This window comes from Pyrobaculum calidifontis JCM 11548 (assembly GCF_000015805.1).
GTDB classification, from domain to species: Archaea; Thermoproteota; Thermoprotei; order Thermoproteales; family Thermoproteaceae; genus Pyrobaculum; species Pyrobaculum calidifontis.
Genome location: NC_009073.1, coordinates 168,580 through 279,271, shown reverse-complemented (window position 1 = coordinate 279,271; position 110,692 = coordinate 168,580). Strand labels below are relative to the sequence as shown.

119 protein-coding genes, 3 tRNA genes and 1 pseudogene (1 of these 123 cut by a window edge) are annotated in these 110,692 nt (G+C 58.9%); 68 read left to right on the top strand and 55 right to left on the bottom strand.

The window, feature by feature from the left end; all coding sequences use genetic code 11:
- Positions 1-423, top strand: partial view of a PaREP1 family protein gene (locus tag PCAL_RS01510; protein ID WP_193322800.1) — the 3' portion only. Its footprint begins 30 nt before the window's first position; 423 of the gene's 453 nt are visible here — the last part of the coding sequence; its start codon lies beyond the left edge, outside the window; its stop codon occupies positions 421-423.
- A 167-nt stretch (positions 424-590) separates the two neighbouring features.
- Here the strand turns inward: PCAL_RS01510 and PCAL_RS01505 are convergent, their stop codons facing one another.
- Together PCAL_RS01505 and PCAL_RS01500 are read right to left on the bottom strand one after the other, a co-directional pair.
- Positions 591-983: a hypothetical protein gene (locus PCAL_RS01505; RefSeq protein WP_193322799.1), complete on the bottom strand. Its 393-nt coding sequence runs from the start codon at positions 981-983 to the stop codon at positions 591-593.
- A gap of 648 nt (positions 984-1,631) precedes the next feature.
- Positions 1,632-2,219, bottom strand: coding sequence for a hypothetical protein (locus PCAL_RS01500; RefSeq protein ID WP_011848974.1), 588 nt, complete (start codon positions 2,217-2,219; stop codon positions 1,632-1,634).
- 86 nt (positions 2,220-2,305) lie between these two features.
- Between PCAL_RS01500 and PCAL_RS01495 the strand changes: the two genes are divergently transcribed.
- A complete protein-coding gene (locus tag PCAL_RS01495; RefSeq protein WP_011848973.1) occupies positions 2,306-3,142 on the top strand; it encodes an AAA family ATPase in 837 nt (278 codons plus the stop codon).
- A 396-nt stretch (positions 3,143-3,538) separates the two neighbouring features.
- Positions 3,539-4,069: a hypothetical protein gene (locus PCAL_RS01490; protein WP_193322798.1), complete on the top strand. Its 531-nt coding sequence runs from the start codon at positions 3,539-3,541 to the stop codon at positions 4,067-4,069.
- Here the strand turns inward: PCAL_RS01490 and PCAL_RS01485 are convergent.
- The 5 genes from PCAL_RS01485 to cmr4 are packed head-to-tail and all read right to left on the bottom strand — an operon-like array spanning position 4,052 to position 9,003.
- A complete protein-coding gene (locus tag PCAL_RS01485) occupies positions 4,052-5,821 on the bottom strand; it encodes a TM1812 family CRISPR-associated protein (protein WP_226951980.1) in 1,770 nt (589 codons plus the stop codon). The genes PCAL_RS01490 and PCAL_RS01485 overlap by 18 nt on opposite strands.
- Positions 5,743-6,537, bottom strand: coding sequence for a type III-B CRISPR module RAMP protein Cmr6 (gene cmr6, locus PCAL_RS01480; protein WP_011848970.1), 795 nt, complete (start codon positions 6,535-6,537; stop codon positions 5,743-5,745). The genes PCAL_RS01485 and cmr6 overlap by 79 nt, the downstream gene beginning before the upstream one ends.
- Positions 6,528-7,691 (bottom strand): RAMP superfamily CRISPR-associated protein, encoded by a 1,164-nt coding sequence (locus tag PCAL_RS01475; protein ID WP_011848969.1) that lies wholly within the window; start codon positions 7,689-7,691, stop codon positions 6,528-6,530. Before PCAL_RS01475 ends, cmr6 begins: the two co-directional genes overlap by 10 nt.
- Positions 7,688-8,113, bottom strand: coding sequence for a type III-B CRISPR module-associated protein Cmr5 (cmr5, locus tag PCAL_RS01470; protein WP_193322796.1), 426 nt, complete (start codon positions 8,111-8,113; stop codon positions 7,688-7,690). The genes PCAL_RS01475 and cmr5 overlap by 4 nt, the downstream gene beginning before the upstream one ends.
- Entirely contained in the window at positions 8,101-9,003 is a 903-nt protein-coding gene (gene cmr4, locus PCAL_RS01465) for a type III-B CRISPR module RAMP protein Cmr4 (RefSeq protein WP_011848967.1), read from the bottom strand. Before cmr4 ends, cmr5 begins: the two co-directional genes overlap by 13 nt.
- 38 nt (positions 9,004-9,041) lie before the next feature.
- On the opposite strand from cmr4, the gene cas10 reads away from it, so the two are divergent.
- From cas10 to PCAL_RS01420, 10 genes and pseudogenes are all read left to right on the top strand, one after another.
- Positions 9,042-11,849 carry a type III-B CRISPR-associated protein Cas10/Cmr2 gene (cas10, locus tag PCAL_RS01460; protein ID WP_011848966.1) on the top strand — a complete coding sequence of 936 codons (2,808 nt, stop codon included), beginning with the start codon at positions 9,042-9,044 and terminating at the stop codon, positions 11,847-11,849.
- Positions 11,846-12,679 (top strand): CRISPR-associated Cmr3 family protein, encoded by an 834-nt coding sequence (locus PCAL_RS01455; protein WP_011848965.1) that lies wholly within the window; start codon positions 11,846-11,848, stop codon positions 12,677-12,679. Before cas10 ends, PCAL_RS01455 begins: the two co-directional genes overlap by 4 nt.
- Positions 12,676-13,845, top strand: coding sequence for a CRISPR-associated DxTHG motif protein (locus tag PCAL_RS01450; protein WP_011848964.1), 1,170 nt, complete (start codon positions 12,676-12,678; stop codon positions 13,843-13,845). The genes PCAL_RS01455 and PCAL_RS01450 overlap by 4 nt, the downstream gene beginning before the upstream one ends.
- 1,475 nt (positions 13,846-15,320) lie before the next feature.
- On the top strand, positions 15,321-16,592 hold the full coding sequence (locus tag PCAL_RS01445; RefSeq protein ID WP_011848963.1) for an AAA family ATPase: 1,272 nt from the start codon (positions 15,321-15,323) through the stop codon (positions 16,590-16,592).
- Positions 16,589-17,104, top strand: coding sequence for a hypothetical protein (locus PCAL_RS01440; protein WP_193322795.1), 516 nt, complete (start codon positions 16,589-16,591; stop codon positions 17,102-17,104). The genes PCAL_RS01445 and PCAL_RS01440 overlap by 4 nt, the downstream gene beginning before the upstream one ends.
- Positions 17,101-17,658 carry a hypothetical protein gene (locus PCAL_RS01435; protein ID WP_011848961.1) on the top strand — a complete coding sequence of 186 codons (558 nt, stop codon included), beginning with the start codon at positions 17,101-17,103 and terminating at the stop codon, positions 17,656-17,658. Before PCAL_RS01440 ends, PCAL_RS01435 begins: the two co-directional genes overlap by 4 nt.
- Positions 17,659-17,793: 135 nt before the next feature.
- Positions 17,794-18,459: a CRISPR-associated CARF protein Csa3 gene (gene csa3 / locus PCAL_RS01430; RefSeq protein ID WP_193322794.1), complete on the top strand. Its 666-nt coding sequence runs from the start codon at positions 17,794-17,796 to the stop codon at positions 18,457-18,459.
- Between the two features lie 526 nt (positions 18,460-18,985).
- Positions 18,986-19,742, top strand: a pseudogene (gene cas4a / locus PCAL_RS01425) (type I-A CRISPR-associated protein Cas4/Csa1).
- Entirely contained in the window at positions 19,742-19,837 is a 96-nt protein-coding gene (cas4, locus tag PCAL_RS11750; RefSeq protein WP_406626756.1) for a CRISPR-associated protein Cas4, read from the top strand. Before cas4a ends, cas4 begins: the two are co-directional and overlap by 1 nt.
- Positions 19,821-20,234, top strand: a complete 414-nt coding sequence (locus PCAL_RS01420) for a CRISPR-associated endonuclease Cas1 (protein ID WP_193322793.1) — start codon at positions 19,821-19,823, stop codon at positions 20,232-20,234. The genes cas4 and PCAL_RS01420 overlap by 17 nt, the downstream gene beginning before the upstream one ends.
- 100 nt (positions 20,235-20,334) lie before the next feature.
- On the opposite strand, the gene PCAL_RS01415 is transcribed toward PCAL_RS01420, so the two are convergent.
- Positions 20,335-20,610, bottom strand: a complete 276-nt coding sequence (locus PCAL_RS01415; RefSeq protein ID WP_011848956.1) for a hypothetical protein — start codon at positions 20,608-20,610, stop codon at positions 20,335-20,337.
- Positions 20,611-20,643: 33 nt separating this feature from the next.
- Here PCAL_RS01415 and cas6 point away from each other — a divergent pair, with 33 nt between their 5' ends.
- The 3 genes from cas6 (at position 20,644) to PCAL_RS01400 (ending at position 23,391) form a co-directional block, all read left to right on the top strand.
- Positions 20,644-21,396 (top strand): CRISPR system precrRNA processing endoribonuclease RAMP protein Cas6, encoded by a 753-nt coding sequence (gene cas6, locus PCAL_RS01410; protein WP_011848955.1) that lies wholly within the window; start codon positions 20,644-20,646, stop codon positions 21,394-21,396.
- A gap of 222 nt (positions 21,397-21,618) precedes the next feature.
- A complete protein-coding gene (locus PCAL_RS01405; RefSeq protein ID WP_011848954.1) occupies positions 21,619-22,515 on the top strand; it encodes a hypothetical protein in 897 nt (298 codons plus the stop codon).
- Between the two features lie 39 nt (positions 22,516-22,554).
- Positions 22,555-23,391 (top strand): hypothetical protein, encoded by an 837-nt coding sequence (locus tag PCAL_RS01400; protein WP_193322792.1) that lies wholly within the window; start codon positions 22,555-22,557, stop codon positions 23,389-23,391.
- Positions 23,392-23,512: 121 nt separating this feature from the next.
- Here the strand turns inward: PCAL_RS01400 and PCAL_RS01395 are convergent, their stop codons facing one another.
- The 5 genes from PCAL_RS01395 to PCAL_RS01375 form a co-directional block, all read right to left on the bottom strand.
- Entirely contained in the window at positions 23,513-24,007 is a 495-nt protein-coding gene (locus PCAL_RS01395; RefSeq protein ID WP_011848952.1) for a PaREP1 family protein, read from the bottom strand.
- A gap of 65 nt (positions 24,008-24,072) precedes the next feature.
- Entirely contained in the window at positions 24,073-24,615 is a 543-nt protein-coding gene (locus PCAL_RS01390) for a PaREP1 family protein (RefSeq protein WP_011848951.1), read from the bottom strand.
- Between the two features lie 79 nt (positions 24,616-24,694).
- Positions 24,695-25,459 carry a hypothetical protein gene (locus PCAL_RS01385; protein ID WP_011848950.1) on the bottom strand — a complete coding sequence of 255 codons (765 nt, stop codon included), beginning with the start codon at positions 25,457-25,459 and terminating at the stop codon, positions 24,695-24,697.
- Between the two features lie 95 nt (positions 25,460-25,554).
- On the bottom strand, positions 25,555-25,761 hold the full coding sequence (locus PCAL_RS01380; protein WP_193322791.1) for a hypothetical protein: 207 nt from the start codon (positions 25,759-25,761) through the stop codon (positions 25,555-25,557).
- 65 nt (positions 25,762-25,826) lie between these two features.
- On the bottom strand, positions 25,827-26,369 hold the full coding sequence (locus PCAL_RS01375) for a PaREP1 family protein (protein ID WP_011848949.1): 543 nt from the start codon (positions 26,367-26,369) through the stop codon (positions 25,827-25,829).
- Between the two features lie 44 nt (positions 26,370-26,413).
- Between PCAL_RS01375 and PCAL_RS01370 the strand changes: the two genes are divergently transcribed.
- From PCAL_RS01370 to PCAL_RS01355, 4 genes are all read left to right on the top strand, one after another.
- Entirely contained in the window at positions 26,414-26,830 is a 417-nt protein-coding gene (locus PCAL_RS01370) for a HEPN domain-containing protein (RefSeq protein WP_226951979.1), read from the top strand.
- A 22-nt stretch (positions 26,831-26,852) separates the two neighbouring features.
- Positions 26,853-27,191, top strand: coding sequence for a hypothetical protein (locus PCAL_RS01365; RefSeq protein WP_011848947.1), 339 nt, complete (start codon positions 26,853-26,855; stop codon positions 27,189-27,191).
- Positions 27,192-27,392: 201 nt separating this feature from the next.
- A complete protein-coding gene (locus tag PCAL_RS01360) occupies positions 27,393-27,626 on the top strand; it encodes a DUF504 domain-containing protein (RefSeq protein WP_011848946.1) in 234 nt (77 codons plus the stop codon).
- Between the two features lie 22 nt (positions 27,627-27,648).
- A complete protein-coding gene (locus PCAL_RS01355; RefSeq protein WP_011848945.1) occupies positions 27,649-27,861 on the top strand; it encodes a hypothetical protein in 213 nt (70 codons plus the stop codon).
- Here PCAL_RS01355 and PCAL_RS01350 read toward each other — a convergent pair.
- Positions 27,848-29,740, bottom strand: coding sequence for a metallophosphoesterase family protein (locus tag PCAL_RS01350; protein ID WP_011848944.1), 1,893 nt, complete (start codon positions 29,738-29,740; stop codon positions 27,848-27,850). The genes PCAL_RS01355 and PCAL_RS01350 overlap by 14 nt on opposite strands.
- The gene (locus PCAL_RS01345; RefSeq protein ID WP_193322790.1) at positions 29,737-31,068 is read right to left on the bottom strand and encodes a PspA/IM30 family protein; all 1,332 of its coding nucleotides are present in this window, start codon (positions 31,066-31,068) and stop codon (positions 29,737-29,739) included. The genes PCAL_RS01350 and PCAL_RS01345 overlap by 4 nt, the downstream gene beginning before the upstream one ends.
- Before the next feature lie 101 nt (positions 31,069-31,169).
- Between PCAL_RS01345 and PCAL_RS01340 the strand changes: the two genes are divergently transcribed.
- Positions 31,170-32,705 carry an ABC transporter substrate-binding protein gene (locus PCAL_RS01340; RefSeq protein WP_011848942.1) on the top strand — a complete coding sequence of 512 codons (1,536 nt, stop codon included), beginning with the start codon at positions 31,170-31,172 and terminating at the stop codon, positions 32,703-32,705.
- A 77-nt stretch (positions 32,706-32,782) separates the two neighbouring features.
- Positions 32,783-33,436 (top strand): thioredoxin domain-containing protein, encoded by a 654-nt coding sequence (locus PCAL_RS01335; protein WP_011848941.1) that lies wholly within the window; start codon positions 32,783-32,785, stop codon positions 33,434-33,436.
- On the opposite strand, the gene PCAL_RS01330 is transcribed toward PCAL_RS01335, so the two are convergent.
- The 5 genes from PCAL_RS01330 to PCAL_RS01310 all read right to left on the bottom strand — a co-directional run bounded on the left by PCAL_RS01330 (position 33,433) and on the right by PCAL_RS01310 (position 38,112).
- Positions 33,433-34,578 carry an aminotransferase class V-fold PLP-dependent enzyme gene (locus PCAL_RS01330; protein ID WP_011848940.1) on the bottom strand — a complete coding sequence of 382 codons (1,146 nt, stop codon included), beginning with the start codon at positions 34,576-34,578 and terminating at the stop codon, positions 33,433-33,435. The genes PCAL_RS01335 and PCAL_RS01330 overlap by 4 nt on opposite strands.
- 20 nt (positions 34,579-34,598) lie before the next feature.
- On the bottom strand, positions 34,599-34,817 hold the full coding sequence (locus PCAL_RS01325) for a hypothetical protein (RefSeq protein ID WP_226951978.1): 219 nt from the start codon (positions 34,815-34,817) through the stop codon (positions 34,599-34,601).
- Between the two features lie 52 nt (positions 34,818-34,869).
- Entirely contained in the window at positions 34,870-35,190 is a 321-nt protein-coding gene (locus PCAL_RS01320) for a hypothetical protein (protein ID WP_193322789.1), read from the bottom strand.
- A gap of 94 nt (positions 35,191-35,284) precedes the next feature.
- On the bottom strand, positions 35,285-37,087 hold the full coding sequence (locus tag PCAL_RS01315) for an ABC transporter permease (protein ID WP_011848938.1): 1,803 nt from the start codon (positions 37,085-37,087) through the stop codon (positions 35,285-35,287).
- Positions 37,084-38,112, bottom strand: coding sequence for an ABC transporter ATP-binding protein (locus tag PCAL_RS01310; RefSeq protein ID WP_011848937.1), 1,029 nt, complete (start codon positions 38,110-38,112; stop codon positions 37,084-37,086). Before PCAL_RS01310 ends, PCAL_RS01315 begins: the two co-directional genes overlap by 4 nt.
- 67 nt (positions 38,113-38,179) lie before the next feature.
- On the opposite strand from PCAL_RS01310, the gene eif2g reads away from it, so the two are divergent.
- The 4 genes from eif2g to PCAL_RS01290 all read left to right on the top strand — a co-directional run bounded on the left by eif2g (position 38,180) and on the right by PCAL_RS01290 (position 42,460).
- Positions 38,180-39,406: a translation initiation factor IF-2 subunit gamma gene (gene eif2g / locus PCAL_RS01305; protein ID WP_011848936.1), complete on the top strand. Its 1,227-nt coding sequence runs from the start codon at positions 38,180-38,182 to the stop codon at positions 39,404-39,406.
- A gap of 90 nt (positions 39,407-39,496) precedes the next feature.
- Entirely contained in the window at positions 39,497-39,970 is a 474-nt protein-coding gene (locus PCAL_RS01300; RefSeq protein ID WP_011848935.1) for an NUDIX hydrolase, read from the top strand.
- Between the two features lie 442 nt (positions 39,971-40,412).
- Positions 40,413-41,762 carry a bifunctional hydroxymethylpyrimidine kinase/phosphomethylpyrimidine kinase gene (locus tag PCAL_RS01295; protein WP_011848934.1) on the top strand — a complete coding sequence of 450 codons (1,350 nt, stop codon included), beginning with the start codon at positions 40,413-40,415 and terminating at the stop codon, positions 41,760-41,762.
- Positions 41,759-42,460, top strand: a complete 702-nt coding sequence (locus PCAL_RS01290) for a metallophosphoesterase (protein WP_011848933.1) — start codon at positions 41,759-41,761, stop codon at positions 42,458-42,460. Before PCAL_RS01295 ends, PCAL_RS01290 begins: the two co-directional genes overlap by 4 nt.
- On the opposite strand, the gene PCAL_RS01285 is transcribed toward PCAL_RS01290, so the two are convergent.
- A complete protein-coding gene (locus PCAL_RS01285; protein WP_011848932.1) occupies positions 42,457-43,128 on the bottom strand; it encodes an ABC transporter ATP-binding protein in 672 nt (223 codons plus the stop codon). The two genes, PCAL_RS01290 and PCAL_RS01285, sit on opposite strands and share 4 nt — an antisense overlap.
- Positions 43,129-43,170: 42 nt before the next feature.
- On the opposite strand from PCAL_RS01285, the gene PCAL_RS01280 reads away from it, so the two are divergent.
- The 9 genes from PCAL_RS01280 (at position 43,171) to PCAL_RS01240 (ending at position 50,098) form a co-directional block, all read left to right on the top strand.
- Positions 43,171-43,611 (top strand): bis(5'-nucleosyl)-tetraphosphatase, encoded by a 441-nt coding sequence (locus PCAL_RS01280; RefSeq protein ID WP_011848931.1) that lies wholly within the window; start codon positions 43,171-43,173, stop codon positions 43,609-43,611.
- Positions 43,586-44,194, top strand: a complete 609-nt coding sequence (locus PCAL_RS01275) for an METTL5 family protein (RefSeq protein ID WP_011848930.1) — start codon at positions 43,586-43,588, stop codon at positions 44,192-44,194. Before PCAL_RS01280 ends, PCAL_RS01275 begins: the two co-directional genes overlap by 26 nt.
- Before the next feature lie 312 nt (positions 44,195-44,506).
- Positions 44,507-45,502: a prohibitin family protein gene (locus PCAL_RS01270; protein WP_011848929.1), complete on the top strand. Its 996-nt coding sequence runs from the start codon at positions 44,507-44,509 to the stop codon at positions 45,500-45,502.
- Complete coding sequence (locus PCAL_RS01265; RefSeq protein WP_011848928.1) at positions 45,499-45,834, top strand: MarR family transcriptional regulator; 336 nt, start codon at positions 45,499-45,501, stop codon at positions 45,832-45,834. Before PCAL_RS01270 ends, PCAL_RS01265 begins: the two co-directional genes overlap by 4 nt.
- Before the next feature lie 123 nt (positions 45,835-45,957).
- Positions 45,958-47,100: an ATP-binding protein gene (locus tag PCAL_RS01260; RefSeq protein WP_011848927.1), complete on the top strand. Its 1,143-nt coding sequence runs from the start codon at positions 45,958-45,960 to the stop codon at positions 47,098-47,100.
- Positions 47,101-47,128: 28 nt separating this feature from the next.
- Positions 47,129-47,680, top strand: a complete 552-nt coding sequence (locus PCAL_RS01255; RefSeq protein WP_011848926.1) for a signal peptidase I — start codon at positions 47,129-47,131, stop codon at positions 47,678-47,680.
- 28 nt (positions 47,681-47,708) lie between these two features.
- Positions 47,709-48,659 carry a daunorubicin resistance protein DrrA family ABC transporter ATP-binding protein gene (locus PCAL_RS01250; protein ID WP_011848925.1) on the top strand — a complete coding sequence of 317 codons (951 nt, stop codon included), beginning with the start codon at positions 47,709-47,711 and terminating at the stop codon, positions 48,657-48,659.
- A complete protein-coding gene (locus PCAL_RS01245) occupies positions 48,656-49,426 on the top strand; it encodes an ABC transporter permease (protein ID WP_011848924.1) in 771 nt (256 codons plus the stop codon). The genes PCAL_RS01250 and PCAL_RS01245 overlap by 4 nt, the downstream gene beginning before the upstream one ends.
- A gap of 42 nt (positions 49,427-49,468) precedes the next feature.
- Positions 49,469-50,098, top strand: coding sequence for a superoxide dismutase (locus tag PCAL_RS01240; RefSeq protein WP_011848923.1), 630 nt, complete (start codon positions 49,469-49,471; stop codon positions 50,096-50,098).
- Here the strand turns inward: PCAL_RS01240 and PCAL_RS01235 are convergent.
- The 3 genes from PCAL_RS01235 to PCAL_RS01225 are packed head-to-tail and all read right to left on the bottom strand — an operon-like array spanning position 50,095 to position 51,920.
- Positions 50,095-50,511, bottom strand: coding sequence for a hypothetical protein (locus PCAL_RS01235; protein WP_011848922.1), 417 nt, complete (start codon positions 50,509-50,511; stop codon positions 50,095-50,097). The two genes, PCAL_RS01240 and PCAL_RS01235, sit on opposite strands and share 4 nt — an antisense overlap.
- A 36-nt stretch (positions 50,512-50,547) precedes the next feature.
- Positions 50,548-50,970: a Trm112 family protein gene (locus PCAL_RS01230; RefSeq protein WP_011848921.1), complete on the bottom strand. Its 423-nt coding sequence runs from the start codon at positions 50,968-50,970 to the stop codon at positions 50,548-50,550.
- 29 nt (positions 50,971-50,999) lie between these two features.
- Positions 51,000-51,920 carry a tRNA guanosine transglycosylase family protein gene (locus tag PCAL_RS01225; protein ID WP_011848920.1) on the bottom strand — a complete coding sequence of 307 codons (921 nt, stop codon included), beginning with the start codon at positions 51,918-51,920 and terminating at the stop codon, positions 51,000-51,002.
- Positions 51,921-52,099: 179 nt separating this feature from the next.
- Here PCAL_RS01225 and PCAL_RS01220 point away from each other — a divergent pair, with 179 nt between their 5' ends.
- Entirely contained in the window at positions 52,100-52,576 is a 477-nt protein-coding gene (locus PCAL_RS01220) for a hypothetical protein (RefSeq protein ID WP_011848919.1), read from the top strand.
- Here PCAL_RS01220 and PCAL_RS01215 read toward each other — a convergent pair.
- The 3 genes from PCAL_RS01215 to PCAL_RS01205 are packed head-to-tail and all read right to left on the bottom strand — an operon-like array spanning position 52,527 to position 56,467.
- A complete protein-coding gene (locus PCAL_RS01215; protein WP_011848918.1) occupies positions 52,527-53,714 on the bottom strand; it encodes an amidohydrolase family protein in 1,188 nt (395 codons plus the stop codon). The two genes, PCAL_RS01220 and PCAL_RS01215, sit on opposite strands and share 50 nt — an antisense overlap.
- A 3-nt stretch (positions 53,715-53,717) precedes the next feature.
- Entirely contained in the window at positions 53,718-54,860 is a 1,143-nt protein-coding gene (locus tag PCAL_RS01210) for an RAD55 family ATPase (protein ID WP_011848917.1), read from the bottom strand.
- A 17-nt stretch (positions 54,861-54,877) separates the two neighbouring features.
- Entirely contained in the window at positions 54,878-56,467 is a 1,590-nt protein-coding gene (locus PCAL_RS01205; protein WP_011848916.1) for an alpha-amylase family glycosyl hydrolase, read from the bottom strand.
- Between the two features lie 61 nt (positions 56,468-56,528).
- Here PCAL_RS01205 and PCAL_RS01200 point away from each other — a divergent pair, with 61 nt between their 5' ends.
- Positions 56,529-56,858, top strand: a complete 330-nt coding sequence (locus PCAL_RS01200) for a GTP cyclohydrolase I (RefSeq protein ID WP_011848915.1) — start codon at positions 56,529-56,531, stop codon at positions 56,856-56,858.
- Between the two features lie 95 nt (positions 56,859-56,953).
- Here the strand turns inward: PCAL_RS01200 and PCAL_RS01195 are convergent, their stop codons facing one another.
- Entirely contained in the window at positions 56,954-57,679 is a 726-nt protein-coding gene (locus PCAL_RS01195) for an ABC transporter permease (protein ID WP_011848914.1), read from the bottom strand.
- Entirely contained in the window at positions 57,666-58,550 is an 885-nt protein-coding gene (locus tag PCAL_RS01190; protein ID WP_193322788.1) for an ABC transporter ATP-binding protein, read from the bottom strand. The genes PCAL_RS01195 and PCAL_RS01190 overlap by 14 nt, the downstream gene beginning before the upstream one ends.
- A gap of 67 nt (positions 58,551-58,617) precedes the next feature.
- On the opposite strand from PCAL_RS01190, the gene PCAL_RS01185 reads away from it, so the two are divergent.
- Entirely contained in the window at positions 58,618-58,812 is a 195-nt protein-coding gene (locus tag PCAL_RS01185; protein ID WP_193322787.1) for a hypothetical protein, read from the top strand.
- Here PCAL_RS01185 and PCAL_RS01180 read toward each other — a convergent pair.
- Entirely contained in the window at positions 58,793-59,842 is a 1,050-nt protein-coding gene (locus PCAL_RS01180; protein ID WP_011848912.1) for an amidohydrolase family protein, read from the bottom strand. The genes PCAL_RS01185 and PCAL_RS01180 overlap by 20 nt on opposite strands.
- A gap of 101 nt (positions 59,843-59,943) precedes the next feature.
- Between PCAL_RS01180 and PCAL_RS01175 the strand changes: the two genes are divergently transcribed.
- Positions 59,944-60,525: a hypothetical protein gene (locus tag PCAL_RS01175; protein ID WP_011848911.1), complete on the top strand. Its 582-nt coding sequence runs from the start codon at positions 59,944-59,946 to the stop codon at positions 60,523-60,525.
- Positions 60,525-61,451 (top strand): ABC transporter ATP-binding protein, encoded by a 927-nt coding sequence (locus PCAL_RS01170; RefSeq protein ID WP_011848910.1) that lies wholly within the window; start codon positions 60,525-60,527, stop codon positions 61,449-61,451. The genes PCAL_RS01175 and PCAL_RS01170 overlap by 1 nt, the downstream gene beginning before the upstream one ends.
- Here PCAL_RS01170 and PCAL_RS01165 read toward each other — a convergent pair.
- The 3 genes from PCAL_RS01165 to PCAL_RS01155 form a co-directional block, all read right to left on the bottom strand.
- Entirely contained in the window at positions 61,439-62,821 is a 1,383-nt protein-coding gene (locus PCAL_RS01165) for an ABC transporter permease (protein ID WP_226951977.1), read from the bottom strand. The genes PCAL_RS01170 and PCAL_RS01165 overlap by 13 nt on opposite strands.
- A gap of 14 nt (positions 62,822-62,835) precedes the next feature.
- Positions 62,836-63,849: a thiamine ABC transporter substrate-binding protein gene (locus tag PCAL_RS01160; RefSeq protein WP_011848908.1), complete on the bottom strand. Its 1,014-nt coding sequence runs from the start codon at positions 63,847-63,849 to the stop codon at positions 62,836-62,838.
- Positions 63,850-63,941: 92 nt separating this feature from the next.
- Entirely contained in the window at positions 63,942-66,164 is a 2,223-nt protein-coding gene (locus PCAL_RS01155; protein WP_011848907.1) for an elongation factor EF-2, read from the bottom strand.
- A gap of 141 nt (positions 66,165-66,305) precedes the next feature.
- Here PCAL_RS01155 and PCAL_RS01150 point away from each other — a divergent pair, with 141 nt between their 5' ends.
- Complete coding sequence (locus tag PCAL_RS01150) at positions 66,306-67,646, top strand: hypothetical protein (RefSeq protein WP_011848906.1); 1,341 nt, start codon at positions 66,306-66,308, stop codon at positions 67,644-67,646.
- Between the two features lie 16 nt (positions 67,647-67,662).
- Here PCAL_RS01150 and PCAL_RS01145 read toward each other — a convergent pair whose 3' ends face one another.
- Entirely contained in the window at positions 67,663-67,977 is a 315-nt protein-coding gene (locus PCAL_RS01145) for a hypothetical protein (RefSeq protein ID WP_193322786.1), read from the bottom strand.
- A gap of 244 nt (positions 67,978-68,221) precedes the next feature.
- Between PCAL_RS01145 and pdxS the strand changes: the two genes are divergently transcribed.
- Both pdxS and pdxT read left to right on the top strand, forming a co-directional pair.
- Complete coding sequence (pdxS, locus tag PCAL_RS01140) at positions 68,222-69,232, top strand: pyridoxal 5'-phosphate synthase lyase subunit PdxS (protein WP_011848904.1); 1,011 nt, start codon at positions 68,222-68,224, stop codon at positions 69,230-69,232.
- Complete coding sequence (gene pdxT, locus PCAL_RS01135) at positions 69,229-69,828, top strand: pyridoxal 5'-phosphate synthase glutaminase subunit PdxT (RefSeq protein ID WP_011848903.1); 600 nt, start codon at positions 69,229-69,231, stop codon at positions 69,826-69,828. The genes pdxS and pdxT overlap by 4 nt, the downstream gene beginning before the upstream one ends.
- Before the next feature lie 21 nt (positions 69,829-69,849).
- Here pdxT and PCAL_RS01130 read toward each other — a convergent pair whose 3' ends face one another.
- Positions 69,850-71,868 carry a TRAP transporter permease gene (locus PCAL_RS01130; protein ID WP_011848902.1) on the bottom strand — a complete coding sequence of 673 codons (2,019 nt, stop codon included), beginning with the start codon at positions 71,866-71,868 and terminating at the stop codon, positions 69,850-69,852.
- Between the two features lie 80 nt (positions 71,869-71,948).
- Here PCAL_RS01130 and PCAL_RS01125 point away from each other — a divergent pair, with 80 nt between their 5' ends.
- The 4 genes from PCAL_RS01125 to PCAL_RS01110 all read left to right on the top strand — a co-directional run bounded on the left by PCAL_RS01125 (position 71,949) and on the right by PCAL_RS01110 (position 75,384).
- Positions 71,949-73,043 carry a TAXI family TRAP transporter solute-binding subunit gene (locus PCAL_RS01125; protein WP_193322785.1) on the top strand — a complete coding sequence of 365 codons (1,095 nt, stop codon included), beginning with the start codon at positions 71,949-71,951 and terminating at the stop codon, positions 73,041-73,043.
- 280 nt (positions 73,044-73,323) lie between these two features.
- Positions 73,324-73,470, top strand: coding sequence for a hypothetical protein (locus tag PCAL_RS01120; protein WP_193322784.1), 147 nt, complete (start codon positions 73,324-73,326; stop codon positions 73,468-73,470).
- Positions 73,471-73,510: 40 nt separating this feature from the next.
- On the top strand, positions 73,511-74,692 hold the full coding sequence (locus tag PCAL_RS01115) for a CaiB/BaiF CoA transferase family protein (RefSeq protein ID WP_011848900.1): 1,182 nt from the start codon (positions 73,511-73,513) through the stop codon (positions 74,690-74,692).
- A 2-nt stretch (positions 74,693-74,694) separates the two neighbouring features.
- Positions 74,695-75,384 (top strand): DUF72 domain-containing protein, encoded by a 690-nt coding sequence (locus PCAL_RS01110; protein ID WP_011848899.1) that lies wholly within the window; start codon positions 74,695-74,697, stop codon positions 75,382-75,384.
- Here the strand turns inward: PCAL_RS01110 and PCAL_RS01105 are convergent.
- Positions 75,371-77,140: an aldehyde ferredoxin oxidoreductase family protein gene (locus PCAL_RS01105; RefSeq protein ID WP_011848898.1), complete on the bottom strand. Its 1,770-nt coding sequence runs from the start codon at positions 77,138-77,140 to the stop codon at positions 75,371-75,373. The genes PCAL_RS01110 and PCAL_RS01105 overlap by 14 nt on opposite strands.
- Before the next feature lie 61 nt (positions 77,141-77,201).
- Here PCAL_RS01105 and PCAL_RS01100 point away from each other — a divergent pair, with 61 nt between their 5' ends.
- The gene (locus tag PCAL_RS01100; RefSeq protein ID WP_011848897.1) at positions 77,202-77,978 is read left to right on the top strand and encodes a carbon-nitrogen hydrolase family protein; all 777 of its coding nucleotides are present in this window, start codon (positions 77,202-77,204) and stop codon (positions 77,976-77,978) included.
- Here PCAL_RS01100 and PCAL_RS01095 read toward each other — a convergent pair.
- Genes PCAL_RS01095 through PCAL_RS01080 form a run of 4 tightly spaced genes read right to left on the bottom strand, consistent with a single transcriptional unit; the run spans position 77,957 to position 81,131 of the window.
- Entirely contained in the window at positions 77,957-78,769 is an 813-nt protein-coding gene (locus PCAL_RS01095; protein WP_011848896.1) for a 7-cyano-7-deazaguanine synthase, read from the bottom strand. The two genes, PCAL_RS01100 and PCAL_RS01095, sit on opposite strands and share 22 nt — an antisense overlap.
- 11 nt (positions 78,770-78,780) lie before the next feature.
- Complete coding sequence (locus PCAL_RS01090; RefSeq protein ID WP_011848895.1) at positions 78,781-79,197, bottom strand: CBS domain-containing protein; 417 nt, start codon at positions 79,195-79,197, stop codon at positions 78,781-78,783.
- A 27-nt stretch (positions 79,198-79,224) separates the two neighbouring features.
- Entirely contained in the window at positions 79,225-79,917 is a 693-nt protein-coding gene (locus tag PCAL_RS01085) for a phosphoribosyltransferase family protein (RefSeq protein WP_011848894.1), read from the bottom strand.
- Positions 79,914-81,131, bottom strand: coding sequence for an acyl-CoA dehydrogenase family protein (locus PCAL_RS01080; protein ID WP_011848893.1), 1,218 nt, complete (start codon positions 81,129-81,131; stop codon positions 79,914-79,916). The genes PCAL_RS01085 and PCAL_RS01080 overlap by 4 nt, the downstream gene beginning before the upstream one ends.
- Positions 81,132-81,163: 32 nt before the next feature.
- Here PCAL_RS01080 and PCAL_RS01075 point away from each other — a divergent pair, with 32 nt between their 5' ends.
- Positions 81,164-81,769 carry a hypothetical protein gene (locus PCAL_RS01075; protein ID WP_011848892.1) on the top strand — a complete coding sequence of 202 codons (606 nt, stop codon included), beginning with the start codon at positions 81,164-81,166 and terminating at the stop codon, positions 81,767-81,769.
- 125 nt (positions 81,770-81,894) lie between these two features.
- Here PCAL_RS01075 and PCAL_RS01070 read toward each other — a convergent pair whose 3' ends face one another.
- The gene (locus PCAL_RS01070; RefSeq protein WP_011848891.1) at positions 81,895-82,611 is read right to left on the bottom strand and encodes a hypothetical protein; all 717 of its coding nucleotides are present in this window, start codon (positions 82,609-82,611) and stop codon (positions 81,895-81,897) included.
- A 191-nt stretch (positions 82,612-82,802) separates the two neighbouring features.
- On the opposite strand from PCAL_RS01070, the gene PCAL_RS01065 reads away from it, so the two are divergent.
- A complete protein-coding gene (locus tag PCAL_RS01065) occupies positions 82,803-83,345 on the top strand; it encodes a hypothetical protein (RefSeq protein ID WP_011848890.1) in 543 nt (180 codons plus the stop codon).
- Between the two features lie 68 nt (positions 83,346-83,413).
- The gene (locus PCAL_RS01060) at positions 83,414-83,983 is read left to right on the top strand and encodes a PIN domain-containing protein (RefSeq protein ID WP_011848889.1); all 570 of its coding nucleotides are present in this window, start codon (positions 83,414-83,416) and stop codon (positions 83,981-83,983) included.
- A 202-nt stretch (positions 83,984-84,185) separates the two neighbouring features.
- Here the strand turns inward: PCAL_RS01060 and PCAL_RS01055 are convergent, their stop codons facing one another.
- Positions 84,186-86,855, bottom strand: a complete 2,670-nt coding sequence (locus tag PCAL_RS01055; protein ID WP_193322783.1) for a hypothetical protein — start codon at positions 86,853-86,855, stop codon at positions 84,186-84,188.
- A gap of 347 nt (positions 86,856-87,202) precedes the next feature.
- Positions 87,203-88,633 (bottom strand): CAP domain-containing protein, encoded by a 1,431-nt coding sequence (locus PCAL_RS01050; RefSeq protein WP_011848887.1) that lies wholly within the window; start codon positions 88,631-88,633, stop codon positions 87,203-87,205.
- A gap of 473 nt (positions 88,634-89,106) precedes the next feature.
- Between PCAL_RS01050 and PCAL_RS01045 the strand changes: the two genes are divergently transcribed.
- The 3 genes from PCAL_RS01045 (at position 89,107) to PCAL_RS01035 (ending at position 94,841) form a co-directional block, all read left to right on the top strand.
- Entirely contained in the window at positions 89,107-89,649 is a 543-nt protein-coding gene (locus tag PCAL_RS01045) for a hypothetical protein (RefSeq protein WP_193322782.1), read from the top strand.
- Positions 89,650-90,398: 749 nt separating this feature from the next.
- Positions 90,399-93,818, top strand: coding sequence for a DEAD/DEAH box helicase family protein (locus PCAL_RS01040; RefSeq protein WP_011848886.1), 3,420 nt, complete (start codon positions 90,399-90,401; stop codon positions 93,816-93,818).
- A 390-nt stretch (positions 93,819-94,208) separates the two neighbouring features.
- Entirely contained in the window at positions 94,209-94,841 is a 633-nt protein-coding gene (locus PCAL_RS01035) for a DUF996 domain-containing protein (RefSeq protein ID WP_193322781.1), read from the top strand.
- A gap of 20 nt (positions 94,842-94,861) precedes the next feature.
- Here PCAL_RS01035 and PCAL_RS01030 read toward each other — a convergent pair.
- From PCAL_RS01030 to PCAL_RS01005, 6 genes are all read right to left on the bottom strand, one after another.
- Positions 94,862-94,973, bottom strand: a tRNA-Met gene (locus PCAL_RS01030).
- A gap of 333 nt (positions 94,974-95,306) precedes the next feature.
- Positions 95,307-96,473 (bottom strand): MFS transporter, encoded by a 1,167-nt coding sequence (locus tag PCAL_RS01025; protein ID WP_011848884.1) that lies wholly within the window; start codon positions 96,471-96,473, stop codon positions 95,307-95,309.
- Between the two features lie 290 nt (positions 96,474-96,763).
- Positions 96,764-97,426, bottom strand: a complete 663-nt coding sequence (locus PCAL_RS01020) for a hypothetical protein (protein WP_011848883.1) — start codon at positions 97,424-97,426, stop codon at positions 96,764-96,766.
- A gap of 637 nt (positions 97,427-98,063) precedes the next feature.
- Positions 98,064-98,402, bottom strand: a complete 339-nt coding sequence (locus PCAL_RS01015; RefSeq protein ID WP_011848882.1) for a hypothetical protein — start codon at positions 98,400-98,402, stop codon at positions 98,064-98,066.
- Positions 98,403-98,419: 17 nt separating this feature from the next.
- The gene (locus tag PCAL_RS01010; RefSeq protein WP_193322780.1) at positions 98,420-98,608 is read right to left on the bottom strand and encodes a hypothetical protein; all 189 of its coding nucleotides are present in this window, start codon (positions 98,606-98,608) and stop codon (positions 98,420-98,422) included.
- 208 nt (positions 98,609-98,816) lie between these two features.
- Positions 98,817-99,059, bottom strand: coding sequence for a hypothetical protein (locus PCAL_RS01005; protein ID WP_193322779.1), 243 nt, complete (start codon positions 99,057-99,059; stop codon positions 98,817-98,819).
- Between the two features lie 54 nt (positions 99,060-99,113).
- Between PCAL_RS01005 and PCAL_RS01000 the strand changes: the two genes are divergently transcribed.
- Entirely contained in the window at positions 99,114-100,913 is a 1,800-nt protein-coding gene (locus tag PCAL_RS01000) for a hypothetical protein (protein WP_011848881.1), read from the top strand.
- 47 nt (positions 100,914-100,960) lie between these two features.
- Here PCAL_RS01000 and PCAL_RS00995 read toward each other — a convergent pair.
- Both PCAL_RS00995 and PCAL_RS00990 read right to left on the bottom strand, forming a co-directional pair.
- Positions 100,961-101,070: transfer RNA gene (locus PCAL_RS00995), tRNA-Asp, on the bottom strand.
- A 31-nt stretch (positions 101,071-101,101) separates the two neighbouring features.
- Positions 101,102-101,833, bottom strand: coding sequence for an SDR family NAD(P)-dependent oxidoreductase (locus PCAL_RS00990; RefSeq protein ID WP_011848880.1), 732 nt, complete (start codon positions 101,831-101,833; stop codon positions 101,102-101,104).
- Positions 101,834-101,860: 27 nt separating this feature from the next.
- Here PCAL_RS00990 and PCAL_RS00985 point away from each other — a divergent pair, with 27 nt between their 5' ends.
- The 3 genes from PCAL_RS00985 (at position 101,861) to PCAL_RS00975 (ending at position 103,646) form a co-directional block, all read left to right on the top strand.
- Positions 101,861-102,361 carry a DUF429 domain-containing protein gene (locus PCAL_RS00985; RefSeq protein ID WP_193322778.1) on the top strand — a complete coding sequence of 167 codons (501 nt, stop codon included), beginning with the start codon at positions 101,861-101,863 and terminating at the stop codon, positions 102,359-102,361.
- A gap of 98 nt (positions 102,362-102,459) precedes the next feature.
- The gene (locus PCAL_RS00980; RefSeq protein WP_011848878.1) at positions 102,460-103,113 is read left to right on the top strand and encodes a peroxiredoxin; all 654 of its coding nucleotides are present in this window, start codon (positions 102,460-102,462) and stop codon (positions 103,111-103,113) included.
- The gene (locus PCAL_RS00975) at positions 103,113-103,646 is read left to right on the top strand and encodes a hypothetical protein (protein ID WP_011848877.1); all 534 of its coding nucleotides are present in this window, start codon (positions 103,113-103,115) and stop codon (positions 103,644-103,646) included. Before PCAL_RS00980 ends, PCAL_RS00975 begins: the two co-directional genes overlap by 1 nt.
- Here PCAL_RS00975 and dpdh read toward each other — a convergent pair.
- The 4 genes from dpdh to PCAL_RS00955 all read right to left on the bottom strand — a co-directional run bounded on the left by dpdh (position 103,633) and on the right by PCAL_RS00955 (position 105,850).
- Positions 103,633-104,730: a D-proline dehydrogenase gene (gene dpdh, locus PCAL_RS00970; protein ID WP_011848876.1), complete on the bottom strand. Its 1,098-nt coding sequence runs from the start codon at positions 104,728-104,730 to the stop codon at positions 103,633-103,635. The genes PCAL_RS00975 and dpdh overlap by 14 nt on opposite strands.
- A gap of 172 nt (positions 104,731-104,902) precedes the next feature.
- Complete coding sequence (locus PCAL_RS00965) at positions 104,903-105,052, bottom strand: hypothetical protein (RefSeq protein ID WP_193322777.1); 150 nt, start codon at positions 105,050-105,052, stop codon at positions 104,903-104,905.
- A gap of 46 nt (positions 105,053-105,098) precedes the next feature.
- The gene (locus tag PCAL_RS00960; protein ID WP_193322776.1) at positions 105,099-105,371 is read right to left on the bottom strand and encodes a hypothetical protein; all 273 of its coding nucleotides are present in this window, start codon (positions 105,369-105,371) and stop codon (positions 105,099-105,101) included.
- Positions 105,344-105,850: a hypothetical protein gene (locus tag PCAL_RS00955; RefSeq protein ID WP_193322775.1), complete on the bottom strand. Its 507-nt coding sequence runs from the start codon at positions 105,848-105,850 to the stop codon at positions 105,344-105,346. The genes PCAL_RS00960 and PCAL_RS00955 overlap by 28 nt, the downstream gene beginning before the upstream one ends.
- A 280-nt stretch (positions 105,851-106,130) precedes the next feature.
- Here PCAL_RS00955 and PCAL_RS00950 point away from each other — a divergent pair, with 280 nt between their 5' ends.
- The 10 genes from PCAL_RS00950 (at position 106,131) to PCAL_RS00905 (ending at position 110,668) form a co-directional block, all read left to right on the top strand.
- A complete protein-coding gene (locus PCAL_RS00950; protein WP_193322774.1) occupies positions 106,131-106,322 on the top strand; it encodes a hypothetical protein in 192 nt (63 codons plus the stop codon).
- Entirely contained in the window at positions 106,322-106,477 is a 156-nt protein-coding gene (locus tag PCAL_RS00945; RefSeq protein ID WP_193322773.1) for a hypothetical protein, read from the top strand. The genes PCAL_RS00950 and PCAL_RS00945 overlap by 1 nt, the downstream gene beginning before the upstream one ends.
- 17 nt (positions 106,478-106,494) lie before the next feature.
- Entirely contained in the window at positions 106,495-107,301 is an 807-nt protein-coding gene (locus PCAL_RS00940) for a hypothetical protein (RefSeq protein ID WP_193322772.1), read from the top strand.
- A gap of 41 nt (positions 107,302-107,342) precedes the next feature.
- The gene (locus PCAL_RS00935; RefSeq protein ID WP_011848872.1) at positions 107,343-108,242 is read left to right on the top strand and encodes an ABC transporter substrate-binding protein; all 900 of its coding nucleotides are present in this window, start codon (positions 107,343-107,345) and stop codon (positions 108,240-108,242) included.
- Positions 108,243-108,273: 31 nt separating this feature from the next.
- Complete coding sequence (locus tag PCAL_RS00930; RefSeq protein WP_011848871.1) at positions 108,274-108,438, top strand: 30S ribosomal protein S14; 165 nt, start codon at positions 108,274-108,276, stop codon at positions 108,436-108,438.
- 30 nt (positions 108,439-108,468) lie between these two features.
- The gene (locus PCAL_RS00925) at positions 108,469-108,861 is read left to right on the top strand and encodes a 30S ribosomal protein S8 (RefSeq protein WP_011848870.1); all 393 of its coding nucleotides are present in this window, start codon (positions 108,469-108,471) and stop codon (positions 108,859-108,861) included.
- Positions 108,862-108,902: 41 nt separating this feature from the next.
- Positions 108,903-109,364, top strand: a complete 462-nt coding sequence (locus PCAL_RS00920; RefSeq protein ID WP_011848869.1) for a 50S ribosomal protein L32e — start codon at positions 108,903-108,905, stop codon at positions 109,362-109,364.
- A gap of 2 nt (positions 109,365-109,366) precedes the next feature.
- Positions 109,367-109,810: a 50S ribosomal protein L19e gene (locus PCAL_RS00915; protein WP_011848868.1), complete on the top strand. Its 444-nt coding sequence runs from the start codon at positions 109,367-109,369 to the stop codon at positions 109,808-109,810.
- Between the two features lies 1 nt (position 109,811).
- Complete coding sequence (locus tag PCAL_RS00910) at positions 109,812-110,429, top strand: 50S ribosomal protein L18 (protein WP_011848867.1); 618 nt, start codon at positions 109,812-109,814, stop codon at positions 110,427-110,429.
- A 126-nt stretch (positions 110,430-110,555) separates the two neighbouring features.
- Positions 110,556-110,668, top strand: a tRNA-Thr gene (locus tag PCAL_RS00905).
- The last annotated feature ends 24 nt before the right edge of the window (positions 110,669-110,692 follow it).

Below are 110,692 nucleotides of genomic sequence, written 5' to 3'. Positions count from 1 at the left end.
GACGTGGACCACCTCGCCGCGCTGAGGCTCTCCGAAGCCAAGGCAGAGGCGGCACTCGCGGCAGAACTTCTACAAGCCGGCGCCATCCGCGACGCCGCAGGCAAGGCCTTTCAAGCCTGGAAGGCGTACATATCCCACCTCGCCATAAGACACAGGGAGTTGCTCGCGGAGGCGGCGCCGCGAGGAGAGGTGGACTACGCCGAGTGGACGGCGCCCACGTCGCGCCTGTTGCAAATAGCCGCGGCGCTCGAGGCAGTGGAGCCGGGGGTCTCCGCCTACACAGCCCTCGCGCTCCAGCTACACGAGTACCAGTACAACGGGCCAGACCCCTCCGGCGTGTTGAGCAACTTCCCAGACGACGAGACAGCCAAAGAGGCCGTAGCCGCGCTACTGGAGGAGCTAAAGAGGAGAGTGGGGTTCTGACGACCCCACCGCGCCCACAGTTGGCACATGGGGCGTCTGAGGCCACAAGTGCACCATATACACGACCGCCTCAAAATGCGGCCAACGCGAGCTTCACCCACCCCACAGCCCCACGCTACATGGCCACAACAGTTGAAGCAAATGAGCTAAAACACGCCGCCTCCCAGCTACGTCAACCACGTCGCCGAACTGCCCCAACGCGACCCCCCAAAGTACTTCGCCGCGCTTGGCCACCTGGCCGTTAATAACCGCGCCGCTTCTTCAATGGCCATCTCCACCTCAAATGGGAGGTATCGCCACGTGGGCGAGCCCCTGCACCTCTTCGCGAGGTAGTGGGCCATGGCCAACGCCTTGGCGACGGCAACGACGACTGTCCTAACGTCCACCGGCCTTGGTATCAGGCGCCTAAGCCTCGCCGACGCCGACAGAAGGTCCTCAAGTCGGCCTAGGTAGTGGGTGTCGCGGGCCCTCCACGACGTCTTGAAGTAGAGCCGGCGGCCGAGAAGCCACATATACCCACGCAGACCCCTCACCACGACGACGCCCAAGTAGAGGTACATAGGCGCGATGAAGGACACGGTTAAAACCCTTCCCATTTATGCTCGTCCCACTTTACAAACATCGAAATGTGTAAACGAAAAAGCCAATATAGGTCTTGGTCAAGAGCAAATACGACATACAACACAGCGGCAAACGCCGATGTGCACACTTTCTGCGGACAACCCTCCTTGACAGACATACAAACGTGACACTGCGATTGTGACCGCGAAGAATGGCGCGCTTACAACGACGTCTGCGTAAGTGGCACTGTGAAGAATGGCGTCTCACAACGCGGGACAACGGACGTACGTGTATGTAAAGAGGGGGTTGAAAAGGACGCGCCGACCCCACAAAAACGAGGGAAAAACTTAAAAAACCACAAGAGCCGAGGACATGAGCGGAGAATCCCCAAAGGGGGTAGAAAGGAAGTTGGGTGTAAACCGAGGTAAACTTAAACTGCCCCACTCAGAGAATCCCCAAAGGGGGTAGAAACTCAGCTTGTATCCCCGCGAAGTCCGCCAGCCCGCTGGCCAGCCACTGAGAATACACAAGGGGGGTAGAAGGGACTTAAGGAGGATAGAAGTTGTAAGTATGTTAAAGTGCGTCAGTAAATCTGAAGACTTATTCTGTAACGAGGGTCTTGTGCCGAAAATTGCCGAATTTAGGCGCTAGGGCGATACGCCTCCCGCCGCGATTTCTATCCCCAGGGCCTTGGCTGCCTCCACTGCGTCTCTATGCGCAATCAAGGCCGCGAGCACCTTCTTCGCCCCGCCCGCATCTATGCCCTTCAGCTTCTCCACGTGTTCCACCGTCGCCACGGCCGCGGCGTATATGAGGTGGGTTGCCCAGCCGATGTGGCACAGCGCGAGGCCCGGCCCCGCCTCCTCTGCCTCGCCCCCAAGCGCCTTGCACAGTGCGAGGGCAAAATCCCTCGCCATATCCCCCATGCGCTCCAGCGACACACGCACTAGGGCCATGAGCTCCCCCAGAGAGGCGTTGACCTCCCTCACCGCCGCCGACACGGCCCTCATAGTGTCTGTGTGCTCCTTCAACGCGTTGAGGTGGGCCTCCAGCAGGGAGGAGTGGTTGCGGAGAGTCTTAGAGTACCTGTCAATCATTAGGGAGACCTCCTCCAAGACCTCTATAATCCCCCGCATCTCCTGCAACACGCCCTCCACCCCCTCCCTAATCCCCGCGGCCACGCTCTCCCTAAACGCCCTCTTAACCTCCTCCAACTGGCGCCTAAAGTCGTCCATAGACTGTCATCCACACCTCTTTTAAGCCTTTCTGCCGGCCCTGGGGCGAAGGCGTTAATTTTTATATCGCCGACGAGTCATGTGCAATGCGTATTGAAAGGGTGTGCTTGAGGGACTTCTTGGCCGTGGGCGGCCAGTGCGTAGAGGTTGGGGGGCCGACCCTCCTCTACGGGCCCAACGGGGCTGGCAAGAGTTCCCTCATACTCGGCGTAGCGGCGTTGCTCTACGCAATATCCGGCGGCGTTCTGCGGGGCCTCGTGCCCGATAATCTGGCCCTCTGGGTCCGCCGCGGGGCCGAGGCGGGGGCCGTAGAGGCGGTGGTCGACGGGCGGAGGTACAGGCTGGAAATAGGCCGCGATACGTCGGTGTGGGTAGATAACGAGAAGCAGGGGTATCCGCCATTCAAGCTCATCGAAGCGCGCGTTGCCTATGTGGGGCCCTGCACGGCGGCGTGGGAGAGCTGGCGGTTCCACTTGTGCGAGGGCGCCGACCTAGAGGTGGAGGACCCCGAAGACGCCGAGTGGCTTAGGAGGGTGGGCGCAGTGGCGGGGGTGGAGGACGTGTACGGCGGCCGGGTGAAGGTCGGGGGGAGGTGGATCGACGTGCAGACCCTCGCCTACGGCTATAGGAGGGCCTTGGCCATGCTCATCGCCGCGCGGCGCGCAGACGTGCTCCTCGTAGAGGCCTTCGAGGCGGGGCTCCACTACGACTTGGCAGTCGACCTCATACAAGTGTTGAAGGAGACCAGCGCTTTAGTAATCGCTGAGTCTCACTTAATGGCCACTCTAAAGGCGGCGCTTGACGCCGGGTGGAGGGTCTACTACGTCGACGGCGGGGTCTTCCACCCCATAAAGGACGTATTCGACGTAGCGAAGTACGCCGAGAGGGAGAGGCTGGCCTATGCCGCAATATCCCGTACTTAAGCTCACAAACATACAGGCCCTCGCTTGCGGCTCCGAGCTTGGTTTTACATGTGATAAGCGGATATGTGTATGCACGCCCGACCAGAACAACACGAGCAAAATACCTGCATGCGAGGTGGTGGGGGATAAGATGCCAGACTGCTATCTAGTTGAGATTCTCGGGACAAAGCGCATAGCGATGGTAATTGAATGTAGATGCAACGTCCAGCCTGGCTCAAGGACGTTGAAGGAGCCGGCAAAGCTGGAAAAGGACGTAGATGCCAAATTCCAGAACTTCTCAGGACAAGGTTAGCGCATGGTGGTGATACTGCGTGGCGCGGGCAAAGGCGTGGAAGATGCGCTGAGGAAGAGGTGGGAAGTGGCGTACTGTGGAGAAAAGGTCTGCAGAGTGTGTTCATGGTGCTCCTAGTTGCCGTCAACTGTGGAGACGTAGAGGACGCGGCTAAGGCGCTTGGTTGCGCCGAGGCGCCGGGGGAAGTCGGCGACGTCGTCAACTGCGGCAGCTATGCTCTTTACATGAACCACAGGGGGGACGTATGCTACCTGGGCGTGACGTATCCAGAGCTGTGGAGGGGCTGGCAATACGACGTAGAAGTTGCGGCGAAGAGACTCGACGACTCGGAGGCGCGTGGGGTGTTGTGCAAGCTTTCGCACATTGCGCTTGTAGCAGCGGCCACGGCGGCTCCCAGCGTGCGGCCTGAGACAGAGGCCACGGTGTACCACCACGCCGAGTGGGTGTGGGTGAGGAAGGGGTACACGCCGCATGGGTCCGTCGCAAGTTTGGTGGTGGGATTGCTCCAGCAGATACACTATACCATGGACTTCTTCCCGCTGTTGATAGACGACGCTTTAAAGAGGCTGAATGGCGGAGAGGAGCTGTGCGGCGGCGTGCTTATACGCCTCGGGTCCTCACCCGCTACTCGCTAAAATGTTTATGACTCTCTCCACCTCCTTGCTGAAGCACAGGAGCTCTCCTTCCTCCTTGAGGGCGCCCCAATCAAGCTCGAACGAGAGGCCGGCGTGGGCGTAGAAATTCCTCGGGTTTGCGCCCTCGGCCTGCTGATCTGCGTCTTCTCTCTTCCCACATATAAACCCCTTGCCCCCCTCCAAGGGCTTACAATACTCACGATCTCTCGACTTCTCTTCTAGACTGTCTCTTACAGAGGATTCGTCTGACTTCTTCTTCCCCTCTAGGTAATTCCTTACGGAAGCCAATTCGTTTAGGTTTATCTCCCTGTAGGGCGGCGCATAGAATTGTTCTATGTATTTCTCTAACTCTTTAGTCGGGTAACACACGTATGGAGACCCTTCTATCATTCTTGGCGTTGCTAAACATCTGCCTAATCTGTTTAGTGATGAGTGTATAGAGGCAAAGGTTACAACGTCTGTGCCGATCTTTCTATTGCTACCCCATATGTAAGTTATTGCTATTTCATTCTTATCGCTTCTCTGCTCTATTCTAATTCCGCGCTTTTTCACTGTCTCGCCTATTTCAGCGAGCATGTCCTCATTGGAGCTGTGGGCGATGCTGAGGCTCCATCCAAGGATGCCGCGCAGAAAGAGAACTACAGACGCCGTTATGCTCTTCCACTTATCTTCGCCGAGTGCCCACTTTTGATTTAAGTAATTGACAATGCCTTTTAACCCCATGGTGAGAAATAGGTCTTCGACAAGGCTCCTTACCGGGTATAGGTTAATTGATGTATACGTCTCAGTCTCCGATTTGTGAGTATAAACCATTTCGAATCTTTCTACTAAGTGGATCTTTAGGCTCGGCGTTTCTTTGTCCGCTTGCTCAGCTTTATCTTTCTGCGCATCTCCGCCCTTTTGCGACTGGCACTCCCTTGATGGAGTTGGATATGGGTCAGAGTTGTAGGAGCATATGTCGAGTTTCTCCACCGGCTCCCCGTCGGCAATTCTGTGGATAAGATAAAGCGTGGCGGCTAATGGCACGGCTTCTTTTAAGGCGGTGACGAAGTAGTTTATGCCGTGTGACGTATCCACAAATATGGCAATTCTTTTATGACAACTCTTCTTGAGCGCCGACAGGATATAGTACACAAGCGTGCCCTTTAGCACGTCGTAGAACTGGTTGCCGCCTCTCCACGTCACTAACACTTCCTCTATCCATCTAGTGATGACGCCTGGCACAAAGTGAATCTTTGCCTCTTTACGTAATTCTTTCAGTCTATCTATAGTTTTTTGAGCCTCCGATGTCTTTCCTTCTAATTTAAGTAAAGTGTCAATTAAATTCTCATCTATGGTACAACTGTCATCATTACAGTTAAGTAGTAACTTTAATTGTTCAACTATTTCTTGTTTTACTGGTTTTTCTTTATTTTGAGGTTTGACTAAATTTACAATTATTGTGTCTTGAATAAATGCGTATAATTCCTTACTTACGCCTTGTACATAATCATATAATGCAAAAGCTACGGCCCAGTGTTTTTTATCGCTGTCTTGTCCGCCCTTTTCCTCGCCCACACTGCCCCGGCTTGGTATGACGTACTTAACTTCTCTATAGCCGCCCAGCGCCCCCATTGGTGCGACTATTAGCACGTAGTCGTAGGCCTTTAGGTCCTCGTGGCAGGGGGCCGGCGTCATGTCTGTCTTCTGAAGACGCCGTAGCTCAGCTGCGTCTTTGCCCCCAGGCCCCTTGTCAACACCTGTTGCAACCACCGCAGAGTCTCGCCCCAGCACTCCTGGCCCACCATCTGCCTAAAGGCGACTACGAAGGTGAAGGTGGTGCCGGCTGGGACCACGGGGAAGACTAGGGGGACCGGCCTCGCTTGGGCTTCAGAGATTTCGCCGGCGGTCTCTCTGTAGTGGGGCGTAATTACGTCGGGCTCCACCAGCCTCTCCCACCTCGTGGGATAGGCGTCTGTGAATATTAGGTCGCCCTCCTCCTCCGTCGTTCCGAACAGGTCCTCTGGCTCTATGCCGCACAGCGGGCTGACGGCGGCGGCCCTGGCCGCGCCTTTGAGGGAGCTGGCGGGGATGTAGGGGACGTTGAGTATTGGGTGCCACGCCAGGCCTATCTCTAGGGGGAGGTAGGGCCACTTCGTGTGTATTGTGAGGGGGGTCTCCAGGGTGAACTCGTACTTAAACGCCATCGCAGAGGCGCGGGAGACGGCGTCGAAGATCGCTTGTACGTAGCGCTCCACCTCCTCGCGGGCGGCCCTCGGCGGCTGTCTGTAGAGGTGCAAGACGGCCCTGCGGGAGAAGTCAGGTAGCCCCTCGCTCCTCTGCCGTGCCCCCTCGGGCTTTCCGATTTTCTGCCGCATCCACTCGAGGAAGGCGAGGTTTATGCAAGAGACGACGTTGTAGTCCTCTTGGCAGTAGCGGCTCAGCGGGTCGTCTCCCCCCGCAAACTCCCTCCTCCCCCTCACGGCCATATCTTCGTGACGTTGCTCCTCAGCCTTTGGGCGTATGCCGCGAACTCCTCCACCGCTGTCTTATACGCGTCTAAGATCTTCGCCTCGTCTATCCGTATCCTCTCACTGCCAGCGCCGCTCCACTCAATCTCCGTGGGCCAGTCGCCTGAGATTAACACGGTCAAGTAGCCGCGGCCGCCTCCCACCAGGTGCCGCTGTCCGTGGTAGGCCGCGATGATGGTGGACGCCCTCCTCTCCAGGGGGGACGTGTAGCCGGTGCCCCTCTGCTCTCTCGGGAGGCCTAGGACCCACGCGGCCAGCTTCTCTCTCAGGGGGTCGCGCGCGGCGTAGTTCCCCGTCAGCGCCTTCGCCCTTGCGGGGCGGAGGAAGAAGTTGTGGAGGTCCTCAAAGCCCAGCCCAGCCTCGTACACCGCGGCGAGCTCTGCGCCGCTCCACTTCTCCGCGGTTACCACCGGCATTGGGGGCAGGCCCTGAGGCCTCCCCGGGCACCTGTCCCTAATCAGCTCCGCCACGGCGGCCCTGACCTCTTCTACGAGCTTTGGGAGAGAGTTGGGCAGTTGGACCCCCCTGGCCTCTACTACGTCTAAGTCTCCCAGGGCCTTGCGGGAGCCCTTGCCGAGTCCGCTCAACGTAAGCGCCACGGCGAGGACGCCTACAGAGGCGTTGAACACCCTCCTGTCCACCTCCGCCTCTACTTCAATCTCGAACTCTCCCCCCACTGCGTATTCGACGTCGTTGTTTAACGTGAGGAGCTTAAACCTCTGCAGAGCGGCCTGCCGCCCGGCCACTCTCACGAGGCCCTCCCTGCGCCTGGCGACGCCCTTCTCGGGCCTGCGGAGGACTCTCACCCTCAGCCTAAACTGTGAGGCCTGCGCCCCCTCCTCCCCGGCGTATCCCAACCCCAGCGTCTTCCCAACGTGCCTCATCACGGCCTCCGCCTCCTCCCGCGTGGGGGCTAAGAAGACGTCCCTACCCCTTCTCCCCTTTAGGCACCCCCTCTCGTAGAGCACTCCGCCTACAAACGCCCTGGCCCACCAGCGCCAAACCCCTTTCACAGACGCGGGGCGGATGTAGAAACGCTCGTCGAGGACCCCCGGCTCGTACCAGCCCAGGGAGAGGGGGGTGGCGATTGTGGCTCTGAAGAGGGCCCTCATGCCTTAAAGTAGGCCTCGGCAAGCCTCTTTAGCCACTCGGCGGCTCGGTACGCCGCGGCGTTTAGCGCGGGGTCCTTCAGCTCGCCTAACGCGTCTAGGAGCGTTGTGGACTTCACATAGCCCCTCCTCCTCATCGCGTAGAGCAGTACCGCGCCGTAGAGGCCGTAGGACTTCTCCTCGGGGCCCCCGGCCTCCGCCAGCGCGGCCTTGACCACCTCGCCGCAGGTGGAATGCCTAAGCCCCGCCTCCACCGCCTTGGCGCCAGCCCGCGCCGCGGCTAGCGCCACTACGTGGGCCACCCCGAGGGTGAAGATCTCGGCGTGGAACGCGCGGCACCGCTGGGCGTACCTCCTCCTCACGTCGCCGTCGGCCGCCTCGGCCACCGCCTTGGTGCACTCAATTGCCACCTCTACCTCGTCCATATGTACACCGAGATGAGCCCTTTCCCAATCGTCTCCTTACCCCCGACCCACACGTTGGCCTTGTTCCCCTGCCCATTCGTCAACAGCTTTGTAAACTTTTCACATATCTCCTCCGCCTTTATCGTCGCGTCTTTGAGCGCCACGGGCCTACAAACCACCCCTGAGGCGAAGACGGTGAACTGGGGCACGTACTCCTCGCTCCACAGCGCGCCTTCTACCACTGTCTTCCTAGCGCTGTCCAGCCTCACTCTGTATTGGACAAGCGTGGACCTGTTCACCACCTCTTTAGCAACGTCGTCGCTGACCACGGCCAGGGCCTTCTTCGGGAGATCTCCCCCCAGCGCCTTGTCTAACTCCTCTATGAAGTCCCCCACCTCCCTCTTCACCTCCGCCTGGAGCTCCACCTCGTTCAGAAAGAGCCGTCCCCCGTGGAGGAGCGCGTGGTCCGACACCGCGGCCCTCCCCTCGCTCAAGCCCGCAGTAGCTTGAAGCAGGGCGCAGGCCTTTTCGGCAAGGGGCTGAAACGCGCCGAGGGCCTCGGCGTAGGTTACAAAGGTCCGCAACATGTGGGGAGAGGTCACGTAGGCCCATACCCCCCTCACGGAGCGGGCCGGGATGGCCAAAAGCCTGGCGTCTAACAGGGCGGCGCCGGAGGCGTGGTCGGGAGGCCCCCCGTCTGGGTCGGGGCCGAAGACGAGCTTGGCGTCGTTGGGCGAGCGGCTCCTCGCGTGGCTCTTCAAGCTGCCCTTAAGCGACGACGCCCATATGGTGGGCAGGCCGAACTCGTCTCGCTGCACTGGGAGGTCGACGTGGGCCCCCTCGGCCCTCCCCACGCCCACGTGCAGCGGCGTGACGGCGTATATGAGGAGCCCCCTGCTAACTCTGTCCATAGACTGTAAAAGATTTAATATTTTAATTTTTCCAGTGTATGGACTTGCGCGAGTTCTTTTTGACAAAGGCGTACGCCCTCTTCCACGACCCGCCCGACAAAATGTGGGGGCTAAAGGGCCACGAGGAGCGGGCCTGGGACATGTTCAACAAGGTGCGCCGCGGGAGCCCGCTAGACGGCGAACTGCCGGAGTGGGCGAGGGAGGTGGTCAAGCTGGCGGACCGCATGGCCGCCTCCATGGACAGATACGCCTTCTACTCGGGGGGCGGGGAGGGCGTGAAGTACGACAAGCTCCACAACCTCTTCAACCCACGCCTGTGGCGCGCCCTCGCGCCGCCGGACCCGGGGAAAGTCGCCGAGTACGTCGAGAATCTGGGCGGCCGAGTGAGGGCGGCTAAGGGGCCTAGAGAGGCGTACCACGTCCTCTACGCCCTATTCGAGGCCCTGTGGATTGACGAGGGGCTTGGGCCAAGCCTCGCAGACCCGAGGGCCCCCACCCACGACGTGTTTGACCACTTGTACGCGACGGCCATGGTGGCCAACTGGCTCCTCGCCGGGGGCAAGCCCTCCGGCTACTTCGTCACCTTAGACGTGCCGGGGGTGCAAGACTTCGTCAAGGCTGGGAGAAAGGCCGGCGACATTTGGGCAGGTAGCTGGGCCTTGTCCATGGCGGTGTGGCTCACCGTGTGGCCCTTTGCCTGGGAGTACGGCCCCGACGTGCTCCTGAGGCCCACGGCGAGGCTCAACCCCTACTACTACGCCTTCGCCGCCGCCCGGGGGCTGGGGGTGGAACACGGCGTCTTTGCCAAATTGCTGTCCCCCTACGTCAAAGGAGAGTCGTTTTACGACTTGGTCAACTTTGCCGTTGTCCAGCCGCTGATTGGGGAGAGGGCCCAGATTGTCCTGCCGCCGTACCGCGTCGAGGGGGACAAAATTGCCAGCTGGGGCGGGGCCGAGGAGGTGAGAGAGGCTGTCCGAGACAGGTTCAAGAGGGCCGTCGAGTGTCTAACCCATTTCGCAAAGGGGCAACGGGGCGCGGGGGATGAGTACTGCGAAGACTTCTTCAAAGTGGTAGAGGAGGGGCGCGGAGAGGGAAGAGGCGGAGGCGAGGTGGAAAAAATTGCGGCATGGTTGCAGAAGTACGCAGAGCTTAGGCTCCCGCTGAGAGTGGAGGTGGTGGACGTCGGCGCTGTGTATGACAGCATAAAGTGTCCAAGGGAGGTGGCGAAGGCCATAGAAGAGGCGTTGGGGGACGGCGAGGAGCGCTGCAAAATCCTCTTCCTCTTCGACGCCGTATTGAGAGGGGGGAGGGAGGGGACAAAGCTCGTGGAACCCCAGAGGCGCAGGTTCATCCCCACGCGAGGCCCCTGGTTTAAGCCGGGCGGATACGACGACCTCAACCCCCACTTCAACTTCCCACTAGACCCAAACTGGAGGGTCTGTAGTCTCTGCGGCTCTGAGCCCGCCGTCGTCGGAGTGAGGAAGGTGGCGAGGGAGGGGAGGGAGGACTACAACGAGGAGGACTTGAGGCGGATATCTGCAGAAGTGGGGATAGAAGTGAGTAGACTGAAGAACCACTTGCGCAAAGTGTTGCGGCCCGGCGAGTACCTAGGCCCAGTGTGCTTGGCCAAGAGGCTGATATACCTCAGAGCCGCCGACCGGGAGCTCATAAAATTTGAAAGCACAGAGGACGTGGCAGTGGTAAAGCTGGCTGAGAGTCACGAGCAACACTATGCAGAGTTAGATAGAGTACAGGAGTGTGTTAAGGTGGTCAACTATTTGAGGACAACGGGGGGCAGAGACCTTGAGGTCATTTGGGGAAACCCAGAGGCCATGAGACGGGACTGGGACAACTGCTTTAAAAAATTCGGCAGGCTCCGGGGGGTAGAGAGACTCGTGAGAGAGATCTTTGGCGTAGAGGGGGACGTGGGGAAGGCTGTTGAGGAGTTCGCGGGCCCCAGGCTCTTCTACGCGGTGGTGAGGGCGGACGGGGACAGCGTTGGGAAGTTGCTGGAGGGCCACCTCCCGGTCAACTGGTATGGGGCGGTGGCGGAGGTGGTGGAAGGCGTGGGGGCGGAGGGCCGCGAGAAGGCGCTGGAGGTGCTCCGCGCCGTAGAAGAGCACATGCGCTCCTTCGGCGTGCCGCCCCCCGTGGTGATTACCCCCACCTACCGCGTGGCGGTGAACCGCGCCATGGTGCTCACCTCGCTGAAGGACTTGGCCACCACGGAGAAGCACCGCGGCCTGTTGATATACGCCGGCGGCGACGACGTAGTGGCGCTGTTGCCCGTGGAGACTGCGCTAGACGCCGCCGCGGAGTACAGAGAGAACTACTGGGGAGAAGGGGGCTTCCACATTGTGGACAACTACCCCGTGCCAGCCCTGGCGGCGTATGGGAGAAGCACGGCGGTGCGCTTCGTCCACCTAATGGACCTAATGTCTGAGGAGCTTGGGAAGTCCTACCACGACCTAGAGCACTTGGCCAAAGGGGGCAGGTGGGACTGCTTTGAAAAAGACTCCCTTACGATCACCAGCTCGAGGGTTGAGGCAAAGGCGGTCCTCCCCTTTAGGCGGCCCAGAGAGGCCGTGGAGAGGCTGAAGGAGCTCTGGCTCCTCATGGCCCTTGGGCGCCTCAGCAAGAACGCGCCCCACGACCTCGACGCCTACGAGGATCTGAAGAGGGACTTAGCCGCGTATTTAAAGGCGTGGCGCTACGCCCTAAAGAGAAACGCCAGGGAGCTCTCCCCCGAGACTCTAACCCGCCTCCTCTGCTTCATTGAGAAATACGGCGCAGAGGCAGGCGAGGGGCTGAAAGAGGCCATGAAGATACTCAGGAGGTTGCCATGATCGTCAAAATTAGGCTTTTGGAGCCCATCCACGTCGGCGCTAAGCAGGTCAGCGGCGTAGACGACATAGGCGCAGACGCGGTGTATGCGACCATCATGCCCAGCACGGCCATAGGGGTGTTGGCCTCCCTGGCGGGGGTGCGCGGGGGAGACCCCTTCCAGCTCTGCAGACAGCTCTGGGGCCCCCTAGTGGAAGTGGACGGGCGCCTCTACTTCCAAGCCGCGTCCTCCCTCTACCCAGTGGAAGAGGCGGGAAGGTACATCGCGGCCGCCAAGGGCGAGGGGGAGCCCCCCAGGGCGAGGTACGAGGTAGTGGAGCTGGAGAGGCCGGGGGTCCGCCTTAGGGACAAGGTTGTGCAAAACCTCTACTACGCCAAGTACCTGTGGGTCGAGGGGGCGAGAGAGGTGGCCTACCTATACTACGCCGACTGCGAGGGGCTGAAAGGCGGCGTGGAATGGGTGGGAGGCGAGGGGAGAGTGGCCGTGGTAGAAGTGCAAGACGACGACAAAGTGGCCCCCAAGCCGTGTAGAGAGGGGGTGCTCCTCTCGCCGCTGCTCTTCTACGCCGATTGGCCCTACGCAGAGGTGGGGAAAAGCGCAGGAGTTGAAAAATCGGGGCTTGAAAACGTGGAGGAGGTCTACGGCGTGTTGGAGGGCGGCAGGGCGAAGGTCAAGTCGACGTATGTGGGCCTTGGCTACAGCCTCAGCTTGAGGCGGAGGAGGGCCATATACCAAGCGTTGCCCCAGGGCACGGCCCTTAGGCTCAGAGAGCCGGCCCCCTCGGCGGGGTTGCACAGGGAGAGGGGCTATGGCAGTCTGCTGTGCCCGTGAGGCTCTTGGTGGCCACGTGGGGGAGCCCGCTGACGTGGAGGAGGGCCAGGTACACCGGCGTCCCGCCGCTTAACTGCCCAGAGGGCCAGACCTTCACCGACTTGCCCTGCTACAGGGGGGTTGTGGACAGAGTCGTGGTAATAGCCCTGGACAGCGCCGCCGCGGCGGCGGCCCCTCGCGCCCTCGTGAACGAGGACGCGCTGAACTGCGCAAGAGAGGCGGGGCTGTCGGTGCGGGAGCGGGGCGGCGACGTGGAGATCTTCCCCGCGGCAGAGGACTACCGCGAGTGGAGGAGGGCAGTTGTGAACTACGTCAAATGTGTCGCCGAGGCGTCTGGGGGCGGGGAGGTGGACGTGGTGGTGGCGCCGGCGGTGGGGAGGCTTGGGATGTGTAGACACGTGTTGAGAGACCCCAGGGCCTTCCTCTCCATCTCTCTGGCAGAGCTGTACGCCCTCCTCGGAGGCGAGGCGCCCAGCGAGATATACTTAGACACGACGCACGGCGTGAACTACGCCACCACGCTGGCGTACGAGCTCGTCCACATGCTGGCCTCGCTCGCTGTGGCGAGGGGCGCGGCTGAGGCGAAGGTCCAGACCTTCAACGCCGTGGAGGCGGCCGGCGGCGAGTACGAGGTGGCCAGGGTGTACCAGGCCAACGTGAGGAGGATAGACCTCGCCGCGGCCAGGGCAACCGGCGGGGCCTCGGGCAAAGTACTAAGGGCCCTCGCCCTGGCAGCGCCCCTCGCCGTCTACTACGCCTGCAGAGAGGCAGAGCCGCCAAAGGCGGAGGAAGTCGTCGAGAGGTTTGTCCAAGGCGTAAAAATACGCGCGGCGGAGGAGTGCGCAGTGGAAAAGCCCGCCGTAGAGCCCCCCGAGGTGGTCTACGGGATGTTGCTCGCCTGGGAGGTGTGCAAGGCTGGTTGGAGCAACGTCGTCACCGAGATGAGGGGCGACTACTTCAGGAAGTTATCCCCCCTCTACGAGACCCTGGTAAACGAAGAGCTCGCCGCGTTGAACAAGCTGTTGACAAAGAGACCGGCCTACTGCGCGCCGTACTACGCCTTCAAAAACGTAGGCCCAGAAAAGTGGAAGAGGCAGAGAGGTTGCAAAGGGGGCAAATCACCGAGCGCGACATACGGAACTTCGCCGCGCACGCCGGCCTCCTAGACGCCGCGGTGAAAATATGCCCAGGAGAGAGAGGCCCCACGCTGGCCTACACCATCGACATAGACCAAATACTAAACCACGAAGTGGTCAAAAACTACATTTAACACAAACCATTACCTACGCCCCCTACCCCTCGGCCAATCCCTCATAACCTAGCTCGACCACACGTGTTTCCACTCCTCTGGAAATTCTCCGTTTAACAGAAGAGAGGAAAAGCGAATTTTGTCACCCCCATTGGAGATTCTCCCTCAAGAGGGCGAGCTCAACTCCCTTATAGCAAGGAAGATCAAGTTTCTACCCCCATTGTGGATTCTCTGGCTTTACATATACATCTCGCTTACCCGGGGTAGAAGAAAGTTGCTTTCTACCCCCATTGGGGATTCTCTCTCAGTTTGACATGGACATTGAACAAAAAATCGTCGAATTCGTGTTTCTACCCCCTTTGGGGATTCTCCGGGACCTAAGAGATTTTGAGGTACTGTTCTGGTACGTCAAGCTGTTTCTACCCCCTTTGGGGATTCTCCGCTCACGTCCTCGGCTCTTGTGGTTTTTTAAGTTTTTCCCTTGTGAGTGTGGGAACAGTGCGTCGCTTTCAGCCCCCGCTTTACATACACATATGCCCGCAGTCCCGCGTTGTGGCCCGCCATTCTTCTCGACGCCACTATCGTAGATGCCGTGAAAAGCGCGTCATTCTTCGCGCGAGAGGCGGATCGGCTAGTAGCGCAGGATATGTGCGCGCATTGGAGGCTATGGGCAAAAGGGGAAGAGGAGTAAAGGCTTAAGGGGATTGCCGTAACTTAAATCAGCGCACAGTAGCCAGGGCGACTGCCAACTCGCGGATGTTCAAGTCGATACAAGTAGGGTATTGGGTCTGCGGAGAAAAGTTTATCTAGATGCACAATAGTCTACGTGGAGAGGGGGAGGGGAGGGTCAGCGAGCCTGGATTCAGGCAGGTACCCCTTGCCAAGCCTCTCATCATCCCCTCCCCCAATGAGTTTTCCCAAGAGATATAAGATGATGTCGCTACTGTTCAATCTCTTCTCTCTCCAAAGAGGTTAGCCAACTTCCTCGGGCAGAAGCACAGACGCATGCCACCGTATAGTAGACGACGGCTTAAAACAAGATAAGGTGGAAATGAGTGGGGTCGCTGAAACACACGTCTTCCTCGGACTTTACAGCCGCCAGTGGCCAGACGGCGCACTACGGCGTAACGCGCCGTGTCGATTGAACAATTCGATGTTCATTATTGTACAGTCTTTGAATCCCGCTTTTGGAAATGCGCGCCAGCAGATTAAAGGCGTATCTAACCCGGCGGGATGGGAAACGGCGCAGAGATTTCGGCTTGGGGACGGATTCTTGCGTGTGTAAGCTTAAAAGGTCTCTGGATTGAGGAGCTATGGTGTGCACGAGTGTTGCGTGTAATAGCGCGGCTGAGTGCAAGAGGGGGGTCAAGGCGGCGCTCGGCGGGTGGGATCATGTCCGCTAGCGCCGTACAGCTTGTCAAAAGGCTTGTGGTACAGGGCTTTAAGAGGGTGGAGGGCGAGGTGGAGCTTGAGCTGTCCGGCTTGACGGTCCTCTATGGGCCTAACGCGTCTGGCAAGTCCAGCATCTTGTGTGCGTTGCAGAGGCTCCTCCACTACGTCTACGGCGTGCGGACCGCCTGTCCCCAGGAGGTGAACTATTCGGCAAGGACTCTCAGGGTGGCGGGCCTGGTGTGGGTGCCCGGCGGCTACGTGGAAGTGGAGTACGGCGCCGAGGTGGACGACTACCGCGTAACTAGGCGCAGGTGGTTCCGCGTCGGGCCCCTCGTGGCCGAGTTCTTCGAGGGCTCCACGTACGTGAAGTGCGGCGATAGGAAAATCTCCATCTCCTTCGCCCCCTACGTCGCCGAGGGCTCCCTCTTCTCGCGCGAGGCGGTGAGAAGTGGGGGGTTGCTGGGCGACGTGCTGAGGGAGTGCGGCCCCTTCGAGGTCGAGGTGTATGAGCACAGCGGGGCAGGCGGCGAAATAAGCGAGAGTGTGAGGATTGAAAGGCGCAGACACGCCCTGAGCTGGCTACGGGACGCCGTAGTTAAACATGTAAAGGTGGATGAGGGCGTCTACGAGGAGTTTGGCTGGAGGCCTCTGCAATACATGGCCGAGACCCTCGTGCGCCATGTGCGCCCGCCGGCAACGCTGGGCGCTGTTAGGCAGAGCGTGGCTGGGCTGGCGAAGTACGGGGTCCGCGCCTTGGACAAGTTCAAGGAGGACTTGGGGTATGTTTTCGGCGAAGAAATAATAGACATAGCAATCGACGTCAGCGTTGAACCCGCCTCCCACGGCGGCGAAGAGATAATAGAGATAGCAGCCGACGTTGAGCTCGTTTTTCGCGGCGGCGCGTTTAAGCTGAGACAACTCAGCGACGGCATGTTACATGTCGTGAACACCCTGGCGGAGGCCTATTCTGCGGTGTACAGCTTGAAGGAGATGAAAAGGTGGGGGATTGAACCGCCGCCCCCGTTGCTAATCATCGATACGCCTGAGTTTAACATACACGTGGACTGGCTCTACAGGCTTATGGAACTCCTCCTGGACCTCGGCGTGCAAGTTATCGTAGAGACTCACAGCGGCCTCCTGCTCGCCTATGCGCTAAAATATGGCGTTGCCTACTATGTAAAAGACGGAAAAGTGAAGATGCTTGACGTGAAGAGTCTCAAGGACATCGAGCTCTTCCGCAGCGAGTATTGGGCATATCAACAAGTGACATGATGCAGAAGCTCGACGTAGACTGCGAAAAGCAGAACGCTTGTGAACTGGGCAACGACATGGAGCCAGAGGACAGGGAGTGTGGACTCAACAAAGGGAGACTCCTTCAAATACTAGAACTACTCGAACAAAGATTGGCAGAATTGAAAATTTCAACCAATACGGTTGTATACTTATGCCGGTGCGATAAGCCTCAAAAAGAGCCAGCCTTGCCTCCGTGTGGACGGCGGTACATCGGCGAAAGTTTCGATTTATTCCTCTTGATAAGGGATAAGAGGGGTAGGAAGGCGTGTATATGGATCGAATGTAGAGTCGGCGAAAATGTGGCTTCTATAGTGTCTAGGCTGGTTCAGAAATTTAACCGCTACAGGACTCTGGGAAACGGTGCAAGTGAAGCTTGTTGTGGTAGGGGAGCTCATGCTTCGGTGTTGTTGACGGTGGCAACTAACACGAGCGAGCTAAAGAAGAAGCTTAAAGATAATGGGCTAAACGAGGTCCTCGTGGTGGGCATATGATATACATCTGTTTTAAAGATGAGGAGAGGTTGGGGAATTTCTTGTCTTCGCTGGGGCCTTACGGTGGGGAGTGTGGCGAGGCGTCTGAGGAGGGGTTGGAGGTCCGCGTCTTCGAGGGAGTTGCGGTGGTGGTGGAGAGGTGGGGTGGGGCTTGCGTCTCTCTGTTGCCCTGCGAGGCCTATCTGGGCACTGGCTTCTACGACCTGGGGGTGGCGGCGGAGACGGCCGCGGCTCTTCTGCCGCGGTTTAGGGAGCTCGCGTGTAGGCTGGCGGGGCTCGGCGCCGTGTTTATAGCGCTGGGGGAGAACGTCTTGGAGCCCCTCGACGACGTTGTCCCAAGGCAGCCCCTCCCCCACGGCCTCTACGCGCTGTATATCGGCTCGGAGCCTCAGGGGTCTATGCTCTACCGCCTATTAACATACGCCTTGTCCTACGGCCAGTCGCTTCTATTACTCCAGCTACCCCTGGTAAAAAAGGATCTGGGCAGCGCCCTCAGAGACCTCTGCGCAGAGGTGGTGGAGGAGTGCGGCGGAGTCCTATGCCTTAGACAGTGAGCTGGCCTCTAGCGCAAGCATCAGTCCAGGGATTTCGCTATCACCCTTCAGCGCAGTACAACCGTCATTACGGCGACCGATAAGAATTTGCACACACTTTTTCCTCTTAAAATAAATTTAAAGCTATACACAGCCGTGCGTCTCCTCGTGTTTACCCTCGGCTTTGAGGAAAAGTTTGCCATAAGGGCCTTCACGAGGAGGGGGCTAGACGTGGGGGACAGAATCCTCCTCGTAGCGGCGAGGCCGGCCGCCGACAGAGTGGTAAGGGCGTACAACACTCTGCGGGAGTTCGTCCAAAGGTACTACGGCGGGGGCGTCGAGATTGAGCTCGTCGAAGTGAACGTGAGAGACTTCCCGGGCGCCGTCTGTGAAATTAGGCGGCGCGTCCTTGAAAAAGCCGGCGGGGACGTGGTGGTGAACCTCTCGGGCGGGCCGAGGGCCCTGGTCTTGGCCACTTACGCGGCCGTCCAGCTCCTCCCCGACGACGTGGCAAAGAGGGTTAGAGTGGAGGTGGAGTTCGAGGATGGGACCTACCTCGTGGAAGTACCGCTGTGCGCTGTGTATGCCCAAAAACTCGCCGAGAGGCTCGGCGAGGAAAAACTCGCCGTCTTGGAGAAGCTGGCCCAGAGGGGGGTGGCGACGGCGGAGGAGCTGGCAAGGGAGGTAAACCTAGACTCCTCCACTGTGAGGAGGCACATACGGCGCTTAGAGGAGTTGGGCTTAGTCCAAGTGCTGAGCAAGAGGCCCCTTAGGGCAGAGCTAACACAAGATGCTAAGGTTATAACATGTCTACGCGAATGAAGTACAGCTGTAAATTATCGCTTTCAAGTCCGTACGGCTTTACTACTTCGTTATATACTTCTTAGAACTTCCGCTACCGGTGAGATCAGCATCTGTTTACGTCTAAGCCTTTCTACCCCCTTTGGGGATTCTCCGTGACCGTTGGCGTGGACTCGCCCACCGCCGTCTCGCTCTACCTCTTTCTACCCCCTTTGGGGATTCTCTTTTGGAACGCCTCGGAATTAAGGCGTATATCGTGGAGTATAAGTTTCTACCCCCATTGGGGATTCTCCGCTCACGTTTGCGGCTCTTGTGAGTTTATAAGTTTTTCCCTCGTTTTTGTGGGAACGGCACGTCGCTTTTGACCCCCTCTTTACATACACACATATCCGTTTGCCCCCGTTGTCGTACGCCATTCTTCTGGGGGCCTCTTAGACGGACGCCGTTGTAAGCGCGCCATTCTTCCGCCGTTGGCACATTTTTGTATGTTTGTAAAGTTTGACATATACATATACAAACGGTTTTATAGTTGGGCGTTCTGGGGGGTATGTTTCGGGAGTTGAGGTGGCTCAAGTCGGTGCGGGTGGAGGTGTCTGAGGAGCTTAGGGGGTGGCGCTGGGACTCGCCTCCTGTGGCTCCGCCTCCTCTGGGGGTTAGAGTGTCGGTGTCGGAGGTCGGGGGTGGGGTGTGTGAGACTAGGCGGGACGTGTACTTGAGGAGGGTGGGGGGCGTCGAGGGGCGGCCTTCTCGGGCTGTGAAGTATGGGGCGTATATCCACGAGGTGTTTAGGCTGTCTCTTAAGCGGCTTCGTAGGCTTGTTGAAGATGGTGTGGCGTCTGGGTGGGAGCTTTTGCAGGCGTTTGACGCTGAGGGTGTGGCTAAGGATGCGGCGGCCGCGGCGGAGTTTGAGCCTGACGTGAGGGGGGTGAAGCTGGCTAGGTGGCTGGCGGTGCAAGTGGCGGCGAGGGTGGACGAGGTTAGGTCTAGGTCTCACGTGGATGGGGACTCTTTGGCGGCTAGGGCCGTTCCCCTGTGGACTGAGTACGTGGTTGACGGGAGGCCTCTGGGCCTTACCTACGTGAGGTCCGACGCCTTGGCCTACGACGTGGTGGTGGAGGTGAAGGTGGGGCCCGCGGCGTGAGCTGGCTGTGGCTGGCTACGCCTTGGCCCTGGAGGCGGATGAGGAGATGCCTATGGAGAGGGGGCTTCTGCTGTACGTCCACGTTGACGACGTGGTTAAGGCTAAGCCGGTGGTGGTTGGCGACTCGCTGAGGAGGCTGTTCTCCGAGGAGGGGGCTCGTTGATGGAGCTTGTGTCGTCGAGGTGCGACCCCGGCCTTGCGCCTAGGTGCCCGGACTCATGTCCCTTCTTCGCGTACTGCCATGGAGCTGGTAATTAAGAGCTGGGGGGTCTACCTGGGCTTTTCTAGGGGCGCGGTGGTGATTAGGCAGAGGGGCGGCGGCGAGAGGAGGGTGCCCATTTACCAAGTGGATAGGATTTGGATTTTGACGGGGGGCGTCGCCATTTCCTCCAAGCTTCTTAGGGTGTGTGCCAGGGTTTATCGACGTGGTGGTGTTCGACGGGATGCCGCTGGCGCGGGTGTTTCCGCCGAGGGTAACGGCGCTGTTTCTCATTGGGGTCGGTGCGAGGCGTATTTCGACGGGCGGGGGTTTGAGCTGGCTCGTGGTATATGGGAGTGTCGCTTATCGGTTTGGGGCGTCGGAGAGGTGTTGTGTACAATGGAGGGGCCGTGTGGGGGGCTGATGGACGCCGCTGGAAAGTGTTTGGGGGCGTAGGTAGCGTTAGGTTTTTTAGGCGCCTCGTGAACAGGGCCGTGGGGATGGTCTCCCTTTCTGACTCGTGATGTGGCCTACGTGCCGACTGTTAGCTAGCGCCTTATTGCGTCAGTTCTGGGGGCAGACGTGGGGATAACTGACACAAATGCCTTTGCCGCCTTTTTACGCGGGTCCGTACGTCGTCAGTGGGCACCTCCACGGCGTGGATAGACGACACGCCCATTCTCTTGGCCACTCTCTCCAGCTCTGACACAGCTCCCCTTACCCTCTCGTGGGAGGGGTTCGCGTTGGAGAGCCACAGCTCTTTGACGTTGTGGCGGCTGAGTGCGGCGACGACGTGTTGCCACTCGAAGCCTAGGGCCGGGATCTGCCTCATGGACAAATATAATGTAGCTGTTTTTAGCTCTACGTGATTTGGATTTTGCGCGTGGAGCTCCGCCTTCTTGAGTCCGTGGTCTTTAGGCGCTTCTCCGGCCTTGCGGCTAGGGCAATCCTCTACTGGCTAGTTGGCGGGAGACACCACGACTCGCCTGGGCCTAAGCCCCTCTCCGCCTCTCCCCTCCTCCGCGGGGGAAAGCCCCTCTTGAGGGGGTCTAGGGTGGAGGCTGGGGAGGTTGTCTCGGCGCGCTTCGCCGTGTTGGGGGAGTACGTGGGGGAGGCCGTGGCTAAGCTCAGCGAGGTCAAGGTGGAGGGGGCTAGGGCTGAGGCCGTTAAGGCGGAGGCCTGGCCCCTCAAGGTGGGCGGCGACCCCCCGCCCCGCTTTACCCTAAGGTTCTTGACTCCGGTGAGGTTTAAGAGGGGGCGCGTGTTTGACGTAATGCCGGCTCCCCACAACCTTGCCCTCTCCGCCGGCCTTCACGCGGCCAGGGCCCTCGGCCCCTCCTCGCAGGAGGTGCTGGGCTTCTCTGCCACTGAGGGCCTTGTGAGGAGGGTGGCGGCTTGGGCCTACGGCTACGTGGCCGTGGCCAAGGCCTCTCTCAGAACAGCCGTGGTGTACGCCGACGGGGCGTCTCAGGTGGGGGCAGTGGGCTGGGCCACCTACGAGGTGAAGGGGAAGAGGAGGGCGCGCCACTTTTGGGCCTTGGTGCAGTACGGCGCGGCGGTGGGCTTCGGCGACGGGAAGACCTACGGCCTGGGATACGCCGAGCTTTCCTCTGGGTAAGGCTTTTAACTCGCAACTCTCACTATTTCGTGTGAGTCGACGAGGGGCTCTTGGGCAAGGGGCTTTGCAGCACTGTGGTGGACTTCGCAGACTCGTCGAGCGGTGCCCCGGAGCGGGCGTGTGGCAGGGCGGCTTGGCGGCTGGGGTTGCGCGGAGGCCCGCCGTAGCGGTGTCCTGCGAGGAGGCGTTTGTCCAGCCGCTGGGGGCGGGGGCCCGCGTTATATGACGGCGTACTCAGAGCAGGGTGAGTGGGTGGACGAGTGGGTTTTCATCGTCGGAGTAGAGCACCCGGGGGAGGCCCTTCTGGCTGTTGCCTTCCTCGTCCCCGGCCTCGCCGTGCTTTTCGCCATTGTGCACCCAGTGACGTATGCAATTGCCCTGGGAGTCTTGGCGTATGTTCTGTTCAACGCGGTGAGGGCGGCGCGGCTGTGGGCTAGGGCCAGGGGCCTCGGGCTCGCCGTGTGGAGAGAGAAGCTGTTGTGCACTCCCGGCTTTGTCGAAATTGGGCTCTCGGGGAGGGCTTCGTCGCTGTGGGCGAATTTTGAGCCGCTTGGGGGGCCTAGGTATGAGTGGCCCGAGACGGGGAGCTACGTCGTAGTGGCCTCGGGGCAGTGGATATACATAAGGGCGCCTGGGTGCAGAGTGGAAGAGGGGCCCTACAGGGGGATGGTGGTGGGCGTGATAGACCCGGAGAGGGCCTATACCCTTTCCGCCCGGCTGTCCGTCTCCGCGCCCCATGGCGACTACGCCAGAGCCGCCGTGAGACCCGCGGGGCCAGGCTTGGCGGACGTGGCGGTGGAGGCTTGGCTTGTCAAGGCGAGGGCGGCCAGGCTTGAGCTGATGGTGGAGACGTCTATGGGAGCGCACAGAGTGACATTAGCCGAGAGCAGAGGTGGGACAGCGGAGAGAAGGGTGGATTTTAGAGGCTTCTACGGGCGCAGGGTGGTCGTGGTGGCGGGGACGTCCCACGCCTGGTCGCTAGATTTGCCCGCCGAAGGCGTGGCGGGGCTTGGCTGGGGCCCCAGCTACAAGCTCAGACTCGTCCTCGACATGCCCGCGTCTCGGGACGTGACAGTAGAGGAAGAGGTGACTCCACAGCCCCCGTGGCTGGACGCCTAGCTTGGGGTGAACTTTTTAAAGGGTGGCGTGACCGTGGGAGTGGACGTGGTGGTGATAGGGGGTACGCGGCCTTGGTACGCGCTCTTGGTCTTACTGGTGGTGGTGCTAGTCGGCTTCGCCAAAGGCGGTCTCCTCGCCGTGGCCATCATGACGCTCATAGTGGGCCCGTTGTTTGGGTGGGGTTTGTGGAAGTGGCGCCGGGCCGCACGCTTTGTCCAGTCCCGCGGCTGGGAGTCTGCCAACTGTGCGCTGGGCTATGTGGAGTTCTTCTACTTAAGCGGGGGGAGGAGCTCCCGGGGCTGGGCGCGTTTTACTCCCACGGGCGGCGTGGTTAGAGGCTTGCCTAAGCCGGGCGAATACGCCCTTGTGGCGTTCGTTGACTGGATCTACGGCAGGGCGGCGGGGTGTAGAGTGGAGGAGGGGCCCTACAGAGGCTTTATGCTCGCCGTGTTGGACCCCGCCATGGCTAAGTCTGCGTCGGGGGAGCTGTTCATTTCCACGCCTCAGGGCGACTACGCCCGCGCCGTTGTGAGACCTGTGGGGCCCGGCCAGGTGGAGGCCGTGGTGGAAGCTTGGCTTGTCAAGGCTAGGGCCGCGAGGCTGGAGCTAGTGGCTAAGACCCCCGAGAAGACTCACAAGATGAAGCTCGCCGAGAGCCGGGGCGGCGCAGTCCGCGAGGTGGTAGACCTCCGCGGACTCGCAGGGCCCAAGGTGGTGATAATAGCCGGCACTCCGAGGGACGAGGCCCTCGACCTCTTTAGAAACGGCGTCGCGGGGCTGGGGCCTGGCCCGGCCTACGCGCTGAGGCTCGTCTTAGACGTGCCGCTGGCTCGCGACGTGGCCGTGGAGCAGGAAATTACGCCGACAAGCTTTTAAAATGGGGGAGAGTGAGAGATGGGTTGGACGCCCGCCAGCGGCGGTGGGATGAAAAACCCGCCCGCGGCCGAGCTTACACCCCTTTAAGCTCCTCCTTCAACTCGCCGATAAGTCTGTCACACTAGCCGCAGGCCCCCTTCAGCTTTTCGACATATTTGACCACTGTACGGAGAAATGTGGCAATTTCCATCGCCGCCTCCTCCCTAGACCTAAACTTGCTCAACGCCATGTCCGAGTCGGGACTGTGGTGCTGGTAATCGTGTAGAGACAGCGCCACAAAGGTAGCGCCAACCACGTCCTCATACCCAACTTCTCTCAACATCTGCGAGAGTGCGACCACTCTGCTAGTGGGCACCCTCGGCACAGCCCTCTCCTCTAGCCAGCGCCGCTCCTCCTCCGTCTTTGCAACGGCCTTCAACCGCTCAAGCTCAAGCTTGAGAAGAGCGGTGAGTACGGCCTTCCACGCTTGAAAAGCCTTACCCGCCGCATTACGGGTGAGCCTGCGTTTGAGAAAGTCGATAGCAAGCTTGGTCTCTACCAACGCTTCGAGTAGGCTGGCAGAGGCGTAGTCGGCAGATGTGGGCTTTGGAAGTGGCCTCTCTATTGCCAGTTCCATAACTATCGTCCATAGTATGCCCTAAATAGTTTACGCCATATAGTTGTCTCGGCAGTCTAGTAGAGCTAGAGTTCTTCCACTAGTGCCGCGTAGGCTCTCTCGTGTTCCTCTGTCCACGTGACGCGGTTTTTCAACGTCTCTGCATACTGTGCCACTGCCTTGGCCAACTCCCTAATGGCTAAGGCAGCCTCTTCCCGCGTACGATAAATGCTGAGGGCCATGTCTGGATCTGGCCCGTGGTATTGATACCCGTGGATGCTTAAGGCGTGGCTCGTTATAAACACGACATCTTGGTAGCCCAGCTCTTTCAACATCTGCGAGAGGGGTATCATCTTCGTCGTAGGGACGCTGGGCACTGCTCTTTCTTCTAGCCAGCGCCGCTCCTCTTCCGTCTTGGCTATGGCCTTGAGTTTGTCCAGCTCTAGCTTTAGGAGCGCCGCTAAGATGGCTCTCCACGCCTGGAAGGCTTTACCCGCGGCATTGCGGGTGAGACCTCGGCGCAGGAACTCCAATGCCAATTTGGCCTCCACCAACGCCTCAAGAAGACGGGCTGAGGCGTAGTCAGCCGACGTGGGCTTTGGAAGTGGGCGCTCAATTGCCAGTTCCATGGCTCTTTGAGTGCCACATGTTAAATAGGTTTTGATGAGTCAAAAGGTCTGCGCTTAACGCATAGTGGCTTGCTCTGTGCTAGTGGGCGTGGCCCTGTGTCAGCTTCATGGCTGTGACTGTGTTTAGTGGGTAGTTGGAGAGACAGTCTACCCTCTTCACCTCAACGGCGGTGGGCTTTGCCAGCGGCAGTGCGCGTCTGCCGCGGGCGGGGTGGGAGGCGGCGATGTACTCCTCTGCGTATATGAGGCCGAGCTCCCTGACTGTGTCTAGTTCGAGCTGGAGTTCTGCGAAGGGTGCCTCTACGCCTAGGACTGGCCCCACGCCGAAGTACTCAACTGCGTAGTCGCCTACGTCAAAGCGGTGGACGTCCCTCGGGGCGTTCTCCAGCGCCTCGACCACTTGCCCCTCTAGGAACTCCTCGGAGGGCTTGTACTCCACAGTGCACAGTCCCTCGTCCCCCACGCTGCTACACTTCAGCTCTACCTCCCCTTCGCCCAAGTCGCCGAGGTCTACCTCTTCCACGACGCCTCTCAGCGCGTTTGTCAAGGCGTCTATGTCTATGCCCGGGTCTACGAAGGGTAGCGACACCTTGCCCTTATAAGTCTCAACGTACAACCCCAGCTTTCTGAGTCTCTCCGCTATGCGCTGGGCCGCCGTCTCTCTGGCGGCCACCTCAAGCCCATAGGCCAGCCTCCTTACCACCTCGTCGACGTACTTCTGCCTCTTGCGTATACACACCACGACCTCCCCCAGCAGTCTGACACAGCCTTTGGCCGGGGGCGCCCCCAGCGCCGCGTCGTAGGCGTAGCCTAGGAACTTCCTAAAGCCAGCGTCGTCGGCCACTTTGACGATGAGTCAGTTTACCTCAAGGCGCCTTGCGCCCGGCACTCTAAATGGGCAGTGGACGTAGTAGGCGGAGACTCTCCCCAGGTCGGGGTCTAGCCAGATGAGGTGCGCCTCCTCGGCCACACGTCGAGTTTGACGCCTACGAAGCTAGGCGCGACTACCACCATCCGGAGCGGCTTCGCCATCTTCAACACCGCAGAGACGTCGACGCCGAGCCCCTTCAACGCGCCCTCGTCCCCAGTAAAGAGGTAGCGCACAACGGGCCGCAGCTCGGGGGCCACCACGTCCTCCAAGTCCATAAAATGGCAAAAACCCAGCTATAAATACGCCACCTGAGGCGCTGGAGCTTGGGCGCAGGGGCGAGCTACAGTTCCCCCACCAGCGCCTTGTAGGCCTCCTCGTGCTCCTTAGTCCACGCGACGCGACTCTTCAGCCTCTCGGCGTACTCAGCCACCACTTCTACAAGGCTCCTAATGAAGTAGGCCGCCTCCTCCCTCGTGCGATATTTGCTAAGGGCCATATCCGGATCTGGCCCGTGGTACTGATAGTCGTGTAGGTCCAGCGCCAAGCTCGTCCACGCAGGCACTTCCCGATACCCCACCTCCTTCAACAGCTGGGAGAGAGACAGCATCTTCGTGGTGGGCACTCTTGCCACCGCCCTCTCCTCTAGCCACCTCTTCTCCTCTTCGGCCTTGGCTAAGGCCTTGAGCCTCTCAAGCTCAAGCTTGAGCAAAGCGGCGAGCACAGCCTTCCATGCCTGGAAGGCCTTTCCAGCCGCGTTGCGAGTAAGGCCGCGTCTGAGGAAGTCGAGAGCTAGCCTAGCCTCCACAAGCGCCTCAAGAAGGCGGGCAGAGGCGTAGTCGGCAGACGTGGGCTTTGGAAGCGGCCTCTCTATTGCCAATTCCATGGTTCACCCTCTATACCCTTTTATATGTTTGTCTCGGTGTCTGTGTGGAGAGGGAGTTTGCCAGGTGGATGCGTCAAGCGCGGAGGAACTTGGAGTCGGCTGAGCTAGATTTGGCTAGGGGGTACTACGAGTGGGCTTGTTTTAAGGCTCAACAAGCGGCAGAGCTCGCGGTAAAGGCCCTGCTGCGGGCGAGGGGCGTGGCAAAGGGCGGGCACTCTGTGCTAAAGCTCATTGAGGCGGCAGAGCGGGAGCTGTCTCTCCAAGCGCCGGGCGAGGTCAAAGAGGTGGCGGCGGAGCTAGACCACTTCTACACCCCGCCCCGGTGCCCTGACGTATACGACGAGGGCAACCCGTTTGAGTATTTCACAGAGTCCATGGCCATGAGGGCGTTGGAACACGCGAGGAGGGTCATAAAGTGGGTGGAGGCATGGAGTGTGGTAGGTAGTCCCGGGCTCTTCTAAGATTGCCGAGTATCTAAGGGCTATGCTCGGGAACTTCTCGGCCTTGGTAACGGGGTCGTGGGCCCCGGGGCCTCTAAGCGACTTAGACATAGTAATCTTCTCCGAGAAGGCAGAGCCTAGGGCCTCTCTGTGTTGCTGGGGTACGCCCTACAAGTGCGACATAATGTTCGTAAGGCCCGCCGACGTTGAGAAAAAGCTGGAGAGGCTCTCCCTGGCGCTTTTAGAGGGGCTGTGGTTTAGAAAATGGGCCTGCCGCGGGAAATGCACCGAGGCCGTAGAGCGCGCGTGGGAGAAGTTCCTAGAGACGCACATCGTCGAGAGGCGGGGAGACTACTTCGTTGTGAAAAAGAGGGTAGTGTAGGACGGCGCAGCCTCAACAGGACGCGGTAATAAAAACGATCTCGAACACGTGGCCCAGGGCCCTCTTGCGCAATGCGCGCCTAAGCTTCAATCGGCTTGGCCTTCTCCCGTATGATCTTCACCCACACATTTCTCCTGGGGTCCATGAACGTGGGGGCGCAAAGATATATTAGGAAAGCGGTTAAAATATGTGGTTAATCCAATGCGCCAGCTGTTTAACAAGCTCAAGTGGACGGGCGCCAAGGCCTACTTCTCCTATGTAAGCAGGGGGGCAGCGGGAGGCGAGGAGGTGGCCTCCATCGACGACGTGGTAGAGGTGGGGAGCGGAGGGGTTACCATCTCCACGGGCTCTGGGGAGAGGTACATCCCCTACCACCGCATAGTGGAAGTGCGGCTGGCCACTGGCGAGGTGCTCCTCGACAGGCGGAAGAGATAAAAACAGGGCCGTTGAAGAGGCCATGCTCAAGGTGGAGCAACAGGGGGCATTCCTCAGACTTGTATACGCCAAGGGGGGCCGGGAGGCCGTGGCAATAGGCCCCGCCTCCGACTTGCCCACCCTACTAGGTCTCTTCGTGGCTCAAATGGCGAGGGAGGGGTTCTCCCTCGAAGATATATGCACAGCGCTGAGAGAAGTGGGGGAAAAAACGGGGTTTAAACCTACCTCCTCCTAGCCAAAGCCGCCACGACAACTGCGCCGACAATAGCAATAACGATCAACGCGATAGCCTCCACTGGGAAGCTGGCTGGCTGAGGTTGCAGAGTCGGCGGAGGCGCGGAAGTGGCCGTAGGGGTGGGGCTTGTGACAGTGGCCGTTGGCTGCGTCGCCGTCGGCGTGGAAGCTATAGGAGAAGGCGGCGTGGCCTGCGGCGTTGTTGTCGTCGTGGGCTGTGGCGTCGGCGTGGGGGCAGGGGTCGTGGCTGTGGGCGTGGCTTGTGGAGTTGTCTGCGTGGGCGTTGGGCTTGGCGTGGCTGTGGGCGCCCCTATCTGCACTGTGAGCGGCTGTCCCCCGGGGGCCGCCGCGCTGAGCTGGACGGGCTTGCTGTACTTAAACCTGTAGATGTAGACCGGCTGCTCCTCTAGGTAGGACGCCAAGACGCGGGTGCCGTTCACTACTATGAAGGGCACGCCGGCGGCGGGGTCCTCAGCCCTGAAGTTGATCGTCACTAGGTCGCCTGTGGTGGGGCTCCTCGGCGTTATCTTCTCCACCTTAATCGTGGGCGCCGGGGCGTAGTCGCCCACGGCAAGCCAGACGGGCCTCCCAGAGACGGCTATTGTGTACCTGGCGTACTTCCCCATCGGGTGCACTTTCGCATCTAGCAACTTGGCGTCGCCCTGCAGAGCCCTCACGCCAGTGTAGTTGCCGGGGAGGTCCACCGCCACCACGCCGCCTACAAACTCGCTGTCGATGTAGAACTGGGCGGCCCTAGAGCCCCACGTGGCCACTGCGAAGTTCTTGTACGTCCACGTCTCCCTGCTCACCTCCACTCTTCCATCTGGGTACACCACGTAGGTCCTAAAGCCGTGTGACGTGTCTATAGACCCGCCCAGCGTCCTGGTTGTGACGAAGTACGTGCCGTTTATCACGATCGTAGAGTTGCCGCTGTGGACGTGGCCCGCCATCACCAGCGCCACCTTGTACCTAATGGTCAAGTCTAAGAACTTCTCATAGGCGGGGCGGTTCTGGAGGTAGCTGGTGTAAACGATATAATACGACCTCCTGCCCGTGGGGTCTCTGTTAAGTCTATCCACGTCTTGCGGCCCCCTATACGTCTCCACCACATAGCCGTTCTGCAGGTAGAAGGGCGGGTGGTGCACAAGGACGATCTTCACCTTGTCGGGGTACCTCTTCAACACCTCCTCGTATAACTTGACTTGGCCGTCAGTCAAAAAGCCATTTTCCCCGCTGTCCAGGCCTATTATGAGGTATGGGCCCACCACTCTATACCACACCGGCGGCCCTACGAACCTCCTGTAGTTCACCAGGGGGTCGTCCCCGGCGTGGTCGTGGTTGCCGGGTATGGCGAAGACGGGCTTTGTGGCCATTGACGCATATCTGACAAAGAGGGCGTAGTGCCACACTTGGCCGCCCACGTCTGCCAAGTCCCCGGTGAAGAAGATCACGTCGTATGGGCCTGAGTTTGCCACTAAGACGCCGTGGATCAGCCTATAGACAGAGGCCATGTCCAACTCCACGCCGACGTGCACGTCGGTGAGCTGGATAATCCTCAGCGGCCCAGTGACATTGCCCACCCACACGGCCTTGGGCTCGTACACCTCGCCGCCGTTTATCACGAGGTCGTAGAGGCCCACGGGAGTGCCGGGGGGCACCCTCAGCGTGGCCACGGCGCCACTGGTGGACACTACCTCAAGCCTTATGGGCCCGACGCCCGGCGCCGCGAGCTCCGCCGTCTTAACCATAACAGGCCCGTCGAAGGTCGCGTTAAACGTGCCGCCAGGCGTAACGTAGGCCGGGACTGCCCAGCGGGGGTCTACAAGAGAGGCGGAAAAAACAAGCGCCGTTGCAAGGAAGAGGAGCAATAGGCTCCTCATCGCGTCTCTCTCCCTCCGCCTCTGCGTACTGCGAGGACTGCGGCGATTATTGCGAATATCAGCGCCAGCGCTGTGCCTATGAAGGCCACGGTCTTGGCGTTGTTGGCCTCGGCCACGGCGGCGTTGAGCTGCTGAGTGAGCTGGTCAATCTTCTGGTTGAGCTGGCTTATCTGCGACGAGAGGGCGCTTACCTGTGAGCTGACTTGGCCCACCTGCCCCGACAACTGTCCCACCTGCGAGTTGAGCTGGTTTGCAGTCGACTTCAGCGCGGCTACGTCGTTGGCCAAGTTGCCAGTGGTAGCGGCGAGGGTGGCCAGCTGGTTGGACATGGCGGCTGTGGCCTGCGTCTGTGCTATGAAGGTGGAGAGCTCTCTGTAGTTGCCGGTGGCCCAGAGCATTAGGTTTCTGAAGAATCTCGGCCCGTCCAACGGCACGCCGTAGTAGACGGGCGCCACGCCTGGCTCATAGCCTCCGTAGGGAGTTTCGCCGGACAGGATCAAGACGCTTCCACTTGGCATAAACTCAACAGCCATTAGGGCGAAGACTCCCCTGTCGCCGGCCTTGTGGGCCTTGCCGTCTCTCCCCTTGCCATCGGCGGATGTCCTAGATTCAACGATCACGCCGTTTTCAGTAGTTCTGGCAATTACTGCTATGTTGTTATAGTACTTAGGCACGACTGGGCTTGTGGCTGGGACCCAGGTGCCGTTGGGGAGCACCACGGCTATTACGCCCGGCCCGTGGAAGAGGACACGCTGGGCCATGAAGCCGAGGAACGCCAAGTTCGGCGGCGGGTCTATCACACCTACCACTCTATACCCAGCGCCGGCGTTGTGCTTCGAATCTTCTACTGAGACGTAGTCCAATCTAATGTGGGCACCCAAGTACTCAGCCACGTCGTTGCACACTTCTTGCGCCATTTCGGAGCCTTGCGCCGGATAGTCGCTGTCTGCGGCGCACCACAGCACTTTTCCGCCTTCGTCAAACCACTTCTTCAAAGCCGCGAGCTCGGCGTCTGTCAACGGCTTTTGAGGCTGGCCGAGTATTATCACCTTGAACTGGGAGAGGTCAACTGTGGACAAGTCCCCCACAATGAACGTGGCAATCTTCGTCTTGTTCAACCGGTCTAGCGTTGGGTCGGAGAGGCCGGGCGACACGAGGACGTAGAGCTTTGCGAAATCTGATATGGCGTCGGGATTGGCCGTGCTGTTGACCCACCTGTCGAGCCCCTTGGTGGCCTCTCCATGGGCCACGTCGGCCAGAATTGGGACATAGATTTGCTGGGCGGCTACGAGCGCCGCCACCAGGAATATTGCTATTCCCAACCGCATGTATACCAACATGGCCGAATTTATAACAGTTATCCTTCCTCAACATCGGCCTTGATTCAACACGATTAGAAATGTATAAAAGATAGGGAAATAGGGAGTATATGCGATTGGGCCTAATAGCGGGACTAATCGCCGTTGTAGTTCTTGCACTGGTGGTCGCCTACTTTGCTACACAGACTCCGCCAACCACTGCCACGACTACTCCAGCTACCACAGCCCCGCCGACCCCCAGCCCCACGACTACAACGCCGCCGACTACTACGCAGACGCCTACTCAGACTACTACAACTCCGCCGAAGACCACCACGACGCCGCCACAGACAACAACCACTCCGCAGCCCTCTGCGTGTACAACTCTGGTGGTGTTAACTAGGCACCCCACCGATATCCTAGACGCGGCGCGTACTCTTTTCCTAAAGAGCGACGTGGCGAAGAGGTATGGGGTAAAGGACGTGGTTTTTAGGCCTGTGGCTGCTGGCCAGTGGAGGGCGATTATCCAGGCGGGGCAGGCGGACGTGGCTTGGGGCGGGGGCCCCACCCTCTTCGACTCTCTTTACTCAGACGGCTTGTTGTTGCCCCTTGAGGGGCCGGAGGTCAAGGCCGCCATGGCGCAGATACCGAAGACAATAGCGGGGATGCCTATGATGAGGGTTGGGAGCGATGGGAAGGTGTACTGGGTGGCGTGGGCCGTGTCCAGCTTCGGCATTACGATAAACAAGAAGGTCTTGGGCAGCTACGGCCTCTCGGAGCCTAAGTCGTGGGCAGACCTCGCCTCTTTTGAGTATGGAAGAGCGGCGGCGCGTGGGGTCCCAGTGACTGGGCTGGCCAGCTTGACGCAGTCGACCAGCAATACTAGGATTGCTGAGATAATTCTCCAGGCATATGGCTGGGAGGAGGGCTGGCGTATAATCGTCTTGACGGCTGCCAACGGCAAGATTTACGGCGGTAGCGAGGCTGTAAGAGATGGAGTAATCGCAGGCGAAATAGGCGCCGGCTGGACAATTGACTTCTATGGCTACACTGCCCAGCTTCAGAACCCAGACACCAAGTACGTCATCCCGCCGGACACCTCAGTCAACGGAGACCCCATAGCCGTGGTGAAGGGCACCAAGTGTAGAGAGGCCGCCGAGGCCTTCGTGGCCTGGGTGATAACAGGTGGGCAAGTCATTGTCTTTGACCCAAAGATCAACAGAATGCCGGTGAACCCCAACGCCTTCAACACGCCTGAGGGCCAGAGGAGGCCCGACCTAAAGCAGGTATACGACTACCTGCTGACGCTCAAGACCATAAACTTCAACGACACCCTAGCCATCTCCGTGGAGAACGTAGTCATGTACTACTTCGACGCGGCGGTAAAGGACAACCAAGACGTGTTACAACAGGCCTGGTGGAAGCTCGTCAACGCCTACTACAGCGGGAAGATAGACAAGGCAACAGCCGAGGCCCTCGCCAGAGAGCTGACAAGCCCCGTCACTTTCACAGACCCCGACACAGGCCAGACGGTGAAGCTCACCCTCGACTACGCCATGAAGATAAACGACAAGTTGGGCAACCCCACCTACCGCGACAAGATCTACTCGGCGTGGAGAGACGCCGCGAGGAAACAGTACCAAGCAGTAATGCAGAAAATACCCTAGCTTTTTGACCCCCGAGCCCCGGGATCGGGGTCTTTCTACGGGGGCACAATTTATATACTGGTGTCGCTCGTGGGAGCATGAGGCTTGTTAATTTGGCAATCGTCGTTGTTGTGGTGTTAATGGTGGCGGTGGCAGTTCTCCTAGTGGCCCCCCTCATCTCCCAGTCTCCTCCTCAGCCGCCGCAGGTAGTAAATCCAGGCGGGCTTCCAATTCCGCCTTGGGCCATGCGGTTTGGCAACGGGAGCGCGCCAGTGGTCTTGGTGGAGTTCTTTGACCTCCTCTGCCCCTACTGTGCCTATGCCCATGTGGAACTGGGCCCGTTGATTAAGGAGAAGGTGCAGGAGGGCAAGCTCTACTACATCCTCGTCGACTTCCCAGTCCACGGAGATGCGGCATGGGCTCTGCACCAGCCCCTCCACTGCGCATATAATGAGCTGGGCCCCTCCGCCACACTCGACCTTGTAAACAAGCTGTACTACGTATGGTACCTAGCCGCAATTAAGAGGGCGATCTCAGAGAGCGACGCCTTGGCCAATATGTCAAAGACTTTGCAGCCATATGCATGCCGCTTCAATGTCACACTTGCACAAGCCATGGGCGTCTCAGACGCCTTTGGAAAAGTGGGCATAAAGATTAGGGGGACGCCCACCTTCATCATCTACAAAAACGGCACTCTCACGGTGGTGGAGGGGGCCTACGTGGACAAGATCAGACAGCTTTTGAGCGGCTAGCGCTGCCTCAAGACGGCGGCCAGTCTGTCGACCCACGTCTCGTCCACGTAGAAGTGGGCCGAGAACCTGAGCCCGGCCACGCCTGACATGCCCCTTAGGTGGAGCCTAAACCCCTCCTCCCTCAATCTGCAGTAGAGCTCCTCGTCTCCCCTCCGCGCCCCGGTGGTGGCGAGAACGATGCCGCTCCAGTCGGCCTCCTCTGGGGTCAACACCTTTAGGCCGCCCTCCTCCAAGGCCCTCCACACAGCGTCTCTCAGCCGCCTCACCCTAGCCTCCACGTCTCCCACCTTAGCCAAGTAGCTGAGCGCCGCCGCGGCGCCCACAACCCCCGCCGCCGGCCCCATCCCCGGCAACTCGAAGCTCTTAGCCCCCCTGGGCTTGGAGAGGCCCAGCCTCTCTGGGGTCTTCTCCCCGTCGGCGAAGTAGGCCTCTGGCGAGACGTCCATCTCGGCGTTGTTTACGCTCAGCAGGGACTGCCTCTCCGCCATGCGGGGGCCCACGTAGGTCAGGGCGGCGCCGAATGGAGCAATGAGCCACTTCTGGGTGCCGGCGGCGTAGAAGTCCACCCTCTTAAGCGCCGGCTGCCTGACGCCGGCTTCCTGTATCCCGTCCACGATGAGAAAGGCGCCGGTCCTCTCCACAAGCTCGCTCAGGGCGTCTACGTCGAGGCGGACGCCGTTAATCCACTGGACAGAGCTTACCACAACGGCCGCCGTCTCGCCGTCCACGGCCCTCTTAAACTCGTCGAGGGAGAGCTGGCCCTCTCTGTGGCGCACGACTCTCAGCTCGTAGCCGCAGCGGCTGGCGAAGGTGGCGACGAGGTTCAAGAGGCCTGGGTACTCGAGGTCGTCAGTCACAACGTTTCTCCCAGCGCTGCACCCCACCGCCGTGAGGGCCCTCTCCAATGCGGCGAGTGTGCCTGGCCCAGCCACGGCCACCTCGCCGGGGGATGCGCCAATCAGCTCGGCAAAAGCCGTGCGGGCGACTTCGGCCGCTTTTCCAGCCGCGGCCACGGCCTCCTCAGGGTCCTCCACAGCAAGTTGAACGTACTCAGCGACAGCCCTAGCCGCGGACACCGGGGGAATCCCTACGCCCGCTGTGGCGAAGTATCCAACATGCAGCAGTAGGGGAAACTCATCCATGTACCCACCACCGTTGGTTCTTAAGTGTTTAAAATTCGCGCAGCCACCACAAGTCCCCTTTCCACCACCTCTACCCCCTTCTCTGTCTCAATGCCCACTCTGTCTTTGGAAACGTAGAGAAATACCCCCTCCACTACCATTAACTGGGACTCCTCCACTTGGTTACATGTAGCCAGCGTCAGCGCCACTCTTTTACCCACAATAGAACTGTCGAGCTGGTCCACAGGGATCAGCGACACGTAGTCACTATAAGTCTCGTTATATCTCTTATTTCCTATCGGACTGGGAATACTATGGCTCTCTACCCGTCGCGGCGAAGATGAGCTCTTTTACCTCCGCCTCGGTCGGAGGCCGCCTGTGGTTTGCTAAAAAGGAGAGGAGCAACGTCTTGAAGCCGGCCCACTGGTCCTCATCTACGCTAACCTCAAGACTTCCAATTCTCAACCTACCTCCGTCAAACTCTGCGACTACGTCGCCGATCTCTACGCGCATGTCCTCTACCACGAGCCTTATCCCCAGCTCTTTGGCCGCGGCCCTCGCCCCCGCCTCGACTAGCCGGGTGGAATCTTCGCCAAACCTCATCTTATCCCTCGGGTCAATCGTCTGCCCCATGCCCCCTGAAACGATGTAGATATTTAAAATAGGCAGTAGTGTCAAGGCGGCTCCCAGGGGGTTTGCGTCGACTGCAGTCTGGCGCAGGGTTCGTCTAAAGGACGAAGCCGTATCTCGTCTTGAGCACTCTCGTGGTTAATGTGATAGCTGTGACTTGGATTAAGACGAGGAGGAGGCCTAGGGTAGCCGCGTCTTGTACGCCGTATAGCCCGCTTTCAAAACGCTCGCGCATGAAGGCGGTTATGGGCATGGCCGTGTCTCTTCCCACGCCTTTGAGCACTCCAAGGGTTATGCTCAGGGAGACCTCGCTTGTGACATACACAAAGCCTATCAAGGCGCCGCTTATCACGTTTGTCACCAGTAGGGGCAGTAGGATCTTCCTAACCACGCCCCAGTAGCTGTCCCCCAGGTTTAAGGCCACCTCCTCCATGGAGGGGTGTATCTGCTGCATCCCCGCGTATATGCTCCTCACCACGAAGGGGAGCTTCCTCACGGAGTAGCCCACGACTAGGTAGAACTCTGGGTGCCTCAACGGGTCTAGGAGGTCCGCCAGCGCCGGGCTTATTGGCCTAAGCCAGCTGACGGCGGCTAGGGAGGTGAGGAAGTAGGCGTAGGCCACCACGAGGCCTGGCACAGCTATGGGCACTGTGGCCAAGGCGTCTAGCGCATCTGCGGCGGGCCCCCTCAGCCTAGCCGCGGCGATGGCCACGGCCACGCCTATCGCCACCATTATCAGAGTGGCGGAGACGCCGTATATCACAGTGTTCCAAATCCCTCTTACAAACAGCTCGTTTTGAAAAACTGCGGCGAGCCTCTCGGCGGCGGTGGAGAGGCTGGGCGACTCGGGCAGCGGCGACGTGGTCCACCTCTCCGCGAACACTAGCGAAATGGCGCCGAGGAGGGGGGCCGACGCCACAAGCGCCAGGGGGAAGGCCACTGCGTATATTAGAACTTTCCCCAGCGGGCCCGGCTTGTATATCCTCGGCCTTAGCTGGCGTATCAACATGGCGTACTGCCTCAGCCCCACGTACTTCCGCACGGCGAGGAAGGAGGTGACGGCAATTGTGAGGAGTACTAGGGCTAGGAATGCCGCCGTTGGGCTTATCTGCCCCCTCAGCTGGTCGAGGAAGCGGGAGTACACTTGGTAGGAGAGGAGCTTCCTCGCCGCTGGGTCGTCTTGGAAGATTATGGGCGCCGCCACGTCGTCTATGGCGAAGATGAACACTAGGACGAAGGCCGCGGCGAGTCCGGGGGTGGCCAGGGGGAGCACCACGTCTCGCACAGCGCGCCGCTCGTCTGCGCCGAGGTTGTTGGCCACCTCCTCCAGCGTGGGGTCGACCCTAGTCAACGCGGCGTAGATGTTGAGATAGGCTATTGGGAGATACATGAGGGATTGGACGAGGGCCACCGCGGCTAGGCCCGAGATCTCCACCTTGAGTGGGATGCCCAAGACGTCGTTGAGGAGCCAGTTCAAGGTCCCCCACCGCGGGTCTAGGAACTTCCTAACGGCGTAGGCGGTGGCGAAGGGCATCACTATGAGCGGCACCGTGGCCAACAGCCCGAGGGCAGTTCTGCCGGGGAACACGTACTTGGCCAACGCGTAGGCCAGGAGGAATCCCAAGGCAGTGTCCACGGCGGCGACTGTGAGGGCGACCCACAGGCTGTTGAATATGACGCCGAGGTCGGGCCCCCTCACCACGAGGGTCGGCGGGTTGCCCTCTCTGATATACACGGCGCTGGCGAAGGCGTCTGGAGATAGGTTTACGTAGAACGGGTCTGCCACGAGCTTGTAGACCTCGGCTACGCCCTCTACCACTTGCCAAAATATAAAGAGGAGGGGGAATAGTAGAAAGAGGCCGAGGTAGATGTAGCCAACTGCCGCGGACCACTTTATCATGGCTTAAACGCCCAGGCCCTGGCTATCTCCACTGCCACCTCCTCCCCTGGGAGGGCCGGCGGCTTAGGCCCCTCTGCCTTTATCCTACGCCCGGCGCATACCAACGTGACCTGGTAGTAGCGCCCTAGGAACGCCACGTCTTCTACCTGGCACTTAACCCCGCCGCCGCCCATGTACACGTCCTCGGGCCTAAACACTACGTGGACCTCCTCGCCTGGGGCCGCCTTGTCCACTGCGACGGCTGCCAGGGGGAAGCCCACGTCCACTACCGCGGCCTCTCCCCGCCTCTCGACCACGCGGCCTCTCAAGACGTTGGAGCGGCCTATAAAAGTGGCGACGAAGAAGTGGGCAGGGCTGTGGTAAACCTCCTCAGGCTTCCCCACCTGTAGTATTCTGCCGGCGTTCATCACCGCGACGCGGTCGGCCACCGCCATGGCCTCCTCTTGGTCGTGTGTGACGTATATCGTGGTTATAGACAGCTTTTTGGCTATCTTCCTAACCTCCTCCCTCAGCTCAACCCTTAGCTTTGCGTCGAGGTTTGCCAGCGGCTCGTCCAGTAGGAGCACCTCTGGCTGCACCACCAGGGCCCTCGCCAGCGCCACCCTCTGCTGCTGCCCCCCGGAGAGCTGGAAGGGCTTCCTCTTCTCAAGCCCGCTGAGGCCCACCAGCTCTAGCACAGACTTCACCCTCTTCGCCACCTCCTCTGGCCTCAGCTTCCTCAGCCTTAGCCCATAGGCCACGTTTTCAAAGACTGTCATGTGGGGCCACAGCGCCCACGTCTGAGGCACCAGGGCGGTCCCCCTCTTCTGCGGCGGGAGGTCTGTGACGTCTCTGTCGTCGAAGTATATTCTGCCGGAGGTGGGCTCGTCGAGGCCGGCCACCAGGCGGAGAAGCGTCGTCTTGCCGCAGCCGGAGGGGCCTAGGACTGCCACTATCTCGCCGTCGCCCACTTGGAGGTCTACGTCGTCCAGGGCCACCACTCTGTCAAAAACTTTGCGCAACTTCTCCAGCCGGACGACGGCCACGTCTCCTCTAACGCGCCTATATATAAATTAACCAGATAAGTATTTAAAGCGGTGTAAGAGGGGGGTCATGACCTTCGTCTACCCCGACGCCATTGTCTCCACCGCCGGCCACGTGGACCACGGCAAGACGCAGACCACCTACGCCCTCTCCGGAGTCTGGGTCATGAGGCACAGCGAGGAGATCAAGAAGGCCATGACGATAAAGCTCGGATACGCCCAGGTGGGCATATACGACTGCGGCGATGAGTACTACTACAGCGATGGCTTGCTCCAAGACGGCAAGTGTCCCAACGGCAACGAGCCGAAGCTTGTCAGAATGATATCCCTCCTCGACGTGCCGGGGCACGAGGTCCTAGTGGCCACCATGGTCTCCGACGCAGCGGTGGTGGACGGCGCCGTGATGGTGGTGGATGCCTCCCAGCCCGTGCCCCAGCCCCAGACGGCCGAGCACTTCGCGGTGCTAGACGTAATCGGCGTGCGGCACATGGTAGTGGCGCAGAACAAGATTGACCTCGTCACGAGGGAGAAGGCCATTGAAAACTATCAGCAGATAAGGGAGTTCCTCAGAGGGACGTGGGCCGAGAAGGCCAAGGTGGTGCCCATCTCGGCCCTCCACAAGGTGAACATCGACGTCCTCGCCACATACCTCGCCAAGGAGATACCGAGGAGGGAGGCTGAGACGGGGAAGCCCGCCAGGTTCTCGGTCCTCAGAAGCTTCAACGTCAACCCCCCGGGCACCCCGCCTGAGAAGCTCAGAGGAGGCGTGCTAGGCGGCACTCTGCTACAGGGGGTCCTCCGCGTCGGCGACGAGATTGAGATTAGGCCAGGCCTCAAGCTGGAGAAGGGCTACCAGCCCATTCGCACAAAGGTCCTCAGCATTGAGTACAGCGGGCACAAGGTAGAGGAGGCGAGGCCGGGAGGCCTCGTGGGGATAATGACGGGCCTAGACCCGGCCTTGACCAAGGCCGACGCGTTGGCAGGCGCCGTGGCTGGGAAGCCGGGCACTCTGCCCCCCGTGTGGACCGCCGTGGAGATTGAGACAAGGCCCATGCCCCGCATGGGCGGCGAGAAGCCCGAGCCGATTAAGCAAGGCGAGACTGTGCTCGTGGCCGTCGGCCCCGCCACGGTCTTCGGCGTGGTGCAGTCGGTGAAAAAAGACGTGGCCACGGTGGCCCTTAAGAAGGCTGTATGCGCAGAGCAGGGAGCCAAGGCTGTGCTCATTCGACAGGTAAAGACTAGGTGGATTGTTACTCACTACGGCGTGCTCAGAGGCGGCACGGTGGCCCTAGAGTAGGGCTCAGACCGCGGAATAGATCTCACAGGTCAATAGGGGGCAAGTCGTCCTCATCGCCACAGCTTATAAACTCACGTGTAAAAAATCTTAATGTGCCTAGAGAAGAGGTGGCCAGCCGGGGGGCCCGAGTGGGCCGCGGTGGGTGTCCTGCTGAGAGATGGAAAGACGCTCTTGATTAAGCGCGTGCAGAGGGCGGGCGACCCCTGGTCTGGGCAAGTGGCCTTTCCTGGCGGGAGGTGGAAGCCAGGCGAAGACCTCCTCGGAACCGCCGTGCGCGAGGTCCAGGAGGAGGTGGGGGTCACGCCGAGGGGGCTAGTGGGCGTGTTAGAGCCGCACAGCCCCCGCAACGCGCCTTGGCTGAAGGTCGTGCCGTTTATCTTCACGGAGTGGGAGGGAGAGGTGGCGCCCAACCCCCGCGAGGTGGCGGAGGCGAGGTGGGTGTCTAAGGCTGAGCTCTCTGAGGAGGAGTGGATCTCGGGATACGCCTTTGTCCACAGAGACTGGGTTATCTGGGGCCTCACCTACCGAATATTGAAGAGACTCATCGACTGCGGCATCCTCTAGCCAAAGCCACTTAGCCGCAGCCGTTGCTAATTGGCGTCGCTTATGATAACGCAAAGATGTCGATTATCCATCTCGACACAAGAGGTTAGGAGGGGTGGAATTGATAAGAGAAAAATTTTTAAACCTAGACAGCTTTTTATCTCAGGGGAGGGGGTCAGCAGAGCCGGGTTCGGGCAGATAACCCCTTAGTGCCCTTTCATCACCCTCCCCCGGCTAACTCTCCTCTATAAAGTGGCCGCAGTTGCCACTTAAGCACCTATACAGCCCGCTCTGTTTGTGAAACAACGGCGGTCAAAATACGTAGGACTCCAATTGGGGTAGGAAGTGTACACGTGCTGTCGGCGACGTATCGCTTTTTGCTGTCAGCCTTGGAGGAGCGGAGGGCGCGAGACGGATCGCTTCTTGAGATAAATTTTATATTGGCTGTTCAATGGTGGATTATATGTGGAGGGTGGCCATAACCATAGCTGGCCTGGACTCGGGGGGTGGGGCTGGCGTCCACGCCGATGTTAAAACCTTCGCCGCGTTGGGTGTCCACGGGGCCACTGCGCTGACCTGCGTCACTGCACAGAACACCTACGAGGTTAGGAGGGCTGAGTGCCTCGACCCCGGCCTCGTCCGGGAGCAGATCATGGCGGTGTGGGACGACATGGGGATAGACGCTGGAAAGACTGGGATGCTGGGGACTAGGGGGATTATAGAGGAGGTGGCGGCCACGGTCTCCAAGCTGGGGTTCCCCCTGGTGGTAGACCCGGTGATGGTGGCAAAGTCTGGGGCTCCCCTCATTGCCGAAGACGCCATGGAGGCGCTTGCCAAGAGGCTCCTCCCCGTGGCAAAGGTGGTGACGCCCAATAGGTATGAGGCAGAGAGGCTGACGGGTATGCGGATATCCTCCGTAGAGGACGCCAAGAGGGCGGCTGAGTATATACACAGGGAGCTGGGCGCCGAGGTCGTCGTAGTAAAAGGCGGCCACTTGGACGCGCCGGAGGCAGTGGACGTGGTGTACGTGGGGGGCACGTTCCACGAGCTGAGGGCACCTAGGCTAAACTCCAGGGCGACGCACGGCACTGGCTGCTCCTTCTCAGCGGCCATAGCCGCGGGGCTGGCAAAGGGGCTCGCCCCGCTGGAGGCCATTAAGACGGCCAAGGAGCTAATTACCACAGCCATTAAGTACGGTGTGGCCAGGGGAAAGGGACACTGGGCCGTCAACTCCACAGCGTGGGTGGAGATACCGGCGGAGAGGTGGAGGGCCTACGAGGCCATGTCTGCGGCGCTTAGGGCGCTTGAGGAGAGGGGGGCCGAGGTGGCTAGGTACATACCAGAGGTGCAGAGCAACTTAGGCTACGCCATAGACCCCAGGTACGCCTCTGGGCGCGGAGACGTGGCGGCTGTGCCGGGGAGGATTGTGAACTACATGGGCAAGGCGAGACCCTCGGGGCCTCCCACCTTCGGCGCCAGCGACCACGTGGCTAGGAAGATACTGGCCGCCATGGGGAAAGACCCGCGGATTCGCAGCGCCATGAACATCCGCCTAGACTGGGGCCTTGTGGAGAAGGCAAAGGCCTTGGGCATGGCGGTGGCCGTGGTAGATAGGCGCAACGAGCCGGAGGAGGTGAAGGCTAGGGAGGGGGGCTCCATGCAGTGGGTTGTGGAGGAGGCGTTTAGGCAGACCGGCGGGAGGGCGCCCGACTTAATCGTCGACGTGGGAGACTGGGGCAAAGAGCCGATGATCACCATCTTGGGGAGAGACCCCCTAGACGTTTTAGAAAAACTATTCAAGTTAATCACGTGAAGAGGAGGACTCTCTTGGCATCCCTCGCCGCGGCTCCCCTGGCCTACCTCGCAGTTGGGGCAGGCGCAGTTGGCATAAAGGCCACTGAGCTAGACTGGGGCCTTGGGAGGAGGGTACTCTTCCTCACCGACCTCCACATACACGGGGAGTGGCATGCGCCGGCGCTGGGGGAGTACGACCTAGTCCTCATCGGCGGCGACACCTACGACGAGTGGACTCGCGACCTCCAGGCCGTGGTAGAGGCCTTGGGGCAGATAAGGGGGCCGAAAATCGCCGTGTTGGGCAACCACGAGCACTGGGCCTCCAGGCGGATCCCCCTCAGCGTTGGGATCAGGGCCTTGGAGGATGCGGGCGTCCACGTGTTGAGGGACGACTGGGTGCAGGTGGGGTCTCTCCGCATATTTGGCCTGGACTGGAGGGAGGACCCCAGGTCCTACCCCGCGGTGAAGGACGCAGACGTCGTCCTCGTGCACTCCCCCGACGCCTTCCACAGCGCCGTGGGCGGGCTCTACCTAGCGGGGCACACCCACTGCGGCCATTGGTGCCTCCCCTGGGGCGGCGCCGTGTTCACCAACAGCGCCTTTGGCTACACCTGCGGGCTGTACAAGAGGGGGGCCGCCGCCATGTACGTCTCGGCCGGGCTAGGGGGGATGTGGCCCCGCGTCTTTTGCCCAAGGGAGGTGGTGTTTGTGTACTAGCCCTGCTCCACGATACGCCCGTCTCTCATTCTCGCGTATCTGTCGCAGTAGGACAAGAGTTCTAGATTGTGGGTCACCATGACGATGGTGATGCCCAGCTCCTTCTTCAGCTGTGTGAAGATGTCCATTATGACCTTGGTGGTGGCCGAGTCTAAGTTGCCCGTGGGCTCGTCGGCGAGCAGTATGCGGGGCCGCGTCACAATGGCCCTGGCTATTGCCACGCGCTGCTGCTCGCCGCCGGAGAGCTGGGTGGGCCTGCGCCTTGGGTCTATGTGGCCGAGGCCGACTAGCCTAAGCGCCTCAAGCGCCGCCTCCCTCCGCCTTGCCTTGGGGACGCCGCGGAGGATTAGGGGGAGCTCCACGTTTTCGAGGATGGACATCCTGGGGATTAGGTAGAACATTTGGAAGACGAAGCCGATGTTCTTGTTCCGGAACTCGGCCAGCTGGTCGTCGTTGAGGTCGTTGAGTCTCACCCCCGCAACTTCCACAGTCCCCTTGGTGGGCTTGTCCACACCTCCAATGATGTGGAGGAGCGTGGACTTCCCGCTGCCAGAGGGCCCCACGAGGCACTGCCACACACCGCGCGGAACTTCGAGGGTAACCCCCCTGAGCGCGGGGTAGTCGCCGTAGTACTTAACCACGTCTTTGACTACGATCTCCACGCGCATGCCGTCGAACTGTTTTATATACGTGACTCACTGGAAGAGAGTATGTATGACGAGGTGTCTGCAGGCGCCGTGGTCTACTACGGGGATGGGGGCGGAGCGGAGTACCTCCTCTTGCACTACCCCGCGGGCCACTGGGACTTCCCCAAGGGCAACGTCGAGCCCGGCGAGACGCCCGAGGCGGCCGCGCTGAGGGAGGTAAAGGAGGAGACGGGCCTCGACGTGGAGTTGGTAGAGGGCTTCCGGGAGGAGGTGGAGTACGTGTACTACCGGGGCGGCAGGAGGGTGCGCAAGAAGGTGATCTTTTTCCTCGCCAAGGCGCATACGAAGGAGGTGAAGTTGAGCTGGGAGCACGTGGGCTACGCCTGGCTCCCCTTTGACAAGGCCTTGGCTAGGCTCACCTACGACAGCTCGCGCCGTGTGTTAGCTAAGGCCCACAGACACCTCCGCGCTGTGTACAATGTTTCAAAGCAGAAGGGAGCTTGAGATATTCGTCGAGAGGTTGCCCACCTTCAAGAGGCCTAAGTTGCGCCTAGAGCAGTATCCCACAGACGCGGCGATTGTGGCGACGGCCGTGTGGGACGCGTATATGCGCGGCTTGTTGGACTCGGTCGTGGACCTTGGCTGTGGCACTGGCCGTTTTGCGCTTGCCGCCGCGGCGATGGGGGCCAGGAGGGTGCTCTGCGTAGAGGTCGACGTGGAGGCGCTGGAGGTGGCGAGGCAGGCGGCGGCCGGCCTTGGGCTAGACGTGGACTTCCTCGCCGCAGATGCCACGGCTCCGCCGCTGGCGAGGCGCTTCGACGTGGCGTTTCAAAACCCGCCCTTCGGCATCTGGAGCGGGCGGGGCACCGATGTGGCTTTTCTCCGTAGCGCAGTGGAGCTGGCCGACGTGGTGTACACCATCCACAAGCTGGCCACCCTCGACTACATAAGGGCCCAGGTGGAAAAGTGGGGCTTCCGCCTCGACGTCTTAGAAAAGGCCGTGCTCAAGATAAAGCCCATGTATAAGCACCACCGCAAGCGGATTCACAACGTAGAAGTCTTCTTAGCAAGAGTGGCCAAGCCCTAAATGCCTCTTGATGCGCGAACGCCGTACGGCGGCTCCTCTGCCATCGAACTGCCGCTTTTAGGCGTAGGCGAAGAATATGATTTTAATCATGGGAGTTGCCAACAGAGCAAGGGGCAGTGAAAGGAGATTCCTAGCGTTTTGCCCGACGCTTGGCCCACCGACTCCCCACATGTAACGCCTAAAAGCCTATCCGTCATGGCCAATGACTATCGCCATATTTTCCTGCCCCCCGGGTATCTGGCGCAGATCGCCGCAAATAGGCTGTGGCTTCCTGCTAAGACAACGCTTATATAGACGTGGTCAGAGTCAGATATGGCTCATATTCCTATTGAGGTTAGGGGTCCGTCGAGGAGGGCGGCGGCTATTGTGGCTGTGGTTATCTTCGGCCTTTTGGTAGCCTCTGTACTACTCGCCCTCTCTGCCTACACTCTTCCAGCTGGCGTCGTGGCAGTGGTGGTGGACCCCGTTACTGGCACTATGAGTAAGCCGGTGAAGGGGCCTGCGTTTGGCTTTAAGGCGCCGTGGGCGTACTTGATTGAGGACACGTACGCCGTCGAGGTGATTGAGTTTGTGGCCGTGGAGCGCGGCGCCGGGCGGTACGAGTTCGCCGCGCCCACCGTGCTCACTAAGGACGGCGTGACTGTCACCGTGGAGATGGTGGTGCGGTACAAGATAAACCCCGACCGCTTCGACGAGCTGGCGAAGAAGTTTCCCGGGGTTGACTACGACGACAAGGTCTTAGTGCCTAAGGCTCGGCAGCTGATCCGGGACGTCATCTCCAAGGTCTCTCTGGACTACCTCATAGAGAACCGGGACGTCATCGCGAGGCAGATAGAGCAACAGTATAGAGAGGCCATTGAGTCTGACCCCACAGTTGCGGGCCTCGTGGAAATCCTCGACGTAAATGTGCAAAACTTTATCCTGCCTCAGCAGATTACCGACGCCATTAACCGCAAGATAGCCGCCCAGCAGGACGCCATCAGGGCCCAGTTCGAGCGCCAGCGGGTGGAGGAGCTCGCCAGGGCCAACTACACCCGCGTCGTGTTGAACGCAATGGCCGAGGCCAACGCCACGCTGGCCAGGGCCAGGGCCCAGGCCCAGCAGATCCTCCTTGTGGCAAACGCCACACGCTCCGCCATTGAGATGTTGATAAGGGCCGCGGGGGCCAACGCCACAGAGGCGGCGCGGCTTGCGGAGCTGTACATCTACCTCATGGGCCTGCGCGACATAGCGCAGGCCGGCAACGTCCAAATTGTGGCCATAAGCGGGGGCGGGGGGCAAGTGGTGCCCGTCATCCCGCTGAGATGAGGTACCTAGAGGCCCTCCTCGCGGTGGTGATATTCGTCGCCGCGGCGTCGCTGGCGTTTCCGAGGATCGCCCCATTAGCCGCCAGAGTGGGGCTAATCGCGGCAATTATCATAGCCGCCTTGTGGCTGTACAGCTACGTCACCTCGCGCCCGCCCCCGCTGGCCTCCCGCGTGCTTGAGCTCATTAGGGCAAGGGGGCCCCTCGCCGCGAGAGATATTGTAGCGGCCTTGGGGGCAGACCCCGCCGAGGTGGAAAAGGCCTTGGAATACCTCGTGGAGAGGGGAGCCGTCAGGCGGATCAAGAGAGGAGACGTGGAGTACTACGACCTCTAGGACTTTGGAGTTCCAACAAGCTTTTAAACATTTGGAATTCTGAATTCCAATGGATTTTTAAACCCCTGGTGGCGAGGGCGGCTTGAGGACGACCCCCACATAGCTAAGTGGCTTTCTCAGCCAGTGAAGTGGTGGCCCGAGCTCATTGACGAAATCTCGCTGAAGCCCCCCGCGCTCCACTTCCTCTTCGGCCCTCGGCAGGTGGGCAAGACGACTCTGCTAAAGTTGCTCGTGAAAAAGCTCGTGGAGGGCGGGAGAGATCCCCGTACTATTTTCTACTACACCTGCGAAATGGCGGCTGACCACAGAGAGCTGGGGGAGGTCCTCGGCGAGATTGTAAAACTTAAGAAGAGGTGGGGCGTCTCAAGCGCCTTGGTGCTCCTGGACGAGGTGACTTACCCCAGGGAGTGGTACAGGGCCCTCAAGTTCTACCTCGACCAGGGGCACTTTCAAAACGACGTGATAATTGCCACAGGCTCGGTGAGCATGTACGCCAAGAGGGAGGTGGAGACTTTCCCAGGCCGGAGGGGGTGGGGGCGGGACTACGTCATGTACCCGCTCTCTTTTAAAAAATTCGCCGAGGTGCAAGGCGTGCCGCCTGGGGCAGACCCCACGGCGTGGAGGACGGAGCTCGCCGAGGCGCTTGAGCTCTACCTCAAATGCGGCGGCTACCCCGCCGCCGTGGTAAACTGCGCCACCTCAGGCAACCCCGGGGGCGCCGCCGACGTGGTGATCTCCTCCCTCGCCTTCGACTTGGCGAGGCTTAAGAGGAGCGAGGCGTACGCGAAGCGCCTCCTCAAGGCGGTCTTAGAGACGGCCCCTAGCCCCGTCTCTCTCAACGCCTTGGCCAAGGAGGCAGAGCTCCGGTCGCACAAGATAGCCTTCTCGTACCTCAACCTATTGGAGTCCCTCTACCTCCTGCGCCAGCTCTACTACATTGACCCCTACCGCTTGGTCGAGGACTACAAGAAGCCTAGGAAAATCCACCTATTAGACCCACTGGTCTACCAAGCCGCCGCCAAGTGGACCGGGGCGAAGATTCCGCACGAGGCCGCGCTCTTAGAGGCAACCGTGGCCATGCACTTCGCCAGAAGCCACAGAGTGGGCTACTGGCGAGACGGCTTTGAAGTAGACGTGGTAGTGCCAGAGCTAGGCCTCGGGATAGAGGTTAAGTGGGGCAAAAAGGCCGGGATGAAGAGAGTGGGGCAAATCGTGGCGAAGACCCTAGACCTAGAGGAGCTGGCCCAGCTCCTTTATCAGCTCTAAACTTTAATATGGGTGCAACTGCCCGTCCGTGAGGGAGTGGGTTAAGGACCTCATCTGGTTCGTAGCCATCGTGGTGGCCTTAGTGGCCTACGCCAGAGCGACCGGCGTGGCGTGGCCCATCGCCGTGGTGTCTTCATACTCTATGGAGCCCACGTTGAGAGTCGGCGACTTTGTCATATTGGCGGGGGCCTCGTGTGAGACAGCATCGCCAGGCGACATAGTGGTATACGTGGCCCGGAACCCCATGTGGGCCGGCAGCTGGATTATACACAGAGTCTACAGCAAGCAAGTTGGTAGCAGTTGCGGCTTGGTGACTTGGGGCGACAACAACAACCTCCCAGACCAAGCGGTGGGAGAGCCCCCAGTGGGCAACAACCTAGTGGGCAAGGTGGTGTTGACGATTCCCTACGTCGGTGTTTTCCCCATGGTGGTGAGGCCACAGGGCATTGGCCCCGTGGCTCTGGCGGCGTGGATGGGGAGGCTGGCCCTATTCGGCGGCCTTGTCTACGGCTTCTACGCCTACTTTAAACTCGGCGAAAAGAGGAGGAGGCGCAGTAAAAGGCAGGCGAAGCTGAAATAAGTTTATATTCACCGATCTATCGGAAGATGTGGCAATAAGAGCGGAGGACTTGAGGAAGAGGTACGGCGACGTCGTGGCGCTGGACGGAGTGACTTTCCACGTGGAAAAAGGCGAGGTCTTCGGCCTCCTCGGGCCAAACGGCGCTGGGAAGACTACCACGATCAAAATATTGACCGGCTTAACTAGGCCCACCTCGGGGCGGGCGTGGGTCGCCGGCTTCGACGTGGTAAAAGAGGCGAGGGAAGTGAAGAAGAGGATTGGGTGGATTGCCTCTGAGGTCATTGTAGACGACGAGCTCACCGCGTGGGAGAACTTAGAAATACAGGCAAGGCTCGTCGGGGTAAGGGACTGGAGGGAGAGGGCTGGGGAGCTCTTGAAGTACTTCGGGCTGTGGGAGGCGGCGGGGAGGCCCGTGGGGAAGTACTCCACTGGGATGAGGAAGAGGCTTGAGGTGGCCATGGCCCTCCTCCACGGGCCCGAGGTGCTCTTCATGGACGAGCCCACCGTGGGCCTAGACGTGGGGGCTAGAGTGGGGCTCTGGGAGGTTGTGAAAAGCATAAACAGAGACTTTGGAGTCACAGTCCTCTTGACCACTCACTACATGGAGGAGGCGGAGGCCCTCTGCAACAGGGTGGCGATAATAAACAGGGGGAGAATTGTGGCAGTGGGGACGCCGGATGAGCTCAAGGCCAAGTACGGCGTCGACGTAATTGAGCTAGAGGTGTCGGGGAGACCCGACGTCGCCTCTCTGTCCAAATTCGGTGAAGTTGTTGCGGTGGATGGGAGAATCGTCATAAAGACGCGGGGCGCCGAGGAGGTGCTCCCCGAGGTCGTTAAAGCGGTAGAGGGCGTCAAAAGCGTCAAGGTGAAGAAGGCCAGTCTTGATACAGTGTTCATAAATCTCACAGGCGCCTCCATCGAGGGGGAGCAGACGGACATCCGTCAGTTGTACATGAGGATAAGGCGGGCGAGGAGATGATAGGGGAGGTATACGCCTTGTACAAGAGGGAGGTGCTTAAGCTCGTCAGAAGCAGATACATGTGGATAATGATAGTGGCACAGCCCCTCATGTGGATTCTCTTCTTCGGCAACAGCCTCGCGGGCATGCCCAGCGCATTCCTCAGGCAGTACTTCGGCGTAGACAACTACCTGGCCTACATGTTGCCCGGCATGATCTCCATCTTGATGATGAGCACGGGGATGTTCGCCTCGATGAGCCTCGTGTTCGACAAGCGGGTGGGCTACCTAAAGAGAATACTCGTAACCCCTACTCCAAAGGCTGCAATCCACTTGGCAAAGGCGCTTGGCGCCGTTACAAGAGGCCTACTGGCCGCCCCTGTGATACTCCTCCTCGGCGCAGTGCTGGGGGTCCAGTACACGGTAAACGCCATTGCCCTAGCCGAGTGGCTAGTGGCGCTTGTGGCCGCCGGCGTGGGGTTCGCCTCCCTCTTCACAGCACTAACCGCGAACACCGCAGATGTACAAGCCCCAGGCGTCGTCATGAACTTCATAACCATGCCGCTAATGTTCACATCCACAGCCCTATTCCCAAGACAGTTCTTCCCCACTTGGCTACAGGCAATAAGCGACGCCAACCCCCTCACCTACCTCACAGAAATTGGACGAAGCGCACTCGTCTACGGCGCCGTCCCACCCCCCAGCCACTTTGCAGCCGTGCTCATCTTTGCGGCGACCGCAACGGCCCTGGGGGCGATAGTCGTTGAGAAGACCCTCACCGCCGACTAGCGGCGTTAGAAACGTTTAAATGAGACAAACGAGGGGGGTGTCATGCAAGTTAAAAAATATGAACTACCACCACTCCCATACGCATACAACGCCCTCGAGCCCTACATCGCCGAGGAGATAATGAAACTACACCACCAGAAACACCACCAGGGCTACGTCAATGGGGCAAACGCTGCCCTCGAAAAACTTGAGAAATTCAGGAAGGGAGAGGCCCAGATAGACATCAAGGCAGTGCTGAGAGACCTCTCCTTCCACTTAAACGGGCACCTACTCCACAGCATCTTCTGGCCAAACATGGCGCCCCATGGCAAAGGCGGCGGAAAGCCGGGAGGCCGCACCGCCGACTTAATAAACCAGTTCTTCGGCTCCTTTGAGAAATTCAAAGAGGAGTTTAGCCAAGCCGCTAAAAACGTAGAAGGCGTGGGGTGGGCCCTCCTGATATACGAGCCCAAGACAGGGCAACTTCTTGTCGTACAAATCGAGAAGCACAACCTAATGCACATCGCAAATGCTCAAGTGTTACTGGCGCTTGATGTGTGGGAGCACGCCTACTATCTGCAATACAAGAACGACAGAGGGTCATACGTCGACAACTGGTGGAACGTAGTCAACTGGGACGACGTAGAGAAGAGGCTCGAAGACGCGCTAAACGGCAAAATAACAAAGGTCTAATAAAGCCTCCCATACATTTTACACTTAGCCTCAATGTGCAATACTTCCCTTAACGTTTTACACAACGCAGCTCCTCCTATTTTGGCCACGTAGCGCCATAGTGGGCCCTCTTCCAGTGGCACAGTCTCCGCGTCCTGCTCGGCGTGGCGGGCCACGGAGTCCACCATTACGTAGATGGACTTGCCCACAGACACGGCGCGCGTCTTCACATCGTAGTGCGGCCAAAACTCCTCGCACCTGTAGACAGCCACAAGTGCCCTAGAGAAGACGCGGGGCCAGGCAAAGAGCAGGGAATCCACGCGGACGTTTGCACCTACCTTGCAGGGTCTGCCAAAGGAGACCGTATACTCCGCAGGCCCAGAGGCAGAGAAGGACGGATTCTCAAGATCCAAGTCGCTAAGCTCTGGGAGCATGTGTAAAACTGCTCCCAGTATTTAATTTATTGAAAGCTACTTTGTGGATAGGTTGAAGGGCTTTCCCTGTTGTAGTATCTTCTCGGCGATGTCTGGCGCCGCCTTCTTCAAGTCCTCTGCCACTGAGCGGAGGAACTCCAGCTCCTCCTTCTCGTTGCGCAACTCGTCTGGCAACATCCTGGGGATCTCCTCTATTATGGGGTACCACCTCCCGCAGGTGGGGCAGTATATGACCCCCGCCTCAATTTCCCACTTGTGGCACTCCTCGCAGGGCAGTGTGTCTGGCTTTGGGTGGTCCTTTATCTTTAAGTCGCGGTAGGCGCAGTACTCCTCGCAGAATGGCTTGCGGGGCCATGTGTACTGCCGCTCGGGGTACTCCCGCCTCTTTAAGACCACCAGCCTTAGGGGGAAGGTCTTGTCGTAGGGGCAGGCGAGGACGTCCATCAGCCTGTACTTCATCGGCACCGTGTTTTGCCCACTTAATAAATTTAGCCGCTATGCGGCGCCGCCAGCGCGGCGTACAGCTTCCTAAAGGCGGGGGACCTAGGCGCCGTGCGGCTGTGGAGCACCACCCACGCATTGACGAGGGCCCGGTACTCAAAAGACTCCGCCAAGCGCTGGCTGAAGTCCGGCGTAAGGGCAGGGAAGCCTGTCTGGGCCAAGAAGGCGCGTAGCTCCTCCAGCTCCTCTTCGAGGGCCTTCTTCGGGCCGAAGTTCACCTTTCTCCCAGTGACGTGCCTCTCGCCGCCGCCTGGGAGTATGACTTTGCCGTAGGCCGCCTTGACTCGCCAAGTGGATGTGTCAGTGCTGTCTACGCCGAGCGCCTCAAGTATCGGCGTGACTGAGGGGCTGCCCAGCCCAAGGACGTGGAGCTTGCCCTTGAACTCCTCTCTCGCCGTTTTTATCAGCCTCAAGGCGTACTCCCTGGACCCCCGCGGCACCCCCCTCGTGATTAATACGTAGGGCACTGCGCCTCCTATGGCTAAGACGGGGGCGTCTAGGTACCGCCTCAGGTACTTGAGGAAGAGCCCCTCGTCGCGGTAGACGTGGAGCACTGGAACAACCCCCTCCACAGCCCTCGAGAGCCGCACCCAGTTTCGGTAAGTCTTCTCAAACTTCTTCTCCGCCACGTCTGGCGGGTCGGTGGGGGAGGGCGGGACGTCTAGAGAGAGGTAGTACTGGGCCTCCACCTGCCTATACACCTCGGCCACCTCCTCCACGGCGAGTTGAAGGCCCTTTCTCAGCACTTGGAAGCCCCCGGAGTCTAGCCAGAGCTCTCCCTCGTACCCCAGCGCTAGGCGGGGGTTGCGCCTCTTGGCCTCCAGCGCGTTGATAATTAGGGCTGGGACGTCGAAGTATAGCCAGGGCTTTGGCACAGCGCTGAGGGGGGTGCCCAAGGCGATTTTCACCTCTATTTTGTCTAATGGGTTTATATAACAGGCCCTGGGGGTTGACTGAAAGTTTCAGTTTACCGTCGTCGATAATACCTGTATAATATCAGGTAGGGCTAAGTTAAGTCACCTTTCAACTCCTGCCGAATTCATCACCGCCGCCTATCACACTTAAAATTATATGTCTTCTGCCCCAAGTGTTCTTGGTATTAGTCAAATCTGACAGCAGGGAGCTAGTGAAGAGGCTTGGCAGAATGGTGGATGGGCTTGAGCTTTTGGAGGGGGTCTTCCTCGTCTGGGCTCCGCGGGACAAAGTGGCCAAGGCGGTTGACGCAGTTAAGAGGAACGTGATAAGGAGGTGGGAGGAGGAGGGCAGGGGGCCCATGTTCGAGGTGGCCGTGGTTGAGCTGGGCGAGGCGCAGTACAAGGAGGTGAGACCGCTGGCGAAGGCCGTCGTTGAGAAGATGGCCGAGGCCCTGCTCGAGGAGATGGAGAGGCTCCACGAGAAGATGAGGAGCGGCGATAGGAAGGTGCTTGGGTGGTACCGCGACGTGGCGGCGCGCTACCAGCGCCTCGTCGACATCTCGCTGGCCTTAGACATTGAGCCAAGCATAATGGGGCGCCTTAGGGATAAGTGGAAGGAGGTGTCCCTCGAGGCTGGGAGACTGCGGTAGGCCAGAGGGGCTTCGCCTCGCCGTCTCTGAAGTACACCACCCCCCGCACGGCTGTGGCCACTACGCGGCCAAACGCTTTGAGCCCCTCGAGGGGGGTAAACTTGCAGGTGCCCGCAAACTCTTCGCCCTTGACTGTGTACTCCTCAAGCTTGACAATGGTGAAGGTCCCTGCGAGCGGGTCTACGTCTACGCCGAGGAGGCGGGCGGGCCTGTGGGAGTAGAGGCGCACCACGTCGCCCAAGGCCAAGACGCCGCGCTTCCAGAGGGCTAGTAGTAGGCCGAGGGCCACGTCGAGGCTACAGATCCCCGGCGGGGGGTTCTCCGACGCCTTCTCGGCGAGAGTATGCGGGGCGTGGTCTGTGGCATACATGTCCACGAGACCAGCCGCAAGCGCTGCGAGCAGCCTCTTCCTGGCGTCGGGGGCCCTCAGGCGTGGGTTGACTAGGCACAGCCCCCTGTCTCTACAGTTCTCTGTGTCGAGGTAGAGGTGGTGGGGGGTTACGTCTACGGTGGCCCACCCCCTCGCCGTCTCTACAGTCTCGGCCAATGTGACGTGGGTGAGGTGTACTCTGGCACCAGTCTCCGCCGCCAGGGCGCGGACTTTCTCGACGCACAGCCGCTCGGCCTCGGGAGGCCTCTCCCCGTCTCTAAAGAGCTGGGGGTCTTCGCAGTGGAACACTGCGACGCAGTTCAACTCGGCGCACTTCTGCAGGAGGCTTTTCACGTGCGCCCAGCCGAATTGGGCTATGTCCTCTGGGTATATCTTCACAGTGCGGGGCTTCGCCAAGTCGAGCTCTGCGAGGTCCGCGGGGACCCCCATGTGCAGTCTGTAGATTATGGGGAGGGAGGCCCCCTCCCTCAGCCTCCTCTGGTACAGCTCGGCGGTCCTTATGTGCGGCCTGGTGTTAGGCATGTCTCCTACGGCCACGACGCCTCCTGCCAGCGCCGCGGCGGCGCCCCCCGCCAGCGTCTCCTTGTACGCCAGCTCCCAGTCTCTGAAGTGCACGTGGACGTCCACCATGCCGGGGAGAATCAAGAAGTCGTTGGAGTATTGCACAGTTCTGCAATCCTCGCCGCCTATTCTCACCCTTGTAAATCTCCCATTTAGATACGCCCTCCCCTCTACCCTAATGCACACGGGCTAGCAGGCCAGGGCCGGCTCTGGGGCGTGCTCCACTTTGCAGATCCGCCGACCCTCCGGCGTGTGAGCCACGGCCTCCCCACCTCGTATGGACACCACTGCGTCTGCCGCATGTCTCAGCCCCCTGTCTCTGCTCATCCCAATCAACAACGCTACCCCAAGCCCCCTCAGCTCCTGGACCTCGTGCAGGTTTATGTCAAGGGCCTTTTTACCATAGAGGAGGAACTCCAAGTCCACGCCGTCTGACACAACTACGTCTGCCCCAGTCTCGTTGAGCGACTCGTAGAGAGACATGACGTGGGCAAAGTAGCTCTGCGGCCGAGGCGCAGCGCGTTGCACAACAGCCTTACCCCCAAACTTCTCTACGAGGCGCCTCACCGACTCGGCGTCTTTGCCCTGGACTCTGTACAACACCTTCAGCCCCGCCTTAGACAAGTCTGCGGCGGCCTTGGCCAAGAGTGGGGTCAACGCGCCGCCTAGGAAGAGGTACGCGCACCCGCCTTTAATGGGCCCCACGGCCTGGGAGACGGCGTCGCTCCAAGCCTCAAAGCCGCCCCTAGCGGCCGGCTTGGGCAACTCGTCTATGAAGACGAGCCCCCTGCCCTCAAGAATGTCAAACTCCACGTAGTACCCAGCCCGGCGGCCGCGGGACTTGACCACGTACATGCGCCGCTCGGTGACCCCATTCGCCAGCCTCATCTCTAGGCGGAGCAAGTTGTCGACTACGTAGTCCAAGGGGGTGGCCGACTCCTCCTCGGCTATCGCCACCAAGTCCACGCCCGCGGGCTTGAAGACTCTGTACACGGCGTTGATTAAGTACTCCCTCGCCTGGGCGCCCTCCAACACCGACGACATGGAGTCCACTACCACTAGGCCGTAGGCCTCTTGGCTCACGGCGGACACTATCTGGTTTAACATGGCGTCTGTTCTGACGAAGACGAAGTCCCAGAAGTCCGCCTTAGACAAGTCGTAGCCCAGGAGAGAGGCGTTCTTGTGAAACGTCTCCTTGTCCTCGTACAGCGACACCCAGAGCACTCTCTCGCCCCTCTGCAAACGCTCATGGGCCATCCTCATGGCCAAGGTGGTTTTCCCAACGCCGGGCCTCCCATATATCGCCGTTACTCCCCTAAACCCCAAATCCATATAGCCACACACGCCGCCTATATAAAGATTTCCAAGGAGCCCCCGGGGCTTGTAAACACGGCCCGCCCCCTCTCCACCTCCACTTCCACGTCTCCCCTCCACAGCACCAGTCTCCCCCGCCTTGTGTAGGCGTATGCAGGCCCCGCGGAGAGGCCCAGCCTCTTCCTCGCGGCGAAGAGCTTGGCGAGAAAGCTCTTCAACGGATGGCCGCCGCAGCCGGGGAAGGGTCTCCTATTTGTGTGATCTTCGGCGCGTCCCACCTCGCCGCATTCGCCTCCCATGTAGACTGAGGGGACTCCGGGCAGTGAGTATATGAGGGCGTAGCCCATGACCACGGCGTCGGGGCTTAGGAAGGAGGCCGCTCTGTCTAAGTCGTGGTTTTCTAAGAAGAGGTTCATGTGGGGAACCGCCGAGGGGGGCGTCAGAGCCAGGTAGCGGTTGACGCCTCTCGCAACTTCCTCAACGCCCTCCCCGAGGCGCTTGACCCCGTGGTGGTACAAGAAGTAGGCCGTGAACCCCCTGATTACGTGGTAGAAGGGTGCGGGGTTGCCCACGTGTTCTCCAAAGACGTACCGGCCTCGGGCGGGCTCCAGCGCCGCTCGCCACGCCTCGGGCGGAATGCCGTGAGCCACGTCTAGCCTAAACCCGTCGACATGTGGGGCCCAGAACTCCACCACCCGCCTGGCGTACTCCACGGCCTCGCGCCGCGTGTAATCCAGCCTAGGCATGAGCCACACCTTTAGAAAAGTCTCGTAGGGAGGCTCTCCGGAGAAGACGCCGCGCAACGCCTCCCGCGGCAGAATTTCGACAAGTTTTTTCACAAGCCTCGCCCCCTCCGCGCTTTTTATAACAAAGGGCCCGTCGGGGAAGAGCGGGCTTCGGGGAGCCACGTGGTATAAGACGAGGTCTAAGACGAGGCCCATCCCCACCTTGGACAAGGCCTCCTTAAGCGCGTAGAAGGCCGCCCAGCCGCCCACTCTCTCGTCTACGTCGAAGTGGTTCACCACGTCGTATCTGTGGTAAGACATGGCGGGGTATATGGGGTGGAGGTAGAGCCCATCTGCGAAATCCACGGCCCCCGCCGCCAGCTCCGCCACGTCCTTCAACGTGCCGCCGCAGAACTGCTTAGAGAGATCTCTGCACCCACGCCCGGGGCCCGCTCTGTCTGGCAAAACCTCGTAGAGGGCAGAGAGGCGGGGGGCCTCGCCGGGGTGCGGCGCCTTGAACCTCCTCGACCTGCCGCAACACTTTACAACATAGGAGGCGCCCCGCGTCGCCGCCAGGTAGACAGAGAAGGGCCCCACGTCGGCCAGCTTGGCCACGAAGCCGCCTGGCACCTCGAGCTCCTCCGTGGCGTATATCCGTAGCTCCACCACGTCGCCCCACCTCGCCGCCATGTAGGGCACAGAGAAGTGCCAGGGGTAGGAGAGCGGCTCTATTGCGCACTCCTCGCCGCCTACCGTGTACACGCCGGGCGGCAGCTCTACGTAGTCTCTAAAGGCCCCGTGGATCCCCCCGGTGAAATCCCCAACCACATACCCCTCCGCCTTGACCACCGCCACGGCGCCGTAGAAGGGGTCCTCCCTCCACTTCTCCACTACGCACACGGCCCAGGCCACACCTCTCTTTTATAAGGTTGCCTTAAATATGCCGGGATATCTCTCGGCCATGCTCAAGGTCTCCAAGTCTCCGAGCCTCGTGCGCCTCAAGACTAGGGGCGAGTCTGTGTGCCCAATCAGCAAGACAGTGGACTCGTTTGAGGTCTCTGTGGAGTACATACCCCGCGGCGCCGTCCTCGCCATCGAGGAGTTCAAAAAGATGGTGGACTCCTACAGGGGAAGAGAGATCCTCCACGAGGAACTGGCCGTGGACCTCTTGGAAAAGGTAAAGGCCGCGGTAAATCCCCCATATGTGAAAGTAACTGTCAAGTCGTACTACATAGGCGTGGAAGTCGAGGTTGTTGCAGAGTCCGGCGGCGTCCCGCCGGTCTACATCTAACTCGTCGATAAGTAGGGCTAGTCGAAATGTAGCCAGGTCTTTGGCACATCGCCGGGGAGGCGCCCGGGGCGGCGAAAGGAGGCGGGTATAATGTACTACTGTTGTCTCCACCTGGCTACTTTTGCCAATAGGTATAGCCCCAAGACGCTCTGCAGGGCTAGGGCAACAGCGGCCGCGGCTTGTAGGTCTGCGGAGTAGTTGGCCAGGCCTGTGGCGGCTTGGAGCAATACCCCCGCGGCGCCTGTGGGCACCACTACGCCTAGGTAGGGCGTGGGCAAGACGGTGGCGGGGTAGTAGACTGGGGCTCCCACGGTGAACACGGCGGTGAGTATCTGGGGGAGGGCCCAGGCATATCTCATGTGTCTTATGAAGCTGGACAGCGTGAAGCCAAGGCCGGCGGAGGCCAGCCAGAGCGTGACCAAGGCGTACGCCGCCACGGGGCTGGCCAGCGGGACGCCCAGCCATAAGATTACGGCTATGTAAAAGGCCAGCGTGGGGGTGGCAAAGACGAAGGCGCTTAGCGCGAGGCCGATGGCGTATCCAACGGGCGACACCGGCGCCGCGGTAAGCATGGACTGGTACTTGATGCCCAGGCGGTAGTACGTGGCGTCTCCCATGAGCGAGATGCCGTTGGAGGCGATGGTCCAGACCAGGCTCCCCAGCACTCCCCACAGGAGCCCCTCTACGCCGCCGTATATGGCCAAGAGGACGAGGAAGGACAACGGGCTGACGGAGCTGGCCACTACCCATATCCAGCCCCTCGTGGCCGCTATCCAGCCGTTGATCCAAGCTATGACCAGTGCGTCTTTAATCGTCTTCATAGTCCTCCTCTACCTCTCCCACGTTTATCAATATGTAGTCCTCGAGCGACTTTGGCCTAACCACGATCTTTGCCCCCCTAGGCTCGGCAAGCGGGGGCGGGCTGTCCACGTAGTACAGCACCCTGTCGCCGATCTTTATCCTAGCCCTGCTCTCCGCCACGGCGCCGTCGGTTCCATACACCTCTACGACGTAGCGGCCTGGCACTTTTTCCACAAGAGCCCCCGGCGGCGCGATGTCCACTACTCTGCCCCTGTTTATTACCACGACCACGTCGCTTAGCGCCGCTGCCTCCTCCACGTAGTGCGTCGTAAGTAGGACGGTGACGCCGCGCCTCTTCATCTCAGAGACGGCGTTCCACACCATGCGCCGGGAGTACACGTCGAGGCCCGTGGTCGGCTCGTCGAGAAACACCACGTCCACATCGGCGGCGAACACCGAGGCCACGAGGACTCTGCGCTTCATGCCCCCAGACAGCGTGTCTATCTCTCTACCCCGCACCTCCCAGAGGCCAAACGTCTTGAGGGCATCCTCCGCCCTCCTCTTCGCCTCCCGCCTGGGGTACCCCCTGAGGAGTAGGTAGCTGTACACAAACTCGTAGGGGGTTAAGAAGTCTATTGGCCTAGCCTCCTGGGGCACCGCGGCGATTACTCGCCTCACCTTCTCCGCCTCTTTTACCACGTCGAGTCCCGCCACGAGGGCGCGCCCCTCCGACGGCATGAGCTCCGTGGTGAGTATTCTGACGAGGGTGGTCTTCCCAGCGCCGTTGGGCCCCAGCACCCCCGCTACAACTCCCTTCCCCACCTCAAAGGTGACTCCCCTGAGGGCCCAGAAGTCGCCGTATCTCCGTCCGAGGTTTTCGCACACTATCACAACGGCGACGCCGAGCTGGAATATAAGCTTTTCCGAAACTAATAAATAGGGGCATGTGCCCTCTGCCATGAACAGAGCCTTCGTCTACCTGCTAAGCGCCTTGGCCATCTCCCTCGGCTCCTTGATTTTGCTAAGCCTTCTCACAGCCCCGTCGCTGGACCCCTTAGTCAACGCAAGAGACGCGGCGATATCCCTCGCCGCGATTTCCCTAGGCGTCGCGGCCCCCCTCTTGCACAAGAGGTTTAAACAGGCAGAATCCTAGTCCCCTCCACGAAGGCCACTAAGTCCCGGTGAGAGACCCTTTTCACGAGGTACTTCAACACCTTGTCCCCGGCGTAGGGCGCGGCCACGGCGAGGGCACGCATTTTCTGCCCAACCTCTATGGGCGGGGGGCACTTGAGCTTTTCCCAACCCCACACAGTGGCCATGGACAATATTTCCCTCTCTCCAAGTCCCCAGCCCGCCGCCGCGGAGTAGGCGTGGAGAAACTTCATCTCGGCCCATGGGTCTGGCTCGTTCATGAAGACGTTGTCTGTGCCGAGGAGGGGCTTGAGGTGTAGGAGCAGTGGGATGGGGGCCACTTTGCCCACGAAGTAAGCGTTTGCCCTTGGGTTCACCACCACGGTCTTGCTCGGCGGAATTGCCGCCGCCTCCTCCGGCGTGACGTGGACTAGGTGGACGAGGACGTCTGCGTCTAGGGCCTCCAGCGTCAGGGCCAAGTCGCCCGCCTCGTGGCAGTCCTCTGTCTCTGAGACGTGGGTAGACACCAACGCGTACCTCCTCCTGAGCTCTCTCAGGTAGTCCACGGGGTGGTCCACTGGGGACGCCACTTGGACGTGGGGGTAGTCGGGGAAGTCCCCGTGGGCCTCTTGAAACACTAACGCCTCTATCCCCTCCCCGCGAAATACCTCCTCGACGTCTCTCGCGGCGTATTCGGCGTAGACCACGGCGCATCCAACGCCGTAGCCCCTCATGCGCCTAGCCACGGCCCTTAGGAGGGGGATGTGTCTTCTCCTGCGCACGAGGGTCTTAACCACGTGGTACTTCGCGCCGTGGGGCCACCCCACGAGGTCGTCTATGTACAAGTCGTCGCGGTCCGCCATAGCTGCGTCTAGCACGTGGACGTGGGCGTTGAGGAGCTGGGGCATTAGCACCACGTTTCCCAAATCGGCGGCGACGCCCCCGGTGTACTTCCCCACGCCTACTACCACGCCTTGGTCGTCCACTTCCACTACGCCGTTTTCCACAAGTTCCAAATCCCCCACCAGAAGGTACTTGGCTCTTAGGCGCACATGTTAATATACGCCTCCTATATATCCCCTTTGTATATCTCTGTGACTACACCTATGGCATAATAGACATAAAATTTAATAAGGCGCCCGATTTTTAACATGTGAATCAGCAGAAGAAGGACCGGGTGAATATAGCTGTGGCTAAAGATGTCGCAGAGCGCCTAGCCGCCGTGGCCGAGTCCCTCGGCATGACGCAGTACGCCCTGGCGAACCAGATACTGGCCACGGGCCTAGAGCTGGTGCAACAGGGCTTTAAAGTCCAGCAGATTAGAGAAATTGCGGAGTTTTACAAGGTCATGGTGGAGCTGGAGGTGGTGCCAGTGCCCGGACGCCTTTTGGACAAAATGGTCGCCGACATGTACAAAGAGAACCCTGAGGTAGTGGAAAAGGCGTGGTGTGAGGCCGGGAAGATGTTGGCGAGCTACATAAAGGCCGTATACGGCGGTTTGGACTCGGCGCTTTCCCTAGTCCCCTACTTCTCAAAGGTGATACCCGCCAAGAGGTTTGACGTAAAGGCCTCTGGGGACGAGCTCGTCGTAGACGCCGTGGGAGTTGGGTACGGGGTAGAGAGCGTGAAGGCCACCGCCGCGGGCGCCCGTTGCTTCTTAGAGGACTTGGGATACGAGGTCAAGGAGGTAATCACGGCGCCTGGGATCCTCCGGGTGAGGGCCGTAAAGAAGTAATGGCCATATCGCTTAGAGGCGTCGAGAAGCGGCTCGGCGGATTTTTCCTCGGCCCCATTGACCTAGAGGTAGAGAGGGGGGGCCGCGTCGCCGTCTTAGGCCCCTCGGGGAGCGGCAAGTCCACGCTTTTGAGGATAGTGGCGGGGCTCCTCAGGCCTGACAAGGGGCGGGTCTACATAGGCGGGAAAGACGTCACCTGCAAGCCGCCATGGGCCAGGGGGGTGGGGGTCGTGTTTCAAAGCCCAGCCCTCTTCCCCTCTCTAACCGTGTTGGAAAACGTGGCTGAGCCCCTCCTCTCCCGCGGCGTGAGGAAGAGCGAGGCGTTTGAGAAGGCGAGGCACGTCCTTGAGAAAGTTGGGCTTGGGGGGCTTGAGGGGAGGTACCCCTCGGAGCTTAGCCGGGGACAACAGCAGAGGGTTGCGCTGGCGAGGGCCCTCGTGGTGGAGCCCGAGGTGCTCCTCTTAGACGAGCCGCTCACGGCCCTCGACGCGCCTCTTAAAAACGAGCTTCTGCCCTACATATACGAGGTGGCGAGGGGGAGGACCGTGCTGTACGTCACACACGACTTCGAGGAGGCCACCTACATCTCGGAGCGGGTGGTGGTGGTCATGGGGGGCAAAGTGGCGGCCGAGGGAAAGGCGGTTGAGCTTTTTGAAAACCCGCCCTCTCCCCACGTGGCCAAGCTCTTGGGCTACTCCAACGTGTTAAAGGCGCCGTGTGGATACCTCTACTTCCGCCCCTGGGACGTAGAGGAGGAGGGCCCGCTCGAGGGGAAGGTCGTCGGCGTGTGGTACAGGGCTGGGAGATACGAGGTAGTGGCAGTGGTGGGCGAAGCCGCCGTGCGGCTCATCTTGGCCAAGCCCCCGGCCTCGTCCACTATACGCTTTAAGGTCTCCAAGGGGGTCTGCTTTCCTCAGAAGGCGTAGGGCTTGGTTTTTACAAGCCTTGAGAGGGCCAGAGTCGCCAAGACGATGACTGCCATAAGCGAGGAGTAGAAGTGCCCTGTCTCAATTAGGTCGGGGGCCCGCGAGGTCAAAAGCCTGGCGGCCTCCGCCGACAGCGTGGAGGCGGCGCCGGTGGTCAAGATGAAGGCGAGCGTTGTCTCAGATATCGACGAGGCGAGGGCCACGAGCCACGCCTGGACAATTGTGGGGCCCAGAGCCTCCGAGAGAATCCTAGCCACACATCTGACTGGCCCTAGGTAGAGTAGGCAGGCCTCTCTGGCGTCTTGCCTAATTTTCTCAAAGGCCGGCTTGACGATGGAGTAGACGAGGGGCGTGATTACGAACACGTGGGCCACGAGGAGGATTGGCAGAGTGCCGTAGAGGGGCTGGGCCAGGTGGAAGAAGCCTATTGCGAAGAGGCTCTTCGAAAGCGAAATGGCGGCGACGTAGGAGACCGCAGGCAGTCTGGAGCCCACTACGTCCGAGAAGAGGAAGGACACTGCGAGGGCCAGCGAAATTGCGGAGGATGCCAGCGCCACTAGTAGGCTGTTGACCAACGGCGTCCACGCCCCCTCTAGCCCCCTGGGAGACGCCGCTGGGAGGACTAGGTAGGCCGCCAGCGCTAGGTAGAAGAGGGCGAGGGGCAGAGAGGGCAACACGGCGGGGAGGCCCAGCTTCGGTGCCCGCGGCGAGGGCTCGGCTGGCGGCAACGTGGGCAACTTGAAGAAGGGAAGTGCGAGGGCTAGGGAGGAGAGGAGCGTGATCAAGACCACGGTTGACACAAGCTGAGTTGAGGCAAAGGAGGTGGCGTATAGGTAGACCAAGAGCTCTAGCGTTGGATAGCGTCCGCCGAGGAGGAGAGGCGTGGTAAATGTGAGAAAGCTAAACACGAAGATTGTGTAAAAGGAGTAGGCCAGGGAGGGCTTCAGCTCTGTGAAGATGACCCTGGCCTTCGTCGAGAGGCGTCTGGCGTATATCTCCGCCGCGTCTAAAATGTCGGCGGGGATCGAGCGCAGATTTGACTCCATCAGAAGGGCCGCGTATGGCGCGTAGTAGACCACGTGGGCAATGACTATGCCCCAGGGGCTGTACATCACGTCGCCCAACATGCGGATAAGCGCATCCACAGTGGAAAGGGCGGGGGCAAAGAAGGGCACCATGACCACGGGCTTCAAGGCGGGCGCCCTCACGTATATGGGAAGTAGGGCTAGCCCGGCCACCACTGAGAAGGCCGCCGAGGCCAACGCCTGGGCGAGCGTAAAGAAAAAAACCCAGAGCGTGTACTCGTCTACCGCAAACGCTATGCCGTATCTGGCGAGTAGGATGAGGTACGGGGCGAGAAAAGCCGTCAAAAAAAGGAGTGGGATTACCCGGAGGCTATCTCTCTCTGCCATCTAAGTCTCCACTCGTCGGCCTTAGACCCCAGGGCGGGGTTGTACACCACAACTGTCTGAGGCTGGGGCAACCCCTTGTTGTTTTCCACCACGGCGTCTGGGCGGACTGGCAACATATAGTTGTAGGGATCGACCAAGTCCTGCCCCTCCTTGCTCAAGGCAAATTTTACAAACTCCACAGCGAGGTCGCGGTTCTTGGCGTTCTTCAACACAGCCACCCCCTCTCTGTACAAAAACGCACTGTACGTGGCGGCCCTCATATGAGGCGTGCCTGGGTCAATGGCGTGGCTGTACCAGGAGAGGGCAATGACCACGTCCCCCCTCTTCAGGGCGTTCCTTAGCGAGGTAAAGCCGCTGGGGTACCCCACCTTGGCTATTTGCCCGGCGAGCTGCTTCAAGAAGCGCCATCCCTCCTCCTCGCCCTTGACAGACATAATCCACGACAAGACGGCGAGGCCCGTCCCCGACTGCACGGGGTTGGGATAGGCGATAAGCCCCTTGTACTCAGGCTTTAACAAGTCGTCGAGGGTCTGCGGCGGCGGTAGGCCGAGCTTGGCCAAGGCGGACTCGTTGTAGACAATGCCTATGTATGACTTGTCCAGGGGGTATACACAGCCGTGGGGGTCCCAAAACTCCTCTGCCGGGACGCCCTCCACCTTTAGCCCAGGGCAGTACAAGACCCCCTGTTCGATGAGCACGGTGTAGTAGAACTCCGGCACACCGATGGCCACGTCCCAAGGCGGGTTGTCCTTGGCGCGCACAAGCTCGTTCACCATCTCCACCGCGCCGCCCAGGGGCACAAAGGTGGCGTTGACGCCGTACTTCTCGCTGAACTTTTTCGCAAGCGCCTTCCCCAAGTCGCTGATCCCAGCCGGGCCGACGATGACAAGCCTCTTTGGCGGCTGTTGAAGGGATTGAAGAGCCAAAAAGGCCACTATCAACACGGCGACGACTATGAGCGTTGCCAATAAGGCCCTTATTGACATGGCATAACAAAAAATTTCTATTTAAAACAGTTCTGCCAAAAGGGTGATGAAACGGCCGTGACGCGAGAGGTGAAGAGGTGTTTCTAAGCTGACTAAAAAGCCTCAACGAAGTCCGTGGGCTTCGGTATCTCCTCCTTCAGCCCCTTCTTCTTCCGGAGCTGTTTTACGAAGTCCGCGAGCATGGACTCTGGGTACGGCGCCCACCTGGAGAACTGCATTGACCAGAAGATCTTCCCAGCCGCAGCGGCGCGGAGCTCGTCGCTTATTGTGAAAGACTCCAACACGGGCAGTTCGGCCCTTAGAAACGCCATGTACTCCTGCTGCGTCATGTCGAGGATTTTACCCCTGTGCTTGTTTATCACAGACGTAACCGCGCCGATATAGTCGGGGGCCACCTTGATGTCTAGCCTAACCAGCGGCTCCAATATAGTGGGCCTGGCGGAGAGGAAGGCGGCGAAGATGGCGTTCTTTGTCGCCGGCATAATCTGCGCCGGTCCGCGGTGGGCAGGGTCTTCGTGCACCACCGCGTCCACCAAGACGACTTTTACGCCTCTTATGGGCTCCTGCGCCAGCGGCCCGGCCTCCATGGCCCACCTAAAGCCCTGTATGATGTAGTCCCTAATCTCTCTCAAGTACTGGATACCGGTGGTCTTGTCCACAATTACGTTGAAGTACCTGTCGTCGATGGCCCAGACTCCCCTGGCCTCGTCTGTGTCCCAGCCGGCCTTCTCTCTGAGGATCTTCGCCCTCTCCCTGGGGTCTTGCTCCTCTGTGATCTCCCTCGTGGCGATCAGCTCGACGGTGGTCTCGTCGAGGGGCTCGACGTAGAAGTAGAGGCGGTTGTGCTTATTCGGCGACTTGCCCTCCCAGACCTGCGACCTCTCTCTCACCGTTTCTCTGAAGCGTATCAACGGCGGCGACACTGAGAACTCAACCTTAGTCCTCTCCTTGAGCAACCACGTTGCTATCTCCAAGTGGAGGGTGCCAACGCCCGATAGGAGTATTTGCCCAGTCTCCTGGTCAATCTTGAGGTCGAGGGTGGGGTCTTCGATTACCAAGTCCTTCAAAGCCTCGACGAGGCGGGCCAACTCGGCGGGGTTCTTGGGCTCGATAGCCACGGTCACCACGGGCTCAGATATGTACCTCATCCTCTCGAAGGGCGGTATATCCGCGAGAGAGGGCGTGACGAGGGTGTCGCCTGCCCTCGCCTCGTCTACGCCCATGAGCGCCACTATGTTGCCCGCGGGCATATAGGGGACGATGATCCTCGTGGGGCCCATGTAGATGTAGGTCTGGAGAACCTTCTTCTTCATCTTCCTGCCAATTATGTAGATCTCGTCGCCCTCCCTAATTGTGCCAGAGAAGACGCGGCCCGTGGCAATTAAGCCGGCGTGCGGGTCCTTGTTAACCTTGCTCACCGCGATGACTGTGGGGCCGTTTGGATCAGCCTCGAGGAGGGCCTTGCCCACCTCGCTGTTCAAGTCGCCGCGCCAAAGCCTGGGAATTCTATACTTCTGCGCCACGTTCGGCGGAGGCACGTGCTCAATGATCATAGTGAGGAGGGTCTTGTACAAGGGGAACTCCTCAGCAAGCTTGTCCACATAGCCCTTCTCATAGGCGTCCACAATGTTGCTGAACTTAATCCCAGCCTTCTGCGCCATGGGGATCGTGATGCCCCACTTGTGCAACGCCGAGCCCATCGCCATCTGGCCCTTCCCGGGGTCAATCTTCCACTTGTCTTTAAACTCAGGCGGGGCAAACATGTCGATCAACGCGTTGAAGTCTTTGACAATTGACAATATCCGCTGCTGTATCTCCTGAGGCGAGAGCCTGAGCTCCTTGATAAGGCGGTCGATCTTATTTATAAAGAGGACAGGCCTCACGTACTCCTCCAGAGCCTGCCTCACCACAGTCTCCGTCTGCGTCATAACCCCCTCCACGGCGTCCACTACCACAAGCCCCCCATCCATGACCCTCAGCGACCTAGTGACGTGGCCAGTGAAGTCCACGTGGCCCGGCGTATCGACGAAGTTGATCAAGTAGGGCTTACCCCCATACTCGAAGTACAGCGAGATGTTAGCCGCCTTAACCGTCATCTGGCGCAACTGCTCAATAGGCACGTAGTCCATCGCCAAGGCCTTACCCGCCACCTTAGGCGACAGAAGGCCAGCACCCATGAGCAGAGAGTCGGTGGTTGTGGTCTTCCCGTGGTCCACATGCGCCAAAGTGCCCGCGTTCCTAATCTGCGCCGGGTTCCTCGCAATAGCCAGAATCTCATCCAACTGCTTCTCCACAATCCTGACAGCAGACGACATGAGCCCCCCACACCCACACATATATAAACTTTTAACATAACTACTCCCCGCACCTGAGCCCCACAGCAAATTTAGGCAACAACCAAAAATTCTTTAGGCAATTGTACAACGAAAGAAAAAAAACGCTACAGAAAGTGACCTATGGTTACGAGAAGAAAATTCCTCACCTGGGGTATCCTGGGCCTATCTGCCGCCGTGGGTGGGGGCTTGGCGTGGAAGCTCTTAACAGAAGGAGGCGAGGCGGCGGACAGTAGCCCCGTGAGAGAGAAGAGCGCCTGGTTCGAGGCCTTGGCGGAGGAGCCCTCAGACGACAAGGTAGTCCTAGAGTTCGTAGACGAGGCAGATAACCCCGTGGACTTCACGGCCTTCCTCCTATGGGAGCCCGACGGCGAGGTGGAGGAAGTGGCCATACGCGGGGGGAGGCTGGAGCTCGACAAGAAGCGAGTAAAAGAGCGCGTAGACAGGTGGAGGGACTGGCTAAAGGAGAGGGACCAGCCCCTAGAGACCGAGAACACCCTCTTCGCAGTGCTTCCAACCTCGCTCACAGCTGAGTTCCTCCCCTACGCCGACATCGTCGCTAAGCCCAAGCTTAAGAACAAAAAGTACAAAATCCACGGACAGCAGAAGAAGCAGAACAAGTCTTCGTACTTCGCAACATGCCCAGAGGCGAAAGTAGTTTACGTTTCGGACATTAACTTAAGCAACTACGTCCCCGCAGTGGCGTTGAGGGACACGTCAAGCAAAGCATTTGGAGAGTATATAGACTTCTCTTACATTGTCAACGGAAGCGCCCTCAAGTTTAACGTATACGGGGGCTTGTCGCTGGGCTTTGGAACACAGATGAGGATAACTGGCGAACAGAGCTGGAGTACTGGCAACCTCAACATAGAGGGCGGCAGAACATATATCTTTAAGGGCTTAGACGAGTCAGCTGCAATAATGTTCTATTCAACTATTTGGAGGTACATAGTATACGACGTCTACGATTTAAACACATGCGGAGTAGTTGACGAGAGAGCAGACTTATACCTACTCAACCTTGGTTTTGAAAACGGGAGCATCGCCCTGAGGTCCGTGGGCAATCTGCCAGCAGAGATCTTCAGCTCTACCCAGATAAGCGAGAGTAGGTATTTACAAGGGATAGACGGAAAGGGCGGTGATGCAAATATGCTAAGATGGGTCGACATGCTCGTTAATGAGCCCTTAATAGACGTAAGCGGAAGCATCCACGTGGGAGGCTGGCCTGTGGGAGGCATTATCAATAAGCTGGGTTATCCCTACTCAGAGCTGATAAAACGACTTCACGTTGGCTTCGGCTTCCAGGTATATGGAGGAAAAGCCAACTACGTCTCCACTGTGGTAACCGACGCAAATGCCGGTGTCTCTTACATCTTAGGCATTCACAGAGCTAGTTACACCCACTACCTAAAGGACTACGTCTTCCGGCCCCTCAACATCATGGGCACCCTGCTAGACTCCTAGCCCCGCCTGCACGGTGTCAGTCGCGCTCGACCGTTTTAACTCCGACCTTAAGGCCCCTGGGCAACAGCTGGTTGTCCAACACCACTAGGTCGGCCCCCCGGACGAGCTCCTCCAGCCTAGCCGCCAGCTTTGCCTCACCCGTGTAGTGGAACGCTGTGTACCTCACCTCAGCCGCGGCTTGAATGAGGGCGAGGATGGCCTCCGGCCTACCCCTCCTAACCACGTCGCGCCACTTCAGCTCCCCGCCTACGCGCAACATCTTCTTAATGCACTCTACGAGGTGTCTGCCCAGCTCTAGGTGGGACACGCCGGGCCACGGCTGAAACGCCACAGCCCCAAGCGCCACGCAGTGTCAGAAGGACTTTGCCCCACTCTCGTCTACGAAGTCTATCACAAGGCTTTTAAAGATGAGCAAAGTTCTTATGTGTGAGGTAGGCGGATGTGTCCCCCCAGAAAGGGGAGGGAATCCGCCGCCGATGGCCCTGGGGCCCGTGGAGATGTCCCCCCGGAATGGGGAGGGAATCTGCGGGCTCCGCGGCGCGATAACGTTTTTATAGGGCGCACATTGTTCACATATGTCAATTGTCCCCGCTGTGGTGGAATTGGAAAAGATTAGGGACTTCTTCTACAGGCTGGCGGAGGCGAGGGATAGGCTGAGGGAGGCCGGCTTTAGGCACCCGGCGGAGGTGCCCTTGGCGGTGGGGACTCCCCTGGTCAAGTTGGGCTTTATCGCAATGCTCAGGAGGGGGGTTATCATGGATGTTACAAACGTGGAGCAGGCACAAGTGGCTGAGGAGGCCGGGGCAGTGGGAGTCATGGTGCTCGACAAGTTGCCCTACGACGTTAGGAAGGCCGGAGGCGTGGCCAGAATGGCCGACCTAAAGATAATTGAGGAGGTGATGGACGCCATAACTATCCCCGTCTCGGCCAAGGTGAGGATTGGCCACTTCTACGAGGCCGTCCTCTTGGAGCAGATAGGCGTCGACCTGATAGACGAGTCGGAGGTCTTGACTCCCGTGGATGAGCAACACCACATTAACAAATGGCTGTTTAAGACGCCCTTTGTAAACGGGGCGAGGGAGCTGTGCGAGGCGCTGAGGAGGATCTCTGAGGGTGCGTCAATGATTAGGAGCAAGGGGGAGGCGGGGACGGGGAACGTGGCTGAGGCAGTGAAGCACTTCAAGGCCATATACGGCGCGGTGAGGGACCTTACGGCGCATAGAGACGACGAGGAGTACCTCAGGGACTACGCCAGGCGGTGCCAAGTCCCCCTCGAGGTCGTGAAGCTGACGGCGGACATGGGGAGAGTGCCAGTCATCACCTTCGCGGCTGGGGGCATAGCCACGCCGGCGGACGCGGCGTTTATGATGTGGCTGGGGGCAGACGGCGTCTTCGTGGGCTCGGGCATATTCAAGAGCCAAGACCCCGAGAGGAGGGCCGAAGCCATAGTCTTGGCCACGGCGTATTGGGACGACCCCGAGGCGGTGGCCGAGGCGCAGAAGATGGTGAGCGAAAAGGCGTCAATGATGGGTATAGACATAAGGGCGCTGAAGCCGGAGGAGCTCCTCCAGACCCGCGGAGTATGAAAATTGGCATATTGGCCCTCCAGGGAGACGTAGAGGAGCACCGCTACGCCCTAGAGAAGGCCGCGGCAGAGCTGGGGCTCTCTGTGAAGGTGGTGGAGGTGAAAAATGCGCAAGACCTCGCGGATATCTCGACGCTTATTTTAACCGGCGGAGAGTCCACCACAATAGGCAAACTCGCCAAGGCCAAGGGGCTTGAAGACAACATTAAAAAGGCGACGTTGCCCATCCTCGCCACTTGCGCCGGGCTGATATACTTAGCCAAGGAGGCCGTGGACAGGAGGGTAGGCAAGACCAGGCAGAGCCTCCTCGGCCTCTTAGACGTATCTGTGGTTAGAAACGCCTTTGGACGCCAGCGGGAGTCCTTTCAGACAGAGCTGGAGGTGAGGGGCTTTGGGAAAGTCAACGCCGTGTTCATAAGGGCGCCCGCGGTGGTGAAGATAGGCCCCTCTGTGGAGCCCCTGGCCTCCCTGCGGCACGTCGACTACGGCGAAGTTTACGCCGCGGTGAGGCAAGGCTCGGTCTTAGCCACGGCCTTCCACCCGGAGCTCACAACTACGGCGTTTCACAAGTGGCTCATAAGAGAGGCAAAGAGGTAGGTGGGTTTGCTCGAAGTCTTCCTAATACCTCAGCCTTAGTATTGCTAGAGCCAGGGCGAAGGAGGCTAGGTTTACTAGTTCGTTGGGTATTATCATGGCGATGCCCAGCGCCGCTATTATGAGCCTGGCAACTAGGGGTAGCGGCTTTCTGTAAAATCCGGCGTTTGCGATTGAGAGTAGCCAGACCCCGGCGGCCACCGCGGCCACTCTCACGCCTATTAAGTAGGCCGCCGTCAGCGGAGGCGATGTTAAAAGTATTGGCAAAACATAGATAGCGGCGGCATTGTAGGATATTAGGGAGAGAGGTGGGAAGAAGTACTTAGCCGCGGCTACGGATATGGCCCTAATGCCCACTCTTATGGGCCTAAGGCCAAAGACCCCGGCGGCGGCGTAGGTGGACAGGCCTGTAAATGGGTCTATGTCTGCCATCATGGCGTAGTAGAAGAGGAACATGTGCGTTGCTAGAGTTGCGACAATAGTGGGGACCCCCGAGACCTCGGCAAGCTTTATCAAAGCGGGCGCCAGGAGCACTGACGACAAGACGTAAGCCGCCGTCGGCGTCATGCCAAGCGAAATTATGAGCGTGAAAACTGAGGCAAATAGGATCGCCACCAGCAAGTTATTGGCAACTATATTGAGGAGCGCTTGTGAGAAAGTGTTGGCAAGGCCCGAGAGCACTACCATGCTCATCATGACGTTGGCCATGGCGATGGATGTCCCAATAGGCGCAAGAGACAAAATGCCCTCGGCCAAGCCGCTCCAAATACGCGTAGCCCTAGGCCTAAACGAGGGAAGGGCTAAGGCCATGCCAATTGTGAAAAATATGGCCACGGTAACCGACAGCCTAACGGAAAATCCAAGCGCTATGAGTGCTACAATAAGGGCGATGGGGGCAAATACGTAGTACTTCAACCCGCTTACCTCCACTTCCACAGGCCTCAAATTCGCAGCCTTTGCATAATACCTGTTGTAGGAGGCAATAGACCAGGCGTAGAGGAGCGCTGGGACTATCGCCATTACTATCACCCAGAGGTATGGAATGCCGAGGATCTCCACCATGATAAACGCGGCGGAGCCCATGATCGGCGGGGTAATTATCGCCAAAGTACCCGCGTTGGCAACGAGGCCAGCGGCCACATAGGGGCTATAGCCTGCCCTCTTGAATAAGTCTTTAAAAGTGCCGCCTATGAACGCAGTGTCGGCGGCGCCGGAGCCAGACACCATGCCCATCATAACTCCTGCGGCCACTACGGCGTTTCCCACGCCCCAAGGCCTCTTGCCAATGAACTTCATGGCAATTCTAGCTACCTCTTCTCCAAACCCCAAGGCGGCTAGGAGGGCGGTGAAAATCATGAAGTAGGCTATGTACATAACTGAGACGTTTGTAACTATGCCCCACAGCGCCGCCTCGGTCTCTATGTATATCTTTGCTATAATCAGGTCTAGAGGCAGGCCCGGAGAGGCCCATTGACCTGGCAGAGAAGAGCCGTACCGCGTGTACAGCATGAAGACATATACAAGGCCGGGTAGTACAGGCCCTATAAACCTATACACTAGCCCAGCCACTAGGAGAAGCTCAATCCATCCCATCAGTACGTCAAGGGGGTATGGCGTAATAGCCCGGTATATGAGCTCTTGATAGTTGACAACTATGTAGATGTAGGGAGCTAACGCGGCTACTCCAAGCGCCGCGGCGACGTACCTAATGCACACCGGCATAAAAGCCAAAAGCCAAACAGCAACGGCAGATACAAACAGCGGCAGTGGAAGTATGTAAAAAAGCTCAAATAAGAAAGGCAAGGTAAGTAGATAAAGCACAATCCCACTTAATCTAAACCTGTACTGCAGGGGAATAGCAGCAAGTCTCAGATACCCCACTATGAGGAGGAAAAATATGTGAGTAGCTCTCACGAGCTGAGTATAGTCAAAAATTGGAACTCCATGTAGAAAATAGGGGTATATAACCAGGGCTAGTTGGTATAAAGCGCCCAAAATAGCTAGAACCTTAACTATCAAAGCTAAATTAAAGGCATACTTCATGTATCTCTAGAACAGAGTCCTATATATACATTAAATAGGCATAGCGGCAACATTTAAATATGAAATTAATACAACGTTCTATGGATAAAAAAGTCGGCATATTAATAGCAATCGTAGTGGTAATTATCGCCGCAGTATTAGCCGTATGGCTCGCGTCGACGCCTCCCCCCACTACCACTCCCAAGCCCGCCACTCCATCTCCAACCACTACAACTACACAGCCCACCACCACGCAGGCTCCCACAGTCTCCAGAATAACCATAGCCACAGGCGGAATTGGCGGGGTCTACTACTACTACGGGTCCATAATTGCCTCTATTTTGAACAATTACACAGACATTAGAGCTAACGCAATACAGACGGCGGCCTCTATTGACAATCTTTTGCTAATTAGAGACCGCGGCGTGGAGTACTGCGCCACTACGTTGCCCGACAGCGCATATCTAGCGTACACAGGCCAGCATCCAAAATTCGCCAATAAGACGGCGCCGATAGCCATTCTATGGGCCATGTACCCCAACTACCTCCACATAGTCACAAAGGCCTCCACGGGCATTAAGACGATATACGACCTGAAAGGGAAGAGAGTCTCCACAGGCGCGCCAGGTAGCGGCACTGAGGTAAATGCGCTATCTGTTCTACAACTGGTCGGCATAGACCCGGCAAAAGACTTCGCCAAGTGGGAAAAACTAGGTGTACAGGAAAGCGCTAAGGCGCTTGCAGACGGAACAATAGACGCATTCTTCTGGTCGGGCGGACTGCCCACAGGCAGCATAGTCGAGCTAAGTGCGCTTCTAAAACAGCGGGGAGACCAAATTGTGCTAATCTCCATCCCCGACGACGTGATAAAGGCCTACGCAGAGAAATACCCCGGCGTCGCGGCTAGGGGTGTAATACCCGCGAGCGTATACGGCGCGCCTCAAGACGCCGTGACACTGGCATATTGGAACTTCTTCGTATGTCACAAAGACCTACCGGCAGACGTGGCCTACAAGATTACAAAAGCCGTATTCGAACACTTAGACATACTCCAGAAGTCCGTGGCGGCGGCCAAAGACACTAACCTAAAGAATGCGCTAATAGCGCTAGGCGGCAAAATCCCCTACCACCAAGGCGCCTTGAAATACTTCTGCGAAGCAGGGCTGCAACAAGCTTGTCAAGCATTATCAAAGTGATTACCAAACAACTCTTATAGTTAAGCAATTATTTTTTAAAAATAAACTTATTTCATTAATTGTTATATTTACGCCTAACATTGTGCAAAACGATAAAGTGTCTGCAGAAGCTGTGCCCATAGACCAGCCCTGGCTATAGTATTCCACAACCGCGTCACTGCCACCTATTGAGAGATTGTAAAACCTGTGGCACACTCGCCCAGTGATAACCACAGGCTGGTCAAATACAGAATGCGTAAACGAAATTTTGAGAACCGAGCCGCATGGCACAATTAGAAACGTGGAATTTACTTCAAGCACTGTAAAATTGAACAACGCCACTATGACTAGGGCAAGCACCGCAGACATAGATATTACAACCAACGGCGACCACTCCGCCGCCCTATCTCCGCCGCGGGTCATACCTACTCCCCACGCCTATTCTTAAAATACGTCAACACAATTTATAGAACATAAAATTCATACATATGCCTATCTACCCGCTGAAGGGGGTTAGAGTTGTGGACTTGACCTCTGCCATGGCGGGCCCTTTTGCCACAATGTTGTTGGCGGACTTAGGCGCAGATGTTGTTAAAGTGGAGCCGCCCGAGGGGGACCACGCCAGAGATTGGGGGCCGCCTTTCTACGCCGAGAAGTACAGCGCCTACTTTGCCTCAATTAATAGGGGGAAGAGGTCTATTGTTATAAATCTAAAAGAGGAAAAGGGGAGAGAGGTCTTGTACAGACTTGTAAAAAGCTCTAGGGTCTTCATAGAGTCTTTTAGGCCCGGCGTGGCAGAGAAGTTGGGCATAGACTACAGGACGATCTCTAAGATAAACCCCGACATAATTTACTGCTCTATCAGTGGATTTGGCCAATACGGCCCCTACAGAGACCTCCCTGGCTATGACCTCATAGCCTTGGCCATGAGTGGGCTAATGGATTTAACAGGGGAGCCGGATAGGCCGCCTGTAAAATTCGCCGTGCCTATAACCGACATAGTGACTGGCATGTACTGCGTAATTGCGATACTGTCTCACCTCTACGCCGGAGTCGGCGGATACATCGACATGGCTCTTCTGGATAGCGCGATTTCGCTTCTAACCCACCAGGCGGGGTACTACTTTGCCTCAGGCAAAGACCCCCAGAGGATGGGGAGCGCACACCCCACAATTGTCCCCTACCAAGCGTTTAAGGCCAGAGACGGGTACTTCATACTCGCCGTGGGAAACGACCACCTCTGGAAAATGTTCTGCGAGGCGATAGGGAGGAGAGATTTGGCAGAGGACGAGAGGTTTAAGACAAACTACGACAGAGTAAAAAACCGAGACCTGCTAATCCCCCTACTCGAGGAGATCTTTTCCAAAGAAGATGTGGCCTATTGGGTTGAGAGGTTGAGAAAGGCGGGCGTCCCCGTCGCGCCTGTATACAAGGTAAGCCAAGTGGTCCAAGACCCACACGTTAAGGCAAGAGGCATGGTCGTAGAGACGGAACACAGAGAGATTGGAAAAATATTGACGTTGGCAAATCCCATAAAAGCCACGGCCATAGACGTGGGCAACTACACACCGCCTCCCAAGCTGGGGGAACACACTGAGGAGGTGTTAAAAGAGCTGGGGTATACCGAGGGGGAGATCGCAGAGCTGAAAAAGAGGGGGGCTGTGGCGTAGCCGTGGAAGTATATGTCGGCACCTCGGGCTGGCTCTACTCGTGGAACTTGGGCAAGTCGCTTAAGTGGTACGTGGAAAACTCGGGCCTCAACGCAGTTGAGCTAAACGCAAGCTTTTACCGCTACCCCACGCCGAGGCAGGTGGCCCAGTGGGCAGAGGTGGGAAAGACGCTGAGGTGGGCGGTGAAGGTCCACCGCGGCGTCACTCACCTCGGCCGCCTCTCGGATAGGGCTGTGGAGAGGCTGGGCAACTTCCTCAGCCTCTTCAAGCCCCTCGACCCCCTAGTGGACTTCTACCTCTTTCAGCTACCCCCCACCTTTCGGCCCAGCGGCGAAAACATGCGCAGAGTGGAGGCGGTGGCGGCCCTCTTGGGGAGGCGCGCGGCCGTGGAGTTTAGGCACCCCGGCTGGTTTACCGAGGCCACGGCTAAGTGGGCCGAGAGGGCGGGCTTCGTGGCTGTGTCTGTGGACTCCCCGGAGGCGTCTTGGATAGTGGCCACGGGGGGCGTGGTGTACTTGAGGATGCACGGGCGCACCTTCTGGTACTCCCACTACTACGACGAGGAGGAGCTCCGTGAGGTGGCCAGGCGCATCGTAGAGACGGGGGCCGAGCGGGTCTACGTCTTTTTCAACAACGACCACGCCATGTTGGAAAACGCCAGGGCAATGGCGTCGATTCTCAGAGGCCTTTAAGCGCCTCTTCCCCTGGAATTCCCTCCTTGTCCCAGCCTCTCAGCTCGTAGTACTTCTCCAACGCTTTTTCAAACTCGGCTGGGTCAATGGAGTATTCAACACCTTCAAATTTGACAGGCCTAAGCCAGGGCTTTGGCAAAAGGTCAGCCCTCTTGTCCACCCCCATTTTAACATTTATCAACCTAGTCAATGTGACAATCCTCGCCCCAGCCTCCGCAACCTCTCTCCCAGTGTAGTCAAACCCAGTAACGGCTCTAAGCGCCTCGGCAATTACGTCGAAGGTGTAGACGCTCCGCCCAAATTTACACAGGGGGGCCGAGTCCATCACGGCGCCGAGGTTTTCAAACTCAATAATTGCCCGGACCTTCTCCTCAGAGAGACTCAGCCTTCCCCCCGCCCTCCCAGCTATGTCAATGGCATACGCCATAGTGCCCAAGTGGTCTGCCCCCCGCCCAGCCACCGCAAAGCCGAGGGCCATTCCCCTAAGAGTCCGCGGGTCGTACCCAGCGGGCTCTAGCCCCTTCACGTGGACGGCCTCGTCTAATGCTCCAATCCTCTCGGCGAAGGCCCTGACCCCCTCCGCCAGCAAGTCCCCAACCCCCCTCCTATAGGCAATGTCTAACACAAGCCTCTCCACCCCCTCGCAGTCGCCCCACCCCACGCCGAGGCTTATAGCCCCCCTCTCGGCCATACGTATGGCGAAGCCCACCACGTTTCCAAGGGAGATGGTGTCCATGCCCAGCCTATCCGCCAAGTCGTTCAACCTGATTATACAGTCTAAGTCTGTGATGCCCAACAAGCTACCCAAGGCGTATATCGTCTCATACTCCAAGTCCACTCTAACGCCGAACTTCTTAGACTCCACAAGCCTGTGGCAGGCGGCTGGGCAGTGCAGACAGGCCCCCGGCCCCAAGAAGTAGCCCGCCCTAATGCTAGGCCAGGCAATCTTCTCCCACCCCTCTATAGTGACCTCAGCCCAGTACTTCGAGGGGAGAAAGCCCGTGGAGGCGGCCACTTCCACAAGCCTGGGGGTGCCCCCCTCTCTGTACGCCCTTATCCCCGCGTCTTCTACAAACCTTTTGACAAACCTCCTGGCAAACTCCCTAAACTCCTCTGGGCGGGCCACCTCCACCTCCCGCCTCACTGGCAGAAATACCACCGCCTTAACCCGCTTAAAGCCTAGGACAGCCCCTCCCCCAGTTCTGCCAAACTGGCGCCAGTATTCGTGGTTTATAGAGGCGAATTTTACCAAGTTCTCCCCCGCCGGGCCAATGGCCAACACCGCCGCATCTCTCCCGTGGTCCCTCTTCAAGACCTCCTCTGTCTCAATGGCGTCTCTGCCCCATATGTGCGACGCGTCTCTTATCTCCACCCCGTCACCCCTCACCACTAGGTACACGGGCCTCTCAGCCCTGCCGACGATCATCAGTGCGTCGACGCCGGCGTACTTCATGACAGAGCCCAACGTCCCGCCCACGTTAGACCCGCCCAATATGCCAGTGAGAGGAGACCTAAAGGCTGCCCAAGCCCTAGTGGTCATTGGAAGCATACTGCCAGCCAGGGGTCCCGTGGCGAAGACAATTGCGTTATCTCCCGATAGGGGGTCAAAACGCCAAATGCCGTACTGGTACAAAAGCCAGTTGGCCAACCCCTTGCCCCCAATAAGCCGACGCGCCACGCCCACCTCCAACGGCTCTACAACCACCTTGCCACTAGACAAATCCACCTTCACCAACCTATTTGAATAGCCGTACACACAGTAGAGCAAGAGCTAGTATAAATACCTTAAGAATATAAAGGGCCACTTTCCGTGGAGCATGTTTAAGCTTGGGATTGCGCAAATTGGCCCCGGGGCGGTAGACACAGTGGCGAAAATGGCTGCGGGGAGTGAGCCAGACTTAATACTGCTCCCCGAGTACTCGAACTTTGACCCCACCGGCCTGCCCCCCGAGGAGGTCTACCAACGCGCCGATGAGTTGCAGACCTTCGCCGACAAGCTCGCCCGCATTGCCGCAGAGGCGGGGGCCTACGTAGCGGGGGCCTTCCTCGAGAGGGGGCCAAAGCCCAAGGTCTACAACACGACCCTCCTCGTGGATCCAAGCGGCAAAGTCCGCGGCCTCTACAGAAAGACCCACCTATTCGACGCCTATGAGTACAGAGAGTCCGCGTTTGTGGAGCCCGGCGGAGAGCTTTCGCCGGTGTACGAGGTCAAGGGGGCCAGGGTCGCCTTCGCCGTGTGCTTCGAGCTCCGGTTCCCCGAGGTCTTCAGAGAGCTTGCCCTCGCCAGCGCGCAGATCGCCCTAGTGCCCGCGGCGTGGTACGCGGGGCCGCTCAAGGAGGAGACGCTCCACGTCTTGGCTAGGGCCAGGGCCATTGAAAACGGCATGTACGTGGCCGTGGCCGCGCTCTACGGCCAGCGCTTCACTGGCAGATCCCTCGTCGTGAACCCATTCGGCGTCGTGGAGGCCGAGCTGGGCGTAGGCGAGCGGTACAGGGTCGTGGAGCTCGACCTCTCGCTCGTGGAAAAGGCAAGGGAGACTGTGCCCACTCTGCGCCTCCGCAGGCCCCAGCTCTACAAGCGACTCTGCCGGTGAGTGCAGCTCACGTGGATGTAGAAGTTGCCCCTTTTCTCAAACCCGTCGCCAGGCGGCGAGAGGTAGGCAGTGCAGTCGGGGAGGCCCGCCTCCAGGAAGGCCCTGTGTCTATTCCTACAGCTCTCACACCTCCCGCAGTGCGCCTCGTCGGAGAGGTAGCACGACCAAGTCTCATACACCAAGTTGCCCACCTCGTCGTAGCAGAGCTTCAACAGCTGAGACTTGCGCAACCCCTCCCTCGAGGGAGTCCACAGCTCCACGTCTCTCTCGCCGCGGAAGTGGCATATCCTAAACGCCGCCTGCAACGCCTCGAAGCACTCGGGGCTACAGTCGGGGTAGAGGGGCTCCCACGTGTCCTCCCTCGGCCTTATGTCATCGTAGTGAGAGCCGAGGATGACGTACACCTTTGCCCCAGACACCGCCCTCAGAGTGTAGGCATAAGCCGTGGCCACGGCGGCCATAACCACGTTCCTAATGGGGACAACCACCGTGGGCGCGTACTCGCGCTCCACCGCCACCCCCGCGTCCGTGAGCTGAGTGCCCCTCCACAGCTCCCCAAGGGAGGACAAGTCCACCACCTTGTGCTCCACCACACGGCCCCAGCCCCGCTTAGCCGCAAGCTCGTCCAGCCTCTTCAACACCGCCTGGGCCTTCTCCACCTCCACAGCCCCCTTCTGGCCGTAGAGGAAGGACAGGGCGTGGACGTCGCACCCCCGCTTCATCCACAGCGCTGTGTAGCAAGTGGAGTCAGGCCCCCCGGACACCACTGCGACAGCCTTGCACTTAGCCATGGCGCCTCTGCCTAAGGCGTCGCTGGCGCCTCCCGGGCCGCCAGCTCGAGCAGGGCGGCTCTCTCGAAGCATATGTCTCTTATGGACAAGACTCCCACCAGCCTGCCCTCCTTGTCCACAACTACGACGTGTCTTATGTTGTGGGCCCTCATCTTCTCCGCCGCCACGTAGACCGGGTCTGTGTCTAACACAGTTATGGGCCTGTTGGCAATAGACATAGCAGGCCCGTCTAGGTCCAGCCTCTGCGCCACCGCCCTAAGCACGTCGCGCTCCGACACCACCGCCACAGGCCTCTTCGGGTCGTCCTTTGACACCAGGACGAGGAGGCCCACGCGGTTTTGAGAAAGCGCAGTCGCCACATCTCTAATAGTGGCAGACTCGGGCAGAGTGACCGGGGGCCTTTTGAGCACGTCTGACACTGTGATCATATGTAAATACACGCCCCCCTTTTAAAGTTAGTAGGTGTACAACACGTCGACGGGGAAGTCCACGCCTGCGCTGAAGCCGCTCTTAGCCACTAGCACAGAGGCGCCCACCACCACGGCCCCCGCCCTGGCCGCCAGCTCCGCCAGAGCCCTAAGAGTGCGGCCCGTCCTAGCTATGTCGTCTATGATGAGCACTCTGTCCCTCCGCCTCAAGAGCGGCGAGGGGACATACAACGTGGCCGGCCTCCCCTCCCTGAGATATGTGTATTCGTAGTTCTCAACCCCAGGCTCCTTATACGTCTTAGCCACGACCAGCGGCGCCTCGAACCTAGACGCCGCGGCCACGGCGAGCGGGATGCCATCCACGGCGGCGGTCAAGACCTTGTCCACCTCCACACCGGCGAACCTACGCGCCAGGTACACCTCGTACAGCTGCCAAAACTCTGGGAGGTAGGCAAAGGACATGTCCACATACGACTCGTAAACCTTCACCTTGGCCCTCACCACCTCGGGCACTGGGTAGGCCTTCTCCAGCCTGGCCAACATCTCCTCCGCAGTGGCCACCGACGGCAACATGTCCCCAGTGGCGTACCGCGAGAGGACACTCTCGGGAATGTCGAGGAGGGCGGAGAGCTCTCTATACGTCACACCCAAAAGCTTTTTGACAGACTTCAGATACGCAACTGCGTCTAGCTGTACCCTCAGCCCCTCTACCCTCTTCACACAAACTCTCTCCCAACGACGTTTCTGGCAATGATCAACTTCATTATGTTCTCAGCCCCCTCAGCCCCCACGTAGTAGGACAGTACGCCCAGGAGGGCCCTCGCCACGTTCGTCTCCTTGAAGTACGAGGCGCCGCCAAACCACTTCATGACCTCCAACGCCACCTCCACCGCCAGCGGAACCGCCAAGAGCTTAGCCACAGCCCCCGCAGTCGCCACGTCTTGCACAGTAAAAGCCGAGTCCCCCCTGTAGAACCTATCCGCAACCCACGCCGCCTTGTACACCGCCAGCTGAGCCGCCTGAAGCCTCGCATACAGCTCGGCAAACCTGAAGCTGACCGCCTGGTACGAGGCTATGGGCCTCCCAAACACCACCCTCTGCCTAATCCACTCCAGCCCCCTATCGAGGAGCCAGCGCGCCGCGCCCACAGACGCAGCGCCGATGACTGTACGGGCCAGGTTGAACCCCTCCATCGCCACCTTAAACCCGCCGTTCAGCTCCCCAAGCATAAACACCTCCTCCACGGGCAGGCCCTCTAGGGTCAAGTACCCCGTGGGCAAGCCGTGTCTGCCAATCTCGTCCCAGTCCCTATGCGTAAACCCGGGGGTGACCCTCCCCCTCCTCTTCAACAACGCCAAAAACGTGGTAATCCCCCTGTGCTTGTCCTCCACCCTCCCCGTCCTCGTAATAGCCACCACCCCCCCGCCGTACGGGAGATTCAAAATCGTAGCCACGCCAGTGACCATGTTCTTCTCCCCGTAGAGCTTCCACAAGTCGCCCTCCTTCACCGCCTTCGTGACCACAGAAGCCACGTCGCTGCCCCCCTGCGGCTCCGTGGACCCAATGCCCACAAACGCCCGCCCCCTGGCCACCTCCGGCAGAACCTCCTCCTTCGCCTCCTCTCTCCCATACCGCTGAACCATGTACGGCCACGCAGTCTCCAAAAGCACGTACACCGGCACAGCCAGCGAGGGGTCGGCATAGGCCAACTCCTCCACAGCCAAAGCCGCCTGGAGGAAGGTCCCATCCTGCCCGCCGTACTTAGAGCTGAGGGGAATCCCCAACAGCCCCGCCTCCCCCAGCCTAGCCGCCGCCTCCTCAATAGGCCACTTCCCCTCGTCCAAGTCAACCCACCTAGGCGCAATGACCCTCTCAGCGAAGCTTTTCACAGACTCGAGAAAAAGCCTATCCTCCCTAGACAGTTCGAAATCCATAAGCTACATAAAGCCACACATATTTATAGATAATGGAGTTCTACCTAACCGAAGACGGCGTCGCGATCTACCACAAGGGGAGGAGAATAGTCGCCCCAGTCCTATACCTAACCCCAACCCTCCACTACGTACAACACGTGGCCCCCCACGTGGCCAAGAGGCTGGCGGACATGGGCATCGACAAGTTCTACACCGACGACGAAGCCGCCGGCCGCATAATAGAGCTAGCCTGCGGCGGGAAGTGCCGATATGCGAAAGACGGGGCCGACATCGAGCAGGTAATGGAATACGCCTACTACAACTACCTCGCAGACAAGGTGGTCGCCGCCGCCATCCACGCAGACACCCTAGTCCTACCCTGCGCCGACAAGCCCCTCGCAAAGGCCCTAGCCAGGAGGGCCAGAGAGGCCATACCCGGCATCACCCTAATAGCCGCGGGGCGCGGCTGCCCAGACGCCGACCACCACCACGACCCCACCCCCCTCCAGACCCCCATACCCCTAGGCCCCACCTCAAGGGCAGTACTCGCCACGGCAATATGGGCCATAGACGAGGGGCTGGCAGAGGCCCCAGTAGCCCCCCTCCTAGACGCACAATGCACACAGTCAGCCCTCCAGGTGCCTATCACCCATCCATAGTGTCCCGAACCCTCATCACACAGGTACACCACACCCCCACAAATTTAAACATCCCACCACGCAGACCGCGGTCCCCCGCCAAACGCGTCCACCGCCCCCACAGCGGCGGCGAAGGCGCCCAGCCGCTACATCGCCGTCTCGTAGCCAGGCGGCTCTACCCTGTGCACCCCCGCCCGCATAGCCGCGACGTACTCACCTGGGGTCCACCTAAGCGCCAGGTAGAGCCCCGCCACGGAGGCCAGGAAACCCCACGCCAACGCCGCAAAGACAGAAGCCACAAGCGCAGAGCCGAGGGCAGCAATGGCCGACCACTTCTTCAGCCGCCCCCTCCACAGGAGGCGCCTCCCAGTTGCCCGGTCGACAACGGGCTCTGAGACAAAGCGCCTAAACAGCTGGACGGTGTCCGCGTAGGCCTTGCAGAGGGACACAGCGGCGTCGCCGGCGGGTCGGGAGCACACATGCGGAAGAGAGCCGACTAGCCTCCCCATCTCGGCCTCCACCTCGTCGTGGACGTCGAAAATGAGCCACTTCCTAGTCTTAACCGCCGCGTCCTGGAGGTAATGCGCCGCGCGGCCAAGGGCCCTCCCAGCGCTGTACAAGTCCCCCCTCGCCCTGTAAAAACACGCCAAGTTGTAGTAATACTCCACAAGCGCCCGGTGCAACTGGCCGTGGTGCCCCACCCGCCTAAAGTAGGAGCGCCTCCTCCCAGACACAAGCACCTTGTCGGGCACCTCGTCGGGCTCCACCACCCCCCGCAGAAGACCCCCAAGGAGCCCCTCCGGAAGCCCCACCTCCCGCGCCGCAAGCAACACAAGCGCCCTATGCACCCTCCAACTAGGCACAGAAAGAACTACACAGACAATAAAAATTGCGAGAGGAGGCGTTGCCCACAGGCGGCAGAGGGCCGCCCCCTCTCAAAGTGTACACATCGTTTAACTGAAGCAACGTGCCGACCCCTTCCGCAAGAGCCATCTTTACACCCCGCCGTGTAACATGGAAAAGAAATAAATTAAGGCAAAGCATTACCAATAACGTGTTAGCAGAGAGAAGCGTGGCGCTCGACGAGGTAGAAAAGACGATCGCCGCCATAGTACACTACTTCGGCAACGTCAGCCTCAGGCTGTTAAACAAGGCCTTCGCCTACGTCGCACTCAAGAGGCCAGAGCTGGCCCAACACGTCGTCGTGGGAGAACACGGCTACATCATCGAGGGCTGGCGGGAACGCCTCGCCAAGCTTGAGGCAGCGGGATTGGTGCACGTAGTGGGAGGCGGCAAGTGGCCAAGGATAGAGAAGGCCGGCTCATTCGAGATCCCAAGCGACCTCCTGCCAATTTTAGAGCGTGTGAAGAAGATAGTTGAAAAGTACGGCGTAGAGGGGCTCCGCCGCCTCGTAGAAAAGAAGACCCTCCTCAGCGGCGTCAAGTACGAGTTTATAGGCCACAAAATGACTGAGGTGCTGGAGTACGCGCGGCAAGTCCGCGAGGAAATCAAGCGGAACAGGGAGAGGTGCCCTGGGTGCCCCTCCGTCGAGGAGTTTCTACGGATAAGGAGGCGTCTAGAACATGTCAGCGACTAATTGGAATACTCTCTCACAATTTTTTCGAGTCTGCACTCAGGCTGGCAACTGAGAGGAGCCCCCTCCTATTGGACACCAGCATACTATATGCACTGTGCCCGCAGACGCCTAGAGACGCCACAATACGCAAGAGGATCATAGACCTCCTCCGAAAAAGCGACAAGGTGTATGTACCAGACTTGGCCCTCCTGGAGGCCCGGGAGGTCGCCCTCTCACGCGGAAAGTCTCACCAGGAGGCAATCAGATTGACCCAAGAGCTGTTTAAATGCGCCAATGAGGCAATCTTTCCACTGGGCGTGGGCGAGATTGAGGTTGTCGCTGTTGAGCCTGACGACCTTGCCTACGACCCCCACGTAGGGTTTTACGACGCCACTATTTTGACAATGGGCGCGAGGCGCGGCTTCTACGTCGTCACCGCGGAGCGGGACCTGCGCTACTTCTCCTTCGCCAGGGACGTCGGCGCAAAGGCCGTAAACGACTGCCTGTGGCGCCTCGCCAAGTACTACCACCACGCGGCGGAGAGACACGTGGGAAGCAGAGACCCCACCACCATCGTAAAGTGGATAAACGAACGCGGCCATAGAATTAGAAAGTGGGAAGAAAAATACGGCGAATGTATAGAGACAGTGGAAACGTAACGCCCCTACGCCTTCTACATCAACCGACTTCTGCCCACCGCCACGTGCACAATTCGCCACCCATCCCAGCGCAATTACGACGAAGGGGCGTCAGCCGCTCCCCCCAGCGTCTCACGCTTCTAAAAAGCGCTGTGAGCAACACCGACGCCCTCCAACAAAGCAACTCGCTGATAACAACAGACGGAGTTATCTGGTCTTTCGGTCAATGCCCCTTCCCCCTAGATCTCAACCTCACTACGACAAAGCCAATCACAGCCACAGCTACGGCTACTCCCAGTATTGTATAAAGCGTTGAATACGTGATGCGGGTTCCCCCTATGTCTATCCCAGCGGTGCCTGGCACAAGCACTTCAACTGTGGCGTATTGGCCGGGCTGTAGCACTGCCTGCGATGACGCCAGCTTGCCCAAGGCTGTGACAGTGACAGTGTACTGTCCTGCCAATACCTCTATGTCGCCGGGAGGCCTGGAAAAGCTCTGAGCCACTGGACCGCTCACCTCCACCGAAGTGACGTACTGGTCAATAGGCTTCCTATCGTCGTCTACGACGTATATCTTCAACCGCGCCGTGGGCACTTGCACCGCTGCAACGACATTTTGGCCAGGCGCCACCTCCACCTCCCTCGCAAACTCTCTCCCAAACGCCGTGGCCCTCACCATGTACCGCCCAGCAAGCACCTCAGCCGCGACGGAACCCTGCCCAGAGCCCACGCCCACCACCTCCACAGGCCAGTCGCTCCTCACATTGCCAAAGCCGTCCACTACCCGCGCCGTGAGACGGGCCGTGGGTATTTTCACAGCCACGGACATCTCCGGGCCCCTAGCCACAAACTTAGTCACGTTAGTGAAGCCAAGGCCCGACGCCTTGGCCGTATACACGGCACCATCCAACAGCTCAGCAGACACATAGCCCACACCCCTCGCCACGTTCTCGATCTCCACCGGCCAATCCCTCCTCTGCCCAAACCCATCCACGGCCAACACGGTTACCCTGGTAGTGTTCACCACCAGCCGCACCTCCCTTCTGTCCCCCTCCGCTGCTACTAACTGTTCCCTTGTAGCGGCCAACCCATCCGGCGCGAGGGCCGTGGTGACGACCTTGGCCACGTAGGGCTGGCCAAGCACAGAGGTACGCGGCACAACGACGGTGAGCGCGCCCCTCCCCTCGGCTAATTTGGCGCCTTGGTAGATCAACTGGACAGCCCAGTCACTCCTCGCGGCGCCCGTGGAGTCCACCGCAGAGACCTCCAGCCTAGTGAACAAGTTGCCGAAGTCAAGGCCGTTGGCTAAGTCCCTCGCCGTGCCAGAATAGGCGAGGTAGGCTCCACCACGCAGTACGAGAGTGGCGGAGCCAATGGAGAACTCTGTCACATAAACCTCCACTGGGTACGGCACATCCAGCGGCACGTCCCCCTCCACGGTTAAAACGCCGTTGGCAAGCTGGAAGTTGTATTTCACGTCTCTAGTTGAGCCGTCTATGAAGAGCACTCTCTTCAACACTAAGTAGCCTCTCAAGTCGGCCGGGCTTGTGGCAGGAAGGGAGTTGGCCAAACGCACCGTGACGGTGGCAACAAGCGAGGTGACATTGCCAACCCACACCAACCGCCCACTTCTGTCAAAGACGTAGACGACGTCAGGCGCCAGACCCCAAAACGACGCAACGCCGTCGGCCCCAGTGGAGTTGACAAGGGAATAGCTGTCGGTAACGCCTCTTACAACAAAGCCAGCAAGCGGGCGGCCAGAAGAGTCCACCACCTTGACCGTTGACACGACCGGCACGGCAAAAACCACGATCTCGGTATCCCTAGTGATCATCCCACCTTCTGTCCTAAAGCCGAGATCCAAGACGCCAGCCGCGTAGACATACCGCCCGTCAAAAGACGGTCTGCCGGGGGCGTAAACAGTAGTTAAGTTAAATATGCCAATACTAGAGGCAGGAAGATCTACTTGTTTAATTCTCTCCATTGTCTCCATATCTATTACTGAGTACACAAGTTGATGCATAGGAACTATCACTGTAGCATTTACATGCGCAAATGAGTATAGCCTATCTTTAATACATGTAATAAGACCACCACCGCTGTATCTTTTTATATAGTTGCCGCTTTTGTCATACTTAACAGTGGTCCTGTTGCCGCTAACGTAGGCGTTTCCCTCTCTGTCAAAGCATATACCGCCGAAAAATCCGGTGTAGCCTGGGAGTTGTATGAGCCTTTTGAGGTTTAGGTTTTTGTCTAGTATAGCTACGAGGGGGCGCTCTACTCCGCCGACTGTGTAATAGCCAACAGCCCACACATCCCCCGTGACTGGGTTTACGCCAACGTTGTATACATCGCTGTCCTCCCAGTTGGCGTCGTATATCTCCCTGTAGGCCACAAGGCTTAGGTCGGGGGCCCTCTTCTCTATATACCACACGGGCTTATACTGGCCACCGAAGTCTTTCCACACATACCCCCCGATGTAGAAGTACCCGTCCCAGTATATGATGTCTCTAAGGCCGGCATTGTTCACTTGAACTCTGTTTATCACGTTTAGGTTTCTGTCAAATACGTAGATTTGGTAATACTCATCTCGCTCCTCCACATATCCAGCCGCGTACAGACTGTCGCCTACGGCTATGCAGTTGATAAACCACCCGCTTCCTCTACTCCACATTTTTACCACTTCCCCGCTCTCTCTGTCCAACAGCGCAAGGAAGGGCGAGTCACCAGCCCTACCCACTATTACTAGGTAGTTTCCAAACAGGCAAGTGCCATAGCCCTTGTCTATTCCGCTTGTAGGATTGATATGTTTAGCCCACTTTATCTGCGCCGAGGCTACCGCCGACAGGAGTAGTAAGAAAGCCAGGACCAGTAGCAGTTTTGTCCGCCACATGGTAGTACCGAGCAACATTCTTTATAACCATTACCAACCGGTACTCGTACAGAGACCTCCTAAACTCTTTCGCGAGTTTCTCTAGCCGGGCCATGGCCGCCATCACGACTGCCCACTGAGGTTTGCCGCAGCGTCTTTTAGCCCCTGATCCACCCACGCCCCTTCAGCTTATCCACGTCGTCGGCCTTCTACCCTTACCCCAGCGCCACGGCTACCTGCATACCCCACCCACTACGCCTATATGAGTTGAACAACTATGAGCGCCTCCGCTGTTTGGCGCTGTCCTCTGAAGTACTCCACGGTGCCAACGTCTTTAAATGAGGAAGGGGTAGGCAAAGAGGACAAGCCTAGCCGATGGTGTATTCAAAAATTTCACATCTGCGTAGTCTATCCCAACCCCATGGCGACTTAGGCTCCCACTTGACCCCCGTCGAGTTTGCAAACATTACCACGGTGTAAAGGGCGTTGTCTGGCGGCTCAAAGCGGAAAGCCACATCTACGTACCACCTATCTCCCTCGCGTCTTAAGACGTAGCGATCTGCCCGTATGTTGGTGACGTTTAAATACTCAATGGAGACGGTGGGCGGCAGGACGGCGGCATACGGCTCGCCTATATTGTAGGAGACGTCGTCGTACTTCAGTGGGCTCGGCACGTCTCGGTATATGAATATTTCATAGAAGTTGCCCCTAGGCGGGAGGTAGACGTAGCCCTTGAAGGAGAAGGTGCCGTTGTAGTAGCGCGGCGGCTCAATCCAATTGGCCCACACAGCCACCATGTAGACCACGGTGTAGATAGTGTTGAAGTCCCGCGCCACGGCTATGGAGACCTTGTTGTTGCAGGGGTCTAGTAACGAGTCCCTGTGCCCCCATAAGCTGAGCCAGTCGTCGTAGACCATGGCGTAGATTTGCTTAACGACGTCTCTTGCAATACACGGCCCACACATCGTCTTCGCCAAGTTCTCCTCCACTGCATAGACGCCGCCGTCTAGGAGGGTGTAGTAGTAGTTGGGGTGTCTTCCCTCGACATCGTAGTGTCTCATGCGGCTGTGGTTGTAGATGTACTCGGCCCTAAACAGCGGCGTCTTCAGCGTAATGAACTCCAGGGGCGGGAGACCGTTCTCCACCCTGTAACGGTTCAACGTCTCGAAGGCGACCCTGACAGCGGGGTCGTCCAACGTGTTGGCGAAGGTAGGGGTTATGGTGGCGTGTTCAAACACGATTAGGTAGAGCATGGGGAGACCAACAGCGGCCACAATCACCGCGGCGACAAAGGCGAAGAACTTGAGCGCGAAGCTAATATCAACGCCATTTCGACGGCGCTGTGGGGGCTTGTAGCCACGCGGCGGCATTGGGGGCGGGAGTATGGGTTTCGCCGACTGTGGAGAAGGCGGGGGAGGCGGCGGGGCGCTGACAGCGGCGCGGGACTTTTTGGGAACTGGGAGATGGGGTGCGGCGGTGGGCCTCGGCGGTGGCGCTTGTTCTAGGCCTAGCATTTTTAAGACGTCTAACACGTCCTTGTTCACGCCGTGTAGGTCGTAGGTCAACATGGTGCGTAAGTCGACGCCGTGTTTCTCAAGCAACGACCTAATCCTCTCGGCCACGTAGCGCTTAAGCCCCTCGTCCACTACACAGCCGCGCCCCTCAGCCTCTTTGAAGTATCTGTGGACGGCCTCCACGAGGTAGGGCACCGCGTTAATTTTGACAATGGGATAGCGCTTTTTCACCTCGACGAGTTCTAAGATCGCGAAATCGCCCTCGGTGGGAAAACAACCCCCCACATACTGCTAAAAACGAGAAAATTTAAATTTGCTAGAATTTCAGTGATAAACTTAGATCAAAGAGATGAAAGGCGCCGGGGTAGAGAGCGATGACGAGCTGGATGGCTGGGCAGAGTGGTGCCTCCATTTGACAATGAAACACCAGGCACATCGCTCTTTCTCTTTGTCACCTCATGACCAGAGACAAGATGTCGCTATCTCCAGCTGGCCAAAGAGGGAGCGAAGTGCCGCACCACGGCTTTTGTCTAATACTAACGAAGTCTGGGTATTAATAACCAAAAAGACTAGATACCCAGCCTATTGGTTATCCGCTCCAGGGCCAAATTCCCAGGCAGAGCCGTCCTCGTCGCAGATTCTAGACACGAGTCCCATTTCCCCTTGCCAGGCGCTACCTTAACCTTTGCAAGAAGTAAATGGCTGACTGTATCCTCTCCGAGTTTAAGCCTTATATACCGAAACTTAAAAAACTCGACATGTCTAGAGGCGCATATGATAGTAAAATAATAAGGTGGGCTGTAAAGCATCTCCTTGAGATTACTTTCATAGGTTTTGTTATACTAGCCATGATCGTAATCATTGGTTTATCTCGATCTTTTGTATTAACGCCTCGAGCATACTTGGAGATGATAATTTTGTTTTTATTCTTAATGGTTTTCTATATAACGTACTATGAGCTCTCCGAGAGAATAAGCAGTAAGAAAATAGAAGCGTCTTCGAGACCTATGCTAGTATTCTTCGTATGGGGGGCTTCTTTTACTTCTTCAGGATTGGTGGCGACGCTTTTTATTATGGTTACCAACTTGATTATTGACTTAACAGACACAGACATTGCTAACGATTTTAGAGATATTACAAGTTTCTATATCGGAATATTACTTAACTTCTTGTTAGGTGGTATAACTCTTGTCGGAGCGTCTCTTCCAGCACTTCAATCGCTGTTTGGACAAAGTGAACGTAAGGCAGAGCCATCGCCTCAGTGTAGCAGGGAGGGCGGGGGCGGTCAGCAAGATAAGTAGGAGAAAGGGGGTCATTGGGCCAGCCGCTTAATCTCGTGGAGGGGTATTTTGGCTATTGGCTTGTGGTTTGCTGTACAACGTAGTGGCGGGGGTCGGCGCGCGGTAGTAGGGCGCGGCTCCTGGGGCAATGACTATAGGCTGGAAGGCCAGCAACATGTCCACGTCTGGGTATTAGTTTACCGCGACGACGTACGGCCTCGCCACGGCCAGCCACTCCCTCAGAAACTCCTCCACCGCGAGAAAGCCGTACGCGTCGTCCAAGATGTACAGCCTCGGGTCCCCCTCAAGCCTAGCCGCATAGAGAAGGCCGGCCGCGATCCTCCTCTCAAGGTCGTTGAGCGGCCTATCCGCCTTAACCGTATACTTCTGTATCTGTAGTCTCGTGGCCGCATCTGGCGGCTGTGAAGAGGTGATTGGGGCCTCGTGGAACCCGGCGGCCTAGTCGACTTGTTCGTAGACGTCGCCGTAAAGTGTTGTGCGGACGGCACGGCTGAGGCTTCAAGGCGTTTTTCAACGGCTTATTCGGCCCCCTCGCCGCGTTAACGCGTCCCCTCTTCGTCGCCCTTGCAGTAACCACGGCGAGAAGAGAACTGAGTGCTCGTGGTCTCATCTAAATTTCGTGTTGAATAATTTCCCACGTTTATTCTTGCAACGCTTAAAGCGCTATCTCCACGATCAGAGTATAAGCGACTAGCCTTGGTAAAACGCCATTACGATGCACTTTTAAACGACTATTCTGTCCGACCTAAATGTCCTGTGAGTTTTATGAGAGGCTGGCGGCGGGGCCTCTTGGCCGGCTGTTGACGGAGAGAGGGGATCGCTTTTTTAAGGTTGTCAAGCTTCTGGCGGGGGCCTTGCCGTTTGTCTCTTCCCTCGCGGAGGTCGCGGAGCTTGTGGCTGACCTAAGCAGGCCCGGTCTCGCGGGTGAGCTCGTGGAGCTCATAAAGGCCGCGAAGAGCACAGGGCGGTGCGACGAGGAGGTCAAGAGGGCGGCGGAGAAGCTCGGGGTAAGCGAGGAGTGGCTTAGGACACTCGTCAAAAACTTGGCCGCACTGCCCGAGGTAGACCTCGCCAAGCTGGAGGAGAGATTGAAACGGCTCGGGGAGGGCCTCGAACTGTTGAGGCGGCTTAGCCCCCACCTCCTCGACCTTGGGCAAGTGTTCGTGGAGGAGGGCGGCCGCCTCCTCGTGAATAGTCCCTTCGGACCTGTGGAGTACGTGGAGGTGGGGGTTGAGGACGAAGTGCGCCGGGCCCTCTCCAGCGGCCGCGTCGTAGTGGTGTGTGGGCCGAGGGGCGTTGGGAAGAGCACAGTAGCCCTCAAGGCCATATACGACTTCGCGAAAGCCCAACCGGACAGAGCGGTGGTAGTGGTGCGAGTGGGCGAGGACTGGAAAGAGGCCCTGAGGGCGGCTGCGCGGCTACGGGATGGGCCCTTTGTCCCAGTCCTCTACTACGACACACTTGAGGTCGGGGGATACAGGAGACGTGGTGAGGGCATAGATGTGATGTACAGCGCCATGGCCCATGCCAAGCCCCTTGCCGACTTTCTACACGACGCGGCCCTCCTCAGAGTGCCCACTGTAGTGGTTCTCACTGAGGAGGACTACCGGGCCTACGAGGACGTGGCCAACCTCGTGGGCGCTGAGGCGGTTTGTATGGGCGGCGAGGCCGAGGCCCTTGTGAGGGGGATTTTGAGGGGCGTGCCCGACGCCGTGGCTGAGGCCGTCCTTGAGCGGTACAGGGGCGAGTTCTACGCCGTTGCCGCCGCCTTGGCAAGAGCGCTTTACGAGGAGTGGAGAGACCCGGCGAAGGTGGCAGAGGCGGTGAAGAGGCTGGACGTCTACTCTCTGGCGCTCGCCTACCTCTGGCACGTGGTGTTGGGAGGCGATGAGGCAACTGCCAGGCAAGTTGCGCCCCTAATCCTCGCCACCGGCCTCTTTGGCCCACACCCACCCAAGCTGGCAAAGGCCGTCATAAGGGTATTCGGCAAAGAGCCAGAGGAGGCGGTAGTGCTGTGGTTTTCTCAGCCGCTACACGGCACTCTCTACGAGACAATACGAAAGGTGGCCCACGGCGCCGTCTATAGGCGGTTCGGCGTTGGAGACGACGAGCTGTGCCAGGGTAGCGCGGAGGGGCCGTGCCGCCTCGTGGAGATTTGTGCGGAGGCACTTGTAGGGGTCCCGCGGAGGAGGTACAGCGGAATAGAGGAGATGGCAGTGGAGTACGCCAAGGTTATCGCAGAAAAGTTCAAAGCCCCTGGGCCCGCTGGCATGCGGCAAATAGACTACCTCATCGACAACTTCCTACAAGCCTTCAACGGTGTAGCCGAGGACGGGCGCTGGAAGATAAGATATGAGACTAAGACGCCCTGGGGCATTGAGATAGTCGAAAGCGTCGTAGACGAGTTGGACATCTTGTCGGCACTATATGGACTGGCGGTATTGCCAGACTGGAGCCGCTTGCTGAAGCCACTGGAAGATTGGTTCTTTGTTGGCGATGAAAGAACCAACGCTGTGGGGCCATACCTTTTCTTTAATCTGAAGGAGGGGAGTAGGAAACTGGCCAAGAGGGCCGTGGTAATCGCAAAGGAGGTTGAGGAAAGAGGTTTCTATACTCATGTAGACCTTTGGCGAGCCGTGGGTATTGCGGCAACTGGCGACTGGAGTAACGCCACAGACGAGGAGCTAGAGAATGTCGTAAGACTGCTCGATTATGTATTTGGAAGATTTGCAAGCGTCTCAACACAACTTTTACACGGTGTAGAGCCGCCGCTCGCTGAGGCTTGGCGCAGAGTCGAAAGTGGGAGGGCGTCTTCGCGGCTTGCCGACTGGCTAGCTATGGCGACTCACAACGTTGCCAGAAGCTCGCCTGTTGGTCTGCTATTCTTTTTCACGATTGCAAAAGACAGTCAAGCGCCTCTGGCTCAACGCTTTGCCGCATTATACAACGCAGGTTCCAACGTTGCCAAGTTGTGGCTCCTCAACACGCTCCTCTACGCACTTGTCTCGCCAGTGGGACTTATTGTTGCCGCTGGGTCGTTGAACACGCAGGTAGAGCCATGGGAGACGTTTAAAGAACTGGCTAAACGCGTGGAGGAGTTTGTATCACGACTTAACGATGTTGAAAAAGCGTATGCCGTAGCGCTTTTACATCCGCGGCTTGCCTATTGGTATTCTCTATTTGACGAAGTAAGCAAAGCGGAGAAATTTGCAGACAAAGCGGTGGGAGCGTTGGAAGAGCTTAAGCGATCCTACACTGAAGACAGAGTGTCAACTGAGGAGAAGTTGTGGGAGTATCTGAGGGTGATGCAAATAAGGCCAGACCTGAGGAAGGAGCTTAGTGGTCTCAGCGCATATGTCCACTATCACGTGGCCTTCGCTTATATGGTCGCTGACGACTTAGAGAAAGCCGCAAAACATGCAAAATTGTCATACGAACTGGCTATGGAGTCTGGGGAAGTATACTATGAAGTCGCATCGTGTAGTCTGTTGGCGAGGCTAAAGGCTGTTAAAGAGGGTGCCCCTCCCGTTGAAGAGTTTGAAAGGGCATGGCTGAGGGCGTTGCAAGACGTTAACAGTCTTGGCGTAGAGGCGATTGCCAACGCGCTTGGCCACTATGTAGTGGCCCTGGCCTCTGTGGGCCGCCTCAGCGACGTAAAGAAGGTGTTGGAGGAGTGGGGGTGGGCGTTAGAGCGCGACCTCGACGCATCGGCCCTCACCTACGGCGTCCTCTCCCTCTTAGATGGAAGGTATTTGGGAAAGGCCGTGGAGTACCTCCCCGAGTGGGCCAGGGCTAATCTGCCAAAGTTTGTCGAAGTGTTGTACGAGGCGGTTGATGCCGGCCTATTTGCCGAAGGCGATGCCGAAGCCGCCACGAGGTCTATTGAAGAGAAGTATGGCCAAGAGGCAGAAAAGGCGTTGACTTGGACCACGTTAGATTCTGGGAAGCTCTTCTTATCTGCCCTAGTTGGCCTGGCCTATTGTGAGAGAGGCGAGGAGTGGGGTCTTAACCTGGCGAAGGTGACGTCTAGGCATGGTTCATCGAGTAATGGTCTCCACGGCCGCTTGTTCCGTGAATTGGCCAAGGCGCTGGAGGAAACGACCGTAGGCAACTGCATTACCGACGAAGTGCTTAAGGCGGCGTATAAGCTTTATTACTCCCAAGTCTAGGGTATAAAACCTCCCGGCTCTTGTCTAGTCTAGGCCACGGTCGCCCTTAGCCTAGAACCTTGCTGACGTGGCTTTCAGCACTCTGGTAACGATGCCGTGGAGGGCCTGGCGTGGGCTTGGTGCACGTTGAAAGGCCGGGGCGCGGTGCTGGATGGGATTGAGGATGACGGCGAAGAAACGCTCATCGCGCCTAGTCGGGGGTCTTGAAGTCTCCCTTAGACAGGCATTAGATTACGTCGTGGAACACCAATAGGCGAGAAAGGAATCTCGCGCTGGCTCATTTAAGTGTCAATAACAGTTTCTCGCGATTTAGTACGCTGGGGTTCTACTGTGTCAGTTGTACTCGGCGACATTACCGGAATAGATATATTGTTGGCGTTTGTAGATGCCGTGGAGTCTGTGGGTATGAAATTTGAGCATGCAAAGTGGCTCTTTATAGCAGGTCTCATAGCCGGCGTTATTGGCAATTTTACGTTTGAATATGACTATGGAGCCACGTTTCTCTTGTCTAATGCCGTGTGGTTGGCCGGAGTGTATTACTTGGCTGAGTGGTATAGGAGTAGAGATATTTTTAAGAACTCGCTTTACTCTTTCATTGTCTCATTAATATACATGTATGTGATATACGCCGACTTTCTCAAGGAATTTGCTGAGGTGAGGGAGTTGGAGAAAAAGGGCGTATTAGACATAGCTGTGGCGCTGGGACTTGCGACGGATCCCCTCCTCCTCTACCTCGGATTTTTGATTTTGTCGTGGCCCTTTCTCGTCGTATCGTCATACTTCCTGAGGCGGGCTTTTAGGAGGCTGGGTGAGGTGGGGGGAGTGGGCGCCTTTAATACGGCGGCTAAGTTGATATGGATAGGGGCGTGGATTTCTGTCATATTCGTCGGCTATTTTATAATAATGGTTGGGTACATCTTTTCTCTAATAGGCGCCTTCGGCCTTAAGCAACCGCAGAAACAAGCTACAGACCAGTCACCACCGCCGCCTGGCAATGCTGGCTTTGAAATTGTAGTTAGCTAGGAAGTGGTAAAACGGGAGCATGCGGCGGCCGGGATTTGAACCCGGGTCCTCCCGGGTGCATGGGTTGCCCCTTTATGAGCCTTGCGCGGGGCGTGGCCCCAGGGCGCTCCAACCAGGCTGAGCTACCGCCGCAGTTCTAACTATCTCCCACGTTTAAAAACATTATCTGCGAGACTCGCGGCAGCTCTGGGGGCGGGCTATTGAAGGCGGCTAAGTAGAGACGACTGCCGGCAAAGGTCTCACGTTTCGATGAAGATTGTTTGTGAGGCGGCGACGTGGGCGGACACGCGGCGGTTTAGCCCTAAAGCGAAAAGGTTAACGTCAGTACATAGGCGGTGCGGCGCGTAGGCTAGGCCGAGCTTCGCACTGGCAACTGCCGCATGTCTTTGTCGACGCCAGGGGGACCGACGTGGCATGGGGTGTGTAAGGTGTGGGGCTTGGCGCACCCTGCCGACCCGCGGGCGGTTACGCCTTTTCTCTCTTGTCTTGGCTTAGGGTGGGCAGGGTGGGGGTGAGGTTTAGCCTTGTGGCTCCGATGATGAGGAGTAGTCCCATTGCCGCTAGTCCGGCTCCTTCGAGGAAGGAGGGTGTGGGGCCGAGGGTTTTGTATAAGAGGCCCTCGTCTACGGGCCCCGCGAGTCTTCCCAGCGAGCCGGCTGCCTGCATTTCGCCGAAGGCTAGGCCTACTCTGTTGGCGCTTGTTGCCACTGCCTTGGAGATGAAGGCTGTGGCGATTACTTGCCCGGCGGCGGACACTACCACGCCTGTGAAGTACGTGTAGGGGGTTGGAACTGCCGCGGTGGCTAGCCCCGCGGCCATGACTGCCAGTCCTATGGCTATGTCGCTGTCCGTTGGGCGCTCTTTCTCCAGCCTCTTTACCACTGTCTGTGCGGTGACTGCGGCGGCGCTGGCGAGGCTCATGGCGATGCCGACGTACATGGGCCGCAGACCGAGGTCTCCCCCGTAGAATGAGATGAAGGCCTCGAGCTGGGCGTAGGAGGCGTTTAAGAGGAAGAATACCACGAGGTAGAGCGGGTTTACCCCCGCCCCCCTCCCCTCCGCCTTGGGCTGTGGAGCGGCCGTGGGAGCAGACTCATAGACCGCGGTTGACCACAGCGCGGCTGTGGCGGAGAGGACGGCCGCCGCGAGGAATGGGTCTCTTGGGGATAGTATCGACAGGGCTCCTCCCAGGAGCGGCCCGGCGACGAAGCCTATGCCAAGGGCGGCGCCGAACTGCGCCATGGAGGCGGCCCTCTCTTCCGGCCGGCTGAGCTCCAGGACTGCCGCCTGTATCACGGGGAGTGTCCCTCCGCCTAGGCCGGACACCGCCCTGGCGACGAAGGCTGTGGGGAGGTCTCTCGCGAGGTAGAGGCCGGCGTGGCCTATGGCCGCGAGGCCGAGGCCCACGGCGATTATGACCCGCCTGCCCAACCTGTCCGACGCCCAGCCCCACAGAGGCGCAGAGACGAGCTGGGCGAGGGTAAACGCAGAGGCCAAAAGCCCCTGTACCACGGAGTCCCCGCCCAGAGACTTGACTAGGGTCGAGGTGACTGGCACAACGGCGCTGAACCCCATCATGTGGAGTACGGCCGCGGTGAGCAACACGTACCGAACGGCTCGGGGGCCAGCCATTGAGGTGGGGTTGCGGTGTCCCCCCTTTAAAAACTTATCTGACACTATCTAACATTGTATATTACAACGCAACGCCGGCAAGTCTCGCGCAGTCCCGGGCTGGGGCATCTCCACAGGTGTCCCGGCGCGCCTGCGCGTTGCTCTGCCGCGTCGAGCATTAGGCCGGCCCACTTCCTAGACCCCCACCGCGTGTCTAAGGGCGTCTTCCCCGACGCTGTCCAGCAGGTAGTATCTCCACCCTAGCCTCTCCAAGCAACGCAACACGTCAGGATTAAGCCCAGGCTTAAAAGCTATCCCTGGCGCCGCTCAGCTGCCGCATGCAAATCGGCCCGCTCGGCGGCTGGGCGCCACGCCACTGGCACGGCTATTAGCAGGAGTAGAAGCGGCACGGCGTCTAGCAGATATGCGGCTAGGTAGATGGCTGTTGCGGCCAGCGTGGGCAGCCTCCCGCCGCCAGCCGCAGCCGCGGCCAGCGCCGCGGGGTATGTGGCAAAGTACCACAGCACTGGGCGGTCGGCGAAGAGGGCCGCGAGGGCGTATACCGCGTGTAGCACCAAGAGGGGGGCGACGGCGCGGATAAGCCGGGCGCGGTCTTGGGGCTTAACATTGGGGTCTAAGAGGGCGTAAACAAGAGCCCCAAATATGGCTATGAGGAAGCTGACGATGTATTCGGCCCACGCGCCCGGCTCCTCGTCCCACCCGCGCCCTATAGCGAGGAGGGGCGCGTAGATCAGTAGGTACACGAGAGCGAACCCCACCGCCACCTCGGGCCCCACTTCTATATCCTTGCCGTGCGGCGAGACGGCAATTAGGTATATCAAGTAGATTAGCGGATACGCCGCAAGGTAGCCGAGCAGGGCCTCTGAGTAGGGGGGCTTGCCCACTGGCAGAAACGCTAGGAAGAGGACGTGGTAAATGATCAGGATGGCGAGAAGAGCCCGGTTTACTGACATGGCTTGTCAGATGCGGCTCCAAAGGCGCTGCACCTGCCCACTGTCCCGGCGCTTAGCAAATATACGGCCGCTGTCGCAGATTCGCCCCCGCCCATAAGAGAACGTGCCGTGGTTGCACTTATATACTTCACCGACGTGAGGTCGCCGCTACGTGTCCCGTGGAATGCCGGTAGAACGTTCGCTACTGGTGCCGAGAGGAGCTGGCGATGTAGGCCCCGTGCTTGATATGGCTAGACGTGTGAGACGTTGCGCCAGGTGCTACAACTATGCCTGCAGCCACGGACACTACGAAAGCATCAAGAGAGGTGAAATTGTCATAACTAGATTCTATGGAGTTCTTAGCTTAGGCGCGTCGTTCCGACTCCTACTCCCTTTCCGTGGGTCTCGTAGGTTTAGTCGGCAGAGAAAACTTTAATACGTCTGTCTGTAGGTGAAGAGGGGGAGGGGTGGGTCAGTGAGCCAGGTGGCGGGCATCTGTCCCCTGAGTTCCCTCTCATCATCCCCTCCCCCGATGAGTTTTCCCAAGGAAGCAAGGACGTTTCCTTTGCAGTCAGCCCCATGTAGAATTTAGCCAACTTCCTTGCTGAAGCGCAGACACATGCCGCCATATAGCAGACGACGGTTTAAAAACGCCGTCTTACGTATAGCCTATTGTTGTAGAATGTGCCTTAAGACTTCTCTCACGTCTTCTCCCCTGGCCGCCGCCTCCTTTGCCGCCCTGAGGGCGGCTGACGCTTGTTCTAGGACATACTTCCTTCATCAACTCCTCCGCCTCGCCGGCGGCGTATGGCACACGGTACGAGGCGGCAAGGGCCTTGGCCACATCTCTCACCACGGCGTTGAAAGCCTTTTCGCCGTACCTCTCCACGTAGGCGGCCAACACGGAGGGCTCAACGTCGATGCCCAGAGAGTACAGCCTATGAGTCAGCTCACGCTCAGCCGCCTCCACATGCGGCTCCCGACTAGCCACCGTCAAGTTCTTCTTCCCACGTCCTAAGCCGCTGGGCAACTACTGCGTAACCGCGGCGAAGACCACGGTCCACGCAAGAAACTCCTCAACCACCTCGCCCCCGCCGCGCCCAGATGCTCCCGGCCCATGAGCACCGACGCCGCCCTCCACACAATGTACACCCCCAAGACGCCGGCCGCCACAGCCCTAGCCACGTCGGCCGAGTGATCCACGGCCCGCCAGGCCCAACCCCCTTATATTGAACGAGTTGCCTACTTGTTTGCAAGTAGGTCGCCGTTTTTCTTGGTGGGGGAGGCGCCTTGCCTACTTGCGATGCAAGTAGGCGAAGGGGGCGACGGCGCGTAAAAACGACATAGCAACACCGCCCTACTTGCGTGCAAGTAGGCAAAATATTCAATATATGGGATTACTCTGGATGAATTATGGTGGCTTACACAGCGCGGCTACGGCCTCTGCCTCGCTGGGCGTCTTGGCGAAGATTATGGCCACCTTAGCCGCTGGGAAGTAGCGCACCGCGGCGCTTCCCACACGGAGGGTGTACCTCGTAGGGCTGGAGTCCGGCACAGCACTGTCCAGCAAGTGGCTGAGGTGGCGACGAAGTACACATAGCGCAGAGACGCTTAGATAGCGCCGAGTGGAGGTGCGCCTTTGTTTGTTCAACATGGGGGGTGTGTTGGACGGGGCATGGCTTGCAAAAGTGAACCAGGAATATGGGAAATGGAGTGTCAACGCCAGCTGGAGGGGTACAGGCGCTATGTCGAGTTGGCAAGGTTTAGGAGTGGAAAGTGCCGCCTCCCCGGCCGCGCGTGCGGCTACGCCGAAGCCGATATACGGCTGATGTGGCAGTACATTGAGGACACGGCGTCGCTGTGCGGCAATCTCATCAAGGCGCTGGCGGAGGCCGAGTGTAAGTTCCGGGAGCTGGGGATTAAGGGACTGGAAAAGGGCTATAGAGTGGGAGTGACGAGGCCGGACAAATCAAGGCCAGACCACGAGATAGTGACGCTGTACCTCAAGAAGCCAGTATACGCCACGATAGTGCTGTGGGAGAAGAGATTGTACATCTTCTACGACGATGTGCCCATAGGCAATGGGCTGAGGGGGGAGGAGCTGGAAGAAACGGCGAGGAAGACTGGGCGGGCTGGCGTCCCCGTAGAGACGTATGAGGTGGACGAGGAGTACAAGCGGCTGTGGCTTGAGGTGCCGCTACCGAAGTCTGCGTCTAAACTACTGGGCGGAAGAGACAAGACACCGATTGTGCTGTTTAGGAATTTGGGCTGGCTGTTGAGTGACGATTGGCGTAAAAACCTTGGACATGCCGCTGGTAATCCTGGCCAAGTTGCGGTGAGACTGTTCGACTGGATTGCCCTAGCAGAGTACGCTATGGAGAGGGGGATTACGCCAAAGGCGCCCCTGGCGTTTACGCTGAGAATTCGCAAGGTGACTAAGACAAGGCACGGCGACAATCCCACAGTTGAGGCGTGGCCCACAGGCGCTACCTACGAAGCGCTATTTGTCGCCTACGACTGGTTTGGAATAACGTTGGGAAGTACAGAGGAGGTGCTAATGCGGGGCTACTCCGCGTTGAAGGCGTTGAGAGAGGATGCGTTTAAGCTCGACGGAAGAATGTACGTCGTAAGCAATGTGGGGGCGTGGATTGCCTTTAGCAACGCGGTCGACATGTTGGTCGTCGGCGACGGCTACGTGTTGCCGTATGAGGTGAGGATAGCCGTTAAGACGACGCCCAGGGCCACGCTGGCAGGAGAGACGAGTCTGCTGGAGGAGCTCGCCGATGCTGTCGGCGGAACAACCGCCGGAGACTACGTAAGACTACAGACATGGCACATGCGCCTGCTTTTGCCAACTCAGCCTACGCCGGCCTTGGAGAAGACGGCCAGGCTATTTGAGACGCTGGCAAACTACCCAGCGGCCGCTATAGTAGAGGTCAACGGCATTACATATCTGCTTACACATAATGGCGGTGGCGAGTTCGTGATTGGAAGGGGGAGGGCCGTAGAGCTGTATAACGCCCTAGAGCGGCTTGGGATAAAGGAGAGGTTCAAGAGGAACTTGTTGTTACTCACCTACGCCCAGCTTGAGGAGCTGGCGAGGCGTGGCTTCACCGTCAGATTCCTCAACGACATGGAGAAAGATGCGGTGAGAGAAGTTAGGCCAGCGTTGCCGACGCCCGACTTAGACGCCGTTAGGCGGGTGTTAGAGGAAGTGGCCAAAATGGCGAGAATAGTGGCGGCTACAGACAGAGGCCGGCTCTACATCAGGATAATTCCACACGACAAGTCTAAGGTGGAAGAAATAGCGGCCAAGCTAAGGGCAGTGGGGATAAGAGCCACAATACTACACAAGAAAAAGGAGGTAAGAATACACGAACAAAAGTCGGTAGAAATAATCCGTAGGATAGCCCCCCACTTTTTTCACCCACTTTACATTCCTCTACACAAAGCTCTTTTGCTGATTCATTATCAAACAATTTTGGCATCACCATTTACAAAAAACTAAAAACTCTCAATTATAAATGGAAGATTGATAATAATATGGGTGCCCCACGCCCCGGCCGGGATTCTCCGGGGTCCCCCTTTTGAACCCGGGTCACGGGCTCGATTGGCCCGACTATGTCGTCAGGCCCGCATACTAGTCCGGGCTATACTACCGGGGCTGTGCTTTCGTTTTCCGTGTTTTATAAGTTTTTACCCGTACCAGCCTCCGTTGACGTCTATGAAGGCGCCGTTTATGTAGGAGGCTTTTTCGCTGGCTAGGAAGGCTATTACCTCTGCCACCTCCTCAGGCGTCCCAACCCTCCTTAGGTACACCGCGTTGGCGGCCCAGGCGTGGATGTCTCCCGTCCCTGCCTTTTGGTGGAATGGGGTGTCTATTAGGCCGGGGAGGACTGCAACTACTCTGATGCCTCTGGGGCCGAGCTCTTTTGCGAGTGCCCTGGTGAGGCCGAGCAACCCAGCCTTTGCCGCGGCGTAGGCGAAGGCGCCTCTTCCTCCGCCGGTGTAGGCGGCGACTGAGCTGACGTATATCACGACGCCTTTCTCCATGAGGGGGGTGAAGAGCTTTGTGGCTATGTAGGCGCTGGTGAGGTTTAGGTCTACTACGCGGCGCCAGTAGTCTAGGGCTGACTCGTCGAGGGTGCGCCTTTCTGGCAGGCCGCCTGCGTTGGCGACGAGGGCGTCTACTCTGCCGAACTGCCTTTTGACCTCTTCGGCGAATTGTGCCATCTCCTCCCAGGAGGTGGCGTCGGCGGCGCGGTGGATTACTCTCACTCCGTGGGACGCCGCCTCTCTGGTCACCTCCTCCGCCTTGTCTCTGTTGCGTAGGTAGGTGAAGGCCACGTTGTAGCCCGCCTTGGCCAGGGCCTTTACCGTGGCCGCGCCTATTCCCGTGGAGCCCCCGGTCACAACGGCTGTGGGCATATGTTTAAATTGACAGCAATTTTAAACGTGGCTGTCGTTGGCATCGACTTGGCGGTGAGGAGGCCCACCGCGGTGGTGGCTCTGAGGGGGTGCGAGGTGTTTTACATGGGGCTGGCGGGGGGCGATGGGGAGGTCCTGCGCGTGGCCTCTCTGGCGCGGCCGAGGGTTGTGGCGATAGATGCGCCGCTTTCGCTCCCGGAGGGGGGCAGGGGGCTCCGGGACGTTGAGGTGGAGCTGAGGAGGAGGGGGTACAAGCTTCTGCCGCCGCTTATGGGGCCTATGAGGCTGTTGACTGAGCGGGGCATTAGGCTGAGCCAGGCGCTTGGGGCTGAGGTGGTGGAGGTCCACCCGCTGACCAGCTTGAGGGCCATGGGCCTCTCCCGGCGCCGCGTGGCTGAGTGGCTGGGGGTTGGGCACGGGGACTTGGTGGACGCCGCGGCGGCGGCGCTGACGGCGCTGGCGTATCTGCAGGGCCGCTACGAGCGGATCGGCCCCTTCGTCCTTCCAACGGCCAGGGTCTGTCTCTGATGTGCACATACAGGTACACATGCGTTTGCCCCACGCCTTTATTTTGCGAAATTTTTTCGGGGTAGAAATGTTTAAAAATGCATGACTAGAAGGAGGGCATGTCAGAGGCAAAGGGTCCATACCTGGGGATGAAAATACCTGAGGATCTGTGCTTCAACACCGACCATGGGCCAAAGTGCTTCAAGGACTACAAGGGCAAGTGGCTGTTGCTGTTCAGCCACCCGGCGGACTTCACGCCGGTGTGTACAACGGAGTTTGTGGCGTTCTCGAGGAAGTACGAGGAGTTTAAGAAGAGAGGCGTGGAGCTGCTGGGCCTCTCGGTGGACAGCGTGTATTCCCACATAGAGTGGAAGAGGCAGATTGAGCAGAACTGGGGCGTCAAGGTGCCGTTCCCCATAATCGCCGACGTGGACATGAAGGTGGCCAACCTCTTCAACGCCATCCCGCCCGGCCAGCACCTCACTGTGAGGACCGTGGCGCTTATTGACCCCGAGCTGAAGTTGGCCTGGTTCGCCGCCTATCCCTACACCAACGGCCGCAACATTGACGAGATCTTGAGGATAATCGACGCTATACAGTTCAGCTACAAGTACGGCGTCGCCACGCCGGCCGACTGGAAGCCCGGCGAGCCGGTGATAGTCCCGCCGCCGGCCACAGTGGAAAACGCCGCCAAGAGGCTCTCCGAGCCCGGCATCGAGTGCAAGACTTGGTGGTTCTGTACAAAGAAGTACGAGGCGGTGGTCAAGGCGTAGTGTTTTTAGAATTCGACGACCCCTTTTCCCTATCCTCTCAAATTTCCACGAGCCTACCCCTCGTCTTCATAATCGGCGGCGAAGCTGTCGAGGCAACCGCCCGGCGGGTGGTTTACCACTGGAACGGCTACCCCACGCTCGTCTTACACGTGGAGACGCCGCTGGCCTACAAGGTGGTGGAGGCCTCGGTGTGGCAGAACCAGTGGTTTAACGACGCTGTGAGGGTGAAGACGCCGAGGGAGACAGCCGACTTCCTCTCCGCCTTCTACCTCTTCGACACTTTTAAGATCGTGGCCCGGGACGCGGCCAGGGTGGTCAAAGAGGTGTGGTTCAAGGCCCGCCGCGGCTGCCTCTTTGCAGAGTCAGCTCTGCCGGGGTTCGTGTGGAGCTTCGCCTTGGCCGCGGCGAGGTTTGGAATAGACCCCGCCTTGAAGTCCCTTGAGAAGTTCGCAGAGGAGCACGGCGTGGAGGTCAACTGGGGGAGAGTGCCGCTGGTGAGGGCAGTCGCCTCGGCCCTTCTCACAGGCGTCTAAAGAACCTGGCGGCTGAGAGGGCGTCCAGCCCCCTCTTCCCAAGGGCCAGGTCTGCTGCCAGCCTCCCCAGGGCTGGGCCGTAGGTCCACCCGAGGCGGCAGGCCCCCGTCGCCACCACCACGGACCCCACTCTGTCTACCACTGGGAAGCCGTCTGGGGTACAGGGCCGGTAGCCCACCGCCATGTCGACAGCCTGGAAGTCGCCCAAGGCCTCCCTCGCCCTCTTGAGCACCCTCTCAGCAGGGCGGTGGTCCCCCGTGCCGTCTAAGTCAAAGCGCCCGGTGACCTTTGTCCACCTGGATAGGGGGACCACGGCCACTCCCTTAGACATGTCCACGAACATCTTCCCCGCCTTGGCAGTGGTTCTAAACCCGTAGCCCTTGAAGGGGGCCACGGGTATGCCCAGCCTCCTGGCCCAGTACCCAGCCGCCACCACCACCGCATCCGCCTTAACCACGCCGCCGCCCTCCAGCCACACCTCTCCCCCCGCCACCTCCGCCGCCCTCGCCCTCACGAACTCCACCCCCTCCAGCTCCCTCTTCATCCTCTCCACGAAGGCGTCTGTGGACAGCTTCGCGGCGTCTAGGTAGACCAGGGCCTCTCTGCCGCAGCACTCCCCCGCCTCTACGCGGGGGGCGAGGGGGTCCCTCTTGGCCTCCTCCAGCGCCTTCCCCACGTCGACGCCCACCTCGTAGAGCGGCTCCTCGGCGTAGTCGAAGTCGTTGCGCTCCTCGGCCATGGCCCGGTAGTGCCTTCGGGAGAACTCCCCAAGCGCCTTCACGGCCTCCCACATCTCCTGCGGCGGCTCCCTCCCCCAGGCCCTTAGATAAGCGGAGATCCACCTCCAGTCCCAAGTCTTCACCCTTGCGTTTCCCCTCAGCGCCATCTTGAAGTAGTTCAGGGGGTAGGACCGCACGTTGATCCTATTGATCACAAACCTGGTGAACTCCAGAATGCCCGCCGCCGCCCTAGACCACCCGCCCACCTCGCCCTGCTCCACCACCACGACCTCGGCGCCCTCCCTCCTCAGAAAATACGCCGCGAAGAGGCCGACGATGCCTCCGCCGACCACCGCCACCTTCATACACGCTTGTTATTACCCAGCTTAAATAGATGGCCCCCGCCGCCCTCTGCGCTATCCACGCGCCCACGGCCCCCACATCGGGGAGTACGACAAGACGAAGAGATGCGCCTCAACAAGCCCAGCGACAAGAGTCTCCACGACCTTCTACGCGGGATGTCGATCTTCTCCGCGGCTACGGCTCGTCAAACCTCCACAAGTCGGCCACAGTCTCCACTGAGCCGTTAGGCTGTGAAGTCGCTTTTCCGCAGATGGCGGCCGTACGTGGCGCCTCCTCGCCCGCAGAGGCCGCCGCTACGCGCCTAAGGAGGCCCGTGTTCTTCATCTAACAAGCCGCGACAAAGCGCAGTTGTTGCCTAGCGTTGAGGGGCCTATGTCTGTTGTGGCACATTAACAGGGGAGATGCGTTTTTTGGCCTCTACGTCTACGGCGTGGGGTTTATCTAAGACGAGCCTCATGTAGATGCTGGCGCAAAGCCCGGCGATTTTCGTCTCCGTCAACTCCTTAATACTGTCTATGCTTATCTCACCGGCGCCTACTACGAACACAGGCTTCTCAAAACCGCGCAAATCCACCACGGCCTCCACCGCGCCGCTCTCCCTGCACGAAACCAGCTCTACCTCATACGGATACTCATATAGCACAAGCCTCGCCCCCTTGCTCTGACGAGGTTGCACTCCAGTCTAGCTCTCACAAGCCCCGGCCCAGCCGGCTCAACCACCCCCCTAGCCCAGTCGCCCTCCTTACTCGAGGCAGAGACCTCGCCCTGGAGAGAACACGCCTTAGAGGGGTCAAAGACGGCCAAGAGGAGGCCCCGGCAGGGCCCCTCCTCCACGCGGCACCCATAGACGAAGCCGCCACTGGAGCGGTTGAAGTAGTAGGGGCCGGGCTCCGGAGGGCCAAGACGGGGGTCACCAGACGGCTCAAACTCAGTGAACTCAGTCCCCTTTGTCGTCCTCCAAAACCTTATGCGGCCGGGCCTACACAGAAGACCGCCAAAGTCGTCGCTCTTTACCAACTTTCTCCCACACCACCACAACCTTACTACATCTTTGAGGTGGCTGACAGAAAATACCGCCAAGCCAATACCCAACAGAAAGAGAAGGCCCACAAAGCCGAGCACAGCGAGGTTCGACCGAGCGTCGGGAGAAGACAGCAAAAGCGTAAAAAAGTACACCGACGTCAGAAGTAAAAGCACTCCGCCAATCAGAGATAGTATTTCACTAATCAGACGCCACTCTGAAAAAGAAACTACTACATGCTGGTGAATGCCCGCGCCCGGCAGAGCCCTAGTGAAACTTGCTGATATCTGACGCGTGAGACGAAGTAGCGGAGAGGGTCGAAGTACGGGCCGTAGCTCTTTCATAAGCGAAAAATTTAAAAACTATATAAATTTAACCCTCATGTCCTCAGAAGGAAAACTAAAACTTCTAAAAATATTTATATACCTTATAGTTGTCATAATATCCGTTTTGCTAGTGTCGGCAAAGGCGCCAGGCGGCAACTACACCGGCGAAGACCTTTTGGCCTCTAACGGGGTTGTTGGCGCAGATTTGTGGACCAGCAATGAGAGGGGGTTTTCCTCTGGGACATAGTGTGCACAAATGCCACAAGAGGATGGCACTACTACAACGGCGTTAGCTACACAATGGGGCTCGGCGTGGGTTACAATGGGATAAAGAAGTGGATTGGGCTACACCCGTGGGTGCCCTTGTCGTTTGAAGTACCCACTGGAGGTCTCCACCTCTAGATATGCCGCAACGCCTAATGAGGCGCGTCGTGACCATAGCTGTCGCCGCGGTTTTTCTCTTCTTATTTCTTGGCCCCGTCTTTGAGAGATTGGCTGAGTACGAGGTTTTCCTCCGCCTCGAGGGGATGCCCAGCGACTTTTCTGCCTGGGCGCGGGTTTGGGGCAAGTATGGGTTCTTCGACATGTATGTGACAGTTGAGGGAAAGGACAGGCGCGGCTATGGCGAGTTTGTGTACCGCGGCAAGAGGCTTGTCGTGGTGTTTGACAGAGAGATTGGGTACGAGAGGACGTGTGAGGCGGGCGGCAGGGGGCTCGACTGCTTCTCGTCGCGCGCCACTTTGGCCGACCTCATAGACAAACTCAGGTCGGTGCCTCCGGGTAGCTATAAAAAGTTGAACGAGACCGCTGGGAAGGTCTGCTACGTCGCAAGTGGGGCTTGGAGGGAGGAGTTTTGCCTAGACAAGCGGTGGGGCTACGTCTCCTCTTCCTCTGGGCCCGACTCTTCGTTTGTGGTATACAGGTTTGAGCCCGTGTTTAACAGGTCGGCGTGGTTCAACGCGCTCTATGAGTCGCTGAAGGTCGAAGTGGTGGAGGGGGTCAGGCTGGAGGCCGTGCGGATTGGCGGAGATTTCGTCACAGTCGTCGCCGCGGCTAAGCGCGACGCGGAGGTGGAGCTACGCATAGCCGCCAGCGGCGACGTGACGGCGTGTACAAGGGCTTTGAAGGCGGGTGAAGTTGCGGCGCTTACGTGCCCCCTGCCGGGCTCGCCCGCAACGTTGACGGCTGTGGTAGACGGCGTTTCTGCGAATATCACTCTCCCATAGGTGGCGACTCCATCTTTATAAACCCAGCTAAGTGTATTGCCATGAAAAGCGTAGTGGCGTCAATAGTGGCGTTGGTGGTTGGCTTGTTGTTGGGATACCTCTTGGGCGTATATACCGCGCCTCAAGCAACTACTCCTCAAGCTCCGGCGCAGACGGCCACCACTGCGCCGGCGACTGCCACAGCCACTGCTCCTTCAACGACGCCTCAGGCCGCGTCTCAGTGCCCCGTCTCTGTGGACGTTATCAAGAAGCGGGGGAAGCTTATCCTTGGCACAGACGCCACGTGGCCGCCTTGGGAGTGGGTTAGGGGGAACGAGATAGTGGGGTGGGACATAGACATAGCCAGGGAGATTGCCAAGGCGCTTGGGGTTCAGCTGGAGGTGAGGGACATGCGCTTCGCCGGCCTCTTGGAGGCGGTGAGGAACGGCGACGTGGATTTGGCCTTGAGTGCCATCACGTGGACTTCTGAGAGGGAGAAAGTTCTGGAGTTCTCCATGCCGTACTACCTGGAGTCGGTGGTGGTTGTGACTTTGGCGAAGCGCACCGACATTAATAGGGTGGAGGACCTCTACGGCAAGACTGTGGGTGTTCAAATTGGGACTACTCACGAGGAGTGGGCGGCGGAGAACTTGGAGAAGCCGGGCAAGGCGGCTGTGAGGCGGTACGACAAGGTGTACCCCTACATGGTTGAGGTGTTGAGGAGGGGGGACGTGGACGCCATTATCTTGGACAGGTCTATCGCCACGGCGCTTGTGAGGAAGTTCCCCGACTTGAAGATCTCCTTCGAGATCCCCGGCACTGCTGGCTACATCTCCGTGGCTATGCCCAAGTGCGCGCAGGACTTGAAGCTGGTGGTGGACCAGGTCATTGAGAACCTCATGCAGACGGGGAGGCTTGACGAGATTTTCCAGCGCAACTTCGAGCTGTTTCTCCAGTCGTAAAAATTTTTAAAGGAGGCCCTTTTTCCCCTTCGTGCCTTCTACAAAGCCGCCTAAGGAGAGGCCCTATGGGAAGAGCAAAATTAGGTGTCTCAGGTGTGGGACGCGGGAGGCTGTGATTAGGAAGTACGGCCTGTACCTCTGTAGGAGGTGTTTTAGAGAGGTGGCGCCCGTCTTGGGGTTTAAGAAGTACTACTAAAGTTTTTAAAGTGGGCTTTCCCGGGGGCCTATGGTAATGTTGGACCTCCTTTCCAACGCCCTCACGGCGATTAAAAACGCGGAGGCCATGGGCAAGAGGCAGGTGGTGATTTGGCCAGTCAACAAGTTGATATACTACACGCTGAGGGTGTTACAGAGGTACGGCTATGTGGGCGAGATTGAGTACATAGACGATGGGAGGGGTGGGAAGTACGTGGTTCAGCTTCTCGGCAAGATCAACGACATCGGCGCAATTAGGCCCCGCTTCCCGGTGAAGTACAGAGAGATCGTGGAGTGGGAACAGAAGTACCTCCCAGCGAGGCAGATCGGCATCTTGGTGATTTCTACGAGCCAGGGAGTGATGTCGCACTTGGAGGCAAAGGAGAAGAAGATTGGCGGCGTCCTTTTGGCCTACGTCTACTAGGGCCGCCTTTTGCGGCTTTAAGTTTAAATAGGGGGCGTAGTTTGGTAGTCGTGCCTAGGAGGGAGCTTCCTCAGCCACTTAAGAGGCTTTTGAGGCTGAGGTTACAAATGAAGCGGAGGAAGCCGGAGTTTGTCCGGATTGACCAGTGGAGGTACAAGCGTATTGAGGACAGCGGGTGGAGGAATCAGAGGACTTTAGACAACAAGATTAGGAGGAAGTGGAAGGGGTGGCCGAAGCCCGTGGAGGTGGGCTACAGGAAGCCGGCCGCCGTGCGCGGCCTTCACCCAAGCGGCTTTGTGGAAGTCCTTGTCCACAGGCCTGAGGACCTCGCGGGTCTGGACCCCAAGGTGCACGCGGTGAGGATTGGGAGGACTGTGGGGCTTAGGAAGAGGCTGGAGATTGTGAAAAAGGCGAGGGAGCTGGGGTTCTACGTGCTTAACCCCGGCAAAGAGGTGGTGGAGTTGTTGAAGAAAGAGTTAAATACTGCTCAGCCTCAGCAGTAGCCATGGTCGACGTTAAGAGGCTGGCTGCGGAGATCCTCGGCGTTGGGGTTAGCCGGGTGAAAATTTCGCCAGAGGCCGTCGGCAGGCTGGAGGAGGTGGTGACAAAGGACGACGTGCGGGCGCTTATAGACGAGGGCCTTATCTGGGCTGAGCCTGAGAAGGGCAACTCTAGGGGCCGTTGGAGGGAGTTGCACGAGAAGAAGAAGAAGGGTAGGAGGAGGGGCCAGGGCAGTAGGAAGGGGAGGAGGCTGGACGAGGAGGAGGCTTGGGTTAACAAGATGCGGGTCATGCGCAGGTTTTTAAACACTTTGAAGAGGCAGGGGAAGCTGGACCCCGCCACGTGGCGCCAGTTGTATAGAATGGTTAAGGGCAACTACTTCCGCGACCTTAGACACCTTAAGACGTACATAAATGAGCACAAGCTGACGAAGGAGCCTGTGAAGTAACATGGCGAGGGGGGCTAGGTATAAGGTCCCGTTTCGGCGGAGGAGGGAGGGAGTTACGAACTATAGGAAGAGGAGGAAGCTCCTCCTCTCGAGGAAGCCCCGCCTAGTGGTCCGCAAGACCAATAAGCACCTAATTGCGCAGATAGTTATCGCGAGGCCGCATGGCGATGAGACAGTGGTGGGACTTGACACACGTGTCCTCTCCAAGTTCGGCTGGAAGGGCGACGAGAACAACACCTCTGCGGCATACCTGCTCGGCCTAATAGTGGGGTACAAGGCAAGGGCCAAGGGCATCAAAGAGGCTATATTAGACATAGGTCTCCACAGGCCTACGCCTGGGGCTAGAGTCTTCGCAGTCATGAAAGGCGTAATCGACGCAGGGGTGGAGGTGCCACATGGAGAGGAGGTGGTGCCAAGCGAGGAGAGGATAAGGGGAGAGCACGTGGCCGAGTACGCCAAGAGGCTTAAAGAGGAGGCGCCCGAGGCGTATAAGGCCAGGTTTAGCCGGTATCTACAACGCGGCTTGCCGCCGGAGGAGTTGCCGAGCCACTTCGAGGAGGTGAAAAAGAAGATTGTTGAGTACTACGAGCAGAAGTTGGCCAAGGCTGTCGCCCGTTAAATATTTTAACGCGTCTGCTTATTCTCTTGAGTGCCGCCGGAGTGCCGCAGATGTGCGGGCCGATGAAAGGCGGTTCCCCGGCTTTTATGCGGAAAAATTTATTAAGAGCGTAGTACCACTGCCCAGGCCCCGGTAGCTCAGCCCGGTCGGACAGCGTCAGCTGGGCCAAAGCGCCCGCCTCGTAGGCACTCTGCCGAGACAGCGGGAGGTCCCGGGTTCGAATCCCGGCCGGGGCTCCACCGTTTTACATCGACATCGTTACG

Bases quoted from the DNA above. Each gene is read 5' to 3' on its own strand.
- PCAL_RS01435 (WP_011848961.1), top strand. From the start codon at position 17,101: ATGATATACATCTGTTTTAAAGATGAGGAGAGGTTGGGGAATTTCTTG.
- PCAL_RS00940 (WP_193322772.1), top strand. From the start codon at position 106,495: ATGAGGCGCGTCGTGACCATAGCTGTCGCCGCGGTTTTTCTCTTCTTA.
- PCAL_RS01160 (WP_011848908.1), bottom strand. From the start codon at position 63,849: ATGTCAATAAGGGCCTTATTGGCAACGCTCATAGTCGTCGCCGTGTTG.
- cmr5 (WP_193322796.1), bottom strand. From the start codon at position 8,113: ATGGACGAGGTAGAGGTGGCAATTGAGTGCACCAAGGCGGTGGCCGAG.
- PCAL_RS01005 (WP_193322779.1), bottom strand. From the start codon at position 99,059: ATGTTGAACAAACAAAGGCGCACCTCCACTCGGCGCTATCTAAGCGTC.
- PCAL_RS01040 (WP_011848886.1), top strand. From the start codon at position 90,399: ATGTCCTGTGAGTTTTATGAGAGGCTGGCGGCGGGGCCTCTTGGCCGG.
- PCAL_RS01490 (WP_193322798.1), top strand. From the start codon at position 3,539: ATGGTGCTCCTAGTTGCCGTCAACTGTGGAGACGTAGAGGACGCGGCT.
- PCAL_RS01360 (WP_011848946.1), top strand. From the start codon at position 27,393: ATGCGCCAGCTGTTTAACAAGCTCAAGTGGACGGGCGCCAAGGCCTAC.
- cas10 (WP_011848966.1), top strand. From the start codon at position 9,042: ATGGACTTGCGCGAGTTCTTTTTGACAAAGGCGTACGCCCTCTTCCAC.
- cmr4 (WP_011848967.1), bottom strand. From the start codon at position 9,003: ATGGACAGAGTTAGCAGGGGGCTCCTCATATACGCCGTCACGCCGCTG.
- PCAL_RS01185 (WP_193322787.1), top strand. From the start codon at position 58,618: ATGAACAGAGCCTTCGTCTACCTGCTAAGCGCCTTGGCCATCTCCCTC.
- PCAL_RS01020 (WP_011848883.1), bottom strand. From the start codon at position 97,426: ATGTCAGTAAACCGGGCTCTTCTCGCCATCCTGATCATTTACCACGTC.
- PCAL_RS00980 (WP_011848878.1), top strand. From the start codon at position 102,460: ATGTCAGAGGCAAAGGGTCCATACCTGGGGATGAAAATACCTGAGGAT.
- cas4 (WP_406626756.1), top strand. From the start codon at position 19,742: ATGGAGCTTGTGTCGTCGAGGTGCGACCCCGGCCTTGCGCCTAGGTGC.
- PCAL_RS01200 (WP_011848915.1), top strand. From the start codon at position 56,529: ATGCTCAAGGTCTCCAAGTCTCCGAGCCTCGTGCGCCTCAAGACTAGG.
- PCAL_RS01090 (WP_011848895.1), bottom strand. From the start codon at position 79,197: ATGATCACAGTGTCAGACGTGCTCAAAAGGCCCCCGGTCACTCTGCCC.
- PCAL_RS00950 (WP_193322774.1), top strand. From the start codon at position 106,131: ATGTCCTCAGAAGGAAAACTAAAACTTCTAAAAATATTTATATACCTT.
- PCAL_RS00910 (WP_011848867.1), top strand. From the start codon at position 109,812: ATGGCGAGGGGGGCTAGGTATAAGGTCCCGTTTCGGCGGAGGAGGGAG.
- PCAL_RS01280 (WP_011848931.1), top strand. From the start codon at position 43,171: ATGTATGACGAGGTGTCTGCAGGCGCCGTGGTCTACTACGGGGATGGG.
- PCAL_RS00915 (WP_011848868.1), top strand. From the start codon at position 109,367: ATGGTCGACGTTAAGAGGCTGGCTGCGGAGATCCTCGGCGTTGGGGTT.
- PCAL_RS01075 (WP_011848892.1), top strand. From the start codon at position 81,164: ATGGAGTTCTACCTAACCGAAGACGGCGTCGCGATCTACCACAAGGGG.
- PCAL_RS00935 (WP_011848872.1), top strand. From the start codon at position 107,343: ATGAAAAGCGTAGTGGCGTCAATAGTGGCGTTGGTGGTTGGCTTGTTG.
- PCAL_RS01295 (WP_011848934.1), top strand. From the start codon at position 40,413: ATGTGGAGGGTGGCCATAACCATAGCTGGCCTGGACTCGGGGGGTGGG.
- PCAL_RS01155 (WP_011848907.1), bottom strand. From the start codon at position 66,164: ATGTCGTCTGCTGTCAGGATTGTGGAGAAGCAGTTGGATGAGATTCTG.
- PCAL_RS01245 (WP_011848924.1), top strand. From the start codon at position 48,656: ATGATAGGGGAGGTATACGCCTTGTACAAGAGGGAGGTGCTTAAGCTC.
- PCAL_RS01125 (WP_193322785.1), top strand. From the start codon at position 71,949: ATGGATAAAAAAGTCGGCATATTAATAGCAATCGTAGTGGTAATTATC.
- PCAL_RS01235 (WP_011848922.1), bottom strand. From the start codon at position 50,511: ATGCTCCCAGAGCTTAGCGACTTGGATCTTGAGAATCCGTCCTTCTCT.
- PCAL_RS00925 (WP_011848870.1), top strand. From the start codon at position 108,469: ATGGTAATGTTGGACCTCCTTTCCAACGCCCTCACGGCGATTAAAAAC.
- PCAL_RS01300 (WP_011848935.1), top strand. From the start codon at position 39,497: ATGTGCCTAGAGAAGAGGTGGCCAGCCGGGGGGCCCGAGTGGGCCGCG.
- PCAL_RS01395 (WP_011848952.1), bottom strand. From the start codon at position 24,007: ATGGAACTGGCAATAGAGAGGCCACTTCCAAAGCCCACATCTGCCGAC.
- PCAL_RS01505 (WP_193322799.1), bottom strand. From the start codon at position 983: ATGTACCTCTACTTGGGCGTCGTCGTGGTGAGGGGTCTGCGTGGGTAT.
- PCAL_RS01210 (WP_011848917.1), bottom strand. From the start codon at position 54,860: ATGGATTTGGGGTTTAGGGGAGTAACGGCGATATATGGGAGGCCCGGC.
- PCAL_RS01170 (WP_011848910.1), top strand. From the start codon at position 60,525: ATGGCCATATCGCTTAGAGGCGTCGAGAAGCGGCTCGGCGGATTTTTC.
- PCAL_RS00990 (WP_011848880.1), bottom strand. From the start codon at position 101,833: ATGCCCACAGCCGTTGTGACCGGGGGCTCCACGGGAATAGGCGCGGCC.
- PCAL_RS01355 (WP_011848945.1), top strand. From the start codon at position 27,649: ATGCTCAAGGTGGAGCAACAGGGGGCATTCCTCAGACTTGTATACGCC.
- PCAL_RS01285 (WP_011848932.1), bottom strand. From the start codon at position 43,128: ATGCGCGTGGAGATCGTAGTCAAAGACGTGGTTAAGTACTACGGCGAC.
- PCAL_RS01055 (WP_193322783.1), bottom strand. From the start codon at position 86,855: ATGTGGCGGACAAAACTGCTACTGGTCCTGGCTTTCTTACTACTCCTG.
- PCAL_RS01440 (WP_193322795.1), top strand. From the start codon at position 16,589: ATGATGCAGAAGCTCGACGTAGACTGCGAAAAGCAGAACGCTTGTGAA.
- PCAL_RS01330 (WP_011848940.1), bottom strand. From the start codon at position 34,578: ATGGATGAGTTTCCCCTACTGCTGCATGTTGGATACTTCGCCACAGCG.
- PCAL_RS01045 (WP_193322782.1), top strand. From the start codon at position 89,107: ATGTCTAGAGGCGCATATGATAGTAAAATAATAAGGTGGGCTGTAAAG.
- PCAL_RS01265 (WP_011848928.1), top strand. From the start codon at position 45,499: ATGAGGTACCTAGAGGCCCTCCTCGCGGTGGTGATATTCGTCGCCGCG.
- pdxS (WP_011848904.1), top strand. From the start codon at position 68,222: ATGTCAATTGTCCCCGCTGTGGTGGAATTGGAAAAGATTAGGGACTTC.
- PCAL_RS01365 (WP_011848947.1), top strand. From the start codon at position 26,853: ATGCTCGGGAACTTCTCGGCCTTGGTAACGGGGTCGTGGGCCCCGGGG.
- PCAL_RS01390 (WP_011848951.1), bottom strand. From the start codon at position 24,615: ATGGAACTGGCAATTGAGCGCCCACTTCCAAAGCCCACGTCGGCTGAC.
- PCAL_RS01475 (WP_011848969.1), bottom strand. From the start codon at position 7,691: ATGAGGGCCCTCTTCAGAGCCACAATCGCCACCCCCCTCTCCCTGGGC.
- PCAL_RS01500 (WP_011848974.1), bottom strand. From the start codon at position 2,219: ATGGACGACTTTAGGCGCCAGTTGGAGGAGGTTAAGAGGGCGTTTAGG.
- cmr6 (WP_011848970.1), bottom strand. From the start codon at position 6,537: ATGGCCGTGAGGGGGAGGAGGGAGTTTGCGGGGGGAGACGACCCGCTG.
- PCAL_RS01100 (WP_011848897.1), top strand. From the start codon at position 77,202: ATGTTTAAGCTTGGGATTGCGCAAATTGGCCCCGGGGCGGTAGACACA.
- PCAL_RS01380 (WP_193322791.1), bottom strand. From the start codon at position 25,761: ATGGACTTGGAGGACGTGGTGGCCCCCGAGCTGCGGCCCGTTGTGCGC.
- PCAL_RS01345 (WP_193322790.1), bottom strand. From the start codon at position 31,068: ATGCGGTTGGGAATAGCAATATTCCTGGTGGCGGCGCTCGTAGCCGCC.
- PCAL_RS01350 (WP_011848944.1), bottom strand. From the start codon at position 29,740: ATGAGGAGCCTATTGCTCCTCTTCCTTGCAACGGCGCTTGTTTTTTCC.
- pdxT (WP_011848903.1), top strand. From the start codon at position 69,229: ATGAAAATTGGCATATTGGCCCTCCAGGGAGACGTAGAGGAGCACCGC.
- PCAL_RS01375 (WP_011848949.1), bottom strand. From the start codon at position 26,369: ATGGAATTGGCAATAGAGAGGCCGCTTCCAAAGCCCACGTCTGCCGAC.
- PCAL_RS01405 (WP_011848954.1), top strand. From the start codon at position 21,619: ATGACGGCGTACTCAGAGCAGGGTGAGTGGGTGGACGAGTGGGTTTTC.
- PCAL_RS01095 (WP_011848896.1), bottom strand. From the start codon at position 78,769: ATGGCTAAGTGCAAGGCTGTCGCAGTGGTGTCCGGGGGGCCTGACTCC.
- PCAL_RS01340 (WP_011848942.1), top strand. From the start codon at position 31,170: ATGCGATTGGGCCTAATAGCGGGACTAATCGCCGTTGTAGTTCTTGCA.
- PCAL_RS01115 (WP_011848900.1), top strand. From the start codon at position 73,511: ATGCCTATCTACCCGCTGAAGGGGGTTAGAGTTGTGGACTTGACCTCT.
- PCAL_RS01320 (WP_193322789.1), bottom strand. From the start codon at position 35,190: ATGGGGCAGACGATTGACCCGAGGGATAAGATGAGGTTTGGCGAAGAT.
- PCAL_RS01240 (WP_011848923.1), top strand. From the start codon at position 49,469: ATGCAAGTTAAAAAATATGAACTACCACCACTCCCATACGCATACAAC.
- PCAL_RS01080 (WP_011848893.1), bottom strand. From the start codon at position 81,131: ATGGATTTCGAACTGTCTAGGGAGGATAGGCTTTTTCTCGAGTCTGTG.
- PCAL_RS01230 (WP_011848921.1), bottom strand. From the start codon at position 50,970: ATGAAGTACAGGCTGATGGACGTCCTCGCCTGCCCCTACGACAAGACC.
- PCAL_RS01150 (WP_011848906.1), top strand. From the start codon at position 66,306: ATGGTTACGAGAAGAAAATTCCTCACCTGGGGTATCCTGGGCCTATCT.
- PCAL_RS01270 (WP_011848929.1), top strand. From the start codon at position 44,507: ATGGCTCATATTCCTATTGAGGTTAGGGGTCCGTCGAGGAGGGCGGCG.
- PCAL_RS01420 (WP_193322793.1), top strand. From the start codon at position 19,821: ATGGAGCTGGTAATTAAGAGCTGGGGGGTCTACCTGGGCTTTTCTAGG.
- eif2g (WP_011848936.1), top strand. From the start codon at position 38,180: ATGACCTTCGTCTACCCCGACGCCATTGTCTCCACCGCCGGCCACGTG.
- PCAL_RS00965 (WP_193322777.1), bottom strand. From the start codon at position 105,052: ATGAAGAACACGGGCCTCCTTAGGCGCGTAGCGGCGGCCTCTGCGGGC.
- PCAL_RS01275 (WP_011848930.1), top strand. From the start codon at position 43,586: ATGTTTCAAAGCAGAAGGGAGCTTGAGATATTCGTCGAGAGGTTGCCC.
- PCAL_RS01315 (WP_011848938.1), bottom strand. From the start codon at position 37,087: ATGATAAAGTGGTCCGCGGCAGTTGGCTACATCTACCTCGGCCTCTTT.
- PCAL_RS01195 (WP_011848914.1), bottom strand. From the start codon at position 57,679: ATGAAGACGATTAAAGACGCACTGGTCATAGCTTGGATCAACGGCTGG.
- PCAL_RS01455 (WP_011848965.1), top strand. From the start codon at position 11,846: ATGATCGTCAAAATTAGGCTTTTGGAGCCCATCCACGTCGGCGCTAAG.
- PCAL_RS01000 (WP_011848881.1), top strand. From the start codon at position 99,114: ATGGAGTGTCAACGCCAGCTGGAGGGGTACAGGCGCTATGTCGAGTTG.
- PCAL_RS01445 (WP_011848963.1), top strand. From the start codon at position 15,321: ATGTCCGCTAGCGCCGTACAGCTTGTCAAAAGGCTTGTGGTACAGGGC.
- PCAL_RS01025 (WP_011848884.1), bottom strand. From the start codon at position 96,473: ATGGCTGGCCCCCGAGCCGTTCGGTACGTGTTGCTCACCGCGGCCGTA.
- dpdh (WP_011848876.1), bottom strand. From the start codon at position 104,730: ATGAAGGTGGCGGTGGTCGGCGGAGGCATCGTCGGCCTCTTCGCGGCG.
- PCAL_RS01415 (WP_011848956.1), bottom strand. From the start codon at position 20,610: ATGAGGCAGATCCCGGCCCTAGGCTTCGAGTGGCAACACGTCGTCGCC.
- PCAL_RS01495 (WP_011848973.1), top strand. From the start codon at position 2,306: ATGCGTATTGAAAGGGTGTGCTTGAGGGACTTCTTGGCCGTGGGCGGC.
- PCAL_RS01130 (WP_011848902.1), bottom strand. From the start codon at position 71,868: ATGAAGTATGCCTTTAATTTAGCTTTGATAGTTAAGGTTCTAGCTATT.
- PCAL_RS01335 (WP_011848941.1), top strand. From the start codon at position 32,783: ATGAGGCTTGTTAATTTGGCAATCGTCGTTGTTGTGGTGTTAATGGTG.